Origin of the sequence: Pseudomonas sp. CVAP#3 (assembly GCF_018986375.1) — a bacterium.
GTDB lineage: Bacteria > Pseudomonadota > Gammaproteobacteria > Pseudomonadales > Pseudomonadaceae > Aquipseudomonas > Aquipseudomonas helvetica.
In genome coordinates, this window is the sequence record NZ_JAHMSC010000001.1 from 172430 (window position 1) to 284375 (window position 111946).

Sequence of the window (111946 nt, forward strand, 5' to 3'; positions counted from 1 at the left end):
TCTGCGGCTCACCAAACTGTTCCAGATAAGCCGGGCTGGCGCAGGTCATCTCGTGCCAGGCCAACAATGGTTTGGCTACCATTCGCTCGTCGTTGGCCACCTCTGAACGAATCGCCAGATCGAAGCCATCCCGTGACAAGTCGCGGTAACTGTTGTTCAGCTCAAGTTCGATCTGCACGTCGGGGTACTCTCGGGAAAACTCCAGCAGCAACCCATCGAAAAAAGTCTCCCCCAACGACACCGGGACCGTCATCCGAATCGGCCCTGCCATATCGTCCTTCAACCGTGCCAGGGCCTGTCGCGCCCGCTCTACCTGAATCACCAGCGCCTGCGCTTGCGGCAACAACGCCGCACCAGCGGCTGTCAGGCTCAAACGCCGTGTGGTTCGCTGCAACAGCACTACGCTGAAACGTGTTTCCAGCTGGCTGATGCGCTTGGACAACTGCCCCTTGCTGCACCCCAGTTGCTGCGCTGCCAGCGTAAAACTGCCGGCCTCGATCAACACTGCAAACGCCGCCAGATCATCCATTTCGCTCATGGATTGTTTCCATTTGAAAACCAAAGGTTGCCCATTAGCACGCTTATCAATAAAAAAAACCACACTAAACTGAAACCACATTCACCCACTTGAGGATTCGCACGATGAAAATTCTTTTGATTGGAGCCTCCGGCACTGTCGGCTCGGCCATTGACCGGGAACTGTCCCAGCGCCACAAAATCATTCGTATCGGTCGCAAGAGTGGTGACTTCCAGGTCGATATCAGTGACAGCGCCTCGATCCACAAGCTGTTCGAACAGACCGGCAAATTCGATGCGCTGATCTGCGCCGCCGGCAGCGTCAACTTCGTGCCACTGGCGAACATGACCGAAAAAGACTTCGAGCTGGGCTTGCGAGACAAGCTGATGGGCCAGGTCAATCTGCTGTTGATCGGCCGGGATTTCGCCAACGACGGTGCGTCGTTCACCTTCACCACCGGCATTCTCAGCCACGATCCGATTCGTACCGGCAGCTCGGCGTCGATGGTCAACGGCGCCCTGGACAGTTTCGTTAAAGCGGCGGCTATCGAATTGCCACGCGGTCTGCGGATCAACTCGGTCAGCCCTAACGTACTGGTTGAAGCCATGGGCAGCTATGCACCGTACTTCCGCGGATTCAAACCGGTTCCAGCCGCCGATGTGGCACTGGCCTACGCGAAAAGCGTGGAAGGCTTGCAGACTGGCCAGATCTACAACGTCGGCTGAGAGCGAGGCGTTTTACAGGAAGGCAGGTGCACTGCAGGGTTGTGATGAGCGGTCAGCCTGAGTAACGTGGCGGCACTTGTCTGGAGACCCAACGATGCGTGCTGCCCGTTCCCTGATGTTTGTCGCCCTGCTTCCTGTATTCGCCGGTTGCCAGTTGCTGCAGAGCCAGCCTGAGAAACCGTCCATGGCGGGCCTGACCCGCATGCAGGGCGAACTCAGCATGGCCAACGGCAAGCTGATGTTTCAGCCGTGCCAGGAAAACAAGCTGTATGTCGTCAATGACACCGGCAGCACCAGTATCCTGCAGGAAGCCGCAACGCTGGCGGGCGCGCAGCACAAGATTTTCGCTGACGTGCGCGGCCGGGTTGCCACTGGCAAATCAGCTGATGCGGGTGCCCAGTTCGACGTGCAGCAGCTATACCGCGTCGAACGTTCGAGCGCGGCCTGCGAAGACCCCAACTTCCAGCGGCTGATCCTGCGTGCCAGCGGCAACACGCCCGACTGGAACGTCAAGGTCAACACCAAGGGCATGGTGATCGAGCGCGCCGGCCAGCCAGCGCTGGCCTTGCCGTTTCTGGAAGAACAACTCGGTGACGGGCGTTTCAGCCTCAGTAGCGAAGCCAATGACCAACACGTTGAACTCTGGATCGCACCACAACGCTGCGTCGACAGCCCCCGTGGCAGCGTTCAATTCATGAGCGCCGAGTTGCGGGTCAACGGCCAGGTACAACGTGGCTGCGCGTATTTCGGCGGCTCGCGTAACGACTGATTCGACAGGATGCTGTTTTAGCCTCACCGGAACGGGCCGTTGAGGCTTATAATCACCGGTTTGTGAAACGCCTTTGGCGCAGTTGTGCGCCCCCGCGAACCGGACCCTGTCATGTTACGAATCACCGAACTCAAGTTGCCGATCGACCATCCCGAAGAAGACCTGCGGCCAGCCATCGTGCAGCGCCTGGGCATCGCCAGTGATGACCTGCTCGATTTCACCTTGTTCAAGCGCAGCTACGACGCGCGCAAAAAATCTTCCGAACTGTGCTTCATCTACACCATCGACCTTAGCGTGCGCGATGAGGCGAAGTTGCTGCACAAATTCGCCGATGACCGTAACGTCAATGCGGCGCCGGATGTCAGCTACAAGGTCGTTGGCCAGGCTCCGCAGGATCTGAGCCAACGGCCGATCGTGGTCGGTTTCGGCCCGTGCGGGATTTTCGCCGGGCTGCTGCTGGCGCAGATGGGCTTCAAGCCGATCATTCTTGAGCGCGGCACAGAAGTGCGTCAGCGCACCAAGGACACCTGGGGCCTGTGGCGCAAAAGCGTGCTGAATCCTGAGTCCAACGTGCAATTCGGTGAAGGCGGCGCGGGGACATTCTCTGACGGCAAGCTGTACAGCCAGATCAAGGATCCCAAGCACCACGGCCGCAAAGTCCTGCACGAGTTCGTCAAAGCCGGCGCGCCGGAAGAGATCCTCTACGTCAGCAAACCGCACATCGGTACGTTCCGTCTGACGGGCGTCGTCGAAAACATGCGTGAGCAGATTCGTGCGCTGGGCGGTGAAGTACGCTTCCAGCAAAAAGTCTCTGACGTGCTGATCGAAGACGGCCAGTTGACCGGTATCGAGCTCGCCAGCGGCGAACAGATCCACTCGAAACACGTGATTCTTGCCCTCGGCCACAGCGCCCGCGACACCTTCCGCATGCTCCACGGCCGTGGCGTGTTCATGGAAGCCAAGCCGTTTTCGGTAGGTTTCCGTATCGAACACCCGCAATCGCTGATCGACAGCGCGCGCCTGGGCAAATACGCCGGTCACCCGAAACTCGGTGCCGCCGACTACAAACTGGTGCACCACGCCAAGAACGGTCGTTCGGTCTACAGTTTCTGCATGTGCCCGGGCGGTACTGTGGTGGCGGCGACTTCCGAGCCGAATCGCGTGGTGACCAACGGCATGAGCCAGTATTCGCGTAACGAACGTAACGCGAACTCCGGGATTGTTGTGGGCATCACCCCGGAAGTCGACTATCCGGGCGGCCCATTGGCCGGGATCGAGTTGCAGGAGCGTCTGGAGTCCCACGCCTTTGTGCTGGGTGGCAGCAACTACGAAGCACCGGCGCAACTGGTCGGCGATTTCATCGCAGGCAAGCCGTCGACGGCGCTGGGCAGCGTCGAACCCTCCTACAAACCCGGGGTTGCACTGGGCGATCTGGCGCTGGCGTTGCCGGCGTTTGCCATCGACGCCATTCGTGAAGCCTTACCGGCCTTCGAGAAGCAAATTCGCGGCTACTCGCTGCACGACGCAGTGCTGACCGGGATCGAAACCCGCACGTCTTCGCCGCTGCGGATCACCCGTAACGAGTCGATGCAGAGCCTGAACGTCAAAGGCCTGTTCCCGGCCGGTGAAGGCGCCGGTTATGCCGGTGGTATCCTGTCGGCGGGTGTCGATGGTATTCGCATTGCCGAAGCGGTGGCGCGGGATATTCTCGGTATCGAGGCTTAACACAGTAGATCGTTCCCGCGTGGGAATGCCTCACCGGACGCTCTGCGTCCGCTCTTGGGACGCAGAGCGTCCCTGGCTGCATTCCCACGCGGAGCGTGGGAACGATCAATCCGCAGCGATCAGATATTGGCGCGCAACACGCTGGTCGGCAGCGGCTCACCGCGCTCGGCACTGCCCACAACGGCCGCGATCAGTCCACTCAGCTCATACCCCTGAGCCTTCAGCCAGTCCTGATCGTAATAGGTGGTCGCGTAACGTTCGCCGCCATCACACAGAATCGCCACGATCGAGCCACTCTCCCCCGCTGCCACCATCTGCTGCGCCGCCATCAAGGCGCCGATCAGGTTAGTCCCGCTGGAACCACCCACTCGCCGACCCAAACGCTGCGCCAGATAATGCATGGCTGCCAGCGACAGCGCATCCGGCACTTTGACCATCGCATCGATGACCTTCGGCAAGAATGACGCCTCGACCCGTGGCCGGCCAATGCCTTCGATCCGCGAACCGCAATCCAGACGCAAGCTCGCGTCGCCGGTCTGGTAGTACTCGAAAAACACCGAACGCTCGGCATCGGCACACAACACGCGGGTGCAATGCTGGCGATAACGCACGTAGCGCCCCAGAGTGGCCGTCGTGCCGCCGGTGCCAGGGCTGGAAATCAGCCAGCTCGGTTCAGGATGACGTTCGAAACGCATCTGCTGAAAGATCGACTCGGCAATGTTGTTGTTGGCTCGCCAGTCAGTGGCACGCTCGGCATAGGTGAACTGGTCGATGAAATGGCCGTCGTGTTCCCGGGCCAAGCGCTCGGACTCGGCGTAGATCTGCGTCGGATCCTGCACCAGATGGCTTTTGCCACCGTAGAACTCGATTTGCGCAATTTTTTCCCGGGAGGTCGTGGCCGGCATCACTGCAATGAACGGCAAGCCGAGCAAGCGCGCGAAATACGCCTCGGAGATCGCCGTCGAGCCGCTGGACGCCTCGATCACCGGCGCCCCAGGCTTGAGCCAGCCATTACACAGCGCGTAGAGAAACAACGAACGCGCCAGCCGATGTTTGAGGCTACCGGTGGGGTGACTGGACTCATCCTTGAAGTACAACTCGATGCCCGGCAATCCCGGCAGTGGCAAAGGGATCAGGTGCGTATCGGCGCTGCGCTGGAAGTCGGCTTCGATGATCCGGATGGCTTCGCGAGCCCACTGACGGTTGTCGCTCATGGTCTTTTTCTCATTGAATCGAATAGGCGTAAGGAAACCTGGCGGTGACAACAGGCAATGGATTGACCTTGTCGGAAGGCTCAATCAACAAGCTTAGGAAAAAACCCGCATAACGCACAGGTACAGCTGAGGCCCAATACGCCAACCAACTGCTAGGCTCAGGCCGGGTCCGGGAGACATCGTTGTAACGACATATAACAAAAAAGAATATAACTTTTGTTTTAACAACTAACCGTACGGGTTAGGGTGGTCCACCTTTTGAATCGATAGATGGAGAGCGACCTTGCCTCTGCGTAGCACTTTCACGCGTTTCTTTCAGTTGGAAGCTGCCAGCGGTCTGTTATTGATTGCCGCTGCAGCTCTTGCCCTGATCATCAACAACTCACCGCTGTCCTGGCTCTACAACGGCCTGCTGGACACTCCCGTGGTCGCCCAGATCGGCGCCCTGAAAATCGCCAAGCCGCTGTTGTTATGGATCAACGACGGCCTGATGGCGATGTTCTTCCTGTTGATCGGCCTTGAGGTCAAACGCGAAATCCTTGAAGGCCATCTGTCCAAACCGTCGCAGATCGTCCTGCCGGGCGCAGCGGCCATCGGCGGCATGGTCGTGCCGGCGCTGATCTACTGGTTCCTCAACAAGGACAACCCGTCAGCCCTGGGTGGTTGGGCGATCCCGATGGCCACTGATATCGCCTTCGCCCTTGGCGTGCTCGCCTTGCTGGGCAAGCGTGTACCGGTCTCGCTGAAGCTGTTTTTGATGACCTTGGCGATCATTGATGACCTGGGTGCAATCATCGTCATCGCGATCTTCTACTCCGGCGCATTGTCGACGCTGTCGTTGATGCTGGCCGCAGCCTGTCTGGTGGCGCTGGTGGCGATGAATCGGCTAGGCGTGGTCAAGCTCGGCCCCTACATGATCATTGGCCTGATTCTATGGGTGTGTGTACTCAAGAGCGGTGTCCACGCCACACTGGCCGGTGTAACACTGGCGTTCTGCATTCCGCTACGTACCAAAAACGCTGAACCGTCACCGTTGCTGAGCCTGGAGCACGCCCTGCACCCTTGGGTGGCCTTCGGTATCCTGCCGTTGTTCGCTTTCGCCAATGCTGGTGTTTCACTGGCTGGCGTTAACCTTGAGAGCTTCACCCACCACGTACCGATGGGCATTGCCGCCGGTTTGCTGCTGGGCAAGACCGTTGGTGTCTTCGGCCTGACCTGGCTCGCCGTGAAAATAGGCATTGCGGCCCTGCCCGCTGGCGCCAATTGGGGCCAGGTACTCGGCGTGGCAATCCTCTGCGGTATCGGTTTCACCATGAGTCTGTTTGTCGGTTCCCTGGCCTTTGTGCCGGGCAGCAGCGAATACGCCGGCATGGACCGCATGGGCATTCTCACTGGGTCGATCCTCGCCGCATTGATCGGTTATGCGGTGACCGCAGCGGCCAGTCGCAAGAGCATCAATAGAGCGCCCTGAATAGCCGGATTTATTTCTGAGTTCACACAGCCAAGGTGTGCTGTAGTGGTCTAACAAAACAATCAGCCAAAAATACAAAACCCCGACCAGTTACCTGGCCGGGGTTTTGTTTTAACCGCGTAAAACTTAGTGCGAAACGCGGCTGGTGCCACCGACGGTGGAGATACGCACACGTTCGCCAACACGGAATACTTCGTTTGGCTGAACTTCCTGAACGTAGGCGCGCATGCTGCCGTCGTCTTCGCGAACGGTGATTTCCACGCCTTGGGTACGGGTCACGCCTTCTTCGATGGCAGAACCCGCCAGACCGCCGGCCACTGCGCCGATCACCGCAGCGACGATGCTGCCTTTGCCACCGCCGATGGCGCTACCGCCGACGCCACCCACGACCGCACCGGCTGCGCCGCCTATCGGGGTTTTGGTGCCTTCGATTTTCACCGGACGCAGGGACTCGATGGTACCCATACGGATGGTCTGCACCCGACGTGCTTCGTCACGGGAGTAAGAGTCACCGGTCAGGCTCGATTGGCAACCAGTGAGCAACATCGCCATCGTAGAAAAAGAAGCAACCAGCAAAACAGACTTACGCATAGCATCAACTCCAAAGGACAGGTATTCATTAAACTCCGCAGCTTGACGCCTGTCACGGCACTGCCCGGATAAAATTGGTTTGATTCAGGTGCAGTACAGTCGCACTTGAGAACTCATCACACAGTAGCGCCAAATTACAGAACCTGCGCCACCGCCCCAAGGATTTCCATGGATTACTTCATCATTGTCGCCACCACCGTTGCCGGACTGTACTTCCACTGGTGGCTGTACGTGCGGATCAAACGCTGGATGGACCGTGATCTGGCGCTGGCACTTGCCGGAAATGACGAGCGGAAAAAGGCGTTCATGCTGCAACAATTGGCCATTGCCCGGCAGCAGAATATCAAACGTCGGGACCTGCCACAGTGGCTGGAGGCGGCGGCTGCCACCTACCCCACTGTGTAGCCGGTTTACGGTGCCAGGCGCTCGCGACTCCAGTCCGCGCCTTGCAGACGATAGTTCAGACGGTCATGCAAACGACTCGCCCGACCTTGCCAGAACTCGATGCGTTCTGGCAACAAACGATAGCCGCCCCAATGTTCCGGGCAATGCGGCTGGCTATCGCTGAAGCGCTGTTCAGTGACTTTGAGCAGCCCTTCCAGCTCGGCACGATCGGCAATCACCTGACTCTGCGGAGACGCCCAGGCCCCCAGGCGACTGCCCAGCGGCCGTACCTGGAAATAGGCATCGGACTCCTGCGGCGTGACCTTCACCACTCGACCCTCGATACGCACCTGGCGCTCCAGGGTCGGCCAGAAGAAGGTCATGGCAGCAAACGGATTGCCCGCCAGCTGCTGACCCTTGGCACTGTCGTAGTTGGTGAAGAAGGTAAAACCCTGATCATCAAGCCCCTTGAGCAACAGGATCCGGCAATGCGGGCGACCGTCCTGATCAACTGTGGCCAGGGTCATGGCATTCGCCTCGACCGGAGGTTGTTCGGTTTTCACCGCTTCGGCGAACCACTGATGAAACAGTGCGAACGGCTCGCTCGGGGCGTGAGCCTCGGTCAAACCGTCGCGAGTGTAGTCACGACGCATATCGGCCAGAGCCCGGGTCATGGCGTTTTCCTTGTGCTTGATCAATCAGTTCCTGGCCTGATTACTGGCCGCTGGTGCTTTTTGCCGCTGTATCCGCTTTATCCGCTTTGGCTGCAACTGGCTTCTTGGCTGGCTGTTTTTTGGCCGGAGCTTTCTTCGCCGGAGCCTTTTTCGAGGCAGCGCCTTTCTTCTTCGAAGTCGCTTTTTTCTCGGCCACGGCTGGCGCTGCTGGCTTGACGGGCTGCGCTGCAACCATTTCCACCGGTGGTGGGGTCGGCTGGCTGTACTTGTTCAGCAATGCCAGCATGGTGGTGCGCTGGGTCAGCATGATTTCCACACGACGGTTCAAGGCACGGCCCTGGGCGCTGTCATTGGCGGCGCGCGGCATCAGATCACCCATACCACGCAACATCAGACGATCCCCCTTCAAACCACCGAGGCTGAAGATCGATGCAACGGAAGTCGCACGGTCCTTGCTCAGCTGTTTAGCCTCGTCATGCGTCCCCGTGTTGTCACCATGGCCCAGTACGAGCACGGAAGTCTTGGTATCACCTTCTACCACCTTGGACACCTTGGTGAACTCACCCAGGGCCGAAGGCAGCAACATCGCCGGACGTTTCGGGTTGAAGGCGTCATCCACCGGAACGACTACGACCAACACGTTCTCGCGACGCTCCACTTGCAGACGGCTGCCCTGAACGGCAGCACGCAAGCGTGGCTCGTAGCTGTCCAGCCAGGCCTGGGTGATTTTCGGATCAGGCATTGGCACATCTTTGATATCGGCCTTGGTGATGGCCTTTGGCTGGTCGCCGAACGGCCACCACCATTTGCTTTCGCTATCGGCCTTGGCTGCTGCGGCAGCTGAAGAACCTGGAACTGCAGCCGGGGTGGTTGGCGCAGCAGCATTTGCAGTCGATTTGGCCTTCGCGGCTGCAGCGTCTTCAGCGGCCTTCGCGTCCGGTTTGGCAGCGGCTTTGTCCGCTACCTTGTCCGAACCGGAACCGAAAGACCACCAGTGGGCCCCGTCTGCATCATTTTGTGGGGTTTGCGCGCAACCGGTAATGCTGAGACACAGTGCCAAGGCTAGAGATTTGTTCAGTGACATGGGGATATCCACAAAATGAGATAAGAAGCTGTGGGCCGCTACGACCCGTATAAAACAGACGCTTTGAAACTATAGAAGCCACAGGGTTCCGTCCTGCAACCATTGGGCAAGTTTTTTTCAAAAAAATGCCTTGAAGCTACCCTTTACAGACAGGCGGCTAAAACCCGCACAAGCTTCTGCGCACGTGGGTCCATCAACACGTATGGCCCAAGGGTATTGGTCACAAAACCGAAGGCCACATCATGTTCCGGGTCAGCGAAACCGATGGAGCCACCAGCACCCGGATGACCAAACGCTCCAGGGCCGAGGCCGAAGGTCGCATTGGGTACATCCGGTTGATCGAGCATACAACCCAGACCGAAACGGGTCCGGGTCAGTAAAGTCTTGTCTTCGCCCAGGCTGTGCTCGCGAGTCAGTTCCTGGAGCATCTCGCTTTCCAGCAGGCTGCCATCGAGCAGACCGCTGTAGAACCCGGCCAGGCTGCGGGCATTGCCGTGGCCATTCGCTGCCGGTTGTTGCATACGACGCCATTCCGGCTTGTTGGTACTGGTCATGATCGATGGCGGGTTGGTAAACGCCAGAGTGGTCATGGCCTTCGGCTCACGCATCGTCACTTGCAGCAAACGCTGCGCCGCCGCATCGCCGACATTGCCCTTGCCACGCGCGATGTGCGCTACGCGATGAAACTCTTCATCCGCGAGGCCGACATGGAAATCCAGCCCCAGCGGTCGCGCAACACGTGCCATGATCGACTCGCCCGGACCACGGCCATCGGCGCGTCGCAGCAGTTCCCCGACCAGCCAGCCATAAGTGATCGCCGCATAACCATGGCCTTCACCGGGCATCCACCAAGGGGCTTCGGCGGCCAGCGCGTCGACCATGGTTTGCCAGTTATAGAGCGCTTCAGGTGGTAGCAACTCGCGCAAGGCCGGCAGACCGGCCTGATGGCAGAGCAACTGACGCAAGGTGATCGCCTCCTTGCCGGCAGCGGCGAATTCCGGCCAATACCTGGCGACCGGAGCATCGAGCTGCAACTTGCCTTCGGCGACCAGTTGCAGGGCTGTCACTGCAGTAAAGGTCTTGGTGCAGGAGAACAGGTTGGCAATGGTGTCGCTGTGCCAAGCCTCGTGACCATCCTTGTCGGCAGTACCGGCCCAAAGGTCGACGACGGTTTCACCGCCAATTTGAATACACAGTGCCGCGCCGCGTTCCTGGGGATCGTCGAAGAGTGCCGCGAAAGCTTCACGCACCGCTTCAAATTTAAGCTCGTAATGACCCTGAATCAGCACCCGTAACTCTCCGAAAAAACGTTTCGACACAATGACCTGCATTGTTCCAGCCCTTGAGCGATTTGGGAACAGGGGCGGGCTCGGCGGTTGCCGTAATCGTTAATAGGTCAGCGATCAAAAGATCAAAAGATCAAAAGATCAAAAGATCGCAGGCTTTAATGACCATTGGCGGAATGCCCACCCGCATGACCCGCGCCCTGCCCTGCACCCTTGCTGTCGCGGCCTTTTTTCCCAGCTGCGTCTTCATGACCGGCACTGTCGGCTTTATCCGCCGCAGCCTTGGCCTTCTCGGCTTCTTTGCCGAGCTGATCGACGGCCTGCAAGTTGGCCTTGCGCACACTTTCGACAAAGCCCTGGAACGGCAGATCGGTGATCCCGACCAGACCGAAATGGCCGTTTTCACCGTCCAGCAGACGACCGCTCACCGGTTGATCGAGGTACTGGAACCAATGCACGCCGACAATCGACGGTTCACTCACCGCTTGCTTGACGAAATTGGCGTAGGCCGGCCCACGGTCTTCTTCCTTCGCCAGCTCCGTTACTCCGCCCCATAACGGACCACGATCACGCGAGCCGAAGTTGAACTCGGTGATCAGCACCGGTTTGTCCAACGCCTGTAACTTGGCGAAGTCATAACCGTCCTGAGGTTTGAGCGTGTACATGTTGAAGCTCAGGACGTCGCAGTACTGCGCGCAAGACTCGACAGCCTCAGGTGTGCTGATGGCAAACCGACCACCGAGCAGCAGGTGGTTGGGTGCGTGCCATTTCAGCGAATCGGCAATGGTCTTGAAATAGGTGTCGGCGAAGACTTTCTGGAAATACTTGAAGTCGGCTTCGATTTCCGGGTGCTCCGCACTTGGCAGCGGCGGCACGAAGCCCGGGTCTTCCATCAGCTCCCAGGCTGGCAGATCGATACCCCAGGCTTTCGACAGGCCCGCCTGGTTACGGTATTTGTCCCGCAGTTGCTTGAGGAACGCCCGCTTGGCCGGCACGTCGGTGGTCATTTTCAATGTCCCGTACGCCAAGGCATAACGGGCCTTCGGGTCATCGCCGGGACCGGCCCAGGCCAGTTCGTTATCGGCGAAGTAACCGATCAGCCATGGGTCGTCGCGGTGATCGCGAGCAGCAATCGCTACGGCGCGTTCGGTGGCCATGGCGAAACGCGGGTCGAACGGATCGGGCATGCCGCCCCACCAGTCGGTGCCGGTGCTGATGCTGGCGTAATCGCCGACGATGGACAGCGGCAAGGTGTATGGCACACGGTCATTCAAGCCCAGCGCCGGAGCGCTCCAGTCGCCGATGGTGTTGAAACCCCAGGCTTGCAGGCGGTCAAGTGTATGGTGGGTCCAGCGCTTTTCGTCGAACAAGTGGGGAGCGCACGGGGTTGTGGCGGCGTCGGCCTTGGCTTCTCCGGCCTTGGTTTCACTCGCCACCGCACATGGCTGGCCATAAGTGCGCTGCAGGTTGGCGCCGTAGAAGTCATACCAGCGACCGGCATTGAACCCACGCCCCTGATCGGCACCATTGCCATTGCGATTGTCGCCTTCACCGTAATGGCCGGCTAATGGCTCGTCGTTAGCGGGCAACGACTCGAACATGGCTTCGCGCCCGGCGACGTAGGTCTGGCTGGTATCGGCGGTAACCGTATTGACCCCCAGGGAATAGAACGGGTGACCTTCCGGGGTCACCAGATACCAGCGACCGTCACGCTTTTCAGTACGAAAGAAGCCGCTGGCCTTGAACGCCGGGCCTTTGCTCCAGCCACCGAACGTGTCCAGGGACGAACGCTCACGCTCGGCCAACCAGGTTTTCAGTTGCTGCTGTTCTTTGTTTGCCGCCGCTTTGAGCTGCTCGTCGCTGGCGACTTTTTCCGGCCATTTCGCTCGCGTGGACTGACCATAAGCGTCCACTAACGAACCGTAGGCGGCCTTGACCACCGCGTCGCCGTCCTGCACGCCAAAGCGCTCAAGCATGATGCTCTGGGCGACTTTTGGCTGATCCATCGACAGTGTCACCGACACCACCTGGCTGCGATCCAGTTCACCCGTGCTGCTGGCCAGCAATACACGCTGGCCTTCGACAGTGATCGGCATCGGCGGCCCGGCTTTCAGGCCCTGGCTCAGTGGCGAACTCGGTGTCAGCGGCACCAACAGGGTTTGCGCAGGCCCGGCCGGCAGATCGATGCGGCTGACCAGGGTCTTGCCGTCGTTACTCTGGATTTTCACGTAGAGCGTTACAGGCCAGTTCATTGCACTCTGGATACGCAAGCTCATGACGCCAGACTGCGACCAGTCCCAGGCGCCGCTTTGCGGAGTCAGGCGCAGGTTCGGTTGTGCCGCAGGGTTGAAGGTCACCCGGCGCAGAACTTCACCTTCGGCCGTTTGCTCTGCGTTGGACTGCGGCAGGCTGGCGTCCTGGGTCGCCACCTGGACCACATCGGCGGGCCGGACAAAGTTGAACAGCGTCTGTTGTCCGGCCGGAGCCGCCAGCAGTGGCGCAGCGAACATCAGGGCAAAAACAGCGGGTAACGAACGGCGAATCATATGAACCAGGTTCTCCCTAACGACCAGTGAACGGCCTGTGTGGAATCGGTAACGGGGGGATAGACAACGAAGTGGGCGATTTCGCCCACCGTGTCTCAAGATATTTCGCGGCGAAACGGCGGCAGCGCATTGAGGATCGCTTTGCCGTAGCGTTGCGTGACCAGACGCCGGTCAAGCAAGGTGATGGTGCCGCGGTCTTCTTCGGTGCGCAGCAGGCGCCCGCAGGCCTGAACCAGTTTGAGCGAGGCGTCCGGCACGGAGATTTCCATGAACGGATTGCCGCCTCGGGCTTCGATCCATTCAGCCAGCGCGGCTTCGACCGGATCGTCCGGGACCGAGAACGGGATCTTGGCGATCACCACGTGCTCGCAGTAAGCACCCGGCAAGTCGACACCCTCGGCGAAACTCGCCAGGCCGAACAGCACACTGGAGTCACCGCCATCGACCCGCGCCTTGTGCTTGTTCAGGGTTTCCTGTTTCGACAGGTTGCCTTGAATGAACACTTGCTTGCGCCAGTCACGGTCCAGGCCATCGAACACGTCCTGCATCTGTTTGCGCGAAGAGAACAGCACCAGTGTGCCGCGCGAGCCCTCGACCAGTTCCGGCAGATCACGAATGATCGCCGCGGTGTGGGCAGCCGCATCCCGTGGGTCGGCGCGCAGGTCCGGGACCCGCAGCACGCCAGCGTCGGCATGATGGAACGGGCTCGGCACCACCGCCGTCACGGCCTTTTTCGGCAGACCGGCGCGCATGCGGAAACGGTCGAAGGTGCCCAGTGCGGTCAAGGTGGCCGAGGTCACCAGCGCACCGTAAGCTACATTCCACAGGTTGCGTCGGAGCATTTCCGCCGCCAGGATCGGGCTGGCGTTGACCTCGATATCGAACAGCGAACCGCTTTCGGCCAGGGTTAGCCAGCGCGCCATCGGCGGGTTGTCTTCCGGGTCTTCGGCGGTGAATGCGGTCCACAGCTCCCAGTTACCCTGAGAACGGGACAGCAGGCTGCCAAACAGCGGATACCACTCTTCGGCCTGATTGCTGGCAATGCCGATGTTGACCTCGCCATCCATGCCTTCCTTGAGCAGCTCGGTGAGCCGGGTAAAGACATCGGTCAGGCGTGCGAAGCCTTTCTTCAGCTCGACGCCCATCTCGCGCATATGCTCGGGAATCACCCCGCCGACGAAACGATGACGTGGCCGCTCACGGCCCTCGACGTCTTCGCCGGGCTTGAATTCGGCAACCTGTTCACAGGCGGTGAACATGAACTGCTGCTGGGTCTTGATCTCCCGGGCCAGTTCCGGCACTTGCTCGATCAACTTGCCCAGATCGCCGGGCAGCGGGTGCTGGGCCAGCAATTTGGTGAGATTCTTGGCGGTCGTTTCGAGCCAGTCGGCGGTGGAACGCAAGCGCGTGTAATGGGCGAAGTGGCCGATCGCCTTGTCCGGCAGGTGATGGCCTTCGTCGAACACGTAGATGGTGTCGCGCGGGTCGGGCAGGACGGCGCCGCCGCCCAACGCCAGGTCGGCGAGGACCATGTCGTGGTTGGTGACGATCACGTCGACCTTGCCCATGCCTTCGCGGGCCTTGTAGAAGGCGCACTGACCAAAGTTGGGGCAATGACGGTTGGTGCACTGGCTGTGATCGGTGGTCAGGCGCGCCCAATCCGCATCTTCAAGGGCGGTGGACCAACTGTCGCGGTCGCCGTCCCATTTATTGCCGGCAAGCTTTTCGATCATGCTGGTAAACAGCTTCTGACTGGCTTCATCGACCTCGATCTTGAAGCCTTCTTCTTCGAACAGCTGCGCGGTAGCGGTTTGCGCGCGGCCTTCCTGCAACAACATGTCGAGCTTGGACAGGCACATGTAGCGGCCGCGGCCCTTGGCCAGCGCAAAGCTGAAGTTCAGCCCGCTGTTGCGCATCAGGTCCGGCAGGTCCTTGTAGACGATCTGTTCCTGCAGGGCGACGGTCGCCGTAGCAATCACCAAGCGTTTGCCGGCAGCCTTGGCAGTCGGAATTGCCGCCAGGCTGTAGGCCACGGTTTTCCCGGTACCGGTGCCGGCTTCCACCGCGACAATCGCGGGGTCGCCACTGCGCCGGCCTTCGTCGTCGGTGTCGATGTCACCGAGGACCTTGGCAATTTCGGCGATCATCAGGCGCTGGCCGTAACGCGGCTTGAGGCTCTTGGCTTCGAGAAAACGCGAGTAGGCGCCCTGGATCGTGGTTTTGAGTTCAGTGCTGATCATGGATTGTCGGGCGCAAAAAACGCTGGATAAATTTTCAGTGGTTCGGATCGGCGGCTATCATACCCCGCTAATTAATCCCGCGCAGAACGGAGTACCTCAATGACACCTTTCGCCCTCATTTATACCCTGCATGTACTGGCGGCCCTGATCTGGGTCGGCGGCATGTTTTTCGCCTGGATGGTCCTGCGCCCCGCCGCCATGAAGGCACTTGAAGGACCTGCGCGATTGAAGCTCTGGGTAGAAGTGTTTCAAGGTTTTTTTGTCTGGGTCTGGGTCGCCGTGGTGATCTTGCCGATCAGTGGCGTCGGGCTGATTCACCTGCGCTTCAGCGGCTTTGAAACGGCACCGCGTTATGTACAGATAATGATGGGGCTGTACCTGGTGATGACCGCGTTGTTTATCCGGATTCAGGCGCTGAATCTACCGGAGTTGCGTAAAGCCGTGCTGGCTGAGGATTGGCCGGCGGGTGCGGCGATGCTGGGCAAGATTCGGCGTTTGGTGGGGATCAATCTGTTGCTGGGATTGTTGTTGGTGGCGGTGGCCTCGGCTCGGCCGATGTTCTGATTCCCCTCGCTGATCGTTCCCATGCTCTGCGTGGGAATGCCTCCGCGTCCCCTGTGACGCAGAGTGTCACGGGCTGCATTCCCACGGGGACCGTGGGAACGATCAGTCACACAGGCTGCTTACAACCGCTGCACCGTCACGGCACCTGGCGCTCCGGCAGGGCCTGGCTGACCTTGCACACCCGCCCGGCCACTCTTGCCACCGTCGGTACGGTAGACAAAGCAACCTTTGGCCTTGCCGCCCGCACCCGGTTTGCCACCGGCACCGGCTACGCCGCCGGCGCCACCGTCGACCAGCACCTTGATCTGCTGGGCCGGGTAATCACGCGGCAATTCCACACGCACCTGTGCGCCCGGCGCCCCGGCATGACCATCGCCACCATTATCGCCATCCGCCCCATGCCCGGCCTGGCCCCATGTGCAACCCGGCTCCTGGCCGTTGCCGCCATCGAGTCCTACGTAACCCGGCGCACCGGCACCGCCACGGGCATCCACCGACAACTCGGGAGCGTTCAGCGAGGCAATCCGCAGATTCAGGTTGCGCCCGGCGCGGGCGGCTTTGAGGTAAGTGCCCGGCGCGCCTCGCGAGGTGATCTGGCTGCCACTGGCAAGCTGCGCACGACTGATATTCAGTTGCAGAGCCTGTTCGCTGGGGACAATGGCGATCCGTGCCTCGCGGCCCAGACGCAACTCGCCAACGCTCAGTTCGGTCACGTTCGAGGGGATCAGCAGCGTGCCATTATCGGCGACTTCCAGGCGTTCCAGCTGCAAGGTACTGGCGGTATTGGGCAAACGCAGCAGCGAGTTGGTCTCGACCGTGACCACTTGAGCCATCGCCACTGGGCTGATCAAGGCGGCGAGCAGGCAGAGCTTACGCATGACGAACCTCCCCGGCGGCAGGGGCTGCAAGTGTTTGCACATGGAAAATACCGACAACGAGTATCTGCAAGCGATCACGCCACGGATGAGCCCGCTCTTTAAGGTTGCGGTTAAAGAGCACCAGCGCCACAACATGGGTCATCAGCAACAGACAACCGATCAGATTGATCATCAGATGAAACGGACCGATCAACGGGCTGATCAAATTGACCAGCACTACCAGCCAGAACAACAGGGTCAAACCCTTCCCCAAGCCCCAAAGCACCTTCATGTACGCCCCCGCAGATCATTATTCTTTGCGCGCACAGTACCGACTTCCGCAACGGATAAGCCAGAGGCCAACGAAAATTCTTCTGAACGGGCGGTTTAGAGCGTCGCAACTGCCGATCAGCGGTCCATGCCCCGTTCGACTCTACGGCTTTTTGCCACGTATTTACGGCAGGCCTCGCCATTGTCTGCAAACCGCCTCTAGGCTCGCACGTTCGGGCAGGCTAGTCTTCGCACATCTGATTGAGGATCTTCGATGACCGCAGGTATTTCTTCGCGCACGCCCCAGCAAGCACTCGCTGCCTTGCTCGACCGTTATGCGCCACAACGTCTGTTACTGATCGGCGCCAGCGACTTCCCCGCGCTCGAAGCTTTCAAGCTCGCGCACCCGGATGCCTGCGTCGCGCAAGCCGCGCCCGGCCCTTTGCCACCAGAGCTTGCCGCACAACGCTTCGACCTGGCGCTGGCACTCGACTGCCTTGAGCATCTGCCCAAACGCGATGGCCTGAACCTGCTCGGCGGAATTCGCAATCTCAACGCCAGCCGCGTCGCGGTGCTGGCGGACCTGAAAGCCTGCGGCTGGCAAGAAACCGACTTCTTTTCCCTGGCACTGCAGGCCAGCGAACGCTTCCAGCGTGACGAACAGGTCCTGACACTGTTTACCTACGATCTGCTTGACTACAAACAAGTGCCTGACTGGCTCAACTCACGGTTCTGGGCCAATCCGGAAAACTTCGGAAAATACTGGTGGTAACACGATGAGTACGTCCATTTGCCCGTGCGGCAGTGGCACCCTGCTGGATGCCTGCTGCGGCCACTACCACGCCGGCCACCCCGCGCCGTGCGCCGAAGCCTTGATGCGTTCGCGCTACAGCGCCTATGTGCTGGGCCTGATCGACTATCTGGTGGCCACCACCCTGCCCGCCCAACAGGCAGGACTGGATCGTCAGGCGATCAGCGAATGGAGCGCGCAAAGCACCTGGCTTGGCCTTGAGGTGGAAAGCTCCGAGGTCTTCGGCGGACAGCCCGAACATGCATTCGTCACCTTCACCGCACGCTGGCACGACAGCACCGGCGAGCACAGCCACCGCGAACGCTCATCCTTTGTGCAAAACGCCGGGCGCTGGTACTTCATCGACCCGACCGTGCAGCTCAAGGCCGGGCGCAATGATGCATGCCCCTGCGCCAGCGGGCAGAAATTCAAGAAGTGTTGTGCGAGTTATTTCACCGTTTGAGGCGATCTTTTGGGGCTAGACTGGGGTTCAAGGAGAAATACCACCATGACCCATCAGCAACGCGCCTTACGAATTGTCACCCTGTTCATGTTCCTGAGCCTCGGTGGCTGCGCGTCCTGGTTCGCTGATGACAGCCTCGACCCGCAAGTCCATCTGCTCAAAGTCGAAGTGGTGCGCGCCAAACTCCTTGAGCAGAAATTCATGCTCTACTTTCGCGTCGACAACCCCAACGACTCCAGTCTTACGGTTCGCGGCCTGGAGTACCGGATTCATTTAAGCGAGTTCCTGCTGGCCGAAGGCGAGGCCAGCGAATGGTTCACCGTCGACCCGAAAAGCAGCAGCTATTTTCAGGTGCCGATCCGCACCAACCTCTGGCAACACCTGCGCGAGGTAGTGAAATTGCTGAAGAAACCTGACCAGCCGATCCCCTATCGCCTGGAAGGGGAGTTGAAAACCGGATTATTCATCGGCAATGACGTGCACCAGGCCCGATATGGCGAGATAATTCCCGGCGATTTTATTCCGGAGTAACCTCGATGACCCAGCAACCCCATGTCCATGGCCCTGACTGCAACCACGATCACGACCATCACGACCATCATGATCACGACCATGGCCATGTTCACGGCCCGAACTGCGGCCACGCTCACCAGGAGCCGGTGCGCAATGCGTTGAAAGACGTTGGCCGCAACGACCCTTGCCCATGCGGCAACGGCAAGAAGTTCAAGAAGTGCCACGGCGCTTGATTTTCTAGCTGCACGCATCCCTTTGTTGGAGCGTGGCTTGCCCGCGACAGTCGATAACGCGGTCTGCCTGATATACCGAGGCGCCCCTTTCGCGGGTAAGCCACGCTCCCACAGGTTTTAATCAGCCATTAAAATATCCGTGGTGCGAACCACCGTCGCATACTCCCCGTGCAGATTGCCCAGCGACATGGCGTGCACCTCCTGCGCCGAATGCTTGTTGCCGAAAAAGTCGAGCTTGTCGAAGGTGTAGCAGGCGTCTTCCACGACCCAGGTTTCAAACCCCAGATTGCCCGCCGTACGCGCCGTGGACTCGACCGAGTTGTGGGTCGCCACGCCGACAATGACCAGTTGCTCGATCCCCGCCTCACGCAAACCCGCCGCTAGCGTCGTCCCGCTGAACGCATCGGGGACCTGTTTCTGGATCACACACTCGCCCAATTGCGGTTCGAACCGCTCCTGAAACTCGACACCCGACTGCTGCGGCCAGAACACCGATTCCGGCGAGCGGGACAAGTGCTGCACATGAATCACCGGCCGCGCGATGCGCCGCCATTCCCTCAACAACTCGGCCATCCGCTCCTCGGCGCCTGGATTGTTGCGCGGTCCCAGTTTGGGGTGGTGAATGCCTTTTTGCTGATCGATCAGAATAAGCACTGCGTTTGCCTGAAGTTCCATGGCGAGTTCTCTCTTGCACGGGTCATTGAATTTTCCACACTTGAGCATTACCTCTTCCTCCAGGCAAGTCATCGTGAACGCCAATCCCCTGAAAACAGCGCAGTCCCCTGTGGCGAGGGAGCTTGCTCCCGATGGGGCGCGAAGCGGCCCTGAAAATGGGACTGCTACGCAGTCCAGCGGGAGCAAGCTCCCTCGCCACGGGTACAGCGTCATTTCCTGTGATTTATCGGACAAACCTTGAAATAAGATCGGCACCCGCTTGCGCGGCCTTCTCCTGCTCACTAACGTAGCGCCTTTATTGCGCCTCTACTCCCGCAGGAGCTTTGCCATGGCCTCGCCAGCCTTTACATCTTTTCTTCCCCGGTTCGGCGTTGCCGCAGCAGTGGCCAGTGTGCTCAGCCTCACCGGTTGCCAGACCTGGAATGCCCAGGACAGCCTGCCACCCACCGCAGGCGTGCAGCCGCTCAAAGGGTTGGCGCAGAACGTTTCAGTGCGGCGCAATGCCATGGGCGTGCCGCTGATCGAAAGCAACACCTTCCACGACGCGCTGTTCACCCTCGGCTACGTACACGCCAGTGATCGCATCACCCAGATGGTCACCATGCGCCTGCTGGCCCAGGGCCGCCTGTCGGAGATGTCCGGCGCAGAGATGCTCGACGCTGACCGCTACATGCGTGCAGTCAACCTGAAGAAAAGTGCCGACGAACTCTACAAGGCCTCCTCGCCACGCCTGCAACGCTTCTTCGAAGTCTATGCACGCGGGGTCAACGCCTACCTGTTCCGCTATCGCGACAAGCTGCCGTCAGACCTGGCCGCCACTGGCTACAAGCCTGAATACTGGAAACCGGAAGATTCGGCGCTGATTTTCTGCCTGCTGAACTTCAGCCAGTCAGCCAACCTGCCGCAAGAAATCGCTTCGTTGGTGATGGCGCAAACCGTCTCCACAGACAAACTCCCGTGGCTGTTGCCGTCGTATCCGGACGAAAAGCTGCCACTCGCCGAAGCTGACAAGCTTAAAGGCGTGAAGCTCAACGGTACGATCCCGGGCCTGAGCGAACTCAGCAAAGCCGGCGACCAGTTGTCCGCATTGAATTTGCTCGGGGCCACGGCGTCGAGCAACTGGGCAATTGCCCCGCAGCGCAGTCGCAGCGGCAAGAGCCTGCTGGCCAGCGACAGCCAATTCCCGATTGGCGTGCCGTCGCTGTGGAACTACGTGCAGATCCGTTCGCCGAAGTACCAGGCGGCCGGGGTTTCCATTGCGGGCCTTCCGATGGTCCTCGCCGGTTTCAACGGTAAAGTGGCGTGGAGCATGACCGCGGTCATGGGCGATAACCAGGACCTGTTCCTTGAAAAGCTCAAGCGTCAAGGCAATGGCCTGAGCTACGAAGTCGCTGGCAAATGGCAGCCGGTGACAGTTCGCAACGAAACCTACTTCGTCAAAGGTCAGCGGCCGATTCGCGAAGCCGTGTACGAAACCCGCCACGGCCCGCTGCTCAACAGCGCCCAAGGCACCGCACTGGGTAATGGTTTCGGTCTGGCGTTGCAGATGCCGAGTTTTACCGACGACAAGAGCCTCGATGCCTTCTTCGACCTGTCCCGTGCACAGAGCGCAGAGAAAGCCTCGGACGCCAGCCGTGAAATCCGCGCTATCGCGCTGAACATGGTGTTCGCCGACGCCAGCCACATCGGCTGGCAAGTCACCGGGCGCTTCCCGAACCGCCGCGAAGGTGAAGGCCTGTTGCCATCGCCGGGCTGGGAAGGTCGTTACGACTGGGACGGTTACGCCGACCCGATGCTCCACCCTTATGACCAGGACCCGGCCCAAGGCTGGGTCGGCACCGCCAACCAGCGGGTCATCCCTCATGGTTACGGCATGCAGCTGTCCAACTCCTGGGCTGCGCCCGAGCGTGGCGAGCGCATCGCCGAGCTGGCGGCTGCAGGCAAGCACGACAGCCGCAGCATGATCGCGATGCAGTACGACCAGACCACGCTGTTCGCCGCCAAACTGAAAAAGATGTTTGAAGCGCCGGGCATGTCCCAGCCGCTGAAACAGGCGATTGACGCACTGCCTGCTGCCGAAGCCGGCAAAGCGCGCGAAGCTTACAGCCGCTTGATGGCGTTCGATGGCAAGCTCAGCCCGACCTCGGCCGACGCAGCGATCTATGAACTGTTCCTGCAAGAGAGCATGAAGCAGATCTTCCTCGACGAGCTCGGCCCAGAGTCCAGCCCGACGTGGAAGGCCTTCGTCGCCAACGGCAAATTGTCCTACTCGGCCCAGGCCGACCATTTGCTGGGCCGCGAAGACAGCCCGTTCTGGGATGACCTGCGCACGCAGCAGAAAGAAGATAAACCGACCATTCTCGCCCGTAGCCTGGCCGCGGCCATTACCGCCGGCGAGAGCCAGATGGGTGCCGACCACAAAGCCTGGCAGTGGGGCAAACTGCACCACTACGAATGGAAAAACAGCCGTGGCCAGACCGTGCGTGGCGCCATGTCAGCCGGAGGTGACCACACCACATTGAATGCTGCCGCGTACACGTGGGGGCAGGATTTCAACGTGACGCTGGTGCCGGCGATGCGTTTCATTGTCGACTTCGGCCAGGCCGAACCGCTGATGGGTCAGAGCGGCACCGGCCAATCCGGCAACCCGGCCAGCCCGAACTATATCGACAGCATCGACCCGTGGCTCAAAGGCCAATACATGAGCTTGCCGATGCAACCGCAGAACTTCGACAAGGTGTATGGCAAAACGCGGCTGACCCTGGTACCGGGTAAGTAACGCGAGAGTGATCTGTGACAGGGGAGCTTGCTTCCTCGTCACGGATCGCCCTACGTTGGTGCGACAAATTGTTAACGCCCGTTTTTGGGCACGATTCCTTTCCAGACGTGTCTTGAATCATCTTTTAAAACGCTTGTTCGGGACTCTGGTTCGGAAATTGCTACTTTCATAAGGTCTTACGCTTTCCAGTAACAATAATTTCGCGCCACAAGCGCTCAAATTGGTTCTTAGGGATTTAATAATGAAAAAAGCATTGCTGACCCTTTCTGCACTGGCGTTGTGCATGGCCGCTGGTTCCGCACTGGCCAAGGAATACAAAGAACTGCGTTTTGGCGTTGACCCTTCCTACGCTCCGTTCGAGTCCAAAGCGGCCGACGGCAGCCTGGTGGGCTTCGACATCGATCTGGGCAACGCGATCTGCGCCGAGCTGAAGGTCAAGTGCAAATGGGTCGAAAGCGATTTCGACGGCATGATTCCGGGCCTCAAGGCCAATAAATTCGACGGTGTGATCTCTTCGATGACCGTCACCGAAGCCCGCGAAAAAGTCATCGACTTCTCCAGCGAGCTGTTCTCCGGCCCGACCGCACTGGTCTACAAGAAAGGCTCCGGCATTTCTGACGTGGCCTCGCTCAAGGGTAAAAAGGTCGGCTACGAGCAAGGCACCATCCAGGAAGCCTACGCCAAGGCCGTGCTGGACAAGGCTGGCGTGACCACTCAGGCCTACGCCAACCAGGACCAGGTCTACGCTGACCTGACTTCCGGTCGTCTGGACGCCTCGATCCAGGACATGCTGCAAGCCCAACTGGGCTTTTTGAAGTCGCCACAAGGCGCTGCTTACGAAGTCAGCAAGCCGGTCAACGATCCTTTGCTGCCAGCCAAAACAGCTGTCGGTATCTCGAAAGGTAACAAAGAGCTCAAAGCCCTTCTCGATAAAGGTATCAAAGCGTTACACGATGATGGCACCTACGCGACCATTCAAAAGAAACACTTTGGTGATCTGAATCTGTACAGCGGCAAATAATGCCCGGCGCCCATCCTCGTGATGGGCGCTTTTTTCACGTTATCGGGTCGCAGATTTTATGTTTGAACAGCTGTTACAAAACCTCGGGCTTTCTGCCTTCAGCTTGAAGGGCTTTGGCCCGCTGCTGATGCAAGGCACCTGGATGACCATCAAATTATCGGTATTGTCGCTGCTGGTGGCCGTGTTGCTCGGCCTGCTCGGCGCCACTGCCAAACTCTCCAGCGTCAAATTGCTGCGGGTTCCGGCCCAGATCTACACCACACTGATTCGCGGCGTGCCGGACCTGGTACTGATGCTGCTGATTTTCTACAGCCTGCAAACCTGGCTGACCTCCCTTACCGACCTGATGGAATGGGAGTACATCGAAATCAACCCGTTCAGCGCCGGGGTCATCACCCTGGGCTTCATCTATGGTGCGTATTTCACCGAGACCTTTCGCGGCGCGATTCTCGCCGTCCCACGGGGTCAGGTCGAAGCCGCCACTGCTTATGGCCTCAAGCGCGGACAGCGGTTTCGCTTCGTGGTGTTCCCGCAGATGATGCGCTTCGCCCTGCCGGGCATCGGTAACAACTGGATGGTGATGCTCAAGGCCACTGCGCTGGTGTCGATCATCGGCCTGGCGGACCTGGTCAAAGCGGCTCAGGACGCCGGTAAAAGCTCCTATCAACTGTTTTACTTCCTGGTGTTGGCCGCCTTGATTTATCTGCTGATCACCAGCGCTTCGAACTTTGTCCTGCGCAGGCTTGAACGCCGTTATGCCGCCGGTGCCCGGGAGGCCGTACGATGATCGAACTTCTACAGGACTACTGGAAACCGTTCCTTTATACCGACGGTTACCACATTACTGGCCTGGCGATGACCATGTGGCTGCTCAGCGCCTCGATCTTTATCGGTTTCCTGGTGTCGATTCCGCTGTCGATTGCCCGGGTTTCCAGCAAGCTCTATGTGCGCTGGCCGGTGCAGTTCTACACCTACCTGTTCCGTGGCACACCGCTGTATATCCAGCTGCTGATTTGCTACACCGGGATCTACAGCCTGGCCGCGGTCCGCGCGCAACCGGTTCTCGATGCGTTCTTTCGCGATGCGATGAACTGCACCATCCTGGCCTTTGCCCTGAACACCTGCGCCTACACCACGGAGATTTTCGCCGGGGCGATTCGCAGCATGAACCACGGTGAAGTCGAAGCCGCCAAAGCCTACGGCCTGACGGGCTGGAAGCTCTATGCCTACGTGATCATGCCGTCAGCCCTGCGCCGTTCGCTGCCGTACTACAGCAACGAAGTGATCCTGATGCTGCACTCGACCACTGTAGCCTTCACCGCCACCGTCCCGGACGTATTGAAAGTGGCGCGGGATGCCAACTCGGCGACCTTCCTGACTTTTCAATCGTTCGGCATTGCCGCGCTGATTTACCTGACCGTCACCTTTGCGCTGGTCGGCCTGTTCCGACTGGCCGAACGCCGATGGCTGGCGTTCCTCGGGCCGACTCACTAGCTCTCCAGCTTCAGGACACAAAAGCAAATGCGCCACCAGATCCATGACCTGCTTGCCCCACTGCCGGGTACTGCACGACAGATCCACAGCTTCCACTTCGGCCCGCCCCAGGCCAAAGGCAAGATCTACATCCAGTCCTCGCTGCACGCCGACGAAATGCCCGGCATGCTGGTGGCCTGGCACCTCAAGCTGCGTCTGGCGGAGCTCGAAGCCGCCGGCCGTCTGCGCAGCGAGATCGTGCTGGTGCCCGTGGCCAACCCGATTGGCCTCGAACAAGTGCTGATGGACGTACCACTGGGGCGCTATGAGCTGGAAAGCGGACAGAATTTCAACCGCTGGTTCGTTGACCTCGGTGAAGAAGTTGGTAATGAGATCGAAGGACAACTGAACGACGACCCGCAACACAACCTCGAGTTGATCCGCAGCGGCCTGCGCAATGCACTGGCTCGGCAAACCGCCAGCACTCAACTGCAATCCCAGCGCCTGACCCTGCAAACACTGGCCTGCGACGCGGATATGGTGCTGGACCTGCATTGTGATTTCGAAGCCGTTGCACACCTGTACACCACGCCCGAGGCCTGGCCACAAGTCGAGCCACTGGCGCGCTACATCGGCGCCGAAGCCAGCCTGCTGGCCACCGACTCCGGCGGTCATTCGTTCGACGAGTGTTTCACTCTGGTCTGGTGGCAAATGCAGGAGCGCTTCGGTGAGCACTTCGACATTCCGCTGGGCAGTTTCTCGGTGACCGTCGAATTACGCGGTCAAGGCGACGTCAATCATCCGCTGGCCAGCCTCGATTGCCAGGCACTGATCGACTATCTGGTTCATTTCGGCGCAATCGAAGGTGAAGCAGCGCCCTTGCCCGAACTGCCCTACCCAGCCACTCCACTGGCCGCAGTAGAACCGGTTGCAACCCCGGCCGGCGGTTTGCTGGTGTACCACGTGCTGCCGGGCGAGTACCTGGAGGCGGGACAACTGATCGCCGAAATCATCGACCCGATCGGCGATCGCGTGACCCCGGTTCATTGCGCCAACGCCGGCCTGCTCTACGCCCGTTCGACTCGCCGAATGGCCACCGCAGGCATGGTGATCGCCCATGTTGCAGGCCTCGAAGCCTATCGCACCGGCTACCTACTTTCGCCTTGAGGATGCACGCCCCATGTACAAACTGACCATCGAAGGCCTGCATAAATGCTACGGCACTCATGAAGTGCTCAAAGGCGTTTCGCTCAAGGCCAAGACCGGTGACGTGATCAGCCTGATCGGCGCCAGCGGCTCGGGCAAAAGCACCTTTTTGCGCTGCATCAACTTTCTCGAACAACCCAACGACGGCGCCATGAGCCTGGACGGTCAAGCGGTCCGCATGATCAAGGACCACCACGGCATGCGGGTGGCCGATGAAGCCGAGCTGCAACGAATCCGTACCCGACTGGCAATGGTGTTCCAGCACTTCAATCTGTGGAGCCACATGACCGTGCTGGAAAACATCACCATGGCCCCGCGCCGGGTGCTGGGTGTCAGCAAGAAGGACGCCGAAGATCGCGCCCGGCGTTATCTGGACAAGGTCGGCCTGGCGGCACGTGTGGCGGATCAATACCCGGCGTTCCTGTCCGGCGGCCAGCAACAGCGAGTGGCGATTGCCCGCGCACTGGCGATGGAGCCGGAAGTCATGCTGTTCGACGAACCGACCTCGGCGCTAGACCCGGAGCTGGTGGGTGAAGTGCTCAAGGTGATCCAGGGACTGGCCGAAGAAGGCCGGACCATGATCATGGTGACCCACGAAATGAGCTTCGCCCGCAAAGTCTCGAATCAGGTGCTGTTCCTGCATCAGGGGCTGGTAGAGGAAGAAGGTGCGCCTGAAGACGTGCTCGGCAACCCGAAGAGCGAACGCCTCAAGCAATTCCTCAGCGGCAACCTCAAGTAACGCCCCCTGCCCTTGTAGGAGCATGGCTTGCCCGCGATGGGCACAATGCGGTCCATCAGATAAACCGCGTTATCGTTCATCGCGGGCAAGCCTTGCTCCCACAGGGATCAAACCAACCACGGGCCATTGAATTTCGATGCGGGAAATCAGGCAACCGGCGCGGGAGGCGGCTTATCCGGCAAGGTGGGTTCGCCAGGCTCGCCAGGTTCGGTCGGTTGTTCGTTCGGGGTATCGGGGTCGGGCTGACCAGGGATTCCGCCGGCCTGCGTGACAGGCGGATGAGCCAGCAATGACCAGGCCAGCAGGCCCACTTGATTGGGCTCAAGCCTTGCCAGTTCGGCACTTATTCGCGGATCGATCTTCATGAAGCACTCCTGAGCGATGGCCCGATGCGCCTTGCGCGCATCGGAGCAGTACACCCCATAGAGTGTACGCCCGCTCAGGAATTCCAACGGTTTGTCAGACGGCTGACTCAGGTACGCGGCAGGGTCACGCCACGCTGGCCCTGGTACTTGCCACCACGGTCCTTGTAGGACACTTCACATTCTTCGTCAGACTCGAAGAACAGCATCTGCGCCACACCCTCGTTGGCGTAGATCTTCGCAGGCAACGTGGTGGTGTTCGAGAACTCCAGGGTCACGTGACCTTCCCACTCCGGTTCCAGCGGCGTGACGTTGACGATGATGCCGCAACGAGCGTAGGTGCTCTTACCCAGGCAGATCGTCAGTACATTGCGCGGAATACGGAAGAACTCGACGGTACGCGCCAGCGCGAAAGAGTTCGGCGGAATGATGCACACATCGCTTTTGACGTCGACGAAGCTCTTCTCATCAAAGTTTTTCGGATCGACAGTCGCCGAATTGATGTTGGTGAACACCTTGAATTCATCGGCGCAACGCACGTCATAGCCATAGCTCGATACGCCGAAGGAAATCAACCGATCGGCGCCTTCGCCACGCATCTGGCGCTCTACGAACGGCTCGATCATGCCGTGCTCTTGCGCCATGCGGCGAATCCACTTGTCCGATTTGATGCTCATGGCGGGGGTGTCCTGAATAGCGAGGTGGAAAAATTCTGTCCGGCATCTTACCGGGGCGCGCCGCCGGTTCAAAGTCCGGGGCACAATTCTCGCCGATCCCCCACGACTTCCGGGCCTTCGCGGCAATACGGCGCACCGTCAGTCATGAAAACAGAGAAACCTTCGCAAAGACCATTGGCACGTTCAGGAAAAAGGGTTAAGGTGGCGCCACTGTGCTGCTTGTGTCACTGAGAATCTCTACACGATATGTTGAATTTCGATCCAACCATCTACAAGAATTTTTCCTGCTCTTTGCACTCAGTCTCGGCCAGGGTTCTTCCTGAGTCGCAGTTATCTTTGTTCAAGGAGTTACACCATGTCTAATCGCCAAACCGGTACCGTTAAGTGGTTCAACGATGAAAAAGGCTTCGGCTTCATCACTCCACAATCCGGTGACGACCTGTTCGTTCACTTCAAAGCTATCCAATCCGACGGCTTCAAAAGCCTGAAAGAAGGCCAACAGGTTTCTTTCATCGCTACCCGCGGTCAGAAAGGCATGCAAGCTGAAGAAGTTCAAGTTATCTAACTTGTCCTGATTTAGTAAAAAGCCCCGCCCTCAAAAGCGGGGCTTTTTTGTGCCCGTCTGTTTTTTACCGGGCCACACCCGATTTGGCGAGATTTTCATTCGCTCACGGAAGACTTACTCTGGATGCAGCCTCAACACCCTCATCAGGAAGCGGCAACGTGACTGACGCCAACCATGAAACCGAGACCCCGGCACAGATGCGCCGAACCACGCTCTACCTGACCCTGGCCCAGGTTCCGGAAGGCAAAGTGGTGAGTTACGGCCAGCTCGCCGAACTGGCAGGCCTGGGGCGGGCGGCGCGCTGGGTGGGTCGCACATTGAGTCAATTACCCGGCGACACCAAGCTGTCCTGGCATCGCGTATTGGCTGCCGGCGGTCGCCTCAGTTTGCCGGCGGGAAGCCCCTCCGGCGATGAACAGCGGGCACGGCTGCGCATGGAAGGTGTCAGCATCCTGAACAATCGTGTTGATATTCAGCGTCATGGCTGGCGTCCGGTAGAGCACAGCGGTTAGAGTGCGCGCTTTGTTTTCGCAATTTTGAGGCAGACTCCAGCCCATGCCCCGTAAAACCTGGCGCGCCGCGCTCGCTGCTTATGCCAGCCCCTCGACGCTCGTACTATTGCTACTGGGTTTCGCCGCTGGCCTACCCTACATGCTGGTGTTCTCAACGCTATCCGTCTGGCTGCGTGAGGCCGGCGTAGCCCGTGAAACGATTGGTTATGCCAGCCTGATCGGGCTGGCCTATGCGTTTAAATGGGTGTGGTCGCCACTTCTCGACCAGTGGCGCCTGCCATTGCTCGGCAAACTCGGTCGACGACGCTCCTGGCTGGTCCTGGCGCAAATACTGCTGGTCCTCGGCCTGATCGGCATGGGTTTCTGCGACCCGCAAAAGCACCTGTCCTGGCTGATTGCAATTGCCGTTCTGGTCGCGTTCGCCTCTGCCACCCAGGACATTGCCGTCGACGCCTATCGCCTGGAAATTGTCGACGACACGCGCCAGGCTGCATTGGCTGCCAGTTATATGTCCGGCTATCGGGTCGCGGCGCTCCTGGCGACAGCCGGCGCATTGTTCATTGCCGAAGGTTTCGGCTCCACCGGGTTCAACTACAAACACTCGGCCTGGACCGGCACCTACGCGCTGTTCGGCCTGCTGATGATCCCGGCGCTGGTGACCACCCTGCTGATGCGCGAACCTCCCGTGCCGCTGCGTACCCAGCTGTCCGCCGGGCGCTACAGCTTTGTGCACCAACTCGCGTCGGTATTCGTACTCATCGTTTTGCTGGTATCCGTACCCGCGATGTTTACCCAGCTCTACAACACTGATTTCGCCAGCGTCATCACGGGCGCCATGAGCCCATTGGATCTGCTGCTGGAAGATCGGGCATTTCTACGGGCGCTGCTCTACATCATCCTGACCAGCCTGTGCCTCTCCACCATGGGCCGTCGCGGCCTGGCCCCGGTGCTGACGCCCGTCAACGACTTCGTTGTCCGCTACCGCTGGCAGGCCTTTCTGCTGCTGGGCCTGATCGCCACCTATCGAATGTCCGACACCGTGATGGGCGTAATGGCCAACGTGTTTTACATCGACCTGGGCTTCACCAAGGATCAGATCGCCGGCGTCAGCAAGATCTTCGGCCTGATCATGACCCTGATAGGCGCCGGCATGGGTGGCCTGCTGATCGTGCGTTTCGGCATCCTGCCGATTCTGTTCATCGGCGGGTTCGCATCAGCCGCTACCAACCTGCTGTTTGTGATGCTCGCCGACATGGGCGCCAACCTGGAGATGCTGATCGTCACCATCTCCCTCGACAACTTCAGTTCGGGCATGGCGACCTCGGCCTTCGTCGCCTACCTGTCGAGCCTGACCAACCTGAAGTTTTCCGCGACCCAGTACGCCCTGCTCAGCTCGATCATGCTCCTGCTGCCACGCCTGATCGGCGGCTACTCCGGAGTCATGGTGGAGAAATACGGCTATCACAACTTCTTCATCATCACGACCCTGCTTGGCGTGCCGACCCTGCTGTTGATCGCCCTGCACTGGTTCCAGGAAAACCGCCGCGAAGGTCCGACACCAACACCCGAGCCGGCCCAGACCACCACCGCCGTCGAAGAGTCGTAGCGCCTTGAGTGCGGAGTTTTCTCCGCACTCAAGCCACACCGCCGGCCGCAATCCTGTACGCCAGCAAATCTCGCCCGTACAATGCTTCGTCATTTCTAGTCTTCAGCAACCGACAACGGCCTACCATGCGCACCAGTCAATTTTTGCTCGCCACACAGAAAGAAACGCCTTCCGATGCGGTCGTCGTCAGCCATCAGTTGATGCTGCGCGCCGGCATGATCCGCAAACTCGCCTCCGGCCTGTACACCTGGCTGCCGATGGGCTTGCGAGTGATGCGCAAGGTCGAAGCCGTCGTTCGCGAAGAAATGAACGCCGCCGGCTCTCTCGAAGTGTTGATGCCGAGCACTCAACCGGCTGAGCTGTGGCAGGAATCCGGTCGCTGGGAAGAGTACGGCCCTGAACTGCTGCGCTTCAAGGATCGTCACGGTCGCGATTTCTGCGCCGGCCCGACTCACGAAGAAGTGATCACCGACCTGATGCGCAATGAGTTGAGCAGCTACAAGCAGCTGCCGATCAACCTGTACCAGATCCAGACCAAATTCCGTGACGAAATCCGCCCACGCTTCGGCTTGATGCGCGGTCGCGAATTCATCATGAAGGACGCCTACTCCTTCCACGCTGATCAGGCATCGCTGCAGGTCACTTACGACCGCATGCACCAGGCGTACTGCAATGTGTTCACCCGCCTGGGCCTGAAGTTCCGCCCTGTAGAAGCCGACAACGGCTCCATCGGCGGCGCCGGCTCCCACGAGTTCCACGTACTGGCCGAATCCGGTGAAGACGACATCGTCTTCAGCAACGGTTCCGACTACGCAGCGAACATCGAGAAAGCCGAAGCCGTGCCACGGGAAACCTCGCGCGCCGCACCGACTGAAGAACTGCGACTGGTCGACACCCCGAACGCCAAGACCATTGCGCAACTGGTCGAAGGCTTCAATCTGCCAATCGAAAAAACCATCAAGACCCTGGTGGTTCACGCAGAAGAGAAAGGCAAGCTGATTGCCCTGATCATCCGTGGCGACCACGAACTGAACGAAATCAAGGCCGCCAACCAGCCTGGCGTCGCCAGTCCGCTGGTCATGGCCTCTGAAGCCGAACTGCGTGACGCCATCGGCGCTGGCGCAGGCTCCCTTGGCCCGCTGAACCTGCCGCTGCCAATCATCATCGACCGCTCCGTCGAGCTGATGAGCGACTTCGGCATCGGTGCCAACATCGACGACAAGCACTACTTCGGCGTGAACTGGGAGCGTGATCTGCCAGTACCGACCGTTGCCGACCTGCGTAACGTCGTGGCCGGTGACCCGAGCCCTGACGGCAAAGGCACCCTGGAAATCAAGCGCGGCATCGAAGTCGGGCACATTTTCCAGCTGGGCAACAAGTACAGCAAAGCGATGAAGTGCGAAGTACTCGGCGAGAACGGCAAGCCGGTAACCCTGGAAATGGGTTGCTACGGCATCGGCGTGTCCCGCGTAGTCGCGGCGGCCATCGAGCAGAACAACGACGAGAAAGGCATCATCTGGAGCGACAGCCTCGCACCATTCCAGATCGCCCTGGTGCCATTGCGCTACGAGACCGACCTGGTTCGCGAAGCCACCGACAAGCTCTACGCAGAACTGACTGCGGCTGGCTTCGAAGTGCTGCTGGACGATCGCGACAAGAAAACCAGCCCGGGCATCAAGTTCGCGGACATGGAGCTGATCGGCATTCCTCACCGGATCGTGGTCAGTGACCGTGGCCTCGCCGACGGCAACCTGGAATACAAGAGCCGTACCGAGGCCGAGCCGCAAGCGCTTCCGGTCGCTGACGTACTGTCGTTCCTCCAGGCTCGTATCCGCCGCTGACACCAGATAGAGAAGTCATGTTCAAGCGAAACACCTTAAACCTCGGTGGTGCCGCCCTGTGCGGCACCCTGTTGCTCAGCGGCTGCGCCAATCAGATGTCACAACGCAGCGAGCACGAGGAACGCATCGAGCGCAAACTGCTCGATCACAGCCTGCAGATCGATGTCGGTGAGCCTAAGGTGCTTGAGCTGCCGCAACGCCGGGTTCGGATTCACGAGCAGAAGACCTTCGAAGTCACCGAGTACGATGTCACCCGGCGCTACGATCGCTACACGCCTTACCAACCCTGGCGCAAGGTCTACGAGATCCCGCTGGGCGCGGTGACTTTGGTGGGCGGCGTCGGCGCGAACATCGCCAACGTGTTCGCCCTCGGCAACCTGCCAGACAGCATGACCAAGGACTGGATCAGCAATGGCATTGCCGGGCTCAACCCGTTCATGAACATACAGTCCCATGGTCGCGCACAACAGAACCTGGCCGGTATCGATGAAGTCCAGCGTGATAAGCGCATGGAATATTCGAGCCTGCCATGGAGCGAGCGCCCGGTAGAGGTCAAGGCCGGCACACAGACCTTCGAGCTCACCACCGACCGCAACGGCGTGTTGCGCTTGAACCTGCTGGACAGCCCGTTCGCGGAGCAGGACCTGAACCGTATCGGAAAGCTGCAGATTACTGTTGAAGATGCTCAGGACGATGTGCACACCGACTCGTCCCTGACGATCAGCAGCACCTTGCGCAGCAAGCTGCTGGAAGCTCATACGCTGATTTACGACGACCTCGAAGACGACGAAGTGAGCCAGTGGGTACACCGGGTCAAACGCCTGTCGGAGCTAGGCCTGGAAGAAGAAGCCAGCGAGCTGGAACAAAGCCTGATCGAACTGACCCGCAACGATCCCGAGTTGCAAAGCGAGTTCCTCAAGTCGCTGACCAAGGATGCCGGGCGTTTGGTGGCGGATCCAGGACCGAATTAAAGCTTAAATGCATCGCGGGCAAGCCTTGCTCCTACACACAGCGTCTGGCTCTGTAGGAGCAAGGCTTGCCCGCGATGGGACCCTACCGCTCAAACAGATCCAACTGCTCAAAGCCGCCACGCAGATCCTGCAAGCGCACGCCAATCCCCAGCAAACGCACGGGTTTGCCACCCCGATTGAACGCCTGAGTCAGCAACAACTGATAGCTACCCAGATCACGCCCTGCCCCGGCCTGCTCCAGTGTCGTCTGGGTAAAATCATGGAACTTCACTTTGACGAACGGCTTGCCCGGCCGGTAGCTGCTATCGATCCGCGCCATACGCCCGTTCAGGGTTTCCAGCAGGTCCGGTAGTTTATCCAGGCAACTGACCAGATCCGGCAGATCCACATCGTAGGTATTTTCGACACTCACCGACTGCCGGCGACTGTCGTTCTGCACCTGCCGATCATCGATCCCACGCGCCAGACTCCACAGACGCTCGCCAAAACTGCCAAATTCACGCACCAACGCCAATTTGTTCCAGTCACGCAACTGCAGGCAATCGGCAATACCGAGCTTCGCCAGCTTGTCGGCAGTGACTTTGCCGACACCATGCAGTTTGCTCACCGGCAACTGCGAGACAAAGTCCTCGACCTGATCCGGCGTGATCACAAACAATCCGTTGGGCTTTTTCCAGTCACTGGCGATCTTCGCGAGAAACTTGTTCGGCGCCACACCCGCCGAGACGGTGATATGCAACTGATTGGAGACCCGGCGCCGAATGTCCTGGGCAATTCGCGTGGCACTGCCAGCGAAATGGGCACTTTCCGACACGTCGAGATACGCCTCATCCAGCGACAGTGGCTCGATCAGGTCGGTGTAATCACGAAAAATCGCCTGAATCTCTTTCGACGCCTCTCTATAGGCATCCATTCGCGGCTTGACGATGACCAGGTCCGGGCACAGTTTCAAGGCGTGCCGTGAGGACATGGCCGAGCGCACCCCGTAAGCCCGCGCCTCATAGTTGCACGTCGCGATAACCCCGCGATGATCCGCCGAGCCACCCACCGCCAGCGGCTTGCTCGCCAGAGTCGGGTCGTCACGCATCTCGATGGCGGCATAGAAGCAGTCACAATCGACGTGGATGATTTTGCGCTGCGTCATATAAGGCGGTGTTCAATGAAGGAAAAAGGACTACGGCGAGCCGGATCGCCAGTATCTCACTGACAACTGTATATAGCACCAGCGCCTGATTTCTTCTCTGGTAGCAGAAGAAAATGCCTGCACTGGATTTATTTTCTCAATCGAAATTAACCCGCCAATAGAGCTGAAAGCCTTATGCCACAAGCCCTCAAGCCCTGTCCGACCTCCTGCTTGATACGCTAAGCGATTGAACGAGAAGAGTTTTTTCTCAATTAGCAATTGACAGCACGGCGATCCTCTGTAGAATGCCGACACACAGACGCGGGATGGAGCAGTCTGGTAGCTCGTCGGGCTCATAACCCGAAGGTCGTCGGTTCAAATCCGGCTCCCGCAACCAAACATCAAAAAAGGCTACTCGAAAGAGTGGCCTTTTTTGTGCGCGCGTGTTTTTCGCCCCCCCCCCTCCTTCCCTCTTGTCGCCAGAGCCAGGAAAAAACCCTTTGCGCTTCTTATACTTAACCTGAGCGCAGCAATCGCTTGAAGCTAATTAACGTTAATTTGACCCAGCGTACTATTAACGGTTGACACTCAGGCGATCGCCTGTAGAATGCCGCCACACAGACGCGGGATGGAGCAGTCTGGTAGCTCGTCGGGCTCATAACCCGAAGGTCGTCGGTTCAAATCCGGCTCCCGCAACCAAACATCAAAAAAGGCTGCTCGAAAGAGCGGCCTTTTTTGTATCTGCAGAAAAGTCCTTTCGCAACAATGATCTGGCAATGTATGACGAACCTTTGGCGCTCTTCGGAGTCCACCAGATCAGGCTATGCTGAGTCGCAGGCAAGCCTCTCTACGATTGAATGTGCGTAATCCCCGATGCTCGGTGATACGCGTTAATATTTGTGATTATTTTTTTCTACAGGGATTGGTAACTTGGCTGGATACCCCCATCCTGTCGCGCACAATCCAAGAGGTGATTGATGCGCGCCAACTCGTCTGATTCACAAGACACCGTCACAGCGACACAACCGATCATGGCCACTCGTCTGCACTGGCTGGATCTGGTCAGCAAGTACCGACAGCCCATTGGCCTGGCGGTTACGTTGCTATTGTTCGCTATCGCGCTGATTGCCTGTCGCCATCTGTTAAGCGAACTCGATCTCTACGCCCTGCACGACTCGATTCTGGAAGTGCCGAAGCCGGCCCTGCTCGGCGCATTGGCCGCAACCATTGCCGGCTTCATCATACTGCTCGGCTATGAATGGTCGGCCACGCGCTATGCTGGCGTGAGCTTGCCGCCGCGCACCATGATTCTGGGTGGTTTCACCGCATTCGCCATTGGTAACGCCATTGGCCTTTCGCTGCTGTCCGGTGGTTCGGTGCGTTATCGTCTGTACGCACGTCACGGGCTCGGGGCGTCGGAAGTCGCCCACATGACGCTGTTTGCCAGTCTGTCATTGGGCTGCGCTTTGCCGCCGCTCGCAGCCCTGGCGACACTCAGCAACCTGCCCGCCGCTTCCACCGCGCTGCACTTGTCACAGCCGTTGCTGGGCGCCATTGCGATTGCCGTGTTGCTGCTCTGCTCGGTATTGGCCATCGGCCTGTACCGCCGCCGCCTGCCAGAACAACCGTATACCGACAACCTGCTGGTTCGCATCGGACGACGCACGCTACGCCTTCCGGGTCGTCGCCTGACCTTCCTGCAACTGGTGATTACCGCACTGGACGTGGCAGCCGCCGCGACCGTGCTGTACCTGCTGCTGCCGGAAGCGCCACCGTTCGGCGCCTTCCTGTTGGTCTATCTGCTGGCCCTGGCCGCTGGCGTGCTCAGCCACGTACCGGGTGGCGTCGGGGTATTCGAAGCGATTCTGCTGGCGGCCTTCGCCGACAAACTCGGCGCTGCGCCACTGGCCGCCGCCCTGCTGCTGTATCGCCTGATCTATGTGGTTCTGCCGCTATTGGTCGCTTGCGTCCTGCTGCTGATCAATGAAGCACAGCGCCTGTTCAACACCCGTCAATCGCTGCGCGCCGCCTCGGGCATGGCCGCGCCGGTACTGGCGATCCTGGTGTTCCTGTCTGGCGTGGTGTTGCTGTTCTCCGGTGCGACACCGGAAATCGACACCCGTCTGGAACACATCGGGTTCCTGATCCCCCATCGCCTGGTCGATGCTTCGCACTTCGGTGCCAGCCTGATCGGCGTGCTCTGCCTGCTGCTGGCTCAAGGCCTGCGTCGGCGCCTCTCGGCCGCCTGGATGCTGACCACCATCTTGCTGATGATCGGTGCGGTACTCTCGCTGCTCAAAGGGTTCGACTGGGAAGAAGCCTGCCTGATGATCCTGACCGCCAGTCTGCTGGCGATCTTCCGTCGCTCTTTCTACCGCCCTAGCCGCTTGACCGAAGTGCCGTTCTCGCCGCTGTACCTGGTGGCCAGCCTGTGCGTGCTGGGCGCCTCGATCTGGCTCCTGCTGTTCGCCTATCAGGATGTGCCGTACAGCCATCAACTGTGGTGGCAGTTCACCCTGGATTCCGATGCCCCGCGCGGCCTGCGCTCGTTGCTTGGTGCGGCCGTTCTGCTGGTAGTGGTGTCTCTGACCTGGCTGCTGCGCACCGCGCGCCCGGTGATTCATCAGCCCGACGCCGCAGAGCTGGATAAGGCGCTGAAGATCCTGATGGCCTCGTCGCAACCGGACGGCGGCCTCGCACTGACCGGTGACAAGGCGCTACTGTTTCACCCTAACGACGAAGCGTTCTTGATGTATGCGCGTCGTGGCCGCAGTCTGGTGGCCCTGTACGACCCGATCGGCCCGACCCAGCAACGCGCGGAAATGATCTGGCAGTTCCGCGACCTCTGCGACCTTCATCACGCCCGTCCGGTGTTCTATCAGGTACGCGCCGAAAACCTGCCGTACTACATGGACATCGGCCTGACCGCGATCAAACTGGGCGAAGAAGCCCGGGTTGACCTGCATCGTTTTGATCTCGAGGCCAAGGGCAAAGAGATGAAGGACCTGCGCTACACCTGGAACCGTGGCACCCGCGATGGCCTGTCGCTGGAAATCCACGAACCGGGTCATGCCCCCATGGAAGAGCTGAAGGTCATTTCCGATGCCTGGCTGACCGGCAAGAACGTTCGCGAAAAAGGCTTCTCTCTCGGCCGCTTCAGCGACGATTACCTCAAGCACTTCCGTATTGCGATCATTCACTTTGAAGGTCGCCCGGTGGCATTCGCCAACCTGCTCGAGACGTATAGCCACGACCTGGCCAGCCTCGACCTGATGCGTGCACACCCGGATGCGCCCAAGCTGACCATGGAGTTCATGATGGTCGGCCTGATTCAACATTATAAAAATCATGGATATGCACGCTTCAGTCTGGGCATGGTGCCGCTGTCGGGCCTGCAACCCCGTCGTGGCGCGCCACTGACCCAACGCCTCGGCTCGATGGTGTTTCGCCGTGGCGAGCAGCTCTATAACTTCCAGGGGCTGCGCCGCTTCAAAGACAAATTCCAGCCTGACTGGGAACCACGTTACATGGCCGTGCCCGCCGGACTCGATCCGCTGGTGGCGCTGGCCGATACCGCCGCCCTGATTGCGGGCGGCTTGACTGGATTGGTGAAACGCTGATGATTCAACGCTCCTGGCGGTATGTATTGGCCACTCTGGTGGTGCTGGCTGTGATCCTCGGTGGCGGTTACTGGTACTGGAACCGCCCGGCACCCGAGCCCACCCTGGAACTGCTGACGCCCGTTGATGGCCCGGCAATGACCCGGGTCATTCCCGGCACCACGCCGCGCGCCCAGGTGGTCGTCGCGGTGAACGAAGATCAGAAGCTCAGCGACAAGCAACTGATGACCCTGAGCCGTGGCGGTGCCGCGCAAATCGTTCAAGTGGTCCTGCCCACCGACTGCACGCAGCAAGGTAATGCCCTGCAGGCGGCCTTCCAGCAGCTCAAAGGCCCAGCGACCCTGGTCAGCGGTATCGGCCCTGGCGCTATCCTGGCCTGGCGCTGGCTGGCCGAGCAGAAGGACGACAAGTCACAGGCCGTTTCAGTAGACCTGGCGCTGGAAAAACCCGGCTGCACACAACAGCTGCCAAAAAGCGCAGCTCACGGTCGCTGGCTGGTCGCATGGAACGATAACCCGGACGACACCAGCGCCGGTTTCGTGCGCGATCAACCCAATGCCGAAACCAGCATCAGCGACTACGACATCAACCTGCCGCAAGTCCTCAACAACGAACTGCGCAAGATCCTCGTCGGCGCCGACAAGGGCAATGGCGGCCTGAACATTCCGGTGGTCGAAGTGCCCGCCGGCCAAGCCAAGGACACCGTCACCCTGTTCCTTTCCGGTGACGGCGGCTGGCGTGACCTGGACCGTGACGTAGCCGGTGAAATGGCGAAGATCGGTTACCCGGTGGTCGGCATCGACACCCTGCGCTACTACTGGCAGCACAAGAGCCCTGAGCAAAGCGCCGTTGACCTTACCGAACTGATGCAGCACTACCGTCAGAAGTGGGGCACCAAACGCTTCATCCTGACGGGCTACTCGTTCGGTGCCGACGTCTTGCCGGCGATCTACAACCGCATGCCGGAAAGCGAACAGCAGCGGGTCGATGCAATCATCCTGCTGGCCTTTGCCCGCACCGGCAGCTTCGAAATCCAGGTCGAAGGCTGGCTCGGCAATGCCGGCAAAGAGGCCGCCACCGGCCCGGAAATGGCCAAGCTGCCGGCTGACAAGGTGTTGTGCATCTACGGCGCAGAAGAAATTGCCGAGAGTGGCTGCACCGACAAGACCGCTGTTGGTGAAGCCTTGAAGCTGCCGGGCGGCCACCACTTCGACGAGAACTACCCGGCCCTGGCCAAACGCCTGGTCGATGCGATCGTGAAGCGTCAGGCCAAGGACAAGGTCGCAGAACAGTGACCTGAGCCGAGCTCAACCAGAAGCCCCCGTTGCAGCAAGGTAGCGGGGGCTTTTTTGTGAGCACTGTCCTCAGTCCCAGGACCAAGGACAGTCGCTAACCGAGGCCAAATGAACAGTCAACGCACTATCGCTGGAAAAACAACTGCTCAAGCACCCAACGACTTGTAAATCGCTCGCCGCGTTTACTTTCGTTTACTTAAGGTGCCGCAATATCGGATGACGCCCGCAGACGTTGTAGGCAAACTCCGAATCTCGTATATGGGCACTTTGATGCCTTGTTGCGCTTTTCTTCGACGGGATACTCTCCGGACGTCGCTGACCATTCAGCGATCGGGCTTGGAAACCCGTCGAAATTAGCTACAACAGCGTACCCTTCACGATTGCAAAGGCTTCTTAGCCTGCGCTCTTGAGTCATGGCGGCTGTGCGCGGGACGTCTTCGGACGTGCCGGTTTCCTAATTTTCCGGTTTTCCAACCTGCGCACAGCCGTCACCCATTCGCTTGGAAACGAATGTGACAGCTCCCTCAAATTAGGAATTACACATGACCAAAGTAGATACGTCCTCACCTTCAGAACTGAAAACCATCGGCTTGACCCCTCTCATCTACTGCTCGGACCAGGCCTTATTCAACGTCCGCGCCGGTGTTCCCATCGTTGATGCATTGTCACAGGCTTCCGATCTGCTGTTTCTCGCCAGATCATTTGCTCAGGATGCCGCCTTCGCAAAAGACACCGACCGCCATGCCTGGGCCGCGCATTATCTGACGGCAATGAGTAAGGCGGTGATTGATGATGTGGTAAAGGTCCTGACCCCGCGACCTGCCCGGACAAAGACCAAATCCGAAGACCCGCGGCCTGAAAGCAACTAAAGGCACAGAGACGAAAAAGCCCCCGTTACCAAACTGGCAACGGGGGCTTTTTGTGAGGCTTACATTTCTACCTGTGTACCCAGCTCAATCACCCGGTTCACCGGCAACTTGAAGAACCGCAAGTTGCCGTTGGCGTTTTTCAGCATGAAGGCGAACAACGCCTCACGCCAGCGAGCCATGCCGACAAGCTTGGAGGTGATGACCGTTTCCCGGCTGAGGAAGTACGTCGTACGCATCGGGCTGAAGTCCAGCTCATCGAGATGGCACAGCTTCAGCGCTTGCGGCACATCCGGTTCGTCCGTAAAGCCGAAGTGCAGGATCACCCGGTAGAAGCCCTCACCGTAGGAGTCGACCTCAAACCGTCGCTGTGTCGGCACTCGCGGAATGTCCTCGTAAACCACCGTCAGCAACACCACCTGCTCATGCAGCACCTGGTTGTGCAGCAAGTTGTGCAACAACGCATGGGGCACCGCATCCGGCCGCGCAGTCAGGAACACTGCCGTACCCTGGACCCGGTGAGGTGGCTGCACGCGAATACTGCTGATGAAAATCGGCAACGGCAGACCGCCCTCATCCAGTCGATCCACCAGCAGCTCTTTACCGCGCTTCCAGGTGGTCATGAGGATAAACAGCACAATCCCCGCCAATACCGGGAAGGCACCGCCCTGCACGATTTTAGGCACGTTGGCAGCGAAGTACAGCCCGTCCACCAGCAGGAAGCCGACCAGGATCGGCACTGTCAGGATCGGCGACCATTTCCACAACAGCAACATCACCGCCGCCACCAGAATGCTGGTGATCAACATGGTCCCGGTCACCGCCACGCCGTAGGCCGAGGCGAGCGCGTTGGACGACCCGAAGCCGATTACCAGCAGGATCACACCGACCATCAGCGTCCAGTTCACCGCCCCGATATAAATCTGGCCTTGCTCGGCGCTTGAGGTGTGCTGAACGTGCATGCGTGGAATGTAACCGAGTTGAATCGCCTGACGGGTCAGGGAGAACGCACCGGAAATCACCGCCTGGGAAGCGATCACCGTTGCCAGCGTCGACAACACCACCAAGGGAATCAATGCCCAGCCCGGTGCCAGCAGATAGAACGGGTTACGCGCGGCATCCGGGTTTTCCAGCAGCAAGGCGCCCTGGCCAAAGTAGTTGAGCACCAGCGCCGGCAGCACCAACGCGAACCAGGCACGGGCAATCGGCTTGCGACCAAAGTGGCCCATGTCCGCATACAACGCTTCAGCACCGGTCAACGACAGCACCACCGCGCCAAGGATCGCGATACCTATGCCAGGATGAACCTCGAAAAAGCGCACACCCCAGATCGGATTCAGCGCTTGCAACACTTCTGGATACCGGGAAATGCCAAGCGCTCCCATGACACCGAGCACCACGAACCACAACACCATCACCGGACCGAACAACTTGCCGATGCGGTCAGTGCCGTGTTTCTGAATCAGGAACAACCCCACCAGTACGATCAGCGACAACGGCACGACCCAGCGTTCGAGGCCCTCGAATGCCAGCTCCAGACCTTCCACCGCCGACAATACGGAAATCGCCGGGGTGATCATGCTGTCGCCGTAGAACAACGCAGCGCCGATCAGACCGAGGATCACCAGCACCGATTGCAGCCGCGGATACGATGCCGAGGCTCGCCGCGCCAGCGCGGTCAGGGCCATGATCCCGCCTTCGCCCTGGTTGTCGGCACGCAGAATGAACAACACGTACTTGATTGAGACGACCCAGATCAGCGACCAGAAAATCAGCGCCAGAATCCCGAATACTCCGTCATGGTTGGCTTGCACCCCATAGCCGCCGGTAAACACCTCTTTGAGGGTATAGAGCGGGCTGGTACCGATATCGCCATAAACCACCCCGACCGCCGCCACCAACATTCCCAAGGGCTTTGCTGCCCCGGAATGCGCTGAGCCTACTGCCTGACTACTTGCCTGACCCATCAACCACTCCTGCCACCAAGACCGGGGCTTCATGTAAAAAGCGCGACACGAACAAGTGCCTGCGCTTTGCCAATCTGCGCAGACTGCCGTGCAGCATGCGCTGTTTTACTTATTGATACAGGCGATTTATTGACTGAAAAAATACGCCTGGGTGTAACGGCGCGAAGCATAGCGCAGCACTCGTCGTATTTCCCTCCATAAAGCTGGTCAAGTACGCTGACCACCGCTAGAATTGCGCACTTTTTGATCAGAGGCGCGTCAAGCGCCCGTCTGTCGCCTTGCCGTTGTCGGCTGGAGGCGTCACAAAACACCGAGGTTAGACATGTCCACCACAACGCCGGCCAACCCTAAAGTTGGTTTCGTATCCCTGGGTTGCCCGAAAGCACTGGTCGACTCCGAGCGCATCCTCACCCAACTGCGCATGGAAGGCTATGACGTCGTGTCCACCTATCAGGACGCCGATGTCGTGGTGGTCAACACCTGCGGCTTCATCGACTCGGCCAAGGCCGAATCCCTTGAAGTGATCGGCGAAGCCATCAAGGAAAACGGCAAGGTCATCGTCACCGGCTGCATGGGTGTCGAAGAAGGCAACATCCGCAACGTACACCCGAGCGTGCTGGCCGTCACCGGTCCGCAGCAGTACGAGCAAGTGGTCAACGCCGTGCACGACGTCGTGCCACCGCGCAAGGATCACAACCCGCTGATCGACCTGGTGCCGCCGCAAGGCATCAAGCTGACACCGCGTCACTACGCCTACCTGAAGATTTCCGAAGGCTGCAACCACAGCTGCAGCTTCTGCATCATCCCGTCGATGCGCGGCAAACTGGTCAGCCGTCCGGTGGGCGATGTGCTCGACGAAGCCCAGCGCCTGGTCAAATCCGGCGTCAAAGAGCTGCTGGTGATTTCCCAGGACACCAGCGCCTACGGCGTTGACGTCAAGTACCGCACCGGCTTCTGGAACGGCGCGCCGGTGAAAACCCGCATGACCGAACTTTGCGAAGCGCTCAGCACCCTTGGCGTCTGGGTTCGTCTGCACTACGTTTACCCGTACCCGCATGTCGATGAGCTGATCCCGCTGATGGCCGCCGGGAAAATCCTGCCGTACCTGGACATCCCGTTCCAGCACGCCAGCCCGAAAGTGCTCAAGGCGATGAAACGTCCAGCGTTTGAAGACAAGACCCTGGCGCGCATCAAGAACTGGCGCGAGATCTGCCCGGACCTGATCATCCGTTCGACCTTCATCGTCGGCTTCCCCGGCGAAACCGAAGAAGACTTCCAGTACCTGCTGAACTGGCTGACCGAAGCCCAGCTCGACCGCGTCGGCTGCTTCCAGTACTCGCCGGTTGAAGGCGCCCCGGCCAACGATCTGGACCTGGAGATCGTTGCGGATGAGGTCAAGCAAGACCGCTGGGATCGCTTCATGGCGCACCAGCAGGCCATCAGCTCGGCGCGCCTGCAAATGCGCATCGGCCGTGAAATCGAAGTGCTGGTCGATGAAGTCGACGAGCAAGGCGCGGTCGGCCGTTGCTTCTTCGACGCCCCGGAAATCGACGGCAACGTATTCATCGACAACGGCAGCAACCTCAAGCCAGGCGACAAGGTCTGGTGCAAAGTGACCGACGCCGACGAATACGACCTGTGGGCTGAACAGATCTAAACGAAAAAAATATGAAAAGCCCCGCTCTCTTCGCGAGATGCGGGGCTTTTTTACGTCTATCGTATTGTTCAGCAAGAGGATTCAACCTCACTCACGGCACAAGGGGCAGGCGGGCATGCGCCATCATTCGGTCATCCACACACCGAAACACAGCGACTATGAAGAACTGACCCGGGTCTGGGAGGCGTCGGTCCGCGCCACACATGATTTTTTACCGGACAGTTACATCGAGCGGCTGAAAAACCTGGTGCTTACCCGCTATCTGGATGCCGTCATGCTGATCTGTACCCGCGACCGGCACCAGCACATCACCGGGTTCGCCGGCGTTGCGGCAGGCAAGATCGAAATGCTCTTTATCGCCCCCGAACATCGCGGCGAGGGCCTGGGCAAACAACTGCTGCACTACGCCATGGAGCACCTCAACGCCGATGAACTGGACGTCAACGAACAAAACCCGCAAGCCTTGGGGTTTTATTTCAAACAGGGTTTCGAAGTCATCGGACGCTCGGAGGTCGATGGCATGGGCCAGCCATATCCGCTGCTGCACATGCGTTTGAAGCAGGCCAATCAACAGGCCCGGCGCGGCTAAAAGCCACACAAGGCAAATGGACCCGCGATTAACCGGCGCGAGGCAGGTACAATGCCTCCCCCCTTTTGTAACGGCCCCTGTCATGACTGACCCGATTCGTCTCTCCAAACGCCTCATCGAGCTCGTCGGCTGCTCCCGTCGGGAGGCTGAGCTGTTCATTGAGGGCGGCTGGGTCACCGTGGACGGCGAAGTCATCGATGAGCCGCAGTTCAAGGTCGACACCCAGAAAGTCGAACTCGACCCCGAAGCCAAGGCCACCGCACCGGAACCGGTAACCATCCTGCTGCACGCGCCAGCGGGCATGGATGCCGAGACCGCGCTGCAACTGATCGGCCCCGAGACCCTGAGCGAAGAACACCGCTTCAGCAAACGTCCGCTCAAGGGCCACTTCCTGCGCCTGACCGCCAGCGCCGACCTGCAGGCCAACGCCAGCGGGCTGCTGGTGTTCACCCAGGACTGGAAGATCCTGCGCAAACTCACTGCCGATGCCAGCAAGATCGAGCAAGAGTATGTGGTCGAGGTCGAAGGTGACATGGTCGCTCACGGGCTCAACCGCCTGACCCACGGCCTGTCGTACAAAGGCAAGGAACTGCCAGCGGTCAAAGCCAGTTGGCAGAACGAAAATCGCCTGCGCTTCGCGATGAAAAACCCGCAACCGGGGATCATCGCCCTGCTCTGCCAGGCTGTCGGCCTCAAGGTCGTCGCCATCCGCCGCATCCGTATCGGCGGTGTTTCCATCGGCAAAGTGCCGCTGGGCCAATGGCGCTATCTGTCTGCCAAAGAGAAATTCTAAGGCCGCCACACATTTCGGCGTCGCCGTTAACGGCAACGCCCACAGCTGAATGATCAGGACTGCACACATGATTCATAACGACGTACTGCGCAGCGTGCGCTACATGCTCGACATCAGCGACAAAAAAGTCATCGAGATCATCAAGCTCGGCGGCATGGATGTCACCCTGCCCGACCTGGTGACGTACCTCGACAAGAAAGAAGAAGACGAAGAAGGCTTCGTACGTTGCCCGGACGAGGTCATGGCGCACTTCCTCGATGGCCTGGTGTTCTTCAAGCGCGGTAAGGACGAAAGCCGTCCGCCGCAGCCGATCGAGCTGCCAGTCACCAACAACATCATCCTGAAGAAACTGCGCGTGGCCTTCGAACTGAAAGAAGACGACATGCACGCGATCCTCAAGGCCGCCGAATTCCCGGTCTCCAAGCCTGAGCTGAGCGCACTGTTCCGCAAGTTCGGCCACACCAACTACCGCCCATGCGGCGACCAGTTGCTGCGCAACTTCCTCAAGGGCCTGACCCTGCGCGTTCGCGGCTGATCCCCTGACTTGCGGTGACCGCCTCGGTCACCGCAGGTACGCATGAACGTCCATTCCGCTCGACAATAGTGGCTCCGCTTCTTGCTCCTGACGACTAGGGTAAGCACTCCCCTACAGCGCTCAGGATTCGCCATGCATCCATATTTTTCCCTGCAAGGCCGCACCGCCCTGGTGACCGGCGGCACCCGTGGTATCGGCAAAATGATCGCCAAAGCTTTCGTCGAGGCTGGCGCTACCGTTTACGTGTGTGCCCGCGATGCGCAAGCCTGCCAACAAACCGCAGAGGAACTGAGCGCCTTCGGGGTTTGCCACGGGGTGGCTGCGAACCTGGCCCATGAAGAAGCTGTCCAGCAATTGGCCGCTCACTTGGGCGAACAGATCGGCCATCTGGATATTCTGGTGAACAACGCCGGCACCACCTGGGGCGCACCGCTGGAAAGCTACCCGGTCAAGGGCTGGGAGAAAGTCATGCAGCTCAACGTGACCTCGGTGTTCAACTGCATCCAGCAATTGCTGCCGCTGTTGCGCAAGGCTGGCTCGGCCGCCAATCCAGCGCGGATCATCAATATCGGTTCGGTGGCCGGGATTTCGTCCTTCGGCGAACAGGCGTATGCCTACGGCCCGAGCAAGGCGGCCTTACATCAACTGTCGCGAATTCTTGCCCGCGAACTGGTCGGCCAGCACATCAATGTCAACGTTATCGCCCCCGGGCGCTTCCCGAGCAAAATGACCCAGCACATCGGCAACGATGAACAGGCGCTGGCCGAAGACACGGCACTGATCCCGATGAAACGCTGGGGCCGCGAAGAAGAAATGGCCGCACTGGCCATCAGTCTGGCGAGTACCGCCGGGGCCTACATGACCGGGAACATCATTCCACTGGATGGCGGGTTCAGCCTCTGACGCTCTTGTGGCGAGGGAGCTTGCTCCCGTTCGGCTGCGCAGCAGCCGTAAAATTGGCACCTTAATTGATCGGGAAGGACTCGGTCACAGGTTTTGGGGGCGCTTCGCACCCCAGCGGGAGCAAGCTCCCTCGCCACAGAGGCAGCGTGGGTTATCATGCCCACCTCTTTCCCGTCTCGACTCCACACCATGACCTACAGCGTTTCCCCGATCGGCTTTGTGCGCTCCTGCTTCAAGGAGAAGTTCGCCATTCCGCGTCAGCCACAACTGGCTCCGGCCGCTCGCGGCATTCTGGAGTTGGTGGCACCGTTCGATCAGGGTGATGCGGTGCAAGGCCTGGAGCAGGTCAGCCATGTCTGGCTGCTGTTCCTGTTCCATCAGGCACTGGAAGACAAGCCGCGACTCAAAGTCCGCCCACCGCGCCTGGGCGGCAACAAGTCTATGGGCGTGTTCGCGACGCGCGCGACCCATCGACCCAATGGCATTGGTCAATCGGTGGTCAAGCTGGACAAGGTTGAAGCCAATCGCCTGTGGATCTCCGGCATTGACCTGCTGGACGGTACGCCGATTCTCGATATCAAACCCTACGTGCCCTACGCCGATATCATCCCGGGTGCGTCCAACGAGATCGCCAGCGCCGCGCCGCAGCTGATTCCGGTGCAGTGGGCGGATGCTGCATTGCAACAGGCTCATACCCACGCCCAGCGCCTTGATGAGCCCTTGGTCGAGCTGATCGAGCAATGCCTGGCGCAAGACCCACGCCCGGCTTACCAGACGCCTGCACCCGAACGCGAATACGGCGCCCAGTTCTGGGATCTGGACGTGCGCTGGCATTACCCGGAAGCCGGGCTGATTCGCGTCCTCGAAGTCATCCCGGTCGCGCCCCAATCGTAGAAGCTGCCGCAGGCTGCGATCTTTTTGCTGGCGGGCAGAAGATCAAAAGATCGCAGCCTGCGGCAGCTCCTACAAAAACGGCGCCATAAAAAAAGCCCGCGTTGCCTGGAAAGGCAGCGCGGGCTTTTCAATGATGCGTCTGCTTACTTCTCGACGAACGCGCGCTCGATCAGGTAGTCACCCGGCTCACGCATACGCGGCGAAACTTTCAGGCCGAAGCTGTTGAGTACTTCGCTGGTTTCGTCGAGCATGCTTGGGCTGCCGCAGAGCATGGCACGGTCGTCTTCAGGATTGATCGGCGGCAGGCCGATGTCGCTGAACAGCTTGCCGCTGCGCATCAGGTCGGTCAGACGACCTTCGTTTTCGAACGGCTCGCGAGTCACGGTCGGGTAGTAGATCAACTTGTCACGCAGGGCCTCGCCGAAGAATTCGTTCTGCGGCAGGTGCTCGGTGATGAACTCGCGGTAAGCGACTTCGTTGACGTAACGTACGCCGTGGCACAGGATCACTTTTTCGAAACGCTCGTAGGTTTCCGGATCCTGGATGACGCTCATGAACGGCGCCAGACCAGTGCCGGTGCTGAGCAGGTACAGATGTTTACCAGGCTTCAAATCGTCCAGCACCAGGGTGCCGGTCGGTTTTTTGCTGATGATGATCTCGTCGCCTTCCTTCAGATGTTGCAACTGGGAAGTCAGCGGACCATCGGGAACCTTGATGCTGAAGAACTCCAGATGCTCTTCCCAGTTCGGGCTGGCAATCGAGTAAGCGCGCATAAGCGGGCGGCCATTGGGCTGTTGCAGGCCGATCATCACGAACTGGCCGTTCTCGAAGCGCAGGCCCGGATCGCGGGTGCACTTGAAGCTGAACAGAGTGTCGTTCCAGTGGTGAACACTGAGGACACGCTCGTGGTTCATGTTGCTCATGTACGGGGGACTCCTGGAGATTTTGTCTGCGCATGCTCTGCGCCAAGAGAGCGCTGCGCAATTGCATCGCATTCTAATGGCAGCGACAATATCTGTTAACTGGATTATTAAGATAAGGGTTATCGGTTATATAGATATGCGATTTACTCTACGTCAACTTCAAGTCTTCGTCGCCGTCGCTCAGCAAGAGAGTGTGTCTCGTGCTGCCGGCCTGCTCAACCTTTCGCAATCGGCGGCCAGCACCTCGATCACCGAACTCGAGCGCCAATCCAGCTGCCAACTGTTCGACCGCGCCGGCAAGCGGCTGAGCCTCAACGCCATGGGCAAACAACTGCTGCCGCAAGCGGTGGCCTTGCTCGACCAGGCCAAGGAAATCGAAGACCTGCTCAACGGCAAGTCCGGTTTCGGCTCGCTGGCGGTCGGCGCCACCCTCACCATCGGCAACTACCTGGCGACCTTACTGATCGGCAGCTTCATGCAGCGTCATCCGGAAAGCCAGGTGAAGCTGCATGTGCAGAACACTGCCAATATCGTGCAACAAGTCGCCCACTATGAAATTGATCTGGGTCTAATCGAAGGCGACTGCAGCCACCCGGACATCGAGGTACAAAGCTGGGTCGAGGATGAACTGGTGGTGTTTTGCGCCCCGCAACATCCGCTGGCCGCCCGTGGCCAGGCCAGCATGGAGGAGCTGACGCACGAGGCGTGGATCCTTCGCGAACAAGGCTCCGGCACGCGCCTGACCTTTGACCAGGCCATGCGTCATCACCGAAGCGCCTTGAATATCCGGCTTGAGCTGGAACACACCGAAGCGATCAAGCGCGCAGTGGAATCCGGCTTGGGAATTGGCTGTATTTCGCGGTTGGCGCTACGCGACGCGTTCCGCCGCGGCAGTCTGGTGGCGGTGGAAACACCGGATCTGGATCTGGCGCGGCAGTTTTATTTCATCTGGCACAAACAGAAATATCAGACGTCAGCCATGCGCGAGTTTCTCGACCTGTGCCGCGCTTTCACCGCCGGGGTTCAGCGCAGCGACGAGATCGTTCTACCGACGATTGCCTAGGGTGAAAACTCGCCGAGCGGCGATCAGGCAAGGCAAAAACAGGCGAGGAACGGCTGGGGTCGCACGCGACTTTAGGCACCTAAATGAGCATTATCCGCTGCGCGGCCCCTTCGGGCCGTCCTTCGGATGTTCTCACTCCGTTCGTCCGAGCCTGTTTTTAACGCAGTCTGGTCGACGCGCAGGCAGTTTTGTCAGAGCAGAATCACCGCCCACACCATCACGATCATGCTCAGGGCCATTAACTGAGCAGCGCTGCCCATGTCCTTGGCATTTTTCGACAACGGGTGCCGCTCGAGGGAAATCCGGTCAATTGCCGCTTCCACGGCCGAATTGAGCAACTCGACAATCAGCGCCAGCATGCAGACGGCAATCAGCAAGGCTCGCTCGACGTGGCTGACGTTCAGCACAAACGCCAGCGGAATCAGGACGACATTGAGCAGCACCAGTTGACGGAAAGCGGCTTCGCCAGTGAAGGCTGCACGCAGGCCGTCGAGAGAATAACCACCTGCATTGAGAATGCGCTTGAGACCGGTTTGACCTTTGAAAGGCGACATAAAGTAGGCAACTGAACCAGAAGAAGTAGAAAAGCTAGATCAACAGAAGTTAAAAAAGCGTGAATGAAAGCGCCATTAGTGGCTCGAAATTGACTCAAGTTGTTGCAACAACAACGCCGCCTGAGTCCGGGTACGCACCCCCAACTTGCGGAAGATCGCCGTCACGTGCGCCTTGATCGTCGCCTCCGACACACTCAACTCGTAGGCAATCTGCTTGTTCAGCAGACCTTCGCAGACCATGGTCAATACACGGAACTGCTGTGGCGTCAGACTGGCCAAGCCTTCGCTGGCAGCCTTGGCCTCGTCCGAAACGCTGACCGCTTCAAATGCCTGCGGCGGCCAGAAGACATCGCCATCCAGCACAGAGCGCACGGCTTGCTGAATCACTTCCAGTGAACTGGATTTGGGAATGAAACCGCTGGCCCCGAATTCACGGGAACGCACCATGATCGAAGCTTCTTCCTGAGCCGAAACCATCACCACCGGGATCTGCGGGTATTGACCGCGCAACAGCACCAGCCCGGAGAACCCGTACGCACCCGGCATGTTCAGGTCCAGCAGCACCAGATCCCAGTCAGCCTTTTCGGTCAGACGAGCTTCCAGCTCGGCAATGCTCGCCACCTCCACCAGACGAACCTCGGGGCCAAGGCCCAGGGTCACGGCCTGGTGCAGCGCGCTACGAAAGAGAGGGTGGTCATCGGCAATCAGGATTTCGTATGTGGCCATTTTTCAAATGATCCTGTTTTTTATGGCGGACCTGATGCATTCAGGTATCGCCAAGGCAACTCGAGGTACCGCCAGACAGCGGCACCAACAGGGCACGTTCAACGCCAAGAGCCGATAAAACCGGCGTTTCAATCTTCGTCCGCACCCCAATCGGCGCCAAGGATGCCCAGCGAAGCCTGGGTGGTCAAGCCGCAAACCTGTGGTTACCTGTCAGTATGGGCAACTCTCAGGACATGACCGGCGCTGTACGTTCAACGAAAGGCAGCAATTCTGTATGGGCCGGGGTCGAGACATTCATTTCCAGCTGATGCTTGGCATCGAGGTAATGCTGGCTGAACACATCGAAATAGGCATCCAGTGCAGATGCAGCGTCTACATCCCCCGCCAGATCCAGGCACAACGCAGCCACTTCCGCGGTGCACAGGTGTTCGCTGCGGGTAGATCTTCGCAGGCGGTACCGCGAGAGCTTTTCGGGAAGCAGGCTCAGGATCGGAAACCCGTCGAAATAAGGGCTTTTCCGAAAAATCTTCCTCGCCTCGGTCCAGGTTGCATCCAGCAGGATGAACAACGGGCGCTTCTCGCTGGTCGCCTCGACGGTATGAGTCACGCGTTCGGGAGCAACGTATTCGCCGGGAAAGACCAGATAAGGCTGCCATTGCGGGTCGGACAAAAGCTTGATCAATTGCGGGTCGATCTCGGTACGCGACCAGATAAAGGCAAAGTTATCCCTGACCACGTCTGCGATCAGCCAGCCGGTGTTGCTCGGTTTGAACACTTCCTTCCTGGTCATGATCAGGCAAACACCGGCCCGTGATTCGACCTGGGGACGCCAGTTACACAGGCAGTGGCTCTCGATCACCCGGCACGTATGGCAACGGGGCGCCCGTGAACCGCGGGCCAGAAAAGGCTTGGTGCTCTCCTCTTCTCGCTCATCGCGCAGACGGGCTACGGCGTTCGTGGCAAAACGTGGGGCTGCATCGCTCATCGCAGGCAGCATCCGCAGGGAAGGGATATCGACACAAAAAACACTCGGCAAGGCAGGAAGTCGCGGCAGTTTACCAGAGCAGCTCGCCCAAACCTGTACCGCCTACCCCCCGCTCGCCTATAATCCGCCGCCACTGAACGCACCGCCATGTGGCTGGTCGAAGCACCAGTCACTGAACCAGGAGAGTTTCATGCTGCGCCTTATCGTCCCCACCGCTGCCCTTCTGCTGGCCCTGCCCTTCAGCGCTCAAGCAGCCTCCCTGAATGACTTGAATCTGGGCAAGATGCTGGAAAAGGTTGCTGCGGAAAGTAACGTCGGTCTACCTCGGGAAATCAATGAGAACCTTCTCGACCAAGGCTACACGGTTGAAGGCAAACAACTGATCGACCACATCAGCGTGCAATCCGCCTATGCCGACGAAATGCGTGCCAACCCGAAAGTGGTTTATCTGCAACTGGGCGCCAGCGTTTGCCGCAATGCAAACTACCGCAAGCTGATGGCCAAGGGCGCGATCATGCGTTACGACTTTTCGGAAAACAAAACCAACCGCCCTGTAGGCTCGGCCAGCTACCAGGAATCGGATTGCCCTGCGCAATCGGCGCAAAAGAAAAAGTAATCGCTTAATCAGTGCGAACCTGCGCGTCGTTGCTCATCATCGGCGCGCAGCTCTGCCACCAGCGCCTGCAAATAAGGCGAGCGCCACTCTTGGCCTTCCAGACGCCGACGACATTCCTCTTCAAGGCTCACGTGATTGCGCGCGGCCGCCGACTGCAGCAATCGATACAGTTGCGCATCGACCTCCAGAATCACCAGGCTCATAGCCTGCCTCCTTGCACTTGATCGCCAATCATTGCGCGATGATCCCCTACAGCTCCTGAAGCCTTGCGCCTTGCCCTGGACGCAATGCTGTCGTGTTGTGTCTGTAACTGAGTAAATCAGAGCCATGGCCGTCCGACAGAGGTTCTGACGAGCGGTGACACTCGGTTGTGAACTCGCAATAAGTGATTGCCAGCGAAGACTTTCGAGGACCATGATCAAGTCAGCGCAACTCACCACAAGCGTCTAGATTCAATGTATTGGTGTTTAATGTCCGGGGCAGAAAAGGGGCTGCCCACTCAGAGTCCTGTCGTGCGAACGTTTCTTTCATCCAAGGGATAAGCAGAACCCGTCTGGATGACTCGACCGCCACTTCAACGCTTCATGGTCAGGTCGAGTCGGGTGTAGTGCCCAGCCCTCTTGCGGGCTGAGAGCGACACAAGCGGTGTCGCGGCTCAGGCGAATTTCTCGTTCGAGCCGAAGGTTCTGTGTAGAAGGAGAAGTTGAATGCCTTACCAACCGAATGACCTTCTGGTGCGTCACTTTCAGAGCATCGGCGTCGATCTCACCAGCAAGATCGAAGAGCAACTCAACCTGGTTTCACCCAATAGCCCGAATATTCCGATTTATCGCGACATGATGTTGACGGTCTTGCGCATGGCGCAAGAAGACCACAATCGCTGGAACGCCAAGATCACCCAGCAAACCCTGCGCGAGCTTGAGCACGCCTTCCGTGTGCTGGAGCAGTTCAAGGGACGGCGTAAAGTGACCGTTTTCGGCTCGGCACGTACGCCGGTTGAACATCCACTGTACGCCCTGGCCCGGGAACTGGGCGCAAAACTCGCCCAATCGAACCTGATGGTCATCACCGGTGCCGGCGGCGGCATCATGGCCGCTGCCCATGAGGGCGCAGGCCGGGATAACAGCCTTGGATTCAATATCACCCTGCCCTTCGAGCAGCATGCGAATCCGACCGTAGGCGGCACTGCCAACCTGTTGCCGTTTCACTTTTTCTTTACCCGCAAACTGTTTTTCGTCAAAGAGGCCGACGCGCTGGTGCTCTGCCCGGGCGGCTTCGGCACGCTGGACGAAGCCCTGGAAGTACTGACCCTGATCCAGACCGGCAAAAGCCCGCTGGTTCCCGTGGTGTTGCTGGATGCTCCTGGCGGCACGTTCTGGGAAAGTGCGCTGAACTTCATCCGCAATCAATTGGAGGCCAACCATTACATCCTGTCGAACGACCTGAAGCTGATTCGTCTGGTGTACACCGTCGATGACGCTGTGGCGGAAATCAATCAGTTCTACAGCAACTTCCACTCCAGCCGCTGGCTGAAACATCAGTTCGTGATCCGCATGCATCACAAACTCAGCGACCAGGCGCTCGAGCATATACAGGAGGCCTTTGCCGACCTGTGCCTGAGCGATCACTTTCATCAACATACTTACGCTGGCGAGGAGCACGACGAGGCTCAGTTCAGTCATCTGGTGCGGCTGTCCTTCACGTTCAACGCCCGTGATCACGGACGCCTGCGTGAACTGGTCGACTACATCAACCTGCCGGAAAACTGGGCCACGGCTCAGCCGCCTCAGACGCCACAGCGCAAACGGGAACAGCTCAAGGTTACTTGAGCAAAAAAAAGCCCGACTATTTCAATAGTCGGGCCCTTTCAGTCAGTCATCCATTCCTCGGCCGCTGAACAAGCGGCCAATCATTTCCATGGAGTATCCCCGATAGGCGAGGAAGCGCCCTTGCTTGGCGCGCTCGCGGGCGTCTATCGGTAAATGCCCGGCAAACTTGCGTCGCCAGGTCTCCTCCAGGTTCTCTTGCCAACTGATTCCGCTTTCACGCAGGGCAAGTTCGATATCGGCACGTTGCAAACCACGCTGGCTCAACTCTTCGCGAATGCGCAAAGGGCCGTAGCCGGAACGGGCACGGTAGGAAACGAAGCTTTCGAGGTATCGGGATTCGGACAGCAGCCCCTCTTCCGTCAGACGGTCGAGTGCTGTATCGATCATTTCATCAGAAGCGCCGCGCTGACGCAGTTTACGCGTCAGCTCGACTCGACCGTGCTCGCGTCGTGCGAGCAGGTCCATTGCGGTTCGCCGCACCGCGACGAGGGTATCGAGTACGGCGGTCATCGGATCAATCAGATATCAGCGTCAGCCAGATCATCGGCAGTCTCTTTGACCGGCGAAGCCTTGACGTCTGGAGTCGGCGTCAGCAGCTTGTCGCGAATCTGCTTCTCAAGAGTGGCTGCGATGTCCGGGTTATCCTGCAGGAACTTGGCCGAGTTGGCTTTGCCCTGGCCGATCTTGCTGCCGTTGTAGGCATACCAGGCACCAGATTTCTCAACGAAGCCGTGCAGTACGCCAAGGTCGATCATCTCACCGTTGAGGTAGATGCCCTTGCCGTAAAGAATCTGGAACTCGGCCTGACGGAACGGCGAAGCCACTTTGTTCTTGACGACTTTGACGCGGGTTTCGCTGCCGACCACTTCATCGCCTTCTTTCACCGCGCCAGTGCGGCGGATGTCCAGACGAACCGAAGCGTAGAACTTCAGCGCGTTACCACCGGTGGTGGTTTCCGGGCTGCCGAACATCACGCCGATTTTCATCCGGATCTGGTTGATGAAGATCACCAGGCAGTTGGCGTTCTTGATGTTACCGGTGATTTTACGCAGCGCCTGGGACATCAGACGGGCTTGCAGGCCCACGTGCATGTCACCCATTTCGCCTTCGATTTCAGCCTTCGGAACCAGGGCCGCCACGGAGTCGACGATAATCACGTCAACCGCGTTGGAGCGCACCAGCATGTCGGTGATTTCCAGGGCTTGCTCGCCGGTATCTGGCTGGGAAACCAGCAGGTCATCGACATTGACGCCCAGTTTGCCGGCGTATTCCGGGTCCAGGGCGTGCTCGGCGTCGACGAATGCGCAGGTCGCGCCAGCTTTTTGAGCCTGGGCGATAACGGACAGTGTCAGCGTGGTTTTACCGGAGGATTCAGGACCGTAGATTTCAACGATACGGCCTTTTGGCAGACCGCCAATGCCGAGCGCGATGTCCAGTCCCAGAGAGCCCGTGGAAATAGCCGGGATCGCCTGACGGTCCTGATCGCCCATACGCATTACGGCACCCTTGCCGAATTGACGTTCGATCTGACCCAGGGCCGCAGCCAAGGCTTTCTTCTTGTTGTCGTCCATTAAAGTCCTCACGTAATCAATAAGGCCTGACGGCCAACACCTGTATAAGTAGCCAGTATTATTCCACAGCGTTTCGAGATCGCCTACCCCTCATTTGAGATTTCTCCGGAGGCATACTGCAGCAACCCCTCTAGAGCGGCCTTCACCGTTTGTCGGCGGACGTCATCGCGGTTGCCGGCGAAGTATCGGCACTCCGAATACACGGCATCTCCGACCGCCCATGCGAGGCACACGGTGCCCACCGGCTTGTTCGGCGTACCGCCGTCCGGCCCCGCAATACCGCTGACCGCCACGGCAAAACGCGCGCGACTCTTGTGCTGGGCACCACGCACCATGGCTTCGACCACTTCGCGGCTGACCGCCCCGACCTCAGGGAACAACTCGGCGGGCACATTCAGTTGCAGGGTCTTCTGGCGATTGGAATAGGTGACGTAACCCGCCTCGAACCACGCCGAGCTGCCGGCAATCCGGGTGATCGCTTCGGCGATCCCGCCACCGGTGCAGGACTCGGCCGTGCTGACGTGGGCATTGAGCACCTGCAAACGCCGGCCTAGTTGCGCGGCAAGCTGGGTGATTTCGTTCACGATTCTCTCCTCGATCAGGCGGGCATGCGCACTACCGTACACGAGCGAATCACGCTTGCAAGACGCAGGCTAGATCAAAATGTTAATGAGCCAGGGCTCTGACATAGGCCTGACAGGCCTGCAAGGCAATCAGTCCGCGGTCGCCTGTGTCGGTGATGCCGATAATTCGTTGAGCATGCGCCGGCTCAAGTCGGGCTCGTAGGGCTGCATAACCCACGCTGCCGGTGCCGGAGGCGGCTGACACGCCACAACTGGTGTCGGCATCACGGGGGTCGACAAGGACTGACAGGCGCAAATCAGCAGTGGCAAGACGGTCGCGCAGGCGACCTTGATCACGTTGTGCATCGCTCAAGGCCTTTGAATAGGTTTGATCGCTGGCCTGAAGACGCTGCTCCAGGGCCAAGCGCTTGTCCTGTTCGGCGCGCTGTTGATTCGCCGCCGCCAGGGTCAGTTGGTTCAGCGCCTCGTCGTGCAACCTGGCTTGTTCCGCCAGTTGCCGACCGTAGCGCCAATCCTGAAGGTGCCAGGACGCCGCCGCGGCACCGCCAGCCACAATGGCCAGCAGCACAGCGACGCCGATAACCCGGTAAGAAACCGGTATCAGATCGAAGACTGGCATAACACCGCCCTCGCCCGTGTCCAGAGCTGCAAGCGTTCTTCCAGCCCATTCAACCCGCCGTTGATCCGGCGGGTGATGCTGTTGAACTGTTCACGATCGGCTAGTTCATTCAAACCGTTCAGCTCCCAGAACCAAGCCGCCGATTCGGCCGCCCATTGAGGCTGCTCGAGCAACTCAGGCAGGGTCAGCAAACGCTCATCCCCGAACAGTCCAAGGCTGCATCGACGATAGTTATCGCGCCCGGTGATCTGAATCAGCCCACGCCCCCGATAGCGCTGACCATCACCGTCAGCTTCAGGCGTATTGCCCAAGCGGACGGCCAGCGTGCCGGTATCGTATTTGCTGAGGTACTGGTCGTTGCCCAACTCACGCACATAACGCAACTGCCCCGACTCATGGCCGATTTGTGCAAGGAACGCGGCGATGCGTTTGGGGGTGTTGATGTTGTGGCGGGTCATGGCGGTGTTGAGGGCAGAAACGAAAACGCCCGCTTGGAAGCGGGCGTTGGGCATGATTTTGAGCAGTTGCCCTTCTGTTACAGGCATGAGAAGTCCTCGAGTTACTTTTGTTTAAGGCCGAAGAGTGAGCGCAGTGAATTCGTCGGCTCCCTGGATTCAGAAAACGTCAGAACCGGCCACTCGACTTCAAGTGGGTAGCCTGCTTGCTGTTCGATGCGGTTCAAGGCAACGCAGTAGCGTTTCCAGTCCAGCAGCGCGGATTGCTCCTGTTGCGTGGCATCACCCAGATCGACGGCATATTGAAGCGGCGCGATGCGCATCGAAGCCTCTCGTAGTAGAACATCACGTTCATTTTGAGCAGCAACAACTGCCGCCGCCAACTGCACTTGCTGATCAAGCTGCCAAGCTGAATCCGTCCAGACAAAGTAGGGCCCCGGCCTTGCAACATTAGTCACAGTATCGGGGAGCGCTCCTAGCTCGGACCACGTTAAAGGTTCACCTGTTTCGGTGCTGTAAACCACTCCACGCAGATCCAATGTTTCTTTAGGCCTACCCTCAATAAAGGCCCAAACACGTCCAGGGCCGGGGGCCGGTAGCTCTTGATCCAGCACTACAGCATTATCCGGTAGTTGAGCACCCAGTCCGGGTATGACCGGGAACTCTACCGGTCCGATCAAGGCCCCCGCAGTATCTATCAGGTAATTCATATTCATCATCTCAGATCAGTTTGAGTCGGCCGGGATAAGCCACGTTATGCGGGCGCGCTTCCGCCCCCCCATCATTAGATAAACCCGTACCAACAGGGGTTGTACCAACCAGTTGATAGGGAGCGGTGTATCTCAGCGACCAAATCGAAGTCTGTACAACCGCGCCATTTGCAGCACCTTCCCCCACTGCGACTGCAGTGGGTGTATGAATGTGCGCGCGGTTTTGATCATTTTGCACAACACCAGGATTGCGACCGGCATCTATACCGCGGCCTTCATCCAGGACCCGTAGAAACTCTCCACGCCCTTCAGGTCCGCGAAACGTAAGAGAGCCATCACCACTGCTCCACCCCCCCTCGGCACCTACACGAGTCGCTTCAGTCCACATCATTCCTGAAACACGGGCATGATCCCAAAGCCATGGCCATTCGGCACGACTGAGAATGGCGCCATTCAAAGCACCGTAACCACCTGGGCTGAACGCCGTTGTTGTTTCAAAAACCGGACGCCCCAGAGGGGTTGCATCGAACCTGCCCACCGGCCACCAACTGCCCAGACCATCACTACGTAAATGCCACCAATCTCCAGCGCCCATGAGAACGAAGAACGGATAACCCAGCGCGGACAAGTGCGTATGAAATTTAACTTTGTCTGTCCCGGAAACCTGTACGACCACCCGATTGCCCGTGTTGTCGACTCGACGAAGGATGACATCACGAACACCTAAAGCCGCACTGGAAGGTGGCAAACTTACAGTGGTTGCCCCTGCGCTTCCGTTGACCAAGACAAGTCCAAGCTCGCTTTCCGCCAAAAGCTTTGAACCCGAGACCGTTGTTACCAGAGCATTCATCGGACTGGCTTTCGCCATGATCAACTGCATCGCCTTCAACAACTGAGTATTGTCAGCTTCAGACGGTACTAAACCTGCCCCTGCAACAACCGCCAGAATTTCCTGAGTAACACTGTTACCCCATGTCGCGGGAATCAAAGACCCCGGCGTCCCGGCAACCGGGTTTTCATCTACAAACTTGCCATTCACCAGCCCTATGCCGGGGACACTCTTTGGATAATCCAATGTTCCACTCCTTATAAGCTTTCTATTGAGTGATGGCGGGTTCTACCGGTTTCACCGTTTTTCTGACCCGTGCTTTCCTGACGGGAGTAGCCATAACGCTGACGGGGGCAAGCAGCACCGGCCGCGCTGTCAGTACGGGAAAATCTTCGGTAGCCGGCCAATTGCGCAAGTCACGGCGGTAAACTTGCAGGCTTTCGTACTCTGCGGCGAATAACGTCGTTGCAACGCCCGCCTCCAACTCGTCGCGATGCCTTGCAACCAAACCGTCGGTTTGAAACAGTTCGGAGTCGCGCCACGCGCGTTCATTTGACGCAGACACTTCAGCTGACACAGACGGAGGATCAACAAGAATCGGGTAACCATCTTCAGGACGCACAGAGATCATCTTCGGCGACCCAGCCAATGTTTCAAGCAACGAAAGCCAATATGCCCTGGGAATTTCTATTACGTCGTCAGGGATATCCGCCCCATTTAACCCAACGACATAAACCCCTCGTGTTCGCGCGCTAAACAATACTGTACCGTTCAACTCAATACCCCTTTGCAATGTAATTAACACTCCAGCCAGCCGCCATCTGCCCCGTATAGTTTCGAACCCTAAGTCGGCAACCTTGTTTTGTATTGCTACCAACAATAAGAATGACCATTGCGATATCACCACCGACATGATTGGCGACAACCGAAACACAGGCATTGGGAAAAGAGACCGGAAAAGTCACATACATTTCTCCATTCGCATCTGTCACACCATAACCCCACTGATCCATGTTGCCACTCGGATACTTCTGATACCCAGAAGCCCCGGTAACACCGGCGAACAAGGTGGCGTACTTCAGACTGGCAGTACCGTAAACCGTCCAGACCCCGGACTCTTTGACAAAGGTCGCATTTTCGCCCGACGTCATCGTTATGCTGTTGAGCATGGCGCCTTGCGGACTGATTTGAGCCCCCGAATTACTGGCCACAGTAACAACCGAACTGGCACGACAATGCAGGCTTATCACCGCGCCAGCAGGAACCGCATTAACATCCGGCAACGTCACCGTATAACTTGTCGTTCCGCCAATGCCTATCGAACGACCAACGTCTGCGACTGTAAGTTGCTCTGATGCAGCGATGCCACGTGAACCTGCATAGTTTCCGAGTGCACGCTGCACAAATGCAGAGGTCGCCACCGACTTTCCCGTATCAAACTGTGGCGGTGTAACAAACAGATTGGAACCGCGCAGTGCTCCCAGTAGCTGATTGTTCGACGCTTCATCCGGTGTCAAACCTGCGGCCTGTACAACACTCAGAATTTCCTGAGTGACGCTATTCCCCCAACTTGCCGGAATCAACGAGCCCGGTGTACCCGCCACCGGGTTTTCATCGACAAACTTGCCATTCACCAGCCCTATGCCGGGTGTGTTTTTTGGATAGTCCATAGTGTTTATCCTCCAGCCTTGTTTGACCGGAATATTTGAACGAAAACAAAAACGCCCACTGGGTTAGTGGGCGTCAGACATGTCTTTCAAGAGACTTTTGCTCATCGTGAGCCAGGGCTAACCCGCTGCGCTCTACTGCGACAGATCGCTCACGACGTTATGCAGGGCCAGAATGGCTGCATCGCACACTTCTTTGGCCCGTTCTGTCCGGCCCTTGGCGACTTGAGCCCTGATTTGCTCCTTGGCTTTCAAGCGCAGGGTGCGCAGGGTCAACAAGTTGCTATTGAACCCGGCCGATTTGCCAAGAATGTCGTCGGCTGCCTCTTGGGCTGTTCGGCCTTTGATGGCCCACGCGCTCACGGACAGCGGGACGGCTTTTTTGGGATAACCTGCGTCCTTGAACGCCTGCGCATCGTTGGCAGCGCTCGCATATTCCATAGCGCGCAGCGGATCACCGGTCAGAGCCTTACGGGCGGCGTCTGCCGCCGCGTCTACTTGGGAGCAAAGGGCTTCTGCATCCTGGCGCTCCGTCGCTGTCACTTTGGCGGGATCCAGCACCCATTCGGCACCATCCCAGTCATGGGCTTGCGAAGGCTGAACAGGACGAAGTTCGTCTTCGAATTGATGCATTTCCTGAATGACTTTCATCGGATCAGCTCCCAGGACAGATTGACGTTTACGGCGTTCGAAAAATTGACGGCAATGCCGACGCTGTAGTCGGTGAGCGCCTGGTGACTTTTTATTCCCATACTGAGCAGCAACTCATCACTTTCAGCACTGGTAGAACCCAGCGTGTGCTCTGCCTGATACACCTGCCAAAGAGAGCGAAGTTGTGAGTGATCAAAACTGGCGGTCAGTGCCGATACCGTTACATCGTTTAAAACATTGCTGGTGAACAGGATGCAGGGGGTCGGGTTTGCCGGATCGGCCCAGCCCACAGCATGATTGGAACTTGTCGTTGAGACTGGAGACAGGTAGCAATAATTACCACCTACCCAGCCTGCCTGCGGAAAAGCCAGCGTAGTGATTGCGGTCGGGGAAGGCGTAGGGTTGCCGGCAACCAGACGCGCAGCACGCGCATGTGGATCAAGAGGCAGGTAAACCACACCTGTGCCATTCACAGTCTGAGTCCAGGTCAATCGCGCACGGTTATAGATTTGGCGTACCGTAGGTACTGTTCCGGGTACACCGGTCGCTACCCAGGCAAGGCACATGTCCAGCGGCGTGGACTGAAAACCACCCCCGGCGGTCCCATTCACGGTGCCCTTCAGCGAATCAGGGGCACCGTCATAGATAGTTCCCCGCTGCATGTAGAACGTCAGCGCACCACCAATGACCTGAGCCCTGAGGAAGTACCCCGAACTCGGCAGCAAATCCGCACTGCTCCATGCCGTTGTCATGAAGGTCCGGGACCGGCCGAGTTGCCCTGCCAGCACTTCCTGACCGATGCTGATGTACACACCCGCCGGGATCGATACTTTCCCGCCACTGGTCGAAATGGCTGTCGGTGTCACCGGCAGACGCGCATCAGGTGTCGCTACCGTCGGCAAAGGCAACGCCGCAAGCGGCAACGCCAAATCCTGATTCCAACCCTTGGCGGTGACGCTCTGAATCGCCTGTAACAGCTGATCGTTCTTCGTCTCATCCGGGGTCAACTCGCCCGCCTTGATGACGTTCACAATCTCCTGGGTTACTCCATTACCCCACGCCGCTGGAATCAGCGACCCCGGCGTCCCGGTCAGCGGGTTTTCATCGACAAACTTGCCGCTGATCAACCCGGCGCTGGGTACACTCTTCGGATAATCCATTTCCTATCCCCTAGTCATAATTGATATGCACCAGCGTATGAGCCGGTGCGCTGCGATGTATCAGGCACTCCAGCGCGGAGCCCGGGTTCATGCCAAAGTGCTCGCCCCAGTAGCTGGCGCCAAAGCGCCGCCCCAGCAGCAAGCGGCCGCCAGTGTTAAGGGTCCACATGAACTGCGCCTGCCAGGTACCGAAATGCGCCGCACCGAAACGCGAGCGGCCCATGCGCGGGGCTTCGAGTTCGGTGATGGTGGCGTTCGGATAGCCCTGGGTGCGGGCGATTTCGACGAAGTAGCTGATCGCCTGGCTGCCGACCGCGAGCAGTCGCCGGCGTACCGCGAGGCGGCGGTCGTCGAACAGCGGAGTCAGGCCCAGGCACGGATCGGGCAGATTCATCACCCGCTCCCAATCCGGCACCAGTTCGCTGACGCCGGCCGGGTCCATTTCGTTGAGCAGGTCGGCGGCGCGGGCGTCGAGACGTGCCAGTTCCTGGGAGACGCCTTCCAGCACTTGCTCCAGTTCCGGCACCCGCTCCGGGTCCCAGGCCGGGCCGCTGGGCAGCAGGCTGCGCAGTTGGGCCTGGTATTGTTCGGCGGTTCTTATTGCAGCCATACGCAACCTCCGAACGTCAGCAGCTGATTGCTCGCGGCCGTAACGTCGGCGGCTGGCGCGACCAGTTTGTGATCGCTCTCGCCGGTGGCGCTGCTGATGGCTTCGGCGATGTGGGTCAGCAGCAAGGTTTCCCCGAGCCCGGCCTCGCGGTTGTGCAAGTCGCGCAACTGCGCTTCGACGGCGGCGCGCACGGCGCTGGTGTCGGGGGTCAGGCGCAGGTTGTAGGTCACCGGCATCTGCACCGGCGCCAGCACATGCAGTTCGGCAGTGACCGGACGCAAAGGCTCGATGTGCGCCTGGACCAACGCCAGTTGTGTCGCGTCCGGAACCGGTTGCGGGTCATCGTCACGCATGACGAACAAACCGACAGTGCCTGGCCCCAGATAGCTGCCACGACACCAGGCGCGGGTGATTCCCGGGCACTCCAGCGCCCAGGTTTCATAGTCTTGCGCCGAGCCGCCGTGAGGGATGATGCGGTACGAGCGAATCACCCGCGAGCGCAGCGATTCGAGGCTTTCGCGGGCAATGCCACCGGTCAGACCCGGCGCCAGCACGCTGAAGACTCCGCCGATGCCCTGGATCGGTTGCACCGGAATCAGCGTCATACCCGCATCGGCATTGCCGAGAGAACCGGCGTCCAGCGCAGCGATGGTGGTGCTGTTGAGGCCATTGCTGGTGGTGAGCGCGGCGGTCACTTTGTAGGTGCGACCGTCGCTCGATTGCAGCAAGGTATCGACGTCCAGCACCGCGCCCGCCGTGGCGCTGAAGCTGACGCTGCCGCGGGCGGATTGCGCCGCTTTACGCGGCTGGTTAAGGCGTAGCGCGGCGATGCGTTCCAGGGTGGACTCATCGGCTTTGTCCGGCAGAATCTGCTCGGCGATCCAGTCCAGATAGCCATACAGGCCAAAGGCTGCACCGCCGAGGGTTCGGGCCAGAACTTGCGCATCGGACTGGCGCAGCGAATCGCTGGCCAGGTCGCTTTGGGTGCGCTTGATCAGCACCGGCAGCGAAGGCGTTTCAAACGGCATAGGTCACCTGCCAACTGTGTTCAGGGTTGATGTCCAGACGCTCACCGTCGGCCAGGGTCAGGACCGTGCGCAGGTTCAAGCGCTGGTCGTCGAGGCGTTCACTGAGGATCTCGATGGCGCTGCAATGGCCGTCGTCGATCAACCATTGCAGGGCTTCGCGAGCATAAAACTCGGCGTCGAGCTGGGTCTGCCGGGTCAGCTTGACCCGACGCAGCAGCCACAGACGCGAGCCGATACGGTCGTCGGCCACCGTGGGAAAACTGTCGCCCCACCAGCCAAAGCGCTCGTCGTCATCGAGGAAGTCATCGTCGGCGGCGCGGCGCCAGGTGAAGAGGCTGATCAGCACCGAACGGGTCAGTGCGGTTTTGAGGTCATGACTGATAAACATCACTGGCCTCCTGCAGGTGCAGCGGTCTGACCGTTGCCCGGCTGGACGCCCGGATGCACGTGTTTGATCTGGCTGATACCGCCGGCGATCTGGTCGCCCTGGGAGACGATCTTGCCGGTCTGGGTCAGGGTCGGCGTGTCGATGTTCACAGCGCTGCTGGCGCGGATGTTCAGCGTGGTGGTTTCGATGTCGATGATCCGTCCGCGCTTGAAGTGGACCTTGTCACCTTCGTCGGTGTAGATCGCCACTTCACCGGGCGCCAGCGCCTTGAGGCGATAGCGGCGATCGGCGACCACCAGCACCACGGCGTGGGAGCGATCGCCGCCGAGGAAGGTCGCGATACCTTCGGCGCCGGCCAGCGGATTGCTGGTGAAACCGTAGGGTTCGAAGTGCTCCATGTCGTCGTTCACTTCGCCGGCAGTCAGGCGCATTTGCAGCGATTGCAGCTTGGTCGCCGAATTGGCGAGCACGACGGTGCCGCGCGCCAAGAGGCGTGTCAGTAGGCTCATTATGGGTTCCTCGTAGGAGCACGGCTTGCCGGCGATAGGGGCAAATGCGCTAGGTCAGACAAGACGCTTCGCGGGCAGGCCTTGCTCCTACACAAGTGCGCCGTGCTCAGGATTTTGGGGGCACAGGATTGGCGTCGAAGGTATGCGGCGGCGCCACTTGCAGGGTGGTAATGGAGCCCTGCTCAGAGAGCGAGTAAGTGACCTTCGAGATCAGCATGTCCTGATCAAAACCCAGCACCTTGTCGATCACCCGAACCAGCGTGTTGTGCCGCCACAAATCGCCGTTGGATTGCCGCCAGCCCTGCACGCGGTAGGTTGTTGTCAGGGCCTTGCCAGTGCGGGTGGCGCTTTCCCAATCGGCGCGTTGTTGAGCCAGTTCTGGCGTCAGTTGCGCGCTTTCGCTGATCACCGTGACCCGTTTGCGTTGGGCCGTGGCATCGGTCGCCACACCCGACACTTCGCTCACAGCGCTACCGCTTTTGCTGTCGCTGCCCTTGTGCTGGCCGATTACCTGGTATTCAGAAAACACCTGGCTGAAATCCATCGGCGCGTTGGCCGAGAGAATGTTCTTGCCCAGTTCCAGCACATCACTGGCCCGTCCGCCGCTGCCGGGTTTCGCCAACAGCACGCGGCCTTCGGCATCGTCGGTGGAGAACACCCGGTACAGGGTCAGCAAGCGGTCGATGGACTGGAACACCGTTTCTCCCGGGACGATGCTGTGTTTGTTCAACTTGGCGGTTTGCGCGATCTCGCTGACCACCCCTACGCCATAAGGCGATGCCAGGGCCTGGACGATGCTCAGCACGCTTTGTTCCTGCCATTGGCTCGGACGGTTGATCGCTGCGCAATCCACCAGGTCCCGGGTCAGCGAACTGCCCTCGATACTCAGGCTGATCTGCTTGCCGTCGTAACTGATCGGTGCCTTGTAGACATGCCCCGTGAGCACCAGATCGCAACCGATCCGCACTTGGCAACGCGAGCCGGGGTTGATCGGCACCGCCAGGGTTTGCCCCGGCCATTGCCAGGTGATGTTGAGTGTGAAAGTACGGAACTGACGCTCCAGGTCCGCACTGATTTCCACGCTTTTCCAGCCGCCATAATCCAGACCGTTAACGGTCAGGCTGACGGCGTTTGCAAGGTCGGTCATGGTCTACTCCCGGGCGATTTGCAGGCCGCCCGGAGGCAGGAATCCAAAGTGAATCACCCCGTTGCGTTGCGTCACTTCACTCACCCGAGTGGCATCCCCCAGGTATTTGTAGGTGAGCACCAGCGCCGGCATGCTCTGATTGGGAGACAACGTGATCAGCCGCACACCGGAGGATGCCACCGCCGTCAGATGCCCGAACAGTTGCTGGCGCATGGCATTGAGCGCTTGATAGTGCACGGCGTCCGCCTTCAGCGCGGCTTGCCAGATGGCTTCATTGAGCGCATCGCGCAAGGTCAGCACATCGTCGGCCACCGGCACGTCCACCCGCTGCACCGGCTGCACCGCTTGCTGCGCGAGGGACGGCGTGGAGTTCAATTTGACCACGGGAGTGGCCACCGGCATCCGCGCCACCTGATAGCCGAGCTTCACCAACAACGCGTCCTGCACCAGATTGGCCATGGCCTGAGCCGCCGCCACCGTGTCCTTGCCAGTGGTGAGCTTGGGGGCGTCGATCTTTTTCACCGCTTCAACCTGCTGCGAGGCGTTGGCGAGCACGCCACGATAACCCTCACGCGCGAAGTCCCCGAGCTCCTTGATGTCGCCGAGCAACCCCTTGAACTCCGCGCTCACTTCACGGGGCAATTCCTTGATCGCCTTGACCAGCAAACTGAGCTCCTTATAGGTCTCGATCACCTCCTTGAACTCGTGCTCGATAACCTCGTAGACGTCTTTGAGGCTGTCGCGCAGTTCCTTGATGCCGATCCGCGCTGCCTTGATGAGGCTCATGGCATCTTCGAAGCGGCGCACCATCGACCCCAGCAAGCTGTCGGCCGACACCAGCAATTGCTCGCGAGTGTTGACCTGAGCGGTGGGAAACTGCAGCGGCTGGTCGGGGTAGAACCTCAGGGCGAACGTCACCAGCCCGCCGTCCTGGCGGGTCTGGGTCATTTCGCACTCACCGACCTTGACCTGCATCCGCCCCAGCCACGGATGAACCAGCTCACCCGCGCCCTCCTCCAGCGCCTTGAGCAGTTTGTCACGCTGCTCCAGGCAATCGGGCCCGACGATAAACGCCGTCAGGTCGTGGATCTTCGCCTGTTGGCCAAGGCCCTCGAAAAACGGCTGGTCACGCTGGGGATACTCATGCAATTGACCTTTCTGGCCGACCGGGGTTTTCGCCTGATCGACCCAGAATCCGACGCCGCGAAACGACGCCGGCAACAAACGATCACGCCAACTCATTGGAACCTCCTAGAGACAGTGAGCGATAGCCAATCTGCGACGTCACGGCCAGGCCAGGTTGGTTGGTCTGTGGTTGATCGGTACGCATGCCGGCCGGTGCATTTTCAAAGCGCACCGTCAGGCCGCCCTCCAATTGCGCGCGGTTGTTGGCGGCGCTTTGTTGCACCAGGGCGTTGGAGCCTTTAGGCAAATCGCCGGGCAGCGACGATTGATCGTTACTGGCACCGAAAAACGCTGGCGCCAGTTCACCTTTGCCTTCGGCGTTGGTTTTCTGTTGCGCCTCGGTCAAGCCTTCGACCTTGCCGGTGATCTTCGCAATGAAGCCACTGACACTGCCGCCGAACAGGTCCTTGATCGGTTCGATAATCGCCTTGAGCTTTTCCCACAGCCCACTGAACCACGCGATGATCGGTGTCCAGTGCTCGGTAATCATCTGCATCGGTGACCAGTCGAACAGCGTTTTGAACAGTTCCCCGACCGGGGCCGTGACACTGGTCAGCGAGTCCCACAAGCCGGAGAAGAATTCACTCAGTGGCTCCCACGCCGCACTGACCTGCGCCATCGGCGACCAGTCGAACAGACCTTTAAAGAAGTCCACCACCGGCTGTGTCATCACCTCCAGGGTTTGCCACAACTCAGAGAAATAATTGCCCAACGGGTCCCAGACTGCGCTGACCTGCACCATCGGCGACCAGTCGAACAGGCCTTTGAAGAAGTCCACCACGGGCACGGACAGTGCCCGAAGCAAATCCCAGATCGCTGAAAACAATCCAACCAGCGGTTGCCAGTTGTTAACGATCATCCCCAACGGAGTCCAGGAAAACAGTGTCTTGAAGAAGTCGATGACCGGCACAGCAACGGCTTTGACCCCTTGCCAAAGCGAACTGAAGAAGCTGCTGATCGGCCGCCAGTTGGCGATGATCAGCCCCAATGGCGTCCAGCTGAAGATCACCTTGAACGCGTCGAACAGCAGCGAAGCCGCCGCTTTGATCACGTCCCAGAGCGCCGCGAACACCTGACTGATCGGCCCCCAGTTATTGATGATCATCCCCAGCGGGGTGAAGGCGAACATCGTCTTGAAGAACTCGACCATCGGCATGACAACCGGTGCAATCTCTTGCCAGAGCCCGACGAAAAACGCCGAGATCGGCTTCCAGTTCGCAACGATCACCCCGGCCACCAACGCAATACCCATGGCAACCAACATCAGCGGGCTGGTCTTGAGCACCGTGCTCATCAGGTCAAGCGCTTGCGTGGTGGCGGTGACCGCGGTTTGAATCGCGGAGAACGCGATAGCGCCCGCGGCAATGCCCTGGACCAGCTCCGGGTTGTCGTTGAGCAACGTTCCGACGCCATTGAGCAACGGCTCGAGACCGACCACCACCGCGCTGACTGCCGGCAGCAATGCCGCGTCAACCGCGACCGAGACCTTGTCCATCGAAGCGCTGAAAACGTTCAGGTTTTGCGCAGCACTTTTGGGCACACTCGGTACATCGACGCTTTTTGCCGTCTCACCGACCTCAGCCAATTTGCCCTGGAACGCTGCCGCCGACTTGATACCTTCGACGAAGGGTGTGACCACGCTACCGCCCTTGAACAACCCGCTGATGTCCAGCTTGCCCATGCCGGCCTGCTCAAGGTTGGTTTTGAAGCCATCGACTTTCGCCCGAAGGGCCGCGAGCTTGGGTGACAGCTCATCGATGCCTGTCAGCAAGACCGCTTTTTTCTCAATCTTTTCTGTCTCTGCCATCACTGCACCTGCTGCATCGCATTGATCCGTTGCGCGTGCTCCAGTGATTCACGGAGCACGTCCAGTGGCCTGGCCATCATCTGTTCGGGGTCAACCTTCCAGAACCAGGCCAGGTCATAGGCGACAGCGATCAGGTCGGAGATGGCGCCGATGCCGCACTCATGAAAAAACTCGCGACAGCCCAGCTCAGCGCGTTGAGGTCAGCCAGGTCCAACTGGTTGACCGACGACGGCGGGATGCCGGCGCAGACCGCGATGTATTTGGCCGCGACGTCCATGTCCAGGCTGACTTCTTCGCTCTTGTCGATCTTGTACGGCAGCGCCTTGATCGCCCGCACTTCCTGCACCGTCGGACGGCGCAGGGTCAGTTCGGTCAGCGGCTCGCCGTGGGCCTCGATGGCCACTTGCAGCTTCACGGCTTGAGTCATTGCCAGGTCCCCTTCACACCTTCGAAGACCAACGCGATAGACGCGTCATCGCCCTTGGAAATCGGTGCATCGACCAGGTAGGCACCGGCCAGCACGAAGACTTTGCCGTTGCTGAATTCGCAGGTGACGGTCATGTCGGTGCCTGCGATCAGCTGCTTGAGCGGGAAGTCCGGGGTGTGCAGCGCCGTCACCTTGAACGATGGGGTGATATCGGTTTCCTTGTAGAAACCCGGCACCAGTGTTTCGCGTTTGGTGGACATCAGCGGCGCTTCGCAGCCACCGTTGATGGTCAGTTGAGCGCCGTCCACTTTGACGTAGCAGGTGCCCGCAATCAGTTGACCCATGGTGTTTCTCCCTTCAATAAAAAGCCCACGCGAGGTGGGCTGAACTCATACAGCGAAACGCGGCATTCAAGCGGCGTTGTCGTACTGCAGACGGAATTGGTTGAGCAGTGCGAACACACGCAGGCCGTTGATGTAATCCGGCGGGAACAGCACGTTGACGCGGCTTGGGTCCTGGCTGTCTCGCTCGACGATCAGGTGCTCGGCGAACAGCTCGGCGTTCTCCACGTGGCCTTCCAGTTCGAGCTTGGCGTACTGGGCGATCAGTTCACCGCGAATGGTGCTCGGGGTCACGATCGGCTGGCCGGCACCGAAACGGGTGCCGTCGGCGGCCAGTTTGTGGCGACCGTACTTGCTGGTGATCACACTTTGCAGGCGACGCACGATGAACGCCGACTGGTGCATGGTTTCGCTGTCCAGGTAGGAGTTATCCGCCTGGCCGTATGCGTTTTTCTGGTAGGTGGTGATCGCCCGCTGAATGCGTACATAGCCGCCTTCGTAGTAAGCGGTGGCGATGCCGTAGTTGAGCAGCGACTGGCGCTCGGTCAGAGTGAAACGCTCACTGGCCGGAGCCGGTTCGACACCCGGCAAGCTGCCGCTTTGGGTCGGACGGCTGGCGTCGGCAGAGATGAACACCGAGGTCCGCGCAGCCAGTGCGGCGGCCTGAACCCAGAACGGTTGAGGGACACCCAACTCCAGCGCCTGAATGGTCATGTGCTGGTCGTTACGGGTTTGACCGGCGGCGACCAGGGTGCCAACGGTGCCGCGCTTGGCGGTGTAGACGTGACCGAACAATTGCTTGGCCCACGACCAACGACCGACGCTGTCATCCATGACGGCTTGCCAGGTATTGAGGGTCGCAGTGTCAGTCCACGGCATGCAGATGAATTCGAACGGCTCATCGCCCAGTGCTGCGACGGCCGCCACCTGATCCGGCACGCCAGCGCCACCGGCCATTGGGGTGATGGCGGTGGTCAGGCCAGCCGGTGTGTCTTCGCCATTGCTCTTGCCCAGGCGATTGAACTGCAGGCTGATGTCGTTGGCGCTGTCACCGGTCCATTTAGCAGCCAGGGTAATCACACCTTCAACCGCAGCGGCGGTGACCGGCAGGTCGGCACTGGCGTTGATTTTCAAGGCCAGTGCCGTTGCAGCCTGAGCCGCGGTTGCGGCATTGACCACGGCCGCTTGAACACGCACGCCGCCGACGTACAGGTTGAGCACACCGCTTTCGGTTGCGGTGCCGGTCAGGGTCAGCACGCCTTTGGCAATGCTGCCCACGGTGTTGTGCACCGGCAGGCACCAGATTTCGCCGACCGGGTCGGTCTTGCGCCAGGTCTCGTACATCGAGGCCAGCATCGAACCTTGGCCACCGATGCTTTTGGCCAGCGCCACGCTGGACACCAGCACCAGTTTGCCGACCTCGGCGCTGGCAACGTTGTCGTTGACCTGAGCGACGATCAACCGGCGCATGGCCGACGACGCGCTATTGGCTGCCGAATTGTCCATCTCGGCGTAGAACAGCGGAACACGAATGTCCGCAGGAATGTTGCTGAATCCGATCGCCATTATTTGGCTCCCTGTGGTGTTGCCGCTTCCACGGCTTTAGTAGTGATATCGCCATCGGCCAGACGTCGACGCCACCAGGCGTTGTCCGGCACTTCACGGCCTTCGAGAGGCAACAGATCGCCCGCTTCCGGGTCGGGCACGGCACGGCCTTCGGCCGGCAGCACAGTGATGCGTTTGCTCATTGCTTTACGTCTCCAGAGAAAGTCAGTTCCAGGCGCCCGTCAGGCCCCGGACGTTTCAGGTTGGGGTCCGCCGGGTCGATCGCATCGACCCGCACGGTCACCCCGGTAAAGGACGACAAGCCGTCCAGTTCACGCTCGTGCCAGCTTTCCGCAGGCTGACCTGGCAGATTGCGGCCGAGCTGAAACCCGGTAAAAAAGCGCAGGCGATAGAGCACACGACTGCTGTTGATGGAAACCAGTTCGCCGCCGTCATAGCCGATGGCGTCGTAAGCGCTACCGGGCTTGAAACCCACCAGTGCGCGCCAGAGTTCGGCGCGCAGGTCGTGCAACAGATCCAGCGCTTTTGTAGCGTCTGTGGTGTCGAGCACCAGGGTCACTTCGAAACGGTCGCGGATCGGTTGCAGCATCAGGTTTTGCGCCACGCTTTTGCTCGCCAGATCGGCGAGCGGCACGACGTAGGCACAAGGGGTTTGCAGCGGTGTGTTGGTTTGCAGCGTGGCGAGGTCTAAGCCTGCGGCCACGCGATTGGCCAGGGTTGGGCATTGCTCACGCAACTGCGTGAGGATCGGCGTGATCTTCATGAGGGCGCTCCAGCGTTTTATGAAAGGTGTCTAACTGTGGGTGCCGTCGCTATCGCGAGCTGGCTCGCTCACACAAGGTTCTGCGCCTTGGTTACACCTTTGGGAGGGAACCTGGATCAGGCGATGGCGTCAGCATTGGGGTCAAGGCAAGTCGCCTCGATCATGCAGCGATAGCTATTGGTGCGATCGCCGCTGGCGGTGACTTTATCGATCGACCAGCGCCCACGCATAAAGCCCGGCCACGTGTCGTCCAGCACTACCAGCCCTTCAGCCGAAAAGTCAGGATTACCCGGACAGCTGATTTTCACCTTGAGCTTTTCACGGCCCATTTTGCGCACTTCAGCTTCGCCGACCGCCTGCGCTTCTTCCGCACTTTGGCAGCGCTGGCGCACGGTCTTGAACGGCGCGAGCCCGGTTTCAACCACCCGCAGCAAACCGGCTGCGGCGTCCCACCAACTGATCTTGCAGCCCTGGCTTTTGCCCCGGGCGGAGTCATCGAGGGTGGCGGTGATAAACGCATGATCGCCGGGACGATTGTTGTGGGTGACCGACAGTTTCACGTCCGGCAATACTTTGCCCGACAACGATTTGACCTGGCCTGGCCGAGCCAGCACATACAGCTCATTGACCGGTTTGGCGATGGCGCCGTACTTGGTCGCCAAGCGTGTGACGAAACCCATGTCGGTTTCATTCGACTGGTCGATGTGCTCGACCTTTTTCAGCGCCAATGCCGGGTCCACCCTCGGCGAAAAGCCGTGCCTGGCTGTCAGCTCGCGAAACAATGCGCCGAGGGTGGTCGGGCCATGGCTGGCCGAGCGGCGCTGCTGAAATCCGCTCTCGTCTGCCGCACTGAACGGTGCGGCGGTAGCCACCAGCGATACGCGAAACGGGAACAGCGTCGGCGTGCGTCGTGTCACCAGAAACTGGCCTTTATCCACCAGCCCGGATTCCAGATAACCCACGCGCAAGCCGACTTTCCCGCCCAGGCTCGGCAGCCCTTCAAGGCCTTCCAGATCGAGCACCAGAGTCAGTTGATCGGACTCGATACCGGCGGCATCGATGTGCTCCCAACTGATCAGGCGCTGATTGATCAGGGTCGCGTTGGCCCCGTAAATTTCTACCGCTGGCGTGAACCCCAATGCCATGTAACCTCCTTAATCCCACGCGGTTACCGGTGTGGTCGCTACGGGTCTGGATTCAAGTTCCGGCAGAACCACCCAGATGCCTGCTGGCAGTACCGGAGCTTGCTCGGCCAGCGTCGGGTTGAGGCGCCACAGCGCCTCTTCGGCCAAATCATCACAACGTTCAAGCTCGCGGTAGAGCAACAGATTCACCGAGTCACCGGCTACCGTTCGTACCTTACGCATTGATGAATTCCTCCAACGTAATCGACCAATTGATCAACATCGCCGTGCCGTCATCAATCACATCGCTTTGGGTTTCCGTCACATCGTTGATCCGCCATAAACCCCAGTTGCGGCCAATGCCATCGACCAACGGCAGCGGTACTCTCATTGCTTGCAAGGCGCGCAATTCATCGAGCCGGTCCATGGCCACCGCGTACATCGCCTTGCCGGTTATCGTCAGGCTTTGCAGGCCTTGACCGGTCTGGCTGGACTTGGGCTTGCTGGTCAGGATATCCACCTTCACCCAGCCGCCGTCCGACTTGCGCACCAGACCGCTGTAGGCGAAGTTGCGTGACAAGCCGAAAATGAAGCTTCCGAGTGCCATTTGCTGCCTCATCAAGCCACCCCGTCAGTCAGGGCCGTGTCACGTCGCACGGCGAGTTGATTGGTCGTTGTCATCAGTCCGAATTGCCCGGAAATATGCTGCACCACCAGGTTTGCCAGTTGAGCGGCGCTGGCTTGATCCTGACCATTGATATAAATGTTCGCGGTCAGTGCGTTTTGCTGGCTGGGGGTCTGGGTGTTGGTCAGGTCTTTGCTGACCTGTTCCGGAGCGGCGAGTTTGTCGGCAGACGCTGCGAGTTTTTCACCCAGCCAGGCACCTGACTCACTGCCCATCCAGCCGCCTACCAGCCCGCCAAGAAGTCCACCGATGGCTGTACCCAGCAGCGGAACGACACTGCCCAAAGCGGCACCCGCGGCAGCACCAGCCGAAGCTCCCGCCCAGCCACCACCTGCAGCCCCAAGGCCTGCTCCCACCATCCGGGTGTTGCCGGCCAGTGCGCCCTCAGCCACATCAGCGACGGCAGCGACTCCTTTCAATGGGCCGGGAAGCTTGCGGGGTATCGAACGCATTGAGGCAGTCAACCCGCCCCAGCGAGGAGTGCTCACACGCGAGCCTCGCGGACTCACACGTACAGACGGACCATTTCTGGGTTCTGGACTCCTGTTTGTCTCGCGGGCATTCGGTTTGTCCGTCCGGCCTTTGTTTCTGAAATCGTCGGAAATCGCCTCACCCAATCGATCAGGGAGCCGTGCGGCCACCCCACCCAACACTCGCTTGGCCACCTGATTGGTCATCTCATCCACGACGGCCTTGAACAGCGCCCCCACCAGCGGTTTGATCGCCGCTGCAACCAGCACAATGGCAGCCGTGGTTTTCGGCGAGGCTTCAGCCAATTCACTCAAGCCATCAACCAACGAACCAAGCGAGTGGAGCGAGCTATCCGTCACGGGCGCCAGAGCATTACCCGTGGCCACCGACAGACGATCATTGCTTGCACTCAAGACGTTCCACTGGCCTTGCCGGGTTTTCGACAGTGCAAGTGCGTCTTGCCTCACCGAGCCCTTGTCACCCAGCTCCGACGTGGCGTACTGGGCTTTGTCTTTTACCTGCCAGAAGGCGCCATTCACATCGGTAAGGTTTTTCGCCATGTTCAGCGCGGCCTTATCACCATCGCCAAATAGCGTGGAGGCAAGCGTCGCGCGATTCTCGGCAGGTTGCGCGTTCAAGGCCGCAAGCACCGACATCACCGTGCCAGGCGCTGCGTCGTTGTCACGCAAGCCGCTCGCGAGCGCTTTCGGCTCCAGACCCAGCTGCTTCCAGGCCGCTTGCTCGGTTGCCGAGGCCTGATCACCCTTGCCCATGACGGTGGTGATGCTTTTTAGCGCTACGCCGGCCTCAGCCTTTTGCGTACCGGTATTGAGCAATGCCGCCGTCAACGCTGCGGCTAGCGCAGGGGACAGGCCTGCCGCCGTAGCCGCAGCACCGTCACGCTGCAAGACGGCACCGATGTCAGCCGCTTTCGCACCATTGGGTATCTTGCCCAGATGGTTGGTTGCATCCGCCAAGTCAAAGGTTTCAGCACCGTTGAGCTTCATGGAGGTGCGCCAGCCGACCATCATCTCGGCGACATCCATGGCCGGCATTTTGAACGCCGACGCGGCGACGCCAGCGTCGCTGGCGAAGCGTTGCAGCACTAACTGTCGGTCGGATGCATTGGGCAGATCGCTAACGATTCCTGCCCTGGCAGCCAGACTTTCAATCTTCACCAAATCAACTGCCTTGGTCCCCCCGGCCGCCACCAGCGGAGCGCTGGCGATGTGCTGGGTTGACTGCACCATCTCTTCGCTCTGGCGCGGGGTAAATTGGGCTGCCTGCTTCAGATCGGCCATGGCCGAATCCATCGCTATCGCGGGTTTGAGCAGGTCCGGCGGTTCGATACTGCTACCCGATTTGCCCGCACTCTTTTGCTCGCTGGCCGGCTCACTCTTGGCACCGGCTCCCATCGTTTGGGACAACAATCGTTGCGACGAAAGTCTCAAGGTCAACGACTCGATAGCCGTCGTCAGCAGACCGAGCTTGAGCCCGACGTTTTCCAGCGCCAGACCGAGGCCAGATATCTGATCCCTGGCGGACGTGCCCGTACCCTGTGCTGACGCAACGCTGGTGACTGCCGTAGTCAGGCTGGTATTACCGAACGCCAACCCACTGTCGTCGAGGGCCGCGTATTTGAGCGAATATCTATCGTCCGCCATCCCGCTCTACTCCTGTTTCACGCCAAGGCGAGTGATCGCGATGTCGTAGCGGCGCAATGCCTTGCCAGCGTTCCACTCCAGAATCTCCGCCTCACTTACCGAGTAAATGAGCGGCACCACATCGAGGATTACTTCGATGTCGCGTTCCGAAAGAAGTCCGCCGGTTTGTTTAAAAAATCGTCGATGCGCACCTGCAACTGGGTCCAGTCGGGCACGGTCAGCGAGGCCAGATCGGGAAGCATCAGGCCGGTACAGTGAGCGGTGATGAACTCGGCGCGTTCCTTGGCCGTCTTCAGTTTTTTCATCGCTTTGGTGGCGCGCAGCACCGGCATTTCCAGGGTCAACGAAGTCATGCTGCGGCCTGCCACATTGAGCGGTTGCAGCAGTTGCACCTGATCGGGATCGTCGTCCGACGCTTCGTCAGCTTGCTGTAGAAAGTACGACGTCGGGCGGGTCGACATTTCGTGCACGTACTGCGCAATGCTTACGTAGTCCGGGCGTTTGAGCTGATCAAGTTCCTTGACTGACAGGCCGGTGGCCAATTTGGCCAGTTCGAAGAACTGATCGTCCTCATCCTCGCCGGCGCGGGCCAGCGCCTCTTTCTGTGCGGCGTAGCACAGCGGCTTGAGTTGGATCTGCTCGATCTGCGACTCATCGTCACCGGTAATCGGCGACAACAGGACATGTTTAGGCGGCATCCAGGACATGAAGTGAATTCCTTGCTCATACAAAAAAGCCGCCCGCAGCAAGCCGGAAAACCAGCAGGTGAAGACGGCGATACAGGAAAGTGTTGCGGTCGCTTAAGGCAGCAACACGGCACGGCGGGCATCGCCGAGAATGTCGACGCCATTGAGCACGAACTTCTGGGTGCGCACGTCGATGTCGATCACCGGGATGCCGTTTTCCAGACGGTTGTAGGTGCGGCAGGACAGCTCCAGCGTAGTGGTGGGTTTGTCGCCCATCTTCAGCTTGGCCTCGGCCAGGGATTTCAACTTGCCGCCCACGGTGTGATAGGTGAACCAGGTGTTGCCATCCTGATCCTGACCGGCTTCACGGACGTTCAGCAAAATGTCGTCGCCCAATTTCACGCCCAGGGCGAGCATGATTTCGGGACCTGCGCCTTGCAGCACGAGAGTAGCGCCCAGCACTTTGCCGCTCTTGGCCATTTCCTCGGCGATAAAGCGCCCGCCAGTCATCGGCTCCATGTCGAAATCGATTTTCGGCGGGGTGAACTCTTCCACCGTCGCCGACAACGGCAGGCCTTGCAGGGTGGCCGCGATGGCCTGTCTTACGCGGTTGGTAAACATTAGAGAACATCCTCCAGGAACTGCTCGATGATTTCATCGCGGGCGTTGAGTTGGTAAACCATGTGTTCGTTCGGCGCGTAGCGGCCGTAGTCGATGACGATGAACCAAGTGCCGTTTTTGTACTTCTCGACGCTGTTCAATTCCGGGTGCAGGTACACGCTGCCGCCAGGGATGGTTTCGTCGGCGACCAGGGTTTGCAGCCAGTCGTTGATGCGTTTGACCTCCTGATCCATGAACGACTTGGTCAGGTTCTTGGCCATGGCCTTCTGGCCGGCCTTGACCAGCTTGCGGCTGATCGCGTCTTCCAGGCCGACGTAGCTGATGAACTTGCCGGTGATGGAGCGGTTACCCAGCAGCGAGAAGCCGCCGAGAACGGTCCGGGCGTAATAGCTGATGCCGTAGCGGTTGAGCAGATCGCCCTCGGTCGAGGTGTCGAGGATGTTGTATTCCACGGTCCGCGAAACGTCCTCGGCGTAGGTCACCTGGTTGCCCGGACTTTCCCATTGCTTGACCTTGGCGAGTGCCGCGATGGCCAGGCTCGACGGCGCAAGAAACACGTTTTTCTTCGCAGCCTTGGAGTACACCGCAGGCATGTTGTGTACGACGAGGCAGCGGTCGAAACCGAGGTCCGCACCGCCCAGTTCCTTGCTGTAGGTCACCTGATCGGCGACCGAAGTATCCTTGCCATCGAGCACCACGCGGGCCTTGATGCGCTTGCCGAACGAGGCGAACTCGCTGGCCACCGCTTTGGTGCCGGTAAAGCCCGGAGCACCGATGATGGTCAGGTCTTCAGGCACGCCGCTCAATGCGGCCAGGCCCAACTTGCGACCGGTCTGCGCTTCGTTGCCGCCGATCACGTTGTTCAGGGTATCGGCCGGGGTCGCGCCCTCTTCGACGATGACCACATACACCGGCACCTTGACCACTTTCAGGATCTGGTAAACCGCCTGATACAGCGTGCCCGCCTCGGCGCCGGTCGGATCGAGCTGCGCATGGGTGGTAAAGCTGTTGATACGGAACGGGGTATTTTTCGGGATCAGCGGGTTGGCGTTCGGCGCCGTGCCGACCAGACCGATGACGTTGTCACCGAGGCCACCCATGGCCTCGGGGGATTCGGTGGCATTGACGGTGATGCCGTTGTGCTCGAAGTTCAAAACCTCAGCCATGGTTATTCAGCCTTCTTGATGGTGGCCTTTTTGGCCGGGGTGGTTGGGGAGGCCTCGGCCTCGAGGACGCTGGTCAGCTCCAGACGGCCAGCACTGCGCAGAGCAGAGGCCTCAACGTCGAGCAGTTCGAGCTGTTGGCCCGCGCTCGACCAGTGGCCGCCACCGGTAGAGAATGGGATGAGGACGGTGTATTTTTGTCGGATGGACATTTACGATTTTCTCCAGACTCAACAACACAAAAACCCCATTGCAGGGGCTTTGTGCAGGCGAAAAAAAACCGCTTACGCGGTCGGGGGATTACTTCAGGAAGGCTGGCGGCTCGGGCCATACGACCACAAACGGATCGCCGACACCTTGCGGAACGTCGCGCAGAGCCTGACGGTAGTTTGCCACTTCGCTGCGTTGCGCCTCGCTCAACGGGCTATCCACCGCTTGAGTAGCGTCCGTAACAGCCAGCAACTGATTGCGACGTGTACGAATGGAAGCCCACTCGGCCAAAGCAATTGACTCCGGATTGACTTTAAATTGCGTGTTCACTTCATTCACTTCGCTCAATTAAAAATCCACCTTTTCAGTAAGAGACAATCTGGACTTGATACTCCCCACAGGAATCATCGCACCAATACCTGCTTGCATTGTATCAATGCGAACAGTCGTCACATAAATATTTGAGAACTTGAGACGGATAACCACGTTACCTTTTACATCCGTATAGATATCCGGAGACATATTACCAAAAACAGCTTTATTCAAAACTGCCCGCTGAGGCGAGTAGCAATAGCCGACGATAGTTTCATCGATAATCGTCGCACTACCATAGCTATAACCGCGAATATTAAACCAGAACATCTGATCATGCGTATTAATGTTCACCGGTAGCTTTAAGTGCATATAAACATTAACAGAAGTTCCGAGATCGACTTCGGAAAATCCCCCGGAAGCTCCTGTATTCTGAGGGCCGCCGGTTCCCCAAACGCCCCCTTGGAACACATTCATCTGGACCGTGCCCTGCGCACCGACTAAGCCGACCATGTCTTTTTTGTTGCGATAGTCATCGAACTCTGCCCGCGCCGCATCCATCCTGCTATCGATCTGCGCGACTTTCCCGTCGACAGTTTTAGTCAGGTTGTCCGCTGCCGTTACGAGATCACCAATTTTCTGCTCAATACCCATGTTATCCCCTACATCATTAGTTCGACTTATCCTGGCATTGTGTGCCCGGACTAAAAATTGACAACCCCCGGTGCATTCCTCCTATTGCCTGGAAGCAAGTCTGCAAAGGAACTGACACTGTTCAAATACCGGGCCATCCATCGCCTGCTTATTTTCTTTCAAGCGCCATAACACGGAACAAGACGCCCAAATGTCGCGCCATATTGTTGATATTGGCCGCAGCAACCGTGGCAAATTCCTCAGCCAACAACACATTGAGGTTTTCAGAACCAACCACCACCGTCACGCTGTCCGCCGGCAATGGTGAAATATCGAGGGTGAATTTTTGCAGTACACGAGCGGCGCTGGCCTTATACGTCAGCAGCTTTCCAGCAACTGAGTAAACCGCCAGCAGCGTGCCGCTGGCGAGGTAGAAGCCAAACTCGCCAATCTCGTATTCATCCGGACCGCTGAACAGCGCGGCCATCCGTAGCTGCCGGGAACCCAGGTCCTCGTAGTCAACAATCGCCACCCGTTGCCGCTCATCGCGAAGGGCCGTTTCCGAGCCGTTCGGGTCATAGCGAGCGGTGCCCACACCAATGTGAGTAATCTCACCTTTCAAGCCTTGGTTTTTTGCCTGCAACACTTCATCCAGACCGGCGGAAGTGAAGCGAACCAAGCGCGTAATGTCTTCTGTCATAGCTGCGCCCTGAGGTCGTAATCGTTAATGGTGTAGCGCTGAGACACCCCAGCGCCTGTCAGTCGTATTCAGGTAGCGCCCCAAAAAGGAATAGTTCGCCATCGGAAAGCGGCGTGTGTATGGCGCTGTGCATTGCAAGCCAAGCGTGCAGCCTCACGTCAGGCAACGCGCCCGGTTGACTGTCGTCGCTGATACTCAGGCCAGGATCAGCACCCGCAGCAACACGCAGCTCGCCGCTCGTTTCGTGAACGACGGTGATGGTTGCATCGTCTCGCTCGCTCTTCGCCGCATTGACGCGGCGTATCAAGCGATTGTGATCACCACTCGACCAGCTTCGACCGATGATCGCCTGCACGTCGAAGGTGTAGGGGTTACCGAGAGGACGCTGCTCGTACCAGGCAGAGATATTCGGTGTGAAACCCAGCGACTCGACGGCATGACTCAACGCTTTATTGGTTCCGGCCTGCCGCTGGATCTGCCAGGACAGTGAGACGGTCAAACGCTTTTCTGACTCGCTGGCGCCCGCGTCCCATTCGCTGACACCACGATCCGCGGCGAGATACGGCAAGAACGCCGACGGTGTCTTCGCTGGATTCATCAATTCAGGGAACGGCAGAGCAATGCGATCGAGCAATTGACCGAAACCGAGATCGAGCGCTTTTTCCAGCGGCGAGCTGTTCGCCGGCAACAGGCTCGGACGAGAAGCTTGATCACTCATAGCGTCAGCACCTCAACCTCTACGCCTGTGCAGTACGGAGCCTGGAAGGCTGTGGTCACGATGGGCTCCACTGGCTCGAGGATCTCCAGCTGTACCGCGCCGGCGGTATGTATCGTGTAATCGATCCAGCTCGGATCGACCCGCCCTTCCAGCCGATGGCACGCATCGGCATACGCCTGCAATTGCTGCTCAGCGGCCACCTTGGTCAAACCCGAGTCCGGTCCGGCGTTGATCTTCGCGACTACCCGAATCTTGTAGCGTTTGATTTCGGCGGCCTGCACCGTGACGAGATCCGTTTCGGGCCTCACATCAGGACGGGCAAAGTGCCGGCGAACTCCGTCCAGCAGATCCGCAGACGGCGTGCCGTCAGCCTCTCGCGACAGCACGGTGACCCTCACCTCGCCAGGCGCTGTTCGGCGCCCGTTGCCATCCTTGACCTGCGCCGCGTAGCCATCCGGATCAAAGCTGTAGGTCACCGTCACCACGCCTGGGGCCGTGGTTTCGACCTTCACTGCGGGCCGTTCGCCCAGGGTGAATACCTCGCGGCGATACTGCATCCGCGAACCCGCTGCCGGTGCATGCGGCGCCAGGTAGTAGCGCAGTCGGGCATCGTCGTCGCTTTCATAAGTGGGTGGGATCGGCGGGAATGCCGCCGGGTTTCCCGGGTCCAGCAACTGGCGCTCAAGCCCCATGTCCGCGAGGCGGGCGTCGAGGTTGCTGCCGGTCGCCCACCACGCGAGCATCTGCTTGATGCGAGCATTGTATTTGCGTTCGTGGGTTTGCAGCCGCACACAAAAGGCCTCAAGGGCCAGGGTCAGCAGCTCGCTTTCGTTGTCTAGGCTGACTTGCAGTTTGGCGGCAGTTTCCGGTGAACGGGCGGCCACGTAGTCGACGACAAACGCCTTGAACTCTGCGAGCAGCGCCTCGAACGCCTCGACCGTGACAATCGCCGGCTCAGCCAACTGGTTTTGACCGGGTATCAGCATGCTCATGTCACGACCTCGAATGTCTGTTTGCGGTTTTTCCAGGTGCCGGCGAAGCGCAACAACAGCCCCGCCCCTCGACGACTGGCGACAATGACCTCAGGCTCAAAATCATCGATACCGTTTGCCTTGTTGTAAAACGCCTGCGCTGCGTGGCTCTGCGCAAGGATCAACACGTCGTCGCCGACGTTCTGCCCCAGCAAATCTGGCACCAGCGACCCATACAGCGGGCGCTTTTGACGAGTGCCCAACGGGGTGGTCAGTGCGCGGGTTGCGCGCTGCACAAACTGAAGCCAGTCGTCGACCGCTGCCCCGGTGTTTCTATCGACTCCAATCATGGGAAGTCCCTTATGCCGTACTGATGACTCGTCCCTGGTGATCCACCAAAGGGCCGAGGAAGTGAACGCCAGAGGCGTCGAGCAACACGCCGACCGTGCCCAGCTTCAGCTCGATGGCTTCTGGGGTCAGCGCCAGCCGAGCCGGGCCGACGGTCAATTCGACCGACTCACGCGAGCCCTTGAACGTCGTCTGTCCGTTGGTCCAGCTCAGGACATGGCCTGCATCGTCGTAGCTGCTTTCGGTGCCGTCCTTGTGTCGACGACGCGTCAACGTGGCTACGGTCGAAACCGGCGGGAACCGATTGCTGTTGAGGCCGAACAAGGCGACCGATTGCCCAGCGCCATCGCCGCCGCCATAGTTCAGCAGCAAGCACTGCTCACCCTCGGAAGGAATGCGCGATTCACTCTGTTCGCCAGCACTCGGGTTGAAGAACCTGATCGCTGGCGTCAGCAGATCCCCATGGCTGACCTTGCAGGTGTTGCTGGCGGCATCGACCTCTACACACACGCCGATGCGACAGAAGCTGTCGGCACGTCGGTGCAGGTCTTCGAACTCGGTCTCCATCTCAGCCAAACGCTCAATGATCGGACCGAGCTGCATACGTAGAAGAGCGTCAAACATGGGCCACTCCTTGAGTGCTTGTTAAACAAACGCTGTGTATTGATCCGGATCATCGATGTTCGAGACCTCCCAGGTGAACGCGAACTTTGGCGTCCCCGTTGGCTCATCGAGCAACGGCGGACCGAAGTACAAGGTCTGGGAAAACGAAACCGTCCATGCGTCGTACACCTGCTCACCGCTGGTGAACGTCGACGGCACTGCCTCGATGCTCATCGGCAGGTCGCATTGCCCTCCCGATACGCCCCAACGGTTATCCGTGACGATATCCTTCAGTGCGCTGGCGAGATTGCAGGCCTCAAGCCCTGAATGCCCGCTCTTCCCGGCGACCACGCCTTGCAGCGAGATCGTCAGGACATGAGCGATACGCCCATCGTTGGCGCGGGTGCCTGCGGCATCGCGCTGAATCGCGATCAGGACCCAGGCATCATCGACAACGCCATCGAAATCCTGATATCCCCCAACCTTCAGGCCTGGATAAATCGGCCGAAGTGCCTCACCAATAGCGATAATCAGCTCCGAGGGTTTATTGATAACGCTTGGAGACATAAGCGGTTTCCTGTTCGAGTGTCACAGTGTCAATTGTTGAGTTAAAGGAAATTACCGCCGATGACCTGCATCCTTGCAGGTCGGGGTCGTTGTCTACGCCCCCCCGTCAGCCAGTCCATTGGGCTTGTTCAGCGGTGATCCTCTTTGCTGCCAGTACCATTAGCGGTCCTGGCTGGAATCACGCGGCGCCATTTCATCGACGCCAATCCGCTTGGCCGCCCAGCGCTCATACAAGCCAATGGCGACATCGGCACCGGCCATCGCGGTGAGGCAACCGAAAGCGCCGGCGGTCCAGATCGACACGCCCGCGGCATACAGCAGCATGATGGTCGAGACCCCGCAGACCATGCAGGCCCCGGAGCGCAGCACCAGACGCCGCAACAGTGGCCAGCCGCGAGCACCCTCCTTGTCGGCGCGCCACATTTCGCCGGACACCCCGCCGACCACCGCCAGAGCGATGACCAGCCAGATAGGCATGTCCGCCAACGCTTGCTGCTCGTTTGTCATGTCACGCCTCCTGCGTTGATAAATAGGTGATGGGTTTGTGTGTTGTTCAAACGCTGTCTCTTGATGTGCCTGACGGTAGGTAGGCATTCCAAAAAGCCCGGTCGCCCGGGCTTTTCAGTAATACGGTCCTTCCGATCTTTCGGCGCTACTGGCGCGGTACGGATCCATTCAAATTGTTCCTCCGACCGCGACCCTGTCCGCCGGATAACTGCTTACGGTGCTTTACGCTGCACACCCGGGTCAGTTGCCAACCCTCTGAACCGTTGAGGCCGGTTCATCGCTGCCTTTGCTGTGGAACTAAAGAGCTTCGTTGCGAGCCGTTGTTGAGCGGCTTGAGACAAAGAATATGCATGGATGCATATACAGTCAATGCGTAAATGCATTTATTTATGCGTTTAAAATGCACAAGCGCATGAGAGCCCCGCAAACAAAGGGTGGGATGGTTTTCGTCGGGCGAAAAAAAACCCGCTTGATAGCGGGTTTTGTCTGGCAGCCAGGGGTTAGCGGGCGTACATGCCCCACCAGAAGACATGGCCGAGGATGACGATCTGCTCTTCCTGGATTTCCTGGAAGGTGTAGTCCTCATCCGGGTGTTCATCGCGATTGAAGCTACGCAGACGAATGCCGGTAGGCAGACGATAGAGCTGCTTCACCCGCAGTTGGCCGTTATGGTTGATGGCATACAGATCACCATCAACGATGTCGCCAATCCCGGACTTACCGGCATTGACCCCAACCGTGGCGCCGTCGCGCAGCACCGGCAACATGCTGTTGCCGCGCACGGTTACGCATTTGGCCTGGTCGAACTGCACACCGTTATGCCGCAAGCTGCGCTTGCCGAAGCGCAAGCTTGAGCGCTCGCTTTCTTCGATGACGAATCTTCCTGATCCAGCAGCCAATTCAACCTCGCGAAGAAAGGGGACCGAGACCTCGTCGTCATCGACGGGGGTATCGTCATCCCACAGACTTATGTCCTTGAGTTCCGAATGCGACTCTTCGCGTGCAGGCGCATTGGCCGACACAACATCGGCGCGGCCACGCAACTGGTCAGTGCTCACACGGAAGTACTCGGCGATCTTCGAGATGTGTTTATCCGAAGGATCGACGATCTTCCCGCTGAGAATCCGCGAGAGGGTAGATTGAGGCACGCCGGTGCGACGGTGAAGCTCCGTGGGGGAGATCCCGTGCTGATCGAGCAGCGCCCTTAAGACGGTAGAAACATTGCGTTTTTGCATAACACGCATAGTGCTTGTTCTTATCGAAGATGACAAATGCTGATTTGCATAATCAGTGCATAAACCGCAGAAATGTGCAGCGGGCCTTTCATCCCTGCGTAGGTCGGACTGCCCATGGTAACCTTGCGCCCATCGCGGAAAAGCCGGGCCAACGTCCCTCTTTTGCCCCACCCCTTTCAACGAATTCGCCTGATTACCTGATGAATAAAGCACTCTCCGATCTGTCCTCCCACACCCCGATGATGCAGCAGTACTGGCGTCTGAAGAACCAGCATCCTGACCAGTTGATGTTCTACCGCATGGGTGACTTCTACGAGATCTTCTATGAAGACGCGAAGAAGGCCGCCAAATTGCTGGACATCACCCTGACTGCCCGCGGGCAATCGGCCGGGCAGGCGATTCCGATGTGTGGGATTCCTTACCACGCTGCGGAAGGTTACCTGGCGAAACTGGTCAAGCTCGGCGAGTCGGTGGTGATCTGTGAACAGGTCGGCGACCCGGCGACCAGCAAAGGTCCGGTAGACCGTCAGGTTGTACGAATCATCACCCCCGGCACCGTCAGCGATGAAGCGCTGCTGGATGAACGTCGCGACAACCTGATCGCCGCCGTACTGGGTGACGAGCGCCTGTTCGGCCTGGCCGTGCTGGACATCACCAGCGGTAACTTCAGCGTGCTGGAGATCAAAGGCTGGGAGAACCTGCTGGCGGAGCTGGAGCGGGTCAATCCGGTCGAGCTGATGATTCCGGACGATTGGCCAAAAGACCTGCCGGCCGAGAAGCGTCGTGGCGTTCGTCGTCGCGCACCGTGGGATTTCGAGCGTGATTCGGCGCTGAAAAGTCTTTGTCAGCAATTTTCCACCCAGGACCTCAAAGGTTTCGGCTGCGAGAACCTGACCCTGGCGATCGGTGCCGCCGGTTGCCTGTTGAGCTACGCCAAGGAAACCCAACGCACCGCCCTGCCGCATTTGCGCAGCCTGCGTCATGAGCGTCTGGACGATACCGTGGTGCTGGACGGCGCGAGCCGTCGCAACCTGGAGCTGGACACCAACCTGGCAGGTGGCCGCGAAAACACCCTGCAATCGGTGGTCGACCGTTGCCAGACCGCCATGGGCAGCCGCTTGCTGACCCGTTGGTTGAATCGCCCGCTGCGCGACTTGAGCGTGCTGCTGGCACGCCAGACCTCGATCACCTGCCTGCTCGACGGTTACCGCTTCGAGAAACTGCAACCGCAGCTGAAAGAAATCGGTGACATCGAGCGGATTCTGGCGCGTATCGGCCTGCGTAACGCTCGCCCTCGTGACTTGGCTCGCCTGCGCGACGCCCTCGGCGCCCTGCCAGAACTGCAAGTGGCGATGACCGAGCTTGAGGCGCCACACCTTCACCAACTGGCCGTGACTACCAGCACCTATCCCGAGCTGGCCGCCCTGCTGGAAAAAGCCATCATCGACAACCCGCCGGCGGTGATCCGCGACGGTGGCGTGTTGAAAACCGGTTACGACGCTGAACTCGACGAGCTGCAATCGCTGAGCGAAAACGCCGGACAATTCCTGATCGACCTCGAAGCCCGCGAGAAGGCGCGTACCGGCCTGGCCAACCTGAAAGTCGGCTACAACCGGATTCACGGCTACTTCATCGAACTGCCGAGCAAGCAAGCCGAGCAGGCGCCGGCCGATTACATCCGCCGCCAGACCCTCAAGGGTGCCGAGCGTTTCATCACGCCAGAACTCAAAGCCTTCGAAGACAAGGCCCTGTCAGCCAAGAGCCGCGCCCTGGCCCGCGAGAAGATGCTTTACGAAGCCCTGCTCGAAGACCTGATCAGCCAACTGCCACCGCTGCAGGACACTGCCGCGGCACTGGCCGAGCTGGATGTCTTGAGCAACCTGGCGGAGCGTGCGCTGAACCTTGACCTGAACTGCCCACGGTTCGTCAGCGAGCCGTGCATGCGCATCAGCCAGGGCCGTCACCCGGTGGTTGAACAAGTATTGACCACGCCGTTCGTGGCCAACGACCTGAGCCTGGACGACAGCACGCGGATGCTGGTGATTACCGGCCCGAACATGGGCGGTAAATCCACTTACATGCGGCAAACCGCGCTGATCGTGCTGTTGGCGCATATCGGTAGTTTTGTGCCCGCTGCCAGTTGCGAATTGTCGCTGGTGGACCGGATTTTCACCCGGATCGGCTCCAGCGATGACCTGGCCGGTGGTCGTTCGACCTTCATGGTCGAGATGAGCGAAACCGCGAACATCCTGCACAACGCCACCGAACGCAGCCTGGTGCTGATGGACGAAGTCGGTCGCGGCACCAGCACCTTCGACGGTCTGTCTCTGGCTTGGGCTGCGGCCGAGCGTCTGGCTCAGTTGCGCGCTTATACGCTGTTCGCCACCCATTACTTCGAGCTGACGGTACTGCCGGAAAGCCAGCCGCTGGTGGCCAACGTCCACCTCAATGCCACCGAGCACAACGAGCGCATCGTATTCCTCCATCACGTACTGCCTGGCCCTGCCAGCCAGAGCTACGGATTGGCGGTTGCGCAACTGGCCGGCGTCCCCACCGAGGTGATTGTGCGGGCTCGCGAGCATCTGGGGCGACTGGAAGCGACGGCGCTGCCTCACGAAACGGCGCAGCCAAGCAAAGGCAAACCGGCCGCGCCGCAGCAGAGCGATATGTTCGCCAGCCTGCCGCATCCAGTGCTCGATGAACTTGCCAAGCTTAATCTGGATGACATGACCCCGCGTAGGGCGCTCGAAATGCTCTATACATTAAAGACACGGATCTAACGCACTGGCCTGCAAGCTGTTAGAATCTCGCGCGGTTTGGGATGCTGCAGGCAAATAGCCTGGTCTGCAGACTATCGCTCCCAAACCTGGCGACCCCACCGTGAAGGGGCGCAGCACGCCGCCGCCTGAGGAGAGAATTAGAATGACCTTCGTCGTCACCGACAACTGCATCAAGTGCAAGTACACCGACTGCGTAGAAGTGTGTCCGGTGGACTGCTTTTACGAAGGCCCGAACTTCCTGGTGATTCACCCGGATGAGTGCATCGACTGCGCCCTGTGCGAGCCAGAATGCCCTGCTGTGGCCATCTTCTCTGAAGACGAAGTCCCGAGCGAGATGCAAGAATTCATTCAGCTGAACGTTGAACTGGCCGAGATCTGGCCCAACATCACTGAGAAGAAAGATCCGCTGCCAGACGCGGCAGAGTTTGATGGCGTTAAAGGCAAGATCAAAGACCTCGCTCGCTGATCATTGTTGCGCTCTTGAAAAGGCCCCTTGCGGGCCTTTTTGCGTTTCAGGGGTTGCGATCCTTTTCAGCGGGCAAAAAAAGGGGCGGTATGACCCGCCCACATTTTTTCCCTATTCCTTGTGTTCCTTTTCATCGTCCTGATGAATCACGTCCTTGCGATGTTCCTTGACCATCATCCTTGATGGCTGTGTCTATCCGTCGACACAGGGCTGATATTAAAGAGTTCCCCGGTAAGAGCAATCACCTGCCACGGGTAGACCCGAATGAAACGACATGTTTATCTATAAAAAATATCGTTATAAATCAACAATTTACATAATTAATCCAACAAAGATAGACGACCGCTACCCGGTAGAAAAACCGAACACTTACGAAAGAGTAAGCCATGGCTTACGTTAACCTGCGAAAGCGTCCGAATAGCTCTTACGAAGCTTAAACAGCCTATCAATCGGCGAATAACAAAAGCCCCGAAACAGACGGGGCTTATTGTTATCAGGCGAACGCGCTCCTGCTACTGGAACAGCGACTCGCTCGACAGGCCATTCTTCTCAAGGATTTCACGCAGACGTTTCAGACCTTCAACCTGAATCTGTCTGACGCGCTCACGGGTCAGGCCAATCTCCAGGCCTACGTCTTCCAGCGTACTGCTCTCGTGGCCGCGCAGGCCGAAGCGGCGGATCACCACTTCGCGCTGTTTGTCCGTCAGCTCCGAGAGCCACTGATCGATGCTCTGCGACAGGTCATCATCCTGAAGCAGCTCACAAGGATCAGTAGGGCGGTCATCGGTAAGGGTGTCCAGCAGGGTTTTATCCGAATCCGGACCCAGCGAGACGTCGACCGAAGAAACCCGCTCGTTCAGGCCCAGCATGCGCTTGACCTCTCCTACCGGTTTTTCCAGCAGGTTGGCGATTTCTTCGGGTGAGGGTTCATGATCGAGCTTTTGCGTCAGCTCCCGTGCCGCACGAAGGTAGACGTTGAGCTCTTTCACCACATGAATCGGCAGCCGGATAGTCCGGGTCTGATTCATGATTGCACGCTCGATGGTCTGGCGTATCCACCAGGTCGCGTAGGTCGAAAAACGGAAGCCGCGCTCCGGGTCGAACTTTTCCACTGCCCGGATCAGGCCGAGGTTGCCCTCTTCGATCAGGTCGAGCAGCGACAATCCACGATTGACATAGCGTCGGGCAATTTTCACCACCAGTCGCAGGTTGCTTTCAATCATGCGTTTGCGCCCAGCCGGATCGCCACTTTGCGACAGTCGCGCAAAATGAACTTCTTCTTCCGGTGACAACAAGGGGGAAAAGCCGATTTCGTTGAGGTACAACTGGGTAGCATCAAGCGCTCGGGTGTAGTCGATGTACTTATGCTGCTTGAGTGTTGCGGAGTGCCTGGATTTGGAGCGAACTGAAGGCGTAGCTGTTCCTTCATTCGACATCTCATCCGATGCGACGTCGGTCTCCATCAGGAGAACCTCATCGTCGATGTCAAACTCCGGCACTTCTTTACTGAGAGCCATTGTTATAGTCCTTTGGTGAGTTCGACCTCAAGCTCAAGCGACGCCTTTATCCTTGGCAACGCTGGAGCCTGTTCCCTCTACGTGACGGAACAGGCTGGTAACAAATCAACGACGTGGCAGGAATTGCAGCGGATCTACAGGTTTACCTTGTCGGCGAATCTCAAAATGCAGTTTCACCCGGTCTGTACCCGTGGACCCCATTTCGGCAATTGTCTGTCCGACTTTGACCTGCTGCCCCTCCCGAACCAACAGCCTGCGGTTGTGACCGTAGGCACTGACGTAGGTATCGCTGTGTTTGATGATGACCAATTCGCCGTAGCCCCGCAAGCCACTCCCGGCATAAACCACTGTCCCATCAGACGCAGCTAAAACAGGCTGTCCCAAATCCCCGGCGATATCAATTCCTTTATTCAAACTACCGTTTGAAGAGAATTTTCCAATCAAAATGCCGTTGGATGGCCATCCCCAGCCTGTCGGCGCGGGCCCTGCAGGAGGCAATGGCGCAGGTGCCGGCTTGTTTGCGACGGACGGCGCAGCCGTCTGTTTCGCGGTGGTCGCAGCCGAGGCTGGCCCCCGGGTTACGGTAAATTTGCTCGAAGGAGAAGCGGTTGTTCCGGACGGGGTCACCACCTCTGTCGGCGTTGAACCGGAACGCCCGTCGAAGCGAATCGTCTGACCTGGATGGATTGTGTAAGGCGTAGGAATGTTGTTGCGTGCCGCCAGGGCCTTGTAGTCCCAGCCGTAGCGAAACGCGATCGAGAACAGGGTATCGCCGCGACGGACCACGTATTGGCCGGTGGTTACTGCGGGGCGTTGGGCCGCCGCGTTATTACGATCGACCACTCGCACATCGCTTGAACGCGTGCTGGAGCAACCGACCAACAAGGAACTCAAGACAAGGCCAGTCACCAGGCGCTGAAAGCTTGTTGTACCGATACGCTGCGCAATGACTGTGAGACTCACCCGCCGCTCCCTTTGTGGTGGTTGAAGATAAAAATCGCCGTATTCAGGCATGAAATGTCGCAAGTATAACTGGCCGTTCGGGCTTTACCGTCGGCAAAACAAAATCGACACGCGCACACGTTTGCTGATCGCTGTTCAATCGCGTTTAACCGATCAATGCCGCTGTAAGACCAAGGTAATCAAATAGAATTCAGCGTCGTTAAATAAATGCTTAAGCCAGTGGCCCATGGAGCAACGGTACAAAGCGCACCCCCCCCAAAACACGTCTGGAAAAGCCTTGTTCTTCACGGATGATCAACATCAATTGCTGAACCTCCCCTGAACCAACCGGAATCACCAGCCGCCCACCCGGCGCTAATTGATCGAGCAACGCCTGAGGTACATCGGTCGCCACCGCAGTGACGATAATGCCGTTGTACGGTGCCAGCGCTGGCCAGCCTTCCCAACCGTCGCCCCACCGAAATACCACGTTGCGCGTGTTCAACTCGACCAGGCGCTCCTTGGCACGATCCTGCAGGACCTTGATGCGCTCGACGGAAAACACCCGCTCGACCAATTGCGACAACACCGCTGTCTGGTAACCGGACCCGGTGCCGATCTCCAGCACTTTATCCAGAGGACCGGCCTCCAGCAGCAGTTCGCTCATGCGAGCCACCATATAAGGCTGAGAAATGGTCTGGTTATGGCCAATCGGCAATGCCGTGTCTTCGTAGGCACGATGCGCCAGGGCTTCATCGACAAACAGATGACGCGGTGTCCGCCGAATGACCTCCAACACCTGGGCGTTGGACAGGCCTTCCTCATACAAGCGCTGGATCAGCCGTTCGCGCGTGCGCTGGGAGGTCATCCCGATACCACGACGCAGGATATCGTCTTGTTCACGAGCCATCAGCGCAGCCCCTCCAGCCAGCCATCAAGACTTTTGAAGGCATCATTGAAGGTACGATCGAGTTGCAGCGGGGTGATCGAGACATAACCCTGCATTACCGCATGGAAATCCGTGCCCGGCCCGCCATCTTCCACATCGCCGGCTGCGGCAATCCAGTAGCCGGATTTGCCACGCGGATCGACCACCTGAATCGGCGCGGCGGCGCGGGCACGGTGACCCAGGCGAGTCAGCTGGATACCTCGAATATGTTCCAGAGGCAGATTCGGAATGTTCACGTTCAGCACCGTGCGCGGTGGCAAATCGAGGTCGGCATAAGCCTCCACCAGCTTGCGCGCAAAGTAGGCCGCCGTCGGCAGGTTTTCCACTTGCCGCGATACCAGCGAAAAGGCAAACGACGGCAGCGTGAGGAAACGCCCTTCGAGCGCCGCCGCAACCGTGCCGGAATACAGCACATCGTCGCCCAGATTGGCTCCCATGTTGATCCCGGAAACCACCATATCCGGCTCGCGCGCAAGCAAACCGTTGAGGCCCAGGTGCACGCAATCGGTCGGCGTGCCATTAAGGCTGATAAAGCCATTGGCCAGGGTTTGCGGGTGCAACGGACGGTCAAGCGTCAGCGAACTGCTGGCGCCGCTTTTGTCCTGGTCAGGGGCGATAACCACGCACTCGGTGTAATCCGCCAGCGCAGCATGAAGCGCGGCAAGACCGGGTGCTGTTACCCCATCGTCGTTAGAAATCAGAATACGCATGAGCTGTCCGTCTGCCCCACCGGCACCAGATCCACGAGTTCACGCACCAATACGGTGGCGAAGCATCCGGCCGGAAGGACGAATTCCAGTTGCAGAATGTCCAGCGAGGGATAATGCCACGTCAACCCGCCAATGGGCAGCCGCAGGATGCGACGTTCATGGCTCATTCCAGCGTTTATCAACCAATCGCGCAAATCCGCTTCGCCTGCCGCGACCTGCTGCTCCAGCTCATGAGTCGCACCAGTCGCCGGTGACTCGCCTTCGCCCCACTGCGGCCCGGTCGGGTGCAGATCGAGGATCGCCAGACGCGGGTCGCTGCATTCGGCCTCACCTGCCGGGAAGAAGCTGCGGCTGTCGGTGAAAGCCAGCAAATCGCCCACCTGGGCGCGCTGCCAGCTGCCATCGGCAACTCGCGCCGCCAACACCTGATTGAACAGAAAGCTGCGTGCGGTAGAGAGCAGGCGTGAACGCACGTTGCGCTGCTCCGGCAAGGCTTTACGTGCCGCCCAGTCACGGGCATCCACCACGTTGCCGCCATTGTGGCCGAAACGCTGCGCGCCGAAGTAGTTGGGAATGCCTTGTTTGGCGATCAGTTGCAGACGCGCGTCAATCGCGTCCTTGTCGCCAGCAAACTGGGTCAAGCGCAAGGTAAAGCCATTGGCCGAATGCGCACCGCGCTGCAGCTTGCGTTTATGGCGTGCGGTCTTGAGGATTTTCAGTGTGTCGTTTTCTGCCGCGGACAAGTCAGGATCGGCCTTGCCCGGCAATTGCACGCTGAACCACTGGCGTGTCAGTGCCTGGCGATCTTTCAATCCAGCATAACTGACGGTGCGCAACGGCACGCCGGCAGCCTTGGCAATCCGCCGGGCCGCCTCTTCAGTGTTCAGGCCGCGTTTTTCCACCCAGATCCACAGGTGTTCGCCTTCGCCGGTCAGCGGAATATCGAGGACTTCATCGACCTGAAAATCTTCCGCGATGGCTTTCAGTACGGCAGTGCCGAGGGCTTCACCGTAGGCACGCGGGCCGAGCAATTGCAGTTCATTCATGCGCGCAACAACAAGGTAACGGAGTGCACGGCAATGCCTTCTTCGCGACCGACAAAGCCGAGCTTTTCGGTGGTGGTAGCTTTCACGTTCACTTGATCCAACTCAACTTGAAGATCCGCGGCGATCAGCGCACGCATCGATTCGATATGCGGGGCCATTTTCGGCGCCTGGGCAACGATGGTGTTATCGACATTACCGACCTTCCAGCCCTTGGCGTGGATCAATGCGACAACGTGACGCAACAGCACGCGGCTGTCAGCACCTTTGAATTGCGGGTCGGTGTCTGGAAAGTGTTTACCGATATCACCCAGCGCCGCTGCGCCGAGCAAGGCATCGCTCAATGAATGCAGCAAGACGTCGCCGTCGGAATGGGCAAGCAGCCCGAAACCGTGTGCAATTCGCACGCCGCCCAGAGTGATGAAATCGCCTTCAGCGAAACGGTGCACATCATAGCCGTGGCCAATACGCATAAAAAAACGCCCCGATTTAGTCAGGGCGTGATTCTACCTGCTTTAGGCGCCTAGAGCGTGTGCGTGATGTCGCAAGTGTTCATCAATAAAGCTGGCGATAAAGAAATAGCTGTGGTCGTAGCCCGGTTGCAGACGCAAGGTCAGCGGATGGCCGGCCAGTTTCGCCGCCTGCTGCAGTGCTTCGGGTTTGAGCTGAGTGGCGAGGAAGTCATCCCGATCACCCTGATCCACCAGCAGCGGCAGTTTTTCGCTGGCCTCGCTGATCAACACACAGGCATCCCATTCGCGCCACTTCGAACGCTCTTCGCCCAGATAGCGCGAAAACGCCTTCTGACCCCAAGGGCAATCCATCGGATTGTTGATGGGCGCGAAGGCCGACACCGACTGATACCGCCCTGGGTTGCGCAAGGCACAGACCAGTGCGCCATGCCCACCCATGGAGTGGCCGCTGATGCCACGTTTGTCCGAGGCCGGAAAATGCGCTTCGACCAACGCCGGCAATTCCTGCACCACGTAGTCATGCATCCGATAGTGCTTGGCCCAGGGCTCCTGCGTGGCATTCAGATAGAACCCGGCACCGAGGCCGAAATCCCACGCGCCATCCGGGTCGCCCGGAACATCGGCGCCCCGAGGGCTGGTGTCTGGCGCAACGATGATCAACCCCAGCTCGGCCGCCATGCGCATCGCGCCGGCCTTGTGCATGAAGTTCTCGTCGGTGCAGGTCAGTCCCGACAACCAGTACAACACCGGCAGTTTGCCGCCCTGCTCCGCTTGCGGCGGCAAGTACACGGCAAACACCATGTCGCAGCCCAGCACCTCGGAATGATGCTTGTAGCGTTTATGCCAGCCACCAAAGCTCTTCTGGCATGAGAGATTTTCCAGACTCATGACCGACCTCAGAAATGGATGACGGAGCGGATGCTTTTGCCTTCATGCATCAGGTCGAATGCCTTGTTGATGTCTTCCAGGCCCATGGTGTGGGTGATGAAAGTGTCCAACGGGATTTCGCCGGTCTGGGCCATTTCCACGTAGCTTGGCAACTCGGTGCGACCGCGCACGCCGCCAAATGCCGAACCGCGCCAGACGCGACCAGTCACCAGTTGGAACGGACGGGTGGAGATTTCCTGGCCAGCACCGGCAACGCCGATGATCACCGACTCACCCCAACCTTTATGGCAGCACTCCAGCGCCGCACGCATCAGCTGTACATTGCCGATGCACTCGAAGGAAAAGTCGACGCCGCCGTCAGTCATGTCGACGATCACGTCCTGAATCGGACGGTCGAAATCTTTCGGGTTCACACAATCGGTAGCGCCCAGCTGCCTGGCGATTTCGAACTTGGCCGGGTTGATGTCGATGGCAATGATTCGCCCGGCCTTGGCCTTGACCGCGCCGATGACCGCTGACAGACCAATACCGCCCAGACCGAAGATGGCCACGGTGTCGCCCGGCTTGACCTTCGCGGTGTTGATGACTGCGCCGATACCGGTGGTGACGCCGCAACCCAACAGGCAGACTTTTTCCAGCGGCGCTTCTTTAGGAATCTTTGCGACGGAGATTTCCGGCAATACGGTGTATTCGGAAAAGGTCGACGTGCCCATGTAGTGGAAAATCGGCTGACCTTTGTAGGAGAAACGCGTGGTGCCGTCTGGCATCAGGCCTTTGCCCTGGGTCGCACGAATGGCCTGGCAGAGGTTGGTCTTGCCCGACTTGCAGAATTTGCACTGGCCGCATTCCGGGGTGTACAGCGGAATCACGTGATCGCCGACCGCGACCGAAGTCACACCTTCGCCGATGGCTTCGACAATCGCGCCACCTTCGTGGCCAAGGATCGACGGGAAGATGCCTTCCGGGTCAGCGCCCGACAGGGTGTAGGCGTCGGTATGGCAAACGCCGGAGGCGACCACACGCAACAGGACTTCACCCGCCTTGGGCATGGCGACATCGACTTCAACGATCTCAAGGGGTTTCTTGGCCTCGAAGGCAACGGCAGCGCGCGACTTGATCATCCTGTCTCTCCAGCGAATAAAAACGAGACAACGAGTGTAAAACACCGCCAGACGATTAATAATCCGGCCAAAAGCAAAACATTATTGCTGCACAGGGATAATCTTCATGTCCGAGAACCGCTGGGAAGGCATCGATGAGTTCGTCGCCGTCGCCGAATGCAACCAGTTCACGGCTGCCGCCGAACGCCTTGGGGTTTCGTCTTCGCATATAAGTCGACAAATCGTACGTCTTGAAGAGCGCCTGCAAACCCGTCTGCTCTACCGCAGTACCCGTCGGGTGACGCTGACCGAAGCCGGGCAAACGTTCCTGCAACACTGCCAACGCTTGCAAGACGGACGCGAAGAAGCCTTGCGCGCCGTCAGCGACCTGACCAGCGAACCCAAAGGCATGCTGCGCATGACCTGTGCAGTGGCGTACGGCGAGCGCTTCATCGTGCCGCTGGCGACCAGCTTCATGGGGCTTTACCCACAATTGCGTGTCGATATCGAGCTGAGCAACCGCCCGCTCGACCTGGTGCACGAGGGCCTGGACCTGGCGATCCGTCTCGGTCGCCTGCAAGACTCACGGCTGGTGGCCACGCGCCTGGCGCCACGGCGGATGTACTTGTGCGCCTCGCCGTCCTATCTGGAACGCTATGGCCGACCGCACAGTTTGTCCGAGCTGAGTCGACACAACTGCCTGATCGGCAGCTCGGACATCTGGCAACTGGAACAGGACGGCAGAGAGTTTTCCCAGAGAGTACAAGGCAATTGGCGCTGTAACAGCGGACAAGCGGTGCTGGACGCGGCGCTACAAGGTGTCGGATTGTGTCAGCTGCCGGATTATTACGTGCTGGAGCACCTGAACAATGGCGCACTGGTGTCGTTGCTGGATGCTCATCAACCACCGAACACCGCCGTCTGGGCACTGTATCCGCAGCAACGGCATCTATCGCCGAAAGTGCGCAAACTGGTGGACTATCTGAAGGAAGGGTTGGCCAAAAGGCCGGAATATCAAGTTTGATCAAAAGATCGCAGCCTACCGCAGCTCCAAAGATAACCAATAACACGCCCCCACCACTCAACAGGCCGAGCGTTAGCTCGCCTGCCGCTGTTGACCTTGACCTGCCCGCCCCATCGGAAGGCCGAGCGCAGGTGTTCATCAGGGGGTGGGCGCGTAGCGCCGTACGGCGCAGCCGGACACATCGAGAGGAGGTCGTCGCGTAGCAGACCGTAGGCGATGCCCCCTGATGAATACCGGAGTGAGGGAACGCCGAGCCTAGGCGAGGTGCCGTACGCTTGGGGCGAAGCCTTTTGGTTCCTTTTTGGCGTTTGAAAAAGGGACTCGCCGTAAGGGCGAAACCTTAAGCGGCCGTTACCGCAGGAATGGATATGTACACCTGCAAGAAATTGGTCGGCTATCAGGCCGCCATCGCGGGCAAGCCCGGCTCCCACAATGGATTGATGTACATCTGTTAGAGGTTGGCCGGCTGTCAGGCCGCCATCGCGAGCAAGCTCGGCTCCCACATCAGTTGAGCGGTGCGACAGAGGAATCAGCGGCGATTAGCCCAACGCAGACGCAGCCATTCAAGGTCTTCAGGCCGAGTAACCTTGAGATTATCCGCCCGACCCTCGATCAAACGTGGCGCCAGACCCGCCCACTCCATCGCAGAGGCCTCATCGGTAACAGTCACATCAGCCACCAGACTGTCCGCCAACGCCCGATGCAAAGCACCCAAACGAAACATCTGCGGCGTATACGCCTGCCAGATCAAACTGCGATCAACCGTTTCAAGAACCCGACCGTGCTTGTCTGCGCGTTTGAGCGTGTCACGAGCAGGCACTGCGAGTAACCCGCCGACAGGATCGTCAGCCAGCTCCGACAGCAACTTGTCGAGATCATCGCGAGTCAGGTTCGGTCGCGCAGCGTCGTGAACCAACACCCAGTCTTCATCGGCAGCGCCTTGAGCGTGCAAATGCAACAACGCGTTAAGCACCGAACCCGAGCGCTCTTCACCACCGTCCACCCGCTGAATACGCGGATCGGTAGCGCAGGCCAGAGTCGGCCAATAAGGGTCATCAACCGCAAGACTGACCACCAGACCTTTCAAGGCTGGATGATCGAGGAAACAGCCAAGGCTGTGTTCGAGAATAGTGCGCCCGCCCAGTTGCAGATATTGCTTGGGACGGTCCGCGGCCATACGGGCACCGACGCCCGCGGCAGGAATCACGGCCCAGAAGGCCGGTAACGTATTCATCATTGAGCCAACTGGTAAAGGGTTTCACCGTCCTTGACCATGCCCAACTCATGGCGAGCCCGCTCTTCAACGGTCTCCATGCCTTTTTTCAACTCACTGACCTCGGCGTCCATGACCCGATTGCGCTCCAGCAACGACTCGTTCTCAGCATGCTGATCAGCAATTTGCTGAGTCAACTCGGCCACTTGCGCCAGACTGCCATTACCCACCCACAGGCGATATTGCAGACCAGCCAGCAGCAAGAGCAAGACAAGAAACAACCAGTAAGGACTGCGCATCGAATATCAGGTATCCAGTGAAAAAAGACAGCCATGCCAACTTTGAAGCTTCTGATAGCACGAAGCCTGGAAGAACCAGGCTCGTACTCTAAGGCATCAGATTAGTGGCAAAAATCCCGCTGCTGCGATCTTTCCGACACAATCCGGTGTCTTTTTACCATTTACCAATCAGCCGCGGAACTCGCTGCGACCGTTGTACTTGGCCTTGGCGCCCAATTGCTCTTCGATGCGCAGCAGTTGGTTGTACTTGGAAACGCGGTCGGAACGGCACAGCGAACCGGTTTTGATCTGGCCAGCCGAGGTGCCCACGGCCAGGTCGGCAATGGTCGAATCTTCGGTTTCGCCGGAGCGGTGCGAGATCACGGCAGTGTAACCAGCGGCCTTGGCCATCTGGATCGCTTCCAGGGTTTCGGTCAGGGTGCCGATCTGGTTGAACTTGATCAGGATCGAGTTGGCGATCTTCTTGTCGATGCCTTCTTTCAGGATCTTGGTGTTGGTCACGAACAGGTCGTCGCCCACCAGCTGGGTTTTTTCGCCGATTTTGTCGGTGAGGATTTTCCAGCCAGCCCAGTCGGACTCGTCCAGGCCATCTTCAATGGAGATGATCGGGTAACGTTCGGTCAGGCCTTTGAGGTAGTCGGCAAAGCCTTCGGCGGTGAACACCTGGCCTTCGCCGGACAGGTTGTACTTGCCATCTTCGTAGAATTCGCTGGCCGCGCAGTCCAGAGCCAGGGTCACGTCGGTGCCCAGTTTGTAGCCAGCGTTGGCCACGGCTTCGGAGATCACTTTCAGTGCATCTTCGTTGGACGCCAGGTTTGGTGCGAAACCACCTTCGTCGCCCACCGCAGTGCTCAGGCCACGAGCCTTCAGCACAGCTTTGAGGTGATGGAAAATCTCGGTGCCCATGCGCAGACCTTCCGAGAAAGTCTTGGCGCCCACTGGCTGAACCATGAATTCCTGGATGTCGACGTTGTTATCGGCGTGCTCGCCACCGTTGATGATGTTCATCATCGGAACCGGCATCGAGTAAACACCCGGAGTACCGTTCAGGTTGGCGATGTGTGCGTACAGCGGCAGGTCCTGGTCGTGGGCAGCAGCCTTGGCAGCAGCCAGCGACACAGCGAGGATTGCGTTGGCGCCCAGGCTGCCCTTGTTCTCGGTACCGTCCAGCTCGATCATGATGCGGTCGAGGGCTTTCTGGTCAACCGGGTCTTTACCCAGCAGCGCGGTGCGAATCGGGCCATTAATGTTGGCTACAGCTTTCAGTACACCCTTGCCCAGGTAACGGCTCTTGTCGCCATCACGCAGCTCGAGCGCTTCGCGCGAACCGGTGGAAGCACCGGACGGCGCGCAAGCACTGCCGATGATGCCGTTATCGAGAAGAACGTCCGCTTCGACGGTGGGATTGCCACGGGAGTCGAGAACTTCACGACCTTTGATGTCGACGATTTTTGCCATTGTTGTAAACACTCCAAAGTTGACGAAAACGACGCAGCTGTAGGAAATCTTTTACCGTCGGCAAGTGATTAGCAGCGGGCAGACTTGCGGACGATAAGGCTCAAGCCCTAGGGCCTGAGCGTTCAATGAATCGTGCGGTACTTTACCGGAGAATTGAGGATTACGCGGTTTCTACCGTCGGAAAACTCTTCACCAACTCGTCCAGAGCCTTGAGCTGAGCCAGGAATGGCGCAAGCTTGTCCAGACGCAAGGCGCAAGGGCCGTCACATTTGGCGTTGTCCGGATCCGGATGCGCTTCCAGGAACAGGCCAGCCAGCGACTGGCTCATGCCCGCCTTGGCCAGGTCGGTGACCTGGGCGCGGCGTCCGCCGGCAGAATCCGAGCGACCACCCGGCATTTGCAGCGCGTGGGTCACGTCGAAGAACACCGGGTATTCGAACTGTTTCATGATGCCGAAGCCGAGCATGTCCACGACCAGGTTGTTATAGCCGAAGCTCGAACCACGCTCGCAGAGGATCAACTGATCGTTACCGGCCTCTTCGCATTTGCTCAGGATGTGTTTCATTTCCTGAGGGGCGAGGAACTGGGCTTTCTTGATGTTGATCACAGCGCCGGTCTTGGCCATCGCGACGACCAGATCGGTCTGGCGCGACAGGAAGGCCGGCAACTGGATGATCTCGCAGACTTCAGCGACAACTGCAGCCTGCTCAGGCTCATGGACATCGGTGATGATCGGCACGCCAAAGGCTTGCTTGATGTCCTGGAAAATCCGCATGCCTTCTTCGAGGCCGGGGCCCCGGTAAGACGTTACCGACGAACGATTGGCCTTGTCGAAGCTGGCCTTGAACACGTAAGGGATACCGAGTTTCTCGGTGACCTTTACGTACTCTTCACAGACCTGCATCGCCATGTCACGGCTTTCCAGCACGTTCATGCCACCGAACAGCACCATCGGTTTGTCGTTGGCGATTTCGATGTTGCCTACACGGATGATCTTTTGAGCCATCAGGTTCAAGCCTTCTTCTGGTGTTGAGCCAAAGCTGCTTTGACGAAGCCGCTGAACAACGGGTGACCGTCGCGCGGAGTCGAGGTGAACTCCGGGTGGAACTGGCAAGCAACGAACCATGGGTGGTTCGGCGCTTCAACCACTTCAACCAGCGCACCGTCACCGGAACGACCGGAGATTTTCAGACCGGCTTCGATCAGTTGTGGCAGCAGTTTGTTGTTCACTTCGTAGCGATGACGATGACGCTCGACGATCACGTCCTTGGCGTAGCAATCGTGAACCAGGGAGCCGGCTTCAAGCAGGCATTCCTGAGCACCCAGACGCATGGTGCCGCCCAGATCGGACGATTCGGAACGGGTTTCAACGGCGCCGGTGGCATCTTCCCACTCGGTGATCAGACCCACGACCGGGTGACCGCTGGTGCGATCGAATTCGGTGGAGTTGGCGTCTTTCCAGCCCAGCACGTTACGAGCGAACTCGATCACGGCGACTTGCATGCCCAGGCAGATACCCAGATATGGAACCTTGTTTTCGCGAGCGTATTGAACGGCGGTGATCTTGCCTTCCACGCCACGCAGACCGAAGCCGCCTGGCACCAGAATCGCATCAGCGCCTTCCAGCAGCGCGGTGCCCTGGTTCTCGATGTCTTCGGAGTCGATGTAACGCAGGTTGACCTTGGTACGGTTGCTGATGCCGGCATGACTCATCGCTTCGATCAGCGACTTGTAGGCGTCCAGCAGTTCCATGTACTTGCCGACCATGGCGATGGTCACTTCGTGCTCAGGGTTGAGCTTGGCATCGACCACGGCTTCCCACTCGGACAGATCGGCGCCGCCACATTGCAGGCCGAAACGCTCGACGACGAAATCATCCAGGCCCTGAGAATGCAGGATGCCCGGGATCTTATAGATGGTGTCGGCGTCTTCCAGCGCGATGACCGCACGCTCTTCAACGTTGGTGAACTGCGCGATCTTGCGACGCGAAGAGATATCGATCGGGTGGTCGGAACGGCATACCAGTACGTCTGGTTGCAGGCCGATGGAACGCAGTTCCTTGACCGAGTGCTGGGTTGGCTTGGTTTTGGTTTCGCCGGCAGTGGCGATGTACGGCACCAGTGTCAGGTGCATCAGCATCGCGCGCTTGGCGCCGACTTCGAAACGCAATTGACGGATGGCTTCGAGGAACGGCTGGGATTCGATGTCACCCACGGTGCCACCGATCTCGACCATCGCCACGTCGGCATCGCCTGCACCCTTGATGATGCGGCGCTTGATTTCGTCGGTGATGTGCGGAATCACCTGAATGGTTGCGCCCAGGTAATCACCACGGCGCTCTTTGCGCAGGACGTGCTCGTAGACACGGCCGGTGGTGAAGTTGTTGTTCTGGGTCATGGTCGTGCGGATGAACCGCTCGTAGTGGCCCAGGTCCAGGTCGGTCTCGGCACCGTCGTGAGTGACGAACACTTCACCGTGCTGGAACGGGCTCATGGTGCCCGGGTCAACGTTGATGTACGGGTCCAGCTTGAGCATGGTGACCTTAAGTCCCCGCGCCTCCAGGATGGCCGCCAATGAAGCCGATGCAATGCCTTTCCCCAATGAAGAAACAACACCGCCCGTGACGAATATGTAGCGCGTCATGAAAAACCCTAGAAGTCTGCGTTAAAGCGGTCCGAGCCGCCGGGGAAAGCGAAGGAAGGCCGAAGCCCCCGATCACCTGCATTAATTACAGTGCATCTTTCAAAAAAACCGCCGCGTTGGGACAGACCGGAAGAAGAATCACCGGTACGTTGCTCGCTACACATTTTTTGGAATCGCCCAGCAAAGACTGCTTGGTAATCGGCAACTCCTGCAATTCAGCTGAATCCACAGAAGTTGTATCAAGAAGGGAGCGTAGTCTACCGGAAAGCCCCTTTCAGCTCAAACCTTGATCGTTGATCGCTGGCTGCCACCGCAAAAGACAGTTTCCCCCCGCGCTACCGTCGAGCCCGCGCAGGTTTGCCACTGCGAGCAATTGTTCATTGCAGTAGAGCAGCGGCAATCTGCCACGGGCAAACAGCGGCAGGCCGCTTTCATTGAGCAGACGCTTGAGGTCGCGATGCCCGCGCCCAGGCAAATGCATGACTTCACCGCCCTGCCGGTAGCGCACGCTTAATACGCCGGCAGGGATGGTCCCACTGAAGGTCAGACGGCCGTTGTTCGGCAGCCGCAGTTCCGCCGACGGATCAGGCCAGAGCGGAGCCGGCTCGGGGAGGTTCAGCCAATGGCCGGACAACCACCAGATTCGCCCGCTCGCACGATGCAATTCACCATCAGCCAGGCGCCAGATCGGCCGTGCATCCGTCGCTGCATCGCGCAAATTTTCCCAACCCGACCAATGGTCACTGTCCGGCATACGCGTTAGCGGCGCCAACCAGTGGCTGAGGGCATTGCGCTGGCGGGCAGCGGAAAGCTTTTCAAGCGCAGTCATTTCCAGAGATGGCACACCCAGCCAATCGAGTTCGCTGACCGTTGCGGCGGGCGCCAGATCTATCTCGGCCAAATCATCGAGCAGCCCCTGCGCTTCACTCAAATGCGCGGCGCTGCGGGCGATGGTGGTCGCAGCCTGCGGCCATCGCTGAGTGAGCGCTGGAAAAATCTGCTGGCGAAGGTAATTACGAGAAAACTGTTGATCGGCGTTCGACGGATCTTCGATCCAGCTCAACTGATGCTCGACTGCATAGGCTTCGAGTTCAGCCCGCGACACCTCAAGCAACGGCCGCAGCAAAAAACCACGACCCAAAGGACGCTGCGACGGGATCGCCGACAATCCTCTCACCCCTGCCCCGCGCAATAGGCGGAACAAGAGGGTTTCCGCCTGATCGTTCCGGTGCTGCGCTGTGAGTAGCAGCTCATTGGTTTGAGTCGCCTCGACAAAGGCGCCATACCGCGCCTCACGCGCCGCGCGCTCGATACTCGCCCCAGGCTGAACCCGAACGTGAATAACCTCCAATGGCACACCCAGGGCGTCACACACCGACTGACAATGCTCCGGCCACGCATCAGCCGCAGCCTGGAGGCCGTGATGGATGTGAATGGCTTTGAGTTCAGGCAGGGAATGCTTTTTTGCGAGTTGCGCAAGAAGGTGCAGCAGAACGGTGGAGTCGAGACCACCGGAGAAAGCGACACGCCAGGTCGGCGCGGTGCGCCAGGGAGCCAGGCGTTTGAGAAGTCCAGCTGAAAGACTCATGAACATCCCCAAACCTGTAGGAGCAAAGCTTGCTCGCGATGAACTTGTGGTGAGGGGGCTTGCCCCCGTTCGGCGGCGTAGCCGTCGCAAAAAGGTCGATTCGTTCGATCGCATCGACTGTATTTGGGACTACTTCGTAGTCCAACGGGGGCAAGCCCCCTCACCACAACAAGACTCGCTCCTACAGAGAGCTGTGCTCGATCAGAGACCGTAGCTCATCAGGCGCTCGTAACGGCGGGCCAACAGCGCGTCGTTGTCGAACTTCTTCAGCATCGCCAGTTGCGAGCTCAGTTCCGCACGGATCGAGGCAGCAGCAGCGGCCGGATCACGGTGCGCGCCACCCAGCGGCTCGCTGATCACTTTATCAACGATACCCAGGCCTTTCAGGCGCTCGGCGGTGATGCCCATGGCTTCAGCGGCATCCGGGGCTTTCTCGGCGGTTTTCCACAGGATCGAGGCGCAACCTTCCGGCGAGATCACCGCGTAGGTCGAGTACTGCAGCATGTTCAGCTGGTCGCAAACGCCGATAGCCAGCGCACCGCCGGAACCACCCTCACCGATCACGGTGGCGATGATTGGGGTTTTCAGGCGGGCCATGACACGCAGGTTCCAGGCAATCGCTTCGCTCTGGTTGCGCTCTTCAGCGTCGATGCCAGGGTATGCACCCGGGGTGTCGATGAAGGTCAGGATCGGCATTTTGAAACGCTCGGCCATTTCCATCAGACGGCAAGCCTTGCGGTAGCCCTCAGGACGCGGCATGCCGAAGTTGCGGCGAACCTTCTCGCGCACTTCACGGCCTTTCTGGTGGCCGATGATCATCACCGGCTGGTCGTCCAGACGGGCAACACCACCGACAATCGCGGCGTCGTCGGAAAAGTGACGGTCACCGTGCAATTCATCGAACTCAGTGAAGATGTGCTCGATGTAGTCCAGGGTGTACGGACGACGTGGGTGACGCGCCAGACGCGCGATCTGCCAGCTGGTCAACTTGCCGAAGATGTCTTCGGTGAGCGTGCTGCTCTTGTCCTGCAGGCGGGAGATTTCATCGCCGATATTCAGCGAATTGTCATTACCGACCAAGCGCAACTCTTCGATCTTGGCTTGCAGGTCGGCGATCGGCTGTTCGAAATCAAGAAAATTCGGGTTCATAGGCGTCCGTCTTGGGTCGACGTCCAAGAGAGCTTGGGCCGGCCGGTTGTCTATTCGCGCCCTACCTTAAGGGACAGGCGCGTTCAGGTCGAGATTAAAAATTGGGTCAAGGTCAAGGCCAAGCTTTCAAAGGTAAAGAATGGCACCTGACCGTCAACGGTATTGGAGGAAGACGTTGTCTCGCCCGAACTGGTCACGCAGGGCTTGAATCAAGGCATCCGCCGGATCGATTCGCCAGGTCTCGCTGAACTGCAACAAGGCCTTGGCGTCAGGACTGGTGTACTCCATGGTAATCGGACACGCACCACGATGACGCTTGAACAACTCACCCAGCCAGCGTAGCTGATCGCCTTTGAGGTCTTGGGTCTGGACCTTCAAGCGCAGGCTTTCGGCCAGGTTGGTGCGTGCGTCCTCCATGCTCATCACCCGCTTGACCCGCAAGCGCAGGCCACCGGAGAAGTCGTCATTGCTGACTTCGCCTTCGACCACCACCATCGCGTCGGTCTGCAACAGCGACTGCGCGGAATGGAACGCCTCGGCAAACAGTGACGCTTCGATCCGGCCCGAACGGTCGTCGAGGGTGATGAAACCCATCTTGTCGCCTTTTTTGTTCTTCATCACTCGCAAGGCAATGATCATGCCCGCGACCGTCTGTGTATCACGCGCCGGTTTCAAATCGATGATGCGCTGACGGGCAAAGCGGCGGATTTCACCTTCGTATTCGTCAATCGGGTGACCGGTCAGGTACAGCCCCAGGGTATCTTTCTCCCCCTTCAGGCGCTCCTTGAGCGTCAGCTCCTTGGCCTTGCGGTGATTGGCGTAGACGTCGGCGTCTGCTTCGACAAACAGGCCGCCAAACAGGTCCGCGTGCCCACTGTCGTGGGTCCGTGCAGTCTGCTCGGCCGCCTTGATCGCTTCTTCCATGGCCGTCAGCAAGACTGCGCGATTGCGGTCGATGTTGGCCTGATAGGCTTTCGGTTCGTCGTGGAAATACGGACCGAGTCGGTCCAGAGCACCACTGCGGATCAACCCGTCGAGGGTCCGTTTGTTGATGCGCTTGAGGTCGACCCGGGCGCAGAAATCGAACAGATCCTTGAATGGCCCTTCCAGGCGCGCTTCAGTAATCGCTTCAACCGGCCCCTCACCAACCCCCTTGATCGCCCCCAGACCGTAAATGATCCGGCCTTCGTCGTTCACCGTGAACTTGAACTCCGAGGTGTTCACGTCCGGCGCGTCGAGGCGCAGCTTCATGGTCCGCACTTCTTCGATCAAGGTCACGACCTTGTCGGTGTTGTGCATATCCGCCGAGAGTACCGCCGCCATGAACGGCGCCGGGTAGTGGGCTTTCAGCCAGGCAGTCTGGTACGACACCAGGCCGTAGGCGGCGGAGTGGGATTTGTTGAAGCCGTAACCGGCGAATTTTTCCACCAGGTCGAAAATGTTACCGGCCAGGTCGGCATCGATATTATTGGTCGCGCAACCTTCAATGAAACCGCCGCGCTGCTTGGCCATTTCTTCGGGTTTTTTCTTACCCATGGCCCGACGCAGCATGTCCGCACCACCGAGGGTGTACCCGGCCATGACCTGAGCGATCTGCATCACCTGTTCCTGATACAGGATGATGCCGTAGGTCGGCGCCAATACCGGCTTGAGGCCTTCGTACTGGTAATCCGAGTGCGGGTACGCCAGTTCGGCGCGACCGTGCTTACGGTTGATGAAGTCGTCCACCATGCCCGATTGCAGCGGGCCCGGACGGAACAACGCCACGAGTGCGATCAAGTCTTCCAGGCAGTCAGGCTTGAGCTTTTTGATCAGCTCTTTCATGCCGCGCGACTCGAGCTGGAACACTGCGGTGGTTTCAGCTTTTTGCAGCAGCGTGTACGTCGGTTTGTCGTCCAGCGGGATAAACGCGATATCCAGCGGCGGCTCATTGACCTTGGCGCGGTCGCGGTTAATGGTTTTCAGCGCCCAGTCGATGATGGTCAGGGTTCGCAGACCCAGGAAGTCGAACTTCACCAGACCCGCCGCCTCGACGTCGTCCTTGTCGAACTGGGTTACCAGGCCGCCACCTTCTTCGTCGCAATAGATCGGCGAGAAGTCGGTCAGCTTGGTCGGTGCGATCACCACACCACCGGCGTGCTTGCCGACGTTACGTACAACGCCTTCAAGCTTGCGCGCCATCTCCCAGATTTCCGCGGCCTCTTCATCGACCTTGATGAAGTCGCGGAGGATTTCTTCCTGCTCGTAGGCTTTTTCCAGGGTCATGCCGACTTCGAAGGGGATCATCTTCGACAGACGATCCGCCAAACCGTAGGACTTGCCCTGCACCCGCGCCACGTCACGGACCACAGCCTTGGCGGCCATGGAACCGAACGTGATGATCTGGCTTACCGCGTTACGGCCGTATTTCTCGGCCACGTAGTCGATCACCCGGTCACGACCGTCCATGCAGAAGTCGACGTCGAAGTCGGGCATGGAAACCCGTTCCGGGTTCAGGAAACGTTCGAACAGCAGGTCATATTCCAGCGGGTCGAGGTCGGTGATCTTCTGCACATAGGCCACCAGCGACCCGGCACCCGACCCACGGCCAGGACCTACCGGTACGCCGTTGTTCTTGGCCCACTGGATAAAGTCCATAACGATCAGGAAGTAACCGGGGAAGCCCATCTGGATGATGATATCCAGCTCGAAATTCAACCGGTCGACATAGACCTGACGCTTGGCCTCGTAATCTTCGGTCGTGTCCTTGGGCAGCAGAACGCTCAAGCGCTCTTCCAGGCCGTCAAAGGAGACTTTGCGGAAATACTCGTCGATGGTCATGCCATCGGGAATCGGAAAGTTAGGCAAGAAGTGCTTGCCGAGCTTCACATCGATATTGCAGCGCTTGGCAATCTCGACGGTGTTTTCCAGCGCTTCGGGCAAGTCGCTGAACAACTCGGCCATTTCCTCGGCGCTTTTGAGGTATTGCTGGTCACTGTAGTTCTTCGAGCGGCGCGGATCGTCGAGCGCCCGCCCTTCACCGATGCATACGCGGGTTTCGTGAGCGGCGAAGTCTTCCTGCTTGATGAAGCGCACGTCGTTGGTGGCCACCAGCGGTGCGCCGATCTTGTCAGCCAGGGCCACGGCGGCGTGCAACTGTTCTTCGTCGTTGGGGCGGTTGGTGCGCTGGATTTCCAGATAGAAGCGATCCGGGAATACGGCCATCCACTCACGGGCCAGAGTCTCGGCCTCATCAGGATTGCCACCGAGCAAGGCGATACCAATCTCGCCCTCCTTGGCCGCCGACAACATGATCAAGCCTTCGTTGGCCTCGGCCACCCACTCGCGCTCGATGATGACCTGACCATTGCGCTGGCCATCGATAAAGCCACGCGAAATCAACTCGGTGAGGTTGCGGTAGCCAACGGCGTTCATCGCCAGGAAGCTGATCCGGCTCAGCGGATTGTCAGGATCCTTGTTCGACAGCCACAGGTCGGCGCCACAGATCGGCTTGATCCCGGCGCCCATGGCGTTTTTGTAGAACTTGACCAGGGAACACATGTTGTTCTGGTCGGTGACCGCCACGGCAGGCATGTTCATGCCGACCAGGGTCTTGACCAGCGGTTTGATCCGCACCAGACCGTCGACCAGGGAGTATTCAGTGTGCAGGCGTAGGTGAACGAATGAAGCCGGCATAGTGATCCTGTCTGAAAACGTGAAGACAACAAGGCCCGGATTGTACCGGGCCTTGGCAAAAACATCAGCCTTGAGACTAGCTCTCGATCAAACCCTCGCGGGCCTCATAAGCAAGGCGCACCGGCGCGAACGAACGCCGGTGAATCGGCGTCGGCCCCAGTCGGGCCAAGGCTTCCAGATGAACGGGCGTCGGGTAGCCTTTGTGGCCGCCGATGCCATAACCCGGGTAAATCAATTCGAATGCCGCCATTTCGCGATCACGGCTGACTTTCGCCAGAATCGATGCCGCTGCGATGGCCGGGACCTTGCTATCGCCTTTAACCACCGCTTCAGCCGGCATGGCCAGCTTCGGGCAGCGGTTGCCGTCGATCATCGCCAGCTTCGGCGTGATGTGCAGACCCTCGACGGCACGCTGCATGGCCAGCATGGTGGCGTGCAGAATATTCAGCTCATCGATTTCTTCGACTTCGGCACGTGCGATGCACCAGCTCAGGGCTTTCTCGCAGATTTCGTCGTAGAGCTTTTCACGGCGTGCTTCGGTGAGCTTCTTCGAGTCATTGAGCCCGAGAATCGGCCGGTTCGGATCGAGGATCACCGCCGCCGTCACCACAGCGCCGCAAAGCGGGCCACGACCCACCTCATCGACACCGGCGACCAGATATTCGACGTCTGCGACGAGGGTAAAATCCAGACCCATTTGCATCTTTACGTTACTCACTGAGATTTGCCGATCAGATTGAGGACGGCATCTGCGGCCTGGTTCGAGGCGTCGCGACGCAAGGTCCGGTGAATCTGGTCAAAACCGGTGGTTTGCTCTTCACCGCCATCGATCAATGGCGACAGCGTCAGCGCCAAGGCCTCGGGGGTCGCATCGTCTTGCAGCAATTCGGGCACCAGCAGACGCTGGGCCAGCAAATTCGGCAAGGAGATGTAAGGGCTTTTCACCATGCGCTTGAGAATCCAGAACGTCAGCGGCGCCAAGCGGTAAGCCACGACCATCGGCCGCTTGTACAACAGCGCTTCCAGGGTTGCCGTTCCCGAAGCAATCAGCACCGCGTCGCAAGCGGCCAGCGCCTGATGGGAGCGGCCATCAAGCAAGGTCACCGGCAAATCGCGGCCCGCCAACAGCTCTTCGAGCTGCACACGGCGCTCGGGGCTGGCGCACGGCATGACGAACCGCACACCGGGGCGCATGGCCCGCAAACGCTCGGCGGTGTCGAGGAACAAGGCCCCCAGGCGTCCAACCTCCCCACCCCGACTGCCTGGCATCAGCGCAACCAGCGGGTCGCCTTCTGGCAATCCCAGTTCGGCGCGCGCAGCCGAGCGGTCAGCCTCAAGGGGGATTGCATCGGCCAGGGAGTGACCGACAAACCGCACCGGCACGCCTTTCTCTTCGTAGAATTTGGCTTCAAACGGGAACAGCGTGAGCATCAGATCGCAGCCTTCGCGAATCTTCAGCACACGCTTTTGACGCCACGCCCAAACCGATGGGCTGACGTAATGCACGGTCTTGATCCCGGCCTGACGCAGTTTGAGTTCGATGTTAAGGGTGAAATCCGGAGCGTCGATGCCGATGAAAACATCCGGCTTTTCGGCTATGAGGGTCGCGATCAGTTTTTTGCGACGAGCCAACAGCTCACGCAAGCGGCCGAACACCTCGACCAGGCCCATGACCGCCAGACGCTCCATCGGGAAGTAAGAGGTCAGGCCTTCAGCCTGCATCAGCGGACCGCCGACACCGATGAACTCAACCGCAGGATGCTGTGCCTTGAGCGCACGCATCAGACCTGCGCCCAGAATATCGCCGGAGGCCTCGCCCGCCACCAGCGCAATACGCAGATTGGCCATGATTAACGAGTGATGCCGCGAGTCGAAGACTGGATGGAGTCACGGAACACCGCGACTTCCGGGAACTGCTCCGACGGCTCGGCCAACTCGGCAAGTGCTTGTTCGACGGTCAGCCCCTGGCGATAAACCACTTTGTAGGCACGGCGTAATGCATGGATCGCATCTTCGCTGAAACCACGGCGACGCATGCCTTCGAAGTTCATGCTGCGGGCTTCGGCAGGGTTGCCGAACACCGTGACATAGGCCGGAACGTCTTTGCCAATGGCCGTACCCATGCCGGAAAAGCTGTGGGCGCCAATATGGCAGTACTGATGAACCAGGGTAAAACCGGACAGGATCGCCCAGTCGTCGACGTGCACATGACCGGCCAACGCGGTGTTGTTGACCAGGATGCAGTGATTGCCGATAACGCTGTCATGACCAATGTGGGCATAGGCCATGATCAGGTTGTGATCACCCAGGGTCGTTTCGGAACGATCCTGAATGGTGCCACGGTGAATCGTCACGCCTTCGCGGATGACATTATGGTCACCGATCACCAGACGGGTTTCTTCACCCTTGTACTTCAAATCGGGCGTGTCCTCACCTACCGAGGAAAACTGGTAAATGCGGTTGTGCTTACCAATACGCGTCGGCCCTTTGAGAATCACGTGCGGGCCAATCAC

Annotated in this window: 116 protein-coding genes and 2 tRNA genes (2 of these 118 cut by a window edge); 38 read left to right on the top strand and 80 right to left on the bottom strand. The window is 59.1% G+C overall.

Annotated elements, in window-relative coordinates; all coding sequences use genetic code 11:
• Positions 1-538, bottom strand: the 5' portion of a protein-coding gene (locus tag KRR23_RS00780) for a LysR family transcriptional regulator (protein WP_216740959.1). Its footprint begins 371 nt before the window's first position; 538 of the gene's 909 nt are visible here — the first part of the coding sequence; it begins with the start codon at positions 536-538; its stop codon lies beyond the left edge, outside the window.
• 104 nt (positions 539-642) lie between these two features.
• Between KRR23_RS00780 and KRR23_RS00785 the strand changes: the two genes are divergently transcribed.
• The 3 genes from KRR23_RS00785 (at position 643) to KRR23_RS00795 (ending at position 3736) form a co-directional block, all read left to right on the top strand.
• The gene (locus KRR23_RS00785) at positions 643-1242 is read left to right on the top strand and encodes a short chain dehydrogenase (protein WP_216740960.1); all 600 of its coding nucleotides are present in this window, start codon (positions 643-645) and stop codon (positions 1240-1242) included.
• Positions 1243-1336: 94 nt separating this feature from the next.
• Entirely contained in the window at positions 1337-2011 is a 675-nt protein-coding gene (locus tag KRR23_RS00790) for a COG3650 family protein (protein ID WP_216740961.1), read from the top strand.
• Between the two features lie 111 nt (positions 2012-2122).
• A complete protein-coding gene (locus KRR23_RS00795) occupies positions 2123-3736 on the top strand; it encodes an NAD(P)/FAD-dependent oxidoreductase (RefSeq protein ID WP_216740962.1) in 1614 nt (537 codons plus the stop codon).
• A 119-nt stretch (positions 3737-3855) separates the two neighbouring features.
• On the opposite strand, the gene KRR23_RS00800 is transcribed toward KRR23_RS00795, so the two are convergent.
• Complete coding sequence (locus tag KRR23_RS00800) at positions 3856-4950, bottom strand: PLP-dependent cysteine synthase family protein (protein ID WP_216740963.1); 1095 nt, start codon at positions 4948-4950, stop codon at positions 3856-3858.
• 283 nt (positions 4951-5233) lie between these two features.
• On the opposite strand from KRR23_RS00800, the gene nhaA reads away from it, so the two are divergent.
• Positions 5234-6421, top strand: coding sequence for a Na+/H+ antiporter NhaA (gene nhaA / locus KRR23_RS00805; protein ID WP_054596006.1), 1188 nt, complete (start codon positions 5234-5236; stop codon positions 6419-6421).
• 126 nt (positions 6422-6547) lie between these two features.
• Here nhaA and KRR23_RS00810 read toward each other — a convergent pair whose 3' ends face one another.
• On the bottom strand, positions 6548-7012 hold the full coding sequence (locus tag KRR23_RS00810; RefSeq protein ID WP_216740964.1) for a glycine zipper 2TM domain-containing protein: 465 nt from the start codon (positions 7010-7012) through the stop codon (positions 6548-6550).
• Positions 7013-7180: 168 nt separating this feature from the next.
• Between KRR23_RS00810 and KRR23_RS00815 the strand changes: the two genes are divergently transcribed.
• On the top strand, positions 7181-7417 hold the full coding sequence (locus KRR23_RS00815) for a hypothetical protein (protein WP_054596004.1): 237 nt from the start codon (positions 7181-7183) through the stop codon (positions 7415-7417).
• A 5-nt stretch (positions 7418-7422) separates the two neighbouring features.
• On the opposite strand, the gene pdxH is transcribed toward KRR23_RS00815, so the two are convergent.
• The 5 genes from pdxH to dinG form a co-directional block, all read right to left on the bottom strand.
• Positions 7423-8070, bottom strand: coding sequence for a pyridoxamine 5'-phosphate oxidase (gene pdxH / locus KRR23_RS00820; protein ID WP_216740965.1), 648 nt, complete (start codon positions 8068-8070; stop codon positions 7423-7425).
• A gap of 40 nt (positions 8071-8110) precedes the next feature.
• Positions 8111-9154, bottom strand: a complete 1044-nt coding sequence (locus KRR23_RS00825; RefSeq protein ID WP_216740966.1) for an OmpA family protein — start codon at positions 9152-9154, stop codon at positions 8111-8113.
• 143 nt (positions 9155-9297) lie between these two features.
• Positions 9298-10443: a serine hydrolase domain-containing protein gene (locus tag KRR23_RS00830; protein ID WP_216741332.1), complete on the bottom strand. Its 1146-nt coding sequence runs from the start codon at positions 10441-10443 to the stop codon at positions 9298-9300.
• 155 nt (positions 10444-10598) lie between these two features.
• Entirely contained in the window at positions 10599-12986 is a 2388-nt protein-coding gene (locus KRR23_RS00835; RefSeq protein WP_216740967.1) for a beta-galactosidase, read from the bottom strand.
• Positions 12987-13081: 95 nt separating this feature from the next.
• The gene (gene dinG, locus KRR23_RS00840) at positions 13082-15226 is read right to left on the bottom strand and encodes an ATP-dependent DNA helicase DinG (RefSeq protein ID WP_216740968.1); all 2145 of its coding nucleotides are present in this window, start codon (positions 15224-15226) and stop codon (positions 13082-13084) included.
• A gap of 99 nt (positions 15227-15325) precedes the next feature.
• On the opposite strand from dinG, the gene KRR23_RS00845 reads away from it, so the two are divergent.
• Positions 15326-15790: a CopD family protein gene (locus tag KRR23_RS00845; RefSeq protein WP_123582479.1), complete on the top strand. Its 465-nt coding sequence runs from the start codon at positions 15326-15328 to the stop codon at positions 15788-15790.
• A 119-nt stretch (positions 15791-15909) separates the two neighbouring features.
• Here the strand turns inward: KRR23_RS00845 and KRR23_RS00850 are convergent, their stop codons facing one another.
• Together KRR23_RS00850 and KRR23_RS00855 are read right to left on the bottom strand one after the other, a co-directional pair.
• Positions 15910-16668: a collagen-like protein gene (locus KRR23_RS00850; protein ID WP_216740969.1), complete on the bottom strand. Its 759-nt coding sequence runs from the start codon at positions 16666-16668 to the stop codon at positions 15910-15912.
• On the bottom strand, positions 16661-16939 hold the full coding sequence (locus KRR23_RS00855) for a DUF1145 domain-containing protein (RefSeq protein ID WP_216740970.1): 279 nt from the start codon (positions 16937-16939) through the stop codon (positions 16661-16663). Before KRR23_RS00855 ends, KRR23_RS00850 begins: the two co-directional genes overlap by 8 nt.
• 252 nt (positions 16940-17191) lie before the next feature.
• Between KRR23_RS00855 and KRR23_RS00860 the strand changes: the two genes are divergently transcribed.
• Genes KRR23_RS00860 through KRR23_RS00875 form a run of 4 tightly spaced genes read left to right on the top strand, consistent with a single transcriptional unit; the run spans position 17192 to position 18916 of the window.
• On the top strand, positions 17192-17689 hold the full coding sequence (locus KRR23_RS00860) for a DUF6231 family protein (RefSeq protein WP_216740971.1): 498 nt from the start codon (positions 17192-17194) through the stop codon (positions 17687-17689).
• Positions 17690-17693: 4 nt separating this feature from the next.
• Positions 17694-18170, top strand: a complete 477-nt coding sequence (locus KRR23_RS00865) for a YchJ family protein (protein WP_216740972.1) — start codon at positions 17694-17696, stop codon at positions 18168-18170.
• A 45-nt stretch (positions 18171-18215) separates the two neighbouring features.
• Positions 18216-18701, top strand: coding sequence for an LEA type 2 family protein (locus tag KRR23_RS00870; RefSeq protein ID WP_216740973.1), 486 nt, complete (start codon positions 18216-18218; stop codon positions 18699-18701).
• A gap of 5 nt (positions 18702-18706) precedes the next feature.
• Positions 18707-18916, top strand: a complete 210-nt coding sequence (locus KRR23_RS00875) for an SEC-C metal-binding domain-containing protein (RefSeq protein ID WP_007906737.1) — start codon at positions 18707-18709, stop codon at positions 18914-18916.
• 117 nt (positions 18917-19033) lie between these two features.
• Here the strand turns inward: KRR23_RS00875 and KRR23_RS00880 are convergent, their stop codons facing one another.
• A complete protein-coding gene (locus tag KRR23_RS00880; protein WP_216740974.1) occupies positions 19034-19591 on the bottom strand; it encodes a cysteine hydrolase family protein in 558 nt (185 codons plus the stop codon).
• Positions 19592-19919: 328 nt separating this feature from the next.
• On the opposite strand from KRR23_RS00880, the gene KRR23_RS00885 reads away from it, so the two are divergent.
• From KRR23_RS00885 to KRR23_RS00910, 6 genes are all read left to right on the top strand, one after another.
• Positions 19920-22370 (top strand): penicillin acylase family protein, encoded by a 2451-nt coding sequence (locus KRR23_RS00885; RefSeq protein WP_216740975.1) that lies wholly within the window; start codon positions 19920-19922, stop codon positions 22368-22370.
• A gap of 241 nt (positions 22371-22611) precedes the next feature.
• Positions 22612-23391 carry a transporter substrate-binding domain-containing protein gene (locus KRR23_RS00890; RefSeq protein WP_145020364.1) on the top strand — a complete coding sequence of 260 codons (780 nt, stop codon included), beginning with the start codon at positions 22612-22614 and terminating at the stop codon, positions 23389-23391.
• A gap of 58 nt (positions 23392-23449) precedes the next feature.
• The gene (locus KRR23_RS00895) at positions 23450-24178 is read left to right on the top strand and encodes an ABC transporter permease (protein WP_054595991.1); all 729 of its coding nucleotides are present in this window, start codon (positions 23450-23452) and stop codon (positions 24176-24178) included.
• Positions 24175-24885 (top strand): ABC transporter permease, encoded by a 711-nt coding sequence (locus KRR23_RS00900; RefSeq protein WP_054595990.1) that lies wholly within the window; start codon positions 24175-24177, stop codon positions 24883-24885. The genes KRR23_RS00895 and KRR23_RS00900 overlap by 4 nt, the downstream gene beginning before the upstream one ends.
• Positions 24886-24912: 27 nt before the next feature.
• Positions 24913-26031, top strand: a complete 1119-nt coding sequence (locus KRR23_RS00905; RefSeq protein WP_216740976.1) for a succinylglutamate desuccinylase/aspartoacylase family protein — start codon at positions 24913-24915, stop codon at positions 26029-26031.
• Positions 26032-26044: 13 nt separating this feature from the next.
• The gene (locus KRR23_RS00910) at positions 26045-26809 is read left to right on the top strand and encodes an ABC transporter ATP-binding protein (RefSeq protein ID WP_216740977.1); all 765 of its coding nucleotides are present in this window, start codon (positions 26045-26047) and stop codon (positions 26807-26809) included.
• A 146-nt stretch (positions 26810-26955) separates the two neighbouring features.
• On the opposite strand, the gene KRR23_RS00915 is transcribed toward KRR23_RS00910, so the two are convergent.
• Together KRR23_RS00915 and dcd are read right to left on the bottom strand one after the other, a co-directional pair.
• The gene (locus KRR23_RS00915; RefSeq protein ID WP_216740978.1) at positions 26956-27174 is read right to left on the bottom strand and encodes a hypothetical protein; all 219 of its coding nucleotides are present in this window, start codon (positions 27172-27174) and stop codon (positions 26956-26958) included.
• Between the two features lie 107 nt (positions 27175-27281).
• Positions 27282-27848 carry a dCTP deaminase gene (gene dcd, locus KRR23_RS00920; protein ID WP_019692149.1) on the bottom strand — a complete coding sequence of 189 codons (567 nt, stop codon included), beginning with the start codon at positions 27846-27848 and terminating at the stop codon, positions 27282-27284.
• A 355-nt stretch (positions 27849-28203) separates the two neighbouring features.
• On the opposite strand from dcd, the gene KRR23_RS00925 reads away from it, so the two are divergent.
• The 5 genes from KRR23_RS00925 (at position 28204) to KRR23_RS00945 (ending at position 33343) form a co-directional block, all read left to right on the top strand.
• Complete coding sequence (locus tag KRR23_RS00925) at positions 28204-28413, top strand: cold-shock protein (RefSeq protein WP_002554837.1); 210 nt, start codon at positions 28204-28206, stop codon at positions 28411-28413.
• Between the two features lie 197 nt (positions 28414-28610).
• Positions 28611-28925 carry an MGMT family protein gene (locus tag KRR23_RS00930; protein WP_253911889.1) on the top strand — a complete coding sequence of 105 codons (315 nt, stop codon included), beginning with the start codon at positions 28611-28613 and terminating at the stop codon, positions 28923-28925.
• Positions 28926-28968: 43 nt separating this feature from the next.
• Positions 28969-30531, top strand: coding sequence for an AmpG family muropeptide MFS transporter (locus tag KRR23_RS00935; RefSeq protein WP_103315464.1), 1563 nt, complete (start codon positions 28969-28971; stop codon positions 30529-30531).
• Between the two features lie 125 nt (positions 30532-30656).
• Positions 30657-32372: a proline--tRNA ligase gene (locus tag KRR23_RS00940; RefSeq protein ID WP_216740980.1), complete on the top strand. Its 1716-nt coding sequence runs from the start codon at positions 30657-30659 to the stop codon at positions 32370-32372.
• 17 nt (positions 32373-32389) lie between these two features.
• Complete coding sequence (locus tag KRR23_RS00945) at positions 32390-33343, top strand: hypothetical protein (protein WP_054595983.1); 954 nt, start codon at positions 32390-32392, stop codon at positions 33341-33343.
• 82 nt (positions 33344-33425) lie between these two features.
• Here KRR23_RS00945 and dinB read toward each other — a convergent pair whose 3' ends face one another.
• Positions 33426-34487 (bottom strand): DNA polymerase IV, encoded by a 1062-nt coding sequence (gene dinB / locus KRR23_RS00950; RefSeq protein ID WP_216740981.1) that lies wholly within the window; start codon positions 34485-34487, stop codon positions 33426-33428.
• Positions 34488-34786: 299 nt separating this feature from the next.
• Here dinB and KRR23_RS00955 point away from each other — a divergent pair.
• The 5 genes from KRR23_RS00955 to KRR23_RS00975 all read left to right on the top strand — a co-directional run bounded on the left by KRR23_RS00955 (position 34787) and on the right by KRR23_RS00975 (position 40250).
• A tRNA-Met gene (locus KRR23_RS00955) sits at positions 34787-34863 on the top strand.
• Between the two features lie 225 nt (positions 34864-35088).
• Positions 35089-35165, top strand: a tRNA-Met gene (locus KRR23_RS00960).
• 332 nt (positions 35166-35497) lie between these two features.
• The gene (mprF, locus tag KRR23_RS00965) at positions 35498-38086 is read left to right on the top strand and encodes a bifunctional lysylphosphatidylglycerol flippase/synthetase MprF (protein ID WP_253911890.1); all 2589 of its coding nucleotides are present in this window, start codon (positions 35498-35500) and stop codon (positions 38084-38086) included.
• Positions 38086-39381 carry a virulence factor family protein gene (locus KRR23_RS00970; protein WP_216740983.1) on the top strand — a complete coding sequence of 432 codons (1296 nt, stop codon included), beginning with the start codon at positions 38086-38088 and terminating at the stop codon, positions 39379-39381. Before mprF ends, KRR23_RS00970 begins: the two co-directional genes overlap by 1 nt.
• Before the next feature lie 542 nt (positions 39382-39923).
• Positions 39924-40250 (top strand): DUF3077 domain-containing protein, encoded by a 327-nt coding sequence (locus tag KRR23_RS00975; RefSeq protein WP_216740984.1) that lies wholly within the window; start codon positions 39924-39926, stop codon positions 40248-40250.
• Positions 40251-40309: 59 nt separating this feature from the next.
• On the opposite strand, the gene KRR23_RS00980 is transcribed toward KRR23_RS00975, so the two are convergent.
• A complete protein-coding gene (locus tag KRR23_RS00980; RefSeq protein ID WP_216740985.1) occupies positions 40310-42214 on the bottom strand; it encodes a potassium transporter Kup in 1905 nt (634 codons plus the stop codon).
• Positions 42215-42536: 322 nt separating this feature from the next.
• On the opposite strand from KRR23_RS00980, the gene rimO reads away from it, so the two are divergent.
• From rimO to tsaA, 6 genes are all read left to right on the top strand, one after another.
• Positions 42537-43871 (top strand): 30S ribosomal protein S12 methylthiotransferase RimO, encoded by a 1335-nt coding sequence (rimO, locus tag KRR23_RS00985; RefSeq protein ID WP_216740986.1) that lies wholly within the window; start codon positions 42537-42539, stop codon positions 43869-43871.
• A gap of 115 nt (positions 43872-43986) precedes the next feature.
• Positions 43987-44460, top strand: a complete 474-nt coding sequence (locus tag KRR23_RS00990; protein WP_216740987.1) for a GNAT family N-acetyltransferase — start codon at positions 43987-43989, stop codon at positions 44458-44460.
• Between the two features lie 82 nt (positions 44461-44542).
• Positions 44543-45253, top strand: a complete 711-nt coding sequence (locus KRR23_RS00995; RefSeq protein WP_216740988.1) for an rRNA pseudouridine synthase — start codon at positions 44543-44545, stop codon at positions 45251-45253.
• Positions 45254-45320: 67 nt separating this feature from the next.
• Positions 45321-45788 (top strand): DUF1456 family protein, encoded by a 468-nt coding sequence (locus tag KRR23_RS01000; protein WP_019692130.1) that lies wholly within the window; start codon positions 45321-45323, stop codon positions 45786-45788.
• Between the two features lie 132 nt (positions 45789-45920).
• Positions 45921-46691: an SDR family oxidoreductase gene (locus KRR23_RS01005; RefSeq protein ID WP_216740989.1), complete on the top strand. Its 771-nt coding sequence runs from the start codon at positions 45921-45923 to the stop codon at positions 46689-46691.
• Positions 46692-46880: 189 nt separating this feature from the next.
• Positions 46881-47585 carry a tRNA (N6-threonylcarbamoyladenosine(37)-N6)-methyltransferase TrmO gene (tsaA, locus tag KRR23_RS01010; RefSeq protein WP_216741333.1) on the top strand — a complete coding sequence of 235 codons (705 nt, stop codon included), beginning with the start codon at positions 46881-46883 and terminating at the stop codon, positions 47583-47585.
• A gap of 143 nt (positions 47586-47728) precedes the next feature.
• Here the strand turns inward: tsaA and fpr are convergent, their stop codons facing one another.
• Positions 47729-48508, bottom strand: a complete 780-nt coding sequence (fpr, locus tag KRR23_RS01015) for a ferredoxin-NADP reductase (RefSeq protein WP_003189055.1) — start codon at positions 48506-48508, stop codon at positions 47729-47731.
• A 136-nt stretch (positions 48509-48644) separates the two neighbouring features.
• Here fpr and KRR23_RS01020 point away from each other — a divergent pair, with 136 nt between their 5' ends.
• Positions 48645-49571: a LysR family transcriptional regulator gene (locus KRR23_RS01020; RefSeq protein WP_024264819.1), complete on the top strand. Its 927-nt coding sequence runs from the start codon at positions 48645-48647 to the stop codon at positions 49569-49571.
• A gap of 191 nt (positions 49572-49762) precedes the next feature.
• Here the strand turns inward: KRR23_RS01020 and KRR23_RS01025 are convergent, their stop codons facing one another.
• The 3 genes from KRR23_RS01025 to KRR23_RS01035 form a co-directional block, all read right to left on the bottom strand.
• The gene (locus KRR23_RS01025; protein ID WP_216740990.1) at positions 49763-50125 is read right to left on the bottom strand and encodes a diacylglycerol kinase; all 363 of its coding nucleotides are present in this window, start codon (positions 50123-50125) and stop codon (positions 49763-49765) included.
• 75 nt (positions 50126-50200) lie between these two features.
• Positions 50201-50851, bottom strand: a complete 651-nt coding sequence (gene erdR / locus KRR23_RS01030; protein ID WP_071551583.1) for a response regulator transcription factor ErdR — start codon at positions 50849-50851, stop codon at positions 50201-50203.
• Positions 50852-51077: 226 nt separating this feature from the next.
• Positions 51078-51836, bottom strand: a complete 759-nt coding sequence (locus KRR23_RS01035) for a tRNA-uridine aminocarboxypropyltransferase (RefSeq protein ID WP_216740991.1) — start codon at positions 51834-51836, stop codon at positions 51078-51080.
• Between the two features lie 190 nt (positions 51837-52026).
• Between KRR23_RS01035 and KRR23_RS01040 the strand changes: the two genes are divergently transcribed.
• Positions 52027-52452, top strand: coding sequence for a PA3611 family quorum-sensing-regulated virulence factor (locus KRR23_RS01040; protein ID WP_216740992.1), 426 nt, complete (start codon positions 52027-52029; stop codon positions 52450-52452).
• An 8-nt stretch (positions 52453-52460) separates the two neighbouring features.
• Here the strand turns inward: KRR23_RS01040 and KRR23_RS01045 are convergent, their stop codons facing one another.
• Positions 52461-52655, bottom strand: a complete 195-nt coding sequence (locus KRR23_RS01045; RefSeq protein ID WP_054595969.1) for a hypothetical protein — start codon at positions 52653-52655, stop codon at positions 52461-52463.
• Positions 52656-53159: 504 nt separating this feature from the next.
• Here KRR23_RS01045 and KRR23_RS01050 point away from each other — a divergent pair.
• Positions 53160-54281 (top strand): LOG family protein, encoded by a 1122-nt coding sequence (locus tag KRR23_RS01050; RefSeq protein ID WP_216740993.1) that lies wholly within the window; start codon positions 53160-53162, stop codon positions 54279-54281.
• 42 nt (positions 54282-54323) lie between these two features.
• Here the strand turns inward: KRR23_RS01050 and recX are convergent, their stop codons facing one another.
• The 41 genes from recX to KRR23_RS01255 form a co-directional block, all read right to left on the bottom strand.
• A complete protein-coding gene (gene recX, locus KRR23_RS01055; protein WP_054595967.1) occupies positions 54324-54791 on the bottom strand; it encodes a recombination regulator RecX in 468 nt (155 codons plus the stop codon).
• Positions 54792-54799: 8 nt separating this feature from the next.
• Entirely contained in the window at positions 54800-55852 is a 1053-nt protein-coding gene (recA, locus tag KRR23_RS01060) for a recombinase RecA (protein WP_054595966.1), read from the bottom strand.
• Positions 55853-55935: 83 nt separating this feature from the next.
• Positions 55936-56436, bottom strand: coding sequence for a CinA family protein (locus KRR23_RS01065; RefSeq protein ID WP_216740994.1), 501 nt, complete (start codon positions 56434-56436; stop codon positions 55936-55938).
• An 82-nt stretch (positions 56437-56518) separates the two neighbouring features.
• Complete coding sequence (locus KRR23_RS01070; protein ID WP_216740995.1) at positions 56519-57055, bottom strand: lysis system i-spanin subunit Rz; 537 nt, start codon at positions 57053-57055, stop codon at positions 56519-56521.
• The gene (locus KRR23_RS01075) at positions 57037-57600 is read right to left on the bottom strand and encodes a glycoside hydrolase family 19 protein (protein WP_216740996.1); all 564 of its coding nucleotides are present in this window, start codon (positions 57598-57600) and stop codon (positions 57037-57039) included. Before KRR23_RS01075 ends, KRR23_RS01070 begins: the two co-directional genes overlap by 19 nt.
• Before the next feature lie 14 nt (positions 57601-57614).
• Positions 57615-58226: a tail fiber assembly protein gene (locus KRR23_RS01080; RefSeq protein WP_253911865.1), complete on the bottom strand. Its 612-nt coding sequence runs from the start codon at positions 58224-58226 to the stop codon at positions 57615-57617.
• Between the two features lie 4 nt (positions 58227-58230).
• Positions 58231-59295: a phage tail protein gene (locus tag KRR23_RS01085; RefSeq protein ID WP_216740997.1), complete on the bottom strand. Its 1065-nt coding sequence runs from the start codon at positions 59293-59295 to the stop codon at positions 58231-58233.
• Between the two features lie 22 nt (positions 59296-59317).
• Positions 59318-59824 (bottom strand): phage tail assembly chaperone, encoded by a 507-nt coding sequence (locus KRR23_RS01090; RefSeq protein ID WP_216740998.1) that lies wholly within the window; start codon positions 59822-59824, stop codon positions 59318-59320.
• A gap of 1 nt (position 59825) precedes the next feature.
• Complete coding sequence (locus tag KRR23_RS01095; RefSeq protein WP_216740999.1) at positions 59826-60719, bottom strand: phage tail protein; 894 nt, start codon at positions 60717-60719, stop codon at positions 59826-59828.
• Positions 60720-60851: 132 nt separating this feature from the next.
• Positions 60852-61367 (bottom strand): phage tail protein, encoded by a 516-nt coding sequence (locus KRR23_RS01100; protein WP_216741000.1) that lies wholly within the window; start codon positions 61365-61367, stop codon positions 60852-60854.
• The gene (locus KRR23_RS01105; RefSeq protein WP_216741001.1) at positions 61364-62527 is read right to left on the bottom strand and encodes a phage tail protein; all 1164 of its coding nucleotides are present in this window, start codon (positions 62525-62527) and stop codon (positions 61364-61366) included. The genes KRR23_RS01100 and KRR23_RS01105 overlap by 4 nt, the downstream gene beginning before the upstream one ends.
• 10 nt (positions 62528-62537) lie before the next feature.
• Positions 62538-63137: a YmfQ family protein gene (locus KRR23_RS01110; RefSeq protein WP_216741002.1), complete on the bottom strand. Its 600-nt coding sequence runs from the start codon at positions 63135-63137 to the stop codon at positions 62538-62540.
• Positions 63125-64165, bottom strand: coding sequence for a baseplate J/gp47 family protein (locus tag KRR23_RS01115; RefSeq protein ID WP_216741003.1), 1041 nt, complete (start codon positions 64163-64165; stop codon positions 63125-63127). The genes KRR23_RS01110 and KRR23_RS01115 overlap by 13 nt, the downstream gene beginning before the upstream one ends.
• Positions 64155-64553, bottom strand: coding sequence for a phage GP46 family protein (locus KRR23_RS01120; RefSeq protein WP_054595959.1), 399 nt, complete (start codon positions 64551-64553; stop codon positions 64155-64157). The genes KRR23_RS01115 and KRR23_RS01120 overlap by 11 nt, the downstream gene beginning before the upstream one ends.
• A complete protein-coding gene (locus tag KRR23_RS01125) occupies positions 64553-65062 on the bottom strand; it encodes a phage baseplate assembly protein V (RefSeq protein ID WP_216741004.1) in 510 nt (169 codons plus the stop codon). Before KRR23_RS01125 ends, KRR23_RS01120 begins: the two co-directional genes overlap by 1 nt.
• A gap of 106 nt (positions 65063-65168) precedes the next feature.
• Entirely contained in the window at positions 65169-66209 is a 1041-nt protein-coding gene (locus KRR23_RS01130; protein WP_216741005.1) for a phage baseplate assembly protein, read from the bottom strand.
• A gap of 3 nt (positions 66210-66212) precedes the next feature.
• Positions 66213-67451, bottom strand: coding sequence for a DNA circularization protein (locus KRR23_RS01135; protein WP_216741006.1), 1239 nt, complete (start codon positions 67449-67451; stop codon positions 66213-66215).
• Positions 67438-69201 carry a phage tail protein gene (locus KRR23_RS01140; RefSeq protein WP_216741007.1) on the bottom strand — a complete coding sequence of 588 codons (1764 nt, stop codon included), beginning with the start codon at positions 69199-69201 and terminating at the stop codon, positions 67438-67440. The genes KRR23_RS01135 and KRR23_RS01140 overlap by 14 nt, the downstream gene beginning before the upstream one ends.
• Before the next feature lie 130 nt (positions 69202-69331).
• Positions 69332-69628, bottom strand: coding sequence for a phage tail assembly protein (locus KRR23_RS01145; protein ID WP_054595954.1), 297 nt, complete (start codon positions 69626-69628; stop codon positions 69332-69334).
• Complete coding sequence (locus KRR23_RS01150) at positions 69625-69972, bottom strand: phage tail tube protein (protein WP_054595953.1); 348 nt, start codon at positions 69970-69972, stop codon at positions 69625-69627. Before KRR23_RS01150 ends, KRR23_RS01145 begins: the two co-directional genes overlap by 4 nt.
• 66 nt (positions 69973-70038) lie before the next feature.
• Positions 70039-71535, bottom strand: coding sequence for a phage tail sheath subtilisin-like domain-containing protein (locus tag KRR23_RS01155; RefSeq protein ID WP_054595952.1), 1497 nt, complete (start codon positions 71533-71535; stop codon positions 70039-70041).
• A complete protein-coding gene (locus KRR23_RS01160) occupies positions 71535-71717 on the bottom strand; it encodes a DUF2635 domain-containing protein (protein ID WP_054595951.1) in 183 nt (60 codons plus the stop codon). The genes KRR23_RS01155 and KRR23_RS01160 overlap by 1 nt, the downstream gene beginning before the upstream one ends.
• Positions 71714-72298: a hypothetical protein gene (locus KRR23_RS01165; RefSeq protein ID WP_216741008.1), complete on the bottom strand. Its 585-nt coding sequence runs from the start codon at positions 72296-72298 to the stop codon at positions 71714-71716. The genes KRR23_RS01160 and KRR23_RS01165 overlap by 4 nt, the downstream gene beginning before the upstream one ends.
• Before the next feature lie 116 nt (positions 72299-72414).
• Positions 72415-73443 carry a phage late control D family protein gene (locus tag KRR23_RS01170; RefSeq protein WP_216741009.1) on the bottom strand — a complete coding sequence of 343 codons (1029 nt, stop codon included), beginning with the start codon at positions 73441-73443 and terminating at the stop codon, positions 72415-72417.
• A 9-nt stretch (positions 73444-73452) separates the two neighbouring features.
• Positions 73453-73665, bottom strand: a complete 213-nt coding sequence (locus tag KRR23_RS01175) for a tail protein X (protein ID WP_054595948.1) — start codon at positions 73663-73665, stop codon at positions 73453-73455.
• Positions 73658-74041, bottom strand: coding sequence for a phage tail protein (locus KRR23_RS01180; protein ID WP_216741010.1), 384 nt, complete (start codon positions 74039-74041; stop codon positions 73658-73660). The genes KRR23_RS01175 and KRR23_RS01180 overlap by 8 nt, the downstream gene beginning before the upstream one ends.
• Entirely contained in the window at positions 74041-76242 is a 2202-nt protein-coding gene (locus KRR23_RS01185) for a phage tail tape measure protein (protein ID WP_216741011.1), read from the bottom strand. The genes KRR23_RS01180 and KRR23_RS01185 overlap by 1 nt, the downstream gene beginning before the upstream one ends.
• Positions 76243-76370: 128 nt before the next feature.
• Complete coding sequence (locus tag KRR23_RS01190) at positions 76371-76949, bottom strand: phage tail assembly protein (RefSeq protein ID WP_216741012.1); 579 nt, start codon at positions 76947-76949, stop codon at positions 76371-76373.
• A gap of 93 nt (positions 76950-77042) precedes the next feature.
• The gene (locus KRR23_RS01195; RefSeq protein WP_216741013.1) at positions 77043-77549 is read right to left on the bottom strand and encodes a phage major tail tube protein; all 507 of its coding nucleotides are present in this window, start codon (positions 77547-77549) and stop codon (positions 77043-77045) included.
• The gene (locus tag KRR23_RS01200) at positions 77549-78715 is read right to left on the bottom strand and encodes a phage tail protein (protein ID WP_216741014.1); all 1167 of its coding nucleotides are present in this window, start codon (positions 78713-78715) and stop codon (positions 77549-77551) included. Before KRR23_RS01200 ends, KRR23_RS01195 begins: the two co-directional genes overlap by 1 nt.
• A gap of 2 nt (positions 78716-78717) precedes the next feature.
• Positions 78718-78924 carry a hypothetical protein gene (locus KRR23_RS01205; RefSeq protein WP_216741015.1) on the bottom strand — a complete coding sequence of 69 codons (207 nt, stop codon included), beginning with the start codon at positions 78922-78924 and terminating at the stop codon, positions 78718-78720.
• Between the two features lie 88 nt (positions 78925-79012).
• Positions 79013-79261, bottom strand: a complete 249-nt coding sequence (locus KRR23_RS01210) for a tail fiber assembly protein (RefSeq protein WP_367880641.1) — start codon at positions 79259-79261, stop codon at positions 79013-79015.
• 9 nt (positions 79262-79270) lie between these two features.
• Entirely contained in the window at positions 79271-79888 is a 618-nt protein-coding gene (locus KRR23_RS01215) for a hypothetical protein (RefSeq protein ID WP_216741017.1), read from the bottom strand.
• Between the two features lie 148 nt (positions 79889-80036).
• Positions 80037-80567 (bottom strand): phage tail protein, encoded by a 531-nt coding sequence (locus KRR23_RS01220; RefSeq protein ID WP_216741018.1) that lies wholly within the window; start codon positions 80565-80567, stop codon positions 80037-80039.
• 58 nt (positions 80568-80625) lie between these two features.
• Complete coding sequence (locus KRR23_RS01225; RefSeq protein ID WP_216741019.1) at positions 80626-81285, bottom strand: phage tail protein I; 660 nt, start codon at positions 81283-81285, stop codon at positions 80626-80628.
• The gene (locus tag KRR23_RS01230) at positions 81282-82277 is read right to left on the bottom strand and encodes a baseplate J/gp47 family protein (protein WP_216741020.1); all 996 of its coding nucleotides are present in this window, start codon (positions 82275-82277) and stop codon (positions 81282-81284) included. Before KRR23_RS01230 ends, KRR23_RS01225 begins: the two co-directional genes overlap by 4 nt.
• Complete coding sequence (locus KRR23_RS01235; RefSeq protein WP_216741021.1) at positions 82274-82606, bottom strand: phage baseplate protein; 333 nt, start codon at positions 82604-82606, stop codon at positions 82274-82276. Before KRR23_RS01235 ends, KRR23_RS01230 begins: the two co-directional genes overlap by 4 nt.
• Before the next feature lie 10 nt (positions 82607-82616).
• Positions 82617-83228, bottom strand: coding sequence for a phage baseplate assembly protein V (locus KRR23_RS01240; protein WP_216741022.1), 612 nt, complete (start codon positions 83226-83228; stop codon positions 82617-82619).
• A gap of 21 nt (positions 83229-83249) precedes the next feature.
• Entirely contained in the window at positions 83250-83774 is a 525-nt protein-coding gene (locus tag KRR23_RS01245) for a hypothetical protein (RefSeq protein WP_216741023.1), read from the bottom strand.
• A gap of 159 nt (positions 83775-83933) precedes the next feature.
• Entirely contained in the window at positions 83934-84281 is a 348-nt protein-coding gene (locus tag KRR23_RS01250) for a phage holin family protein (protein WP_054595933.1), read from the bottom strand.
• Between the two features lie 500 nt (positions 84282-84781).
• Positions 84782-85516, bottom strand: coding sequence for an XRE family transcriptional regulator (locus tag KRR23_RS01255; RefSeq protein ID WP_216741335.1), 735 nt, complete (start codon positions 85514-85516; stop codon positions 84782-84784).
• Positions 85517-85716: 200 nt separating this feature from the next.
• Between KRR23_RS01255 and mutS the strand changes: the two genes are divergently transcribed.
• Both mutS and fdxA read left to right on the top strand, forming a co-directional pair.
• Positions 85717-88296, top strand: coding sequence for a DNA mismatch repair protein MutS (gene mutS / locus KRR23_RS01260; protein ID WP_216741024.1), 2580 nt, complete (start codon positions 85717-85719; stop codon positions 88294-88296).
• 142 nt (positions 88297-88438) lie between these two features.
• Positions 88439-88762: a ferredoxin FdxA gene (gene fdxA / locus KRR23_RS01265; protein WP_019692115.1), complete on the top strand. Its 324-nt coding sequence runs from the start codon at positions 88439-88441 to the stop codon at positions 88760-88762.
• A 512-nt stretch (positions 88763-89274) separates the two neighbouring features.
• Here fdxA and rpoS read toward each other — a convergent pair.
• The 8 genes from rpoS to KRR23_RS01305 all read right to left on the bottom strand — a co-directional run bounded on the left by rpoS (position 89275) and on the right by KRR23_RS01305 (position 96405).
• Entirely contained in the window at positions 89275-90279 is a 1005-nt protein-coding gene (gene rpoS, locus KRR23_RS01270) for an RNA polymerase sigma factor RpoS (protein WP_216741025.1), read from the bottom strand.
• A 105-nt stretch (positions 90280-90384) separates the two neighbouring features.
• Entirely contained in the window at positions 90385-91242 is an 858-nt protein-coding gene (locus KRR23_RS01275) for a peptidoglycan DD-metalloendopeptidase family protein (RefSeq protein ID WP_216741336.1), read from the bottom strand.
• Positions 91243-91453: 211 nt separating this feature from the next.
• The gene (locus KRR23_RS01280) at positions 91454-92089 is read right to left on the bottom strand and encodes a protein-L-isoaspartate(D-aspartate) O-methyltransferase (RefSeq protein ID WP_173859967.1); all 636 of its coding nucleotides are present in this window, start codon (positions 92087-92089) and stop codon (positions 91454-91456) included.
• Between the two features lie 41 nt (positions 92090-92130).
• A complete protein-coding gene (gene surE / locus KRR23_RS01285; protein ID WP_216741026.1) occupies positions 92131-92880 on the bottom strand; it encodes a 5'/3'-nucleotidase SurE in 750 nt (249 codons plus the stop codon).
• Positions 92868-93926 carry a tRNA pseudouridine(13) synthase TruD gene (gene truD, locus KRR23_RS01290; RefSeq protein ID WP_216741027.1) on the bottom strand — a complete coding sequence of 353 codons (1059 nt, stop codon included), beginning with the start codon at positions 93924-93926 and terminating at the stop codon, positions 92868-92870. Before truD ends, surE begins: the two co-directional genes overlap by 13 nt.
• Complete coding sequence (gene ispF, locus KRR23_RS01295) at positions 93923-94396, bottom strand: 2-C-methyl-D-erythritol 2,4-cyclodiphosphate synthase (protein WP_216741028.1); 474 nt, start codon at positions 94394-94396, stop codon at positions 93923-93925. The genes truD and ispF overlap by 4 nt, the downstream gene beginning before the upstream one ends.
• A 42-nt stretch (positions 94397-94438) precedes the next feature.
• Positions 94439-95284: an S-formylglutathione hydrolase gene (gene fghA / locus KRR23_RS01300; protein WP_216741029.1), complete on the bottom strand. Its 846-nt coding sequence runs from the start codon at positions 95282-95284 to the stop codon at positions 94439-94441.
• A gap of 8 nt (positions 95285-95292) precedes the next feature.
• On the bottom strand, positions 95293-96405 hold the full coding sequence (locus KRR23_RS01305) for an S-(hydroxymethyl)glutathione dehydrogenase/class III alcohol dehydrogenase (protein WP_216741030.1): 1113 nt from the start codon (positions 96403-96405) through the stop codon (positions 95293-95295).
• Positions 96406-96511: 106 nt separating this feature from the next.
• On the opposite strand from KRR23_RS01305, the gene KRR23_RS01310 reads away from it, so the two are divergent.
• A complete protein-coding gene (locus KRR23_RS01310) occupies positions 96512-97408 on the top strand; it encodes a LysR substrate-binding domain-containing protein (RefSeq protein ID WP_216741031.1) in 897 nt (298 codons plus the stop codon).
• A 529-nt stretch (positions 97409-97937) separates the two neighbouring features.
• On the opposite strand, the gene ispD is transcribed toward KRR23_RS01310, so the two are convergent.
• From ispD to lpxA, 11 genes are all read right to left on the bottom strand, one after another.
• Positions 97938-98645, bottom strand: coding sequence for a 2-C-methyl-D-erythritol 4-phosphate cytidylyltransferase (gene ispD, locus KRR23_RS01315; RefSeq protein WP_216741032.1), 708 nt, complete (start codon positions 98643-98645; stop codon positions 97938-97940).
• Positions 98642-98920, bottom strand: coding sequence for a cell division protein FtsB (gene ftsB / locus KRR23_RS01320; protein WP_019692104.1), 279 nt, complete (start codon positions 98918-98920; stop codon positions 98642-98644). Before ftsB ends, ispD begins: the two co-directional genes overlap by 4 nt.
• A 168-nt stretch (positions 98921-99088) precedes the next feature.
• Positions 99089-100378, bottom strand: coding sequence for a phosphopyruvate hydratase (eno, locus tag KRR23_RS01325; protein ID WP_071551625.1), 1290 nt, complete (start codon positions 100376-100378; stop codon positions 99089-99091).
• 160 nt (positions 100379-100538) lie between these two features.
• Positions 100539-101384: a 3-deoxy-8-phosphooctulonate synthase gene (kdsA, locus tag KRR23_RS01330; protein ID WP_216741033.1), complete on the bottom strand. Its 846-nt coding sequence runs from the start codon at positions 101382-101384 to the stop codon at positions 100539-100541.
• Positions 101385-101389: 5 nt separating this feature from the next.
• Entirely contained in the window at positions 101390-103021 is a 1632-nt protein-coding gene (locus tag KRR23_RS01335) for a CTP synthase (RefSeq protein ID WP_054595921.1), read from the bottom strand.
• Positions 103022-103295: 274 nt separating this feature from the next.
• A complete protein-coding gene (gene tilS, locus KRR23_RS01340) occupies positions 103296-104609 on the bottom strand; it encodes a tRNA lysidine(34) synthetase TilS (RefSeq protein ID WP_216741034.1) in 1314 nt (437 codons plus the stop codon).
• A gap of 201 nt (positions 104610-104810) precedes the next feature.
• The gene (locus tag KRR23_RS01345; protein WP_019692099.1) at positions 104811-105758 is read right to left on the bottom strand and encodes an acetyl-CoA carboxylase carboxyltransferase subunit alpha; all 948 of its coding nucleotides are present in this window, start codon (positions 105756-105758) and stop codon (positions 104811-104813) included.
• A 153-nt stretch (positions 105759-105911) separates the two neighbouring features.
• Positions 105912-109433, bottom strand: coding sequence for a DNA polymerase III subunit alpha (dnaE, locus tag KRR23_RS01350; RefSeq protein ID WP_103315511.1), 3522 nt, complete (start codon positions 109431-109433; stop codon positions 105912-105914).
• Between the two features lie 76 nt (positions 109434-109509).
• Complete coding sequence (rnhB, locus tag KRR23_RS01355; protein ID WP_216741337.1) at positions 109510-110136, bottom strand: ribonuclease HII; 627 nt, start codon at positions 110134-110136, stop codon at positions 109510-109512.
• Between the two features lie 11 nt (positions 110137-110147).
• Positions 110148-111281 carry a lipid-A-disaccharide synthase gene (lpxB, locus tag KRR23_RS01360; RefSeq protein WP_216741035.1) on the bottom strand — a complete coding sequence of 378 codons (1134 nt, stop codon included), beginning with the start codon at positions 111279-111281 and terminating at the stop codon, positions 110148-110150.
• Between the two features lie 2 nt (positions 111282-111283).
• Positions 111284-111946: the 3' portion of an acyl-ACP--UDP-N-acetylglucosamine O-acyltransferase gene (lpxA, locus tag KRR23_RS01365; protein ID WP_216741036.1), read on the bottom strand. 114 nt of this gene lie beyond the right edge of the window; only the last 663 of its 777 coding nucleotides appear in the window; its start codon lies beyond the right edge, outside the window; the stop codon is at positions 111284-111286.

Coding starts and splice junctions, on each gene's coding strand:
- KRR23_RS00870 (WP_216740973.1), top strand. CDS start 18,216: ATGACCCATCAGCAACGCGCCTTACGAATTGTCACCCTGTTCATGTTC.
- KRR23_RS00935 (WP_103315464.1), top strand. CDS start 28,969: ATGCCCCGTAAAACCTGGCGCGCCGCGCTCGCTGCTTATGCCAGCCCC.
- KRR23_RS01050 (WP_216740993.1), top strand. CDS start 53,160: ATGCCTTACCAACCGAATGACCTTCTGGTGCGTCACTTTCAGAGCATC.
- KRR23_RS01070 (WP_216740995.1), bottom strand. CDS start 57,055: ATGCCAGTCTTCGATCTGATACCGGTTTCTTACCGGGTTATCGGCGTC.
- dnaE (WP_103315511.1), bottom strand. CDS start 109,433: ATGCCGGCTTCATTCGTTCACCTACGCCTGCACACTGAATACTCCCTG.
- KRR23_RS01150 (WP_054595953.1), bottom strand. CDS start 69,972: ATGGGTCAACTGATTGCGGGCACCTGCTACGTCAAAGTGGACGGCGCT.
- KRR23_RS00880 (WP_216740974.1), bottom strand. CDS start 19,591: ATGGAACTTCAGGCAAACGCAGTGCTTATTCTGATCGATCAGCAAAAA.
- KRR23_RS00980 (WP_216740985.1), bottom strand. CDS start 42,214: ATGGGTCAGGCAAGTAGTCAGGCAGTAGGCTCAGCGCATTCCGGGGCA.
- kdsA (WP_216741033.1), bottom strand. CDS start 101,384: ATGGCTCAAAAGATCATCCGTGTAGGCAACATCGAAATCGCCAACGAC.
- dcd (WP_019692149.1), bottom strand. CDS start 27,848: ATGAGCATCAAATCGGACAAGTGGATTCGCCGCATGGCGCAAGAGCAC.
- fghA (WP_216741029.1), bottom strand. CDS start 95,284: ATGAGTCTGGAAAATCTCTCATGCCAGAAGAGCTTTGGTGGCTGGCAT.
- KRR23_RS00970 (WP_216740983.1), top strand. CDS start 38,086: ATGATTCAACGCTCCTGGCGGTATGTATTGGCCACTCTGGTGGTGCTG.
- KRR23_RS01190 (WP_216741012.1), bottom strand. CDS start 76,949: ATGTCCTGGATGCCGCCTAAACATGTCCTGTTGTCGCCGATTACCGGT.
- KRR23_RS01155 (WP_054595952.1), bottom strand. CDS start 71,535: ATGGCGATCGGATTCAGCAACATTCCTGCGGACATTCGTGTTCCGCTG.
- ftsB (WP_019692104.1), bottom strand. CDS start 98,920: ATGCGCAGTCCTTACTGGTTGTTTCTTGTCTTGCTCTTGCTGCTGGCT.
- dinG (WP_216740968.1), bottom strand. CDS start 15,226: ATGATCAGCACTGAACTCAAAACCACGATCCAGGGCGCCTACTCGCGT.
- KRR23_RS01240 (WP_216741022.1), bottom strand. CDS start 83,228: ATGTTTGACGCTCTTCTACGTATGCAGCTCGGTCCGATCATTGAGCGT.
- KRR23_RS01165 (WP_216741008.1), bottom strand. CDS start 72,298: ATGAAGATCACGCCGATCCTCACGCAGTTGCGTGAGCAATGCCCAACC.
- lpxB (WP_216741035.1), bottom strand. CDS start 111,281: ATGGCCAATCTGCGTATTGCGCTGGTGGCGGGCGAGGCCTCCGGCGAT.
- KRR23_RS01045 (WP_054595969.1), bottom strand. CDS start 52,655: ATGAGCCTGGTGATTCTGGAGGTCGATGCGCAACTGTATCGATTGCTG.
- KRR23_RS01075 (WP_216740996.1), bottom strand. CDS start 57,600: ATGCCTGTAACAGAAGGGCAACTGCTCAAAATCATGCCCAACGCCCGC.
- KRR23_RS01035 (WP_216740991.1), bottom strand. CDS start 51,836: ATGAGCGATGCAGCCCCACGTTTTGCCACGAACGCCGTAGCCCGTCTG.
- KRR23_RS00940 (WP_216740980.1), top strand. CDS start 30,657: ATGCGCACCAGTCAATTTTTGCTCGCCACACAGAAAGAAACGCCTTCC.
- KRR23_RS01000 (WP_019692130.1), top strand. CDS start 45,321: ATGATTCATAACGACGTACTGCGCAGCGTGCGCTACATGCTCGACATC.
- KRR23_RS01160 (WP_054595951.1), bottom strand. CDS start 71,717: ATGAGCAAACGCATCACTGTGCTGCCGGCCGAAGGCCGTGCCGTGCCC.
- KRR23_RS01170 (WP_216741009.1), bottom strand. CDS start 73,443: ATGGCATTGGGGTTCACGCCAGCGGTAGAAATTTACGGGGCCAACGCG.
- KRR23_RS00795 (WP_216740962.1), top strand. CDS start 2,123: ATGTTACGAATCACCGAACTCAAGTTGCCGATCGACCATCCCGAAGAA.
- KRR23_RS01305 (WP_216741030.1), bottom strand. CDS start 96,405: ATGATCAAGTCGCGCGCTGCCGTTGCCTTCGAGGCCAAGAAACCCCTT.
- KRR23_RS01100 (WP_216741000.1), bottom strand. CDS start 61,367: ATGAAAGTCATTCAGGAAATGCATCAATTCGAAGACGAACTTCGTCCT.
- KRR23_RS00875 (WP_007906737.1), top strand. CDS start 18,707: ATGACCCAGCAACCCCATGTCCATGGCCCTGACTGCAACCACGATCAC.
- dinB (WP_216740981.1), bottom strand. CDS start 34,487: ATGACGCAGCGCAAAATCATCCACGTCGATTGTGACTGCTTCTATGCC.
- KRR23_RS00905 (WP_216740976.1), top strand. CDS start 24,913: ATGCGCCACCAGATCCATGACCTGCTTGCCCCACTGCCGGGTACTGCA.
- fdxA (WP_019692115.1), top strand. CDS start 88,439: ATGACCTTCGTCGTCACCGACAACTGCATCAAGTGCAAGTACACCGAC.
- KRR23_RS01195 (WP_216741013.1), bottom strand. CDS start 77,549: ATGTTTACCAACCGCGTAAGACAGGCCATCGCGGCCACCCTGCAAGGC.
- KRR23_RS00790 (WP_216740961.1), top strand. CDS start 1,337: ATGCGTGCTGCCCGTTCCCTGATGTTTGTCGCCCTGCTTCCTGTATTC.
- KRR23_RS01250 (WP_054595933.1), bottom strand. CDS start 84,281: ATGACAAACGAGCAGCAAGCGTTGGCGGACATGCCTATCTGGCTGGTC.
- KRR23_RS01230 (WP_216741020.1), bottom strand. CDS start 82,277: ATGAGCATGCTGATACCCGGTCAAAACCAGTTGGCTGAGCCGGCGATT.
- KRR23_RS00810 (WP_216740964.1), bottom strand. CDS start 7,012: ATGCGTAAGTCTGTTTTGCTGGTTGCTTCTTTTTCTACGATGGCGATG.
- KRR23_RS01025 (WP_216740990.1), bottom strand. CDS start 50,125: ATGTCGCCTTTCAAAGGTCAAACCGGTCTCAAGCGCATTCTCAATGCA.
- KRR23_RS00845 (WP_123582479.1), top strand. CDS start 15,326: ATGACACCTTTCGCCCTCATTTATACCCTGCATGTACTGGCGGCCCTG.
- surE (WP_216741026.1), bottom strand. CDS start 92,880: ATGCGTATTCTGATTTCTAACGACGATGGGGTAACAGCACCCGGTCTT.
- KRR23_RS01225 (WP_216741019.1), bottom strand. CDS start 81,285: ATGAGTGATCAAGCTTCTCGTCCGAGCCTGTTGCCGGCGAACAGCTCG.
- KRR23_RS00945 (WP_054595983.1), top strand. CDS start 32,390: ATGTTCAAGCGAAACACCTTAAACCTCGGTGGTGCCGCCCTGTGCGGC.
- mutS (WP_216741024.1), top strand. CDS start 85,717: ATGAATAAAGCACTCTCCGATCTGTCCTCCCACACCCCGATGATGCAG.
- pdxH (WP_216740965.1), bottom strand. CDS start 8,070: ATGACCCGGGCTCTGGCCGATATGCGTCGTGACTACACTCGCGACGGT.
- KRR23_RS00800 (WP_216740963.1), bottom strand. CDS start 4,950: ATGAGCGACAACCGTCAGTGGGCTCGCGAAGCCATCCGGATCATCGAA.
- KRR23_RS00835 (WP_216740967.1), bottom strand. CDS start 12,986: ATGATTCGCCGTTCGTTACCCGCTGTTTTTGCCCTGATGTTCGCTGCG.
- erdR (WP_071551583.1), bottom strand. CDS start 50,851: ATGGCCACATACGAAATCCTGATTGCCGATGACCACCCTCTCTTTCGT.
- tilS (WP_216741034.1), bottom strand. CDS start 104,609: ATGAGTCTTTCAGCTGGACTTCTCAAACGCCTGGCTCCCTGGCGCACC.
- KRR23_RS01115 (WP_216741003.1), bottom strand. CDS start 64,165: ATGCCGTTTGAAACGCCTTCGCTGCCGGTGCTGATCAAGCGCACCCAA.
- KRR23_RS01095 (WP_216740999.1), bottom strand. CDS start 60,719: ATGGACTATCCAAAAAACACACCCGGCATAGGGCTGGTGAATGGCAAG.
- recA (WP_054595966.1), bottom strand. CDS start 55,852: ATGGACGACAACAAGAAGAAAGCCTTGGCTGCGGCCCTGGGTCAGATC.
- KRR23_RS01255 (WP_216741335.1), bottom strand. CDS start 85,516: ATGCAAAAACGCAATGTTTCTACCGTCTTAAGGGCGCTGCTCGATCAG.
- KRR23_RS00975 (WP_216740984.1), top strand. CDS start 39,924: ATGACCAAAGTAGATACGTCCTCACCTTCAGAACTGAAAACCATCGGC.
- KRR23_RS01200 (WP_216741014.1), bottom strand. CDS start 78,715: ATGGCTGAGGTTTTGAACTTCGAGCACAACGGCATCACCGTCAATGCC.
- mprF (WP_253911890.1), top strand. CDS start 35,498: ATGGCCACTCGTCTGCACTGGCTGGATCTGGTCAGCAAGTACCGACAG.
- KRR23_RS00815 (WP_054596004.1), top strand. CDS start 7,181: ATGGATTACTTCATCATTGTCGCCACCACCGTTGCCGGACTGTACTTC.
- KRR23_RS00925 (WP_002554837.1), top strand. CDS start 28,204: ATGTCTAATCGCCAAACCGGTACCGTTAAGTGGTTCAACGATGAAAAA.
- KRR23_RS00865 (WP_216740972.1), top strand. CDS start 17,694: ATGAGTACGTCCATTTGCCCGTGCGGCAGTGGCACCCTGCTGGATGCC.
- KRR23_RS01135 (WP_216741006.1), bottom strand. CDS start 67,451: ATGAGTTGGCGTGATCGTTTGTTGCCGGCGTCGTTTCGCGGCGTCGGA.
- tsaA (WP_216741333.1), top strand. CDS start 46,881: ATGACCTACAGCGTTTCCCCGATCGGCTTTGTGCGCTCCTGCTTCAAG.
- truD (WP_216741027.1), bottom strand. CDS start 93,926: ATGAATGAACTGCAATTGCTCGGCCCGCGTGCCTACGGTGAAGCCCTC.
- KRR23_RS00885 (WP_216740975.1), top strand. CDS start 19,920: ATGGCCTCGCCAGCCTTTACATCTTTTCTTCCCCGGTTCGGCGTTGCC.
- KRR23_RS00855 (WP_216740970.1), bottom strand. CDS start 16,939: ATGAAGGTGCTTTGGGGCTTGGGGAAGGGTTTGACCCTGTTGTTCTGG.
- KRR23_RS00850 (WP_216740969.1), bottom strand. CDS start 16,668: ATGCGTAAGCTCTGCCTGCTCGCCGCCTTGATCAGCCCAGTGGCGATG.
- KRR23_RS01005 (WP_216740989.1), top strand. CDS start 45,921: ATGCATCCATATTTTTCCCTGCAAGGCCGCACCGCCCTGGTGACCGGC.
- KRR23_RS00900 (WP_054595990.1), top strand. CDS start 24,175: ATGATCGAACTTCTACAGGACTACTGGAAACCGTTCCTTTATACCGAC.
- KRR23_RS01280 (WP_173859967.1), bottom strand. CDS start 92,089: ATGACCTCCCAGCGCACGCGCGAACGGCTGATCCAGCGCTTGTATGAG.
- fpr (WP_003189055.1), bottom strand. CDS start 48,508: ATGAGCAACATGAACCACGAGCGTGTCCTCAGTGTTCACCACTGGAAC.
- KRR23_RS01185 (WP_216741011.1), bottom strand. CDS start 76,242: ATGGCGGACGATAGATATTCGCTCAAATACGCGGCCCTCGACGACAGT.
- KRR23_RS00860 (WP_216740971.1), top strand. CDS start 17,192: ATGACCGCAGGTATTTCTTCGCGCACGCCCCAGCAAGCACTCGCTGCC.
- KRR23_RS01080 (WP_253911865.1), bottom strand. CDS start 58,226: ATGAATATGAATTACCTGATAGATACTGCGGGGGCCTTGATCGGACCG.
- ispF (WP_216741028.1), bottom strand. CDS start 94,396: ATGCGTATTGGCCACGGCTATGATGTGCACCGTTTCGCTGAAGGCGAT.
- KRR23_RS01105 (WP_216741001.1), bottom strand. CDS start 62,527: ATGGATTATCCGAAGAGTGTACCCAGCGCCGGGTTGATCAGCGGCAAG.
- KRR23_RS00890 (WP_145020364.1), top strand. CDS start 22,612: ATGAAAAAAGCATTGCTGACCCTTTCTGCACTGGCGTTGTGCATGGCC.
- KRR23_RS01215 (WP_216741017.1), bottom strand. CDS start 79,888: ATGGGTATTGAGCAGAAAATTGGTGATCTCGTAACGGCAGCGGACAAC.
- rpoS (WP_216741025.1), bottom strand. CDS start 90,279: ATGGCTCTCAGTAAAGAAGTGCCGGAGTTTGACATCGACGATGAGGTT.
- KRR23_RS01220 (WP_216741018.1), bottom strand. CDS start 80,567: ATGACAGAAGACATTACGCGCTTGGTTCGCTTCACTTCCGCCGGTCTG.
- KRR23_RS01120 (WP_054595959.1), bottom strand. CDS start 64,553: ATGTTTATCAGTCATGACCTCAAAACCGCACTGACCCGTTCGGTGCTG.
- rnhB (WP_216741337.1), bottom strand. CDS start 110,136: ATGCAAATGGGTCTGGATTTTACCCTCGTCGCAGACGTCGAATATCTG.
- KRR23_RS01020 (WP_024264819.1), top strand. CDS start 48,645: ATGCGATTTACTCTACGTCAACTTCAAGTCTTCGTCGCCGTCGCTCAG.
- KRR23_RS00995 (WP_216740988.1), top strand. CDS start 44,543: ATGACTGACCCGATTCGTCTCTCCAAACGCCTCATCGAGCTCGTCGGC.
- KRR23_RS01310 (WP_216741031.1), top strand. CDS start 96,512: ATGTCCGAGAACCGCTGGGAAGGCATCGATGAGTTCGTCGCCGTCGCC.
- ispD (WP_216741032.1), bottom strand. CDS start 98,645: ATGATGAATACGTTACCGGCCTTCTGGGCCGTGATTCCTGCCGCGGGC.
- KRR23_RS01040 (WP_216740992.1), top strand. CDS start 52,027: ATGCTGCGCCTTATCGTCCCCACCGCTGCCCTTCTGCTGGCCCTGCCC.
- KRR23_RS01205 (WP_216741015.1), bottom strand. CDS start 78,924: ATGTCCATCCGACAAAAATACACCGTCCTCATCCCATTCTCTACCGGT.
- KRR23_RS00930 (WP_253911889.1), top strand. CDS start 28,611: ATGCGCCGAACCACGCTCTACCTGACCCTGGCCCAGGTTCCGGAAGGC.
- recX (WP_054595967.1), bottom strand. CDS start 54,791: ATGACCGCCGTACTCGATACCCTCGTCGCGGTGCGGCGAACCGCAATG.
- KRR23_RS01110 (WP_216741002.1), bottom strand. CDS start 63,137: ATGGCTGCAATAAGAACCGCCGAACAATACCAGGCCCAACTGCGCAGC.
- KRR23_RS00895 (WP_054595991.1), top strand. CDS start 23,450: ATGTTTGAACAGCTGTTACAAAACCTCGGGCTTTCTGCCTTCAGCTTG.
- KRR23_RS00910 (WP_216740977.1), top strand. CDS start 26,045: ATGTACAAACTGACCATCGAAGGCCTGCATAAATGCTACGGCACTCAT.
- KRR23_RS01130 (WP_216741005.1), bottom strand. CDS start 66,209: ATGACCGACCTTGCAAACGCCGTCAGCCTGACCGTTAACGGTCTGGAT.
- KRR23_RS00825 (WP_216740966.1), bottom strand. CDS start 9,154: ATGTCACTGAACAAATCTCTAGCCTTGGCACTGTGTCTCAGCATTACC.
- KRR23_RS01335 (WP_054595921.1), bottom strand. CDS start 103,021: ATGACGCGCTACATATTCGTCACGGGCGGTGTTGTTTCTTCATTGGGG.
- KRR23_RS01180 (WP_216741010.1), bottom strand. CDS start 74,041: ATGAGGCAGCAAATGGCACTCGGAAGCTTCATTTTCGGCTTGTCACGC.
- KRR23_RS00915 (WP_216740978.1), bottom strand. CDS start 27,174: ATGAAGATCGATCCGCGAATAAGTGCCGAACTGGCAAGGCTTGAGCCC.
- KRR23_RS00785 (WP_216740960.1), top strand. CDS start 643: ATGAAAATTCTTTTGATTGGAGCCTCCGGCACTGTCGGCTCGGCCATT.
- eno (WP_071551625.1), bottom strand. CDS start 100,378: ATGGCAAAAATCGTCGACATCAAAGGTCGTGAAGTTCTCGACTCCCGT.
- KRR23_RS01345 (WP_019692099.1), bottom strand. CDS start 105,758: ATGAACCCGAATTTTCTTGATTTCGAACAGCCGATCGCCGACCTGCAA.
- KRR23_RS00990 (WP_216740987.1), top strand. CDS start 43,987: ATGCGCCATCATTCGGTCATCCACACACCGAAACACAGCGACTATGAA.
- KRR23_RS01175 (WP_054595948.1), bottom strand. CDS start 73,665: ATGCGTAAGGTACGAACGGTAGCCGGTGACTCGGTGAATCTGTTGCTC.
- KRR23_RS01245 (WP_216741023.1), bottom strand. CDS start 83,774: ATGTCTCCAAGCGTTATCAATAAACCCTCGGAGCTGATTATCGCTATT.
- KRR23_RS01145 (WP_054595954.1), bottom strand. CDS start 69,628: ATGACTCAAGCCGTGAAGCTGCAAGTGGCCATCGAGGCCCACGGCGAG.
- KRR23_RS01235 (WP_216741021.1), bottom strand. CDS start 82,606: ATGATTGGAGTCGATAGAAACACCGGGGCAGCGGTCGACGACTGGCTT.
- rimO (WP_216740986.1), top strand. CDS start 42,537: ATGTCCACCACAACGCCGGCCAACCCTAAAGTTGGTTTCGTATCCCTG.
- KRR23_RS01125 (WP_216741004.1), bottom strand. CDS start 65,062: ATGAGCCTACTGACACGCCTCTTGGCGCGCGGCACCGTCGTGCTCGCC.
- KRR23_RS01140 (WP_216741007.1), bottom strand. CDS start 69,201: ATGGCAGAGACAGAAAAGATTGAGAAAAAAGCGGTCTTGCTGACAGGC.